Source organism: Blautia sp. AF34-10, assembly GCF_003477865.1.
Classification (GTDB): domain Bacteria; phylum Bacillota; class Clostridia; order Lachnospirales; family Lachnospiraceae; genus Fusicatenibacter; species Fusicatenibacter saccharivorans.
Window position 1 is genome coordinate 1 of record NZ_QUED01000013.1, and the last position, 107,246, is coordinate 107,246.

Sequence of the window (107,246 nt, forward strand, 5' to 3'; positions counted from 1 at the left end):
AATAATAAGTAATAGCAAGAATTTTGAATGGTGTAATATGCTTCAGGAAACAAAAAATATTCAAATAGGCGAATTGATAGTAGATTTATCGAAAAGAAGTGTTATTATTGGGAATACAGAAGTTACGCTTACAAATCGAGAATTTGAAATACTGTATCTGTTAGCAAGTAGTCCGGGTAGGGTGTTTAGCAAGGAGCAAATCTATGATCTTGTCTGGGAAGAACCCTATTCCGGTGATTACAACATCGTCATGAGCCATATACGCAACATACGAGAAAAGATAGAAGATAACCCAAGCAAGCCAATCTACATACAGACGGTATGGGGTGTAGGCTATCGTTTCAACAAAAATTTAAGCAGCGGTCTGTAAAGAAGAAATACAGATCACTGCTTATTTTTCGCTTCTGACACCTAAAAGATATTCACAAGATACATGGAAAAATTCAGCAAGGGCAACCACTTCATAATCTGGTACAAAGCGTGTCCCTTGTTCTATTCGTAATACGGTCAAATCGCTAAATTCATATCCGGCAAGTTGGAGCTGTTCTGCCAGTGCTTTTTGCGATAGCTGCCTTTCAGTTCGCAATTCCTTTACTCTCTGACCTATCAGATTTTTGGAATTGCTTTCTTTATTCCAGTAAATTTTCATATCATCACCAACTTTCTAAAGATGAAGTGCCATATGATTGATTTTACGGAATAATCTTGATAATATACTTCTAAAGATGAAGTACGGAAAAATATTGTTGTAAGAAATTTAAGGATTGATAATACTGCCTGTAAAATGCAATACTTATTTAGAGAAAGGTGGACACAAAATGAATGAAGTATTTGAAAGATTATCTGATGTTTTTGAGGAGCTTCGAAGCGATGCAGGCGAACGGGAGTATTCCATACAGACAGAGGAAGCAAAGAAGGCGGATAAGGAACTGAAAAAAGAAAACCAGAAATATGAAAAATTCTTATCTGACCTTTCTATAGAGCAGAGAAATTTTTTAGAAAACTATATGGATATTGTAGACCATGCACACTTTCAGGAACAACAGAGAGCCTATTATCAGGGGATAGTAGATGCAGTACAGATACTTGCTGGACTTGGGATTGTTAAAGAGAGTGTTAAGGTAAAAGAGTTATTGAATACAATAATGAAATAAGTAAGCAGGGTGGAGCGTCCGATCATGGAACTTCCACCCTGTTTTTCTCCAGAATAATTCAGAAACAATCAAGTTAAAATCAAAATCTTTCTGCTATTCTAATTTGTGGGTTTGTTATATGTCCGAAGATAGGCTTCCACAATGGCAAGAATCGTTGTTATCTGTTCTTCTGTACATTGTGAGAGATAGACCAGTAGCCTTTGATAATCCAAATTGTCGGTTGGAGCTGCCGGATAAAAGAAAGGATCAGCGGAGATATGTAATGCACGAATCAGTTGCCCCAATTTCTCAAGGCTTGGAATATTGCCATGATTTTCAATTTCCTTGATATACCTTGAGGAAACACCGGACATTTCTGATAACTCATCGTATGTCAGCTTTTGATCCAGTCTAGCCTTTTTAAGACGAAAACCCATGTCTTTATCAATTTTCTTAGATTTAGCCATATATGCACCTCCATGTATAGTGTATAGTGCACGTTTTAGTTTGGAAATGCACTAATAATTCACTTTAAGAAAGGGATATAATGCACTAATAGAATATAGGAACTTTGGATATTGCATATAAAAAAACGCAGTATTCAAAGGTTTTTTCACGTTGTTTTGTCCTTTGAATATGTTTGGGAGAGTTATGTGTTCTGAACAGTTTAGAGGATATTTTTATGTTATTAGGAACCTGTCCGGCATTTTGCGTGGAAAGGTAATTTTATAGGTCGCATCTCAGCAGATGCGGCAAAGTATATCATTGAAAGTGCACTATACGCACTTGGATTGTGTGGTAAAAATTCAATATCAGATATAGGAAGCGTCCTGTGGGTATGTATCTGCAAGGGCGTTTTTTATATACATAAAATTTTTTTCAAAAAGTTGTCGATTTTTCGACGCTGTTCATATTTTCATTCGTGCTACGGAGTGAAAGGGAGATATTTCACTCTGTTCCAAATGGGTGCGGAAGGAGGTGAACTCTTATGGAGCAATCTTCTTCCGAAAAGCAGTTAAGAATAAGGAAACAGTTTGACAGCTTTTGCAAAACCTTGTTAAAGAATGAAATGATTGACTATGAACGGGCAAGAAGCTATCGGCAGAAGCATGAAGTTTCTTTCTCGGAACTAACGCAGGAGGAGTTGAGTCGGTTGAATACTGAGGATGATTACATAGCAGAATCAGAGGTATTTCGTGTCCTTGATTATGATATTGAGGTAAAGGACGAGCTGATCAGTGAAGCATTGAAGTATCTGCCGGAAAAGAAGCGGAATGTTATTTTGCTGTCTTTTTTTCTGGATATGACAGATACGGAGATTGCAAAGCACATGAACCTTGTCAGAAGTACCATTCATCATCACCGGGTAAGCTCACTCCAGGCATTAAAAAAGATTATGGAGGGAATCAGGAATGGAGAAATCAAGTAAATGTTCAAAGTTGCTGCCTTACCATATCATTGCGGCAGCAGCTTCCGGCGATGTGGAAGCAATCAATGAGGTTTTAAAACATTACGAGGGGTATATTGCAGCTCTGTCTACAAGAAAGCTCTATGATGAGTGCGGGAATCCGCATTACTGTGTTGATGAAACTTTACGTCGCAGATTAGAAACAAAGCTGATTACGAAAATATTGGCTTTTGAAGTTGCATAGCAGGCGGTCAGCGGTGTCCCTTTCCATTCGCTGATCGGTGCGTATGCACCCTGTACCTTGACAACTGAATACTGATTGCATACAGGACGTGAGGATATGTGGAGCCACTAGGCAGGTTCGCCAAGAGATGCCTGCTCTTTTTGAGTGAACGTGAGGGAATGTTGAAAAACTACATTGAAGCAAAGGTATGGAGCGAGAAGAATTTGGCAAAATGTGTAGCAGTTACACAGGGCGATGAAGCATATCTGTGATAATGATACTTCCGGAGAGATCCGGTCAATTTGGATGACGGTGCGATACCGATGTGGGCAGAGTAATGACCTGCCACCTGTATGGATCTTTTGTTATCTGCTGATGAGAGATAGGAGCATGGGTTCCTGTTTGTCATGGGCAGATAAAGTGCTACTTATTATGAGAAAGATGGAGGTGTTGAAAATAGATAATACAGAGGCAAAAGTGAAAGGAAAGATGGTTCCAATATGGGAGAAATATATGCTAACAGTTGATGAGGCAGTTCAATATTTTGGAATTGGAGAAAAGAAGATAAGGATGTTAATATCTGAAAATGCTGATTCTGATTTTTGCTTTACTGTTCAGGTGGGGAATAAATCATTGATAAACCGACATAAATTTGAGGAATTCCTTAATCAGACAACTTCCTTGTAGTAATAAAAGAAATATAGAACTTTATCACTTTAAAGTGGTAAATGCCGCCCTGGTATGATATAATATGATTGTCGTGCTAGGGCTTCTTCGTAGAAAGGAGCGAAGGCGTTTGAGTGAAAGAAATCGCAATCAGAAAAGACGTGATAAGAAAGGACGTATTTTACGAAACGGAGAAAGCCAGCGAGCGGATGGAAGATATGCATTTGTTTATACAGATTGCTTTGGAAAGCAAAAATTCCTTTACAGTTGGAAGCTAGAATCGACAGATCCACTTCCGGCAGGAAGAAGACCCTGTCAGTCACTTAGAGAGAAGGAAAAAGCCGTTTTAAAAGATATAAATGATGGTATTACTCCATATGGTGACAATTTGACAGTTCTTGAGTTGGTAAAGAAGTATATCGGTCAAAAGACAGGTGTTCGTCATAATACAGAAGCGAATTATAACTTTGTTATCAACATTATTAAGAAAGAGGAATTTGGTGCCAAAAGGATTGATAAGGTAAAACTATCAGATGCAAAAGCGTGGTTGATTAAGCTTCAGGCAGATGGTAGGGGATATAGCACCATTCATTCAGTCCGAGGAGTGGTAAGACCTGCTTTTCAAATGGCTGTAGACGATGATTTGATTCGTAAAAATCCGTTCGAGTTTCAACTATGTACAGTAGTTGTTAACGATAGTGTAACAAGAGAAGCCATAACCAGAAAACAAGAAAGAAAGTTCTTGGAATTTATTAAGAATGATGAGCATTATAAACGATACTATGATGGTATGTTTATCCTTTTTAAAACCGGACTTCGTATTTCAGAGTTTTGCGGATTGACACTTTCCGATATTGATTTTGAAGAAAAACAAATAAGTGTAAATCATCAGCTCAAAGGACCAGAGGAATGAAGTATATTATTGAGGATACGAAAACATCAAGTGGAACCAGAATCATTCCTATGACCGAAGAAGTGTATGAATGTTTTAAGCGTATTGTTGAAAATCGGAAAAAGCCCAAGAAGGAACCTGTGATTGATGGATATAAGGGATTTTTGTTTTTGGATAAGAAGGATATGCCGGAAGTTGCATTACATTGGGAAAAACATTTTGAGTGGGCATTGGCAAAACATAATCGAATCTATAAGGAACAATTACCAAAGATCACACCTCATGTTTGCAGACATACCTATTGCAGCAACATGGCAAAAAGTGGAATGAATCCCAAGACACTTCAATATTTAATGGGGCATTCTGATATAGGAGTTACCCTGAATACATATACGCATCTGGGAGCAGAGGATGCTAAGGAAGAACTTGGCAAATATGCTAAAATGGCTTAAAATTTAAAAATATTGATACAACTAAAAGATAACCTAAGTGGAAAAAGTCTTTAGTAAAATGAGAAAATCGAGCTGTTTTACTAAGATTTTTACTAAATTTGGATGACAAAATATACGAATTTATGCCACGATATGCGACGAAAACGAAGAAAACACTCTATCACAGCAAATCGTATAAAGTGGCGTAAAATCAAGGAAAATCAGCATTTTCAAGGAGTTTTTAAGGCATGATAAAAATATTATTTGTTTGCCACGGCAATATTTGCCGCTCGACTCTTGCTGAGAGCGTATTCACCCACAAAGTAAATTCCCTCGGCCTTGCCCACAATTTTGAAATCGACAGCTTCGCCACCAGCCGCGAGGAGATCGGCAATCCGCCGCACTACGGGACAGTCAATAAACTGCGCGAGGAGCACATTCCGCTCGTGCCGCATCACGCAAAGCAGATTACATGGAAGGATTACGAGCGCGCCGACTACATCATCGGCATGGATACCGCGAATATCCGCAATCTGAATCGGATGCTGAAAAATGATCCGGATGGAAAGGTTTACAAATTTCTTTCCTTCACCGGTTCCGGCCGCGATATTGCGGATCCGTGGTATACGGGAGATTTTGAGGCGACGTACCGCGATGTCGTGGAGGGATGCAACGGCTTTCTTGCGTATCTGCGCCGGGAAGGAAAAATCTGAAAAACAAAAAGCGCCGAAAACAAGGCCAGTGCCCATTTGCAGAGAATGCGGCACTGGCCTTTTACTATAAGAAAATTCTATAGCCACTCCAAAGAATTAGCAATTAGACGTAACCAGACAGATATGGTATGATAACTGCATAGAAAACATAGCGAAATAATAGGAAAACAAAAGCTTTCCTATTTGAAAATTCATTCGATAGAACACGCGAAAGAGAGGCAGAAAATCAATGGCGAATTATGATTATGAGATTGTAAATGGAAGAAAAATCCGCGTAAGACCAAAAGAAACCGTATCGGAGATCGACAAAAACGGCTATTTCCGCAGACAGCCGAATCACTTCACGACTCCGTTCGGCGACGGTGAAAACGATCTGAAGGCAGAAGGTAATAAGAGATACCGTCTCGTCTGGGCAAAGCTGTGCCACTGGTCCAACCGCGCGGCGATCGTAAGAGAGCTGGAGGGCCTGGAAGATCAGATTTCCGTCAATATGGTAGAACATGCCCCGTATGAGAAAAACCTTGGCTGGGAATACGTTTACAATGAAAACACATCGACCGGTGCTCGGCGATCAGTTCATCTCTGAGGCGTATTACCGTGCTGATGATGATTACCAGGGAAGAACGACCGTTCCGGCGCTGATCGACACAACGACGGGAAAGGTAGTCAACAACGATTACAACTGGCTGACCACTTATTTCGAGGTCAACTTCCGCCCATGGCACAAAAAAGGCGCGCCGGAGCTGTATCCGGTGGAGCTGCGGGAAGAGATTGACAAGATGAATAGATCCGGCAAGCCTTCCGCCGCTGGCTGATACTAGAGAAGAAGATTATCAGACGATTCTTGCCGAAATCCGCGAACTGCCGGACGGACCGGAGCTGTCACCAACAGCAAATGCAAAATCGTCCATAGCAGCCGCTGAAGAAGTAAAGAAAAAGATCGCCGGGCCGCTGGATACGATGCTGAATGCCGTAGAACTGGCACAGTACGTAGAAAGTGCAAAACAGTTCTACGGAGCCCTCGAAGAGCTCGAAACAGCACTTGGAGCCACCCGTTTCCTGGCAGGAGACTTTGTGACCGAGGCAGACGCAGCGCTTTATGTTACCCTTGTGCGCTTTGACCTCTTATATTCCCGTTACCTCGGACCGGTGAAATACCGTGTGCAGGATCTGAAAAATGTTTCGGATTACTTAAAAGATCTGTACCAGATTCCGGCATTTGCACATCACACAGATTTTGCAGCCATCATCCGCCAGGGAAGAATTGAGGGAGAGGAAGACGGCTTCTGCGCCAGCACACACTACGATCTGGCACTTCCGAAGATTGACTGGGATGCACAGTGGAAGGTTTCGACCGAGCGCGCCTACCTGTCCTCAGACCCGACCCATCCGATCTATCTTGGAAACAACCGCAGATTCGACATCGACCCGACCTGGTACGATCTGGGCGCAGAATCTCCGAAAAAAGAGGAGAAAGAAACGCCGCCGTCCTGCGGATGCTGCTGCGGCTGATCAAATCATAGATAAAAAATAGAAAACACCGTTTCAGAGGCAGATTTCCAAAAGGAAATAAACTTCTGAAAAGGTGCTTTTTTTCCGACGCACAAACTGCAAAAGGAAAGGCATGAAATCCGCTTATCGTCCGAAATGGAAAAATCCCTTTTTCTCATACGGCTCACTCGTATACGAAACCAGCTCATATCCGATGTCCTTGATCTGCTGTTTCAGATACGGAATATCGAGCGGCGCTTCGCTGATGACAACGGTCTCGCCGTTTTTTGCAGAAGAGTTTACTTTTTTTGGAGAGCAGCTCTTGCGGACTACATCGTTCATATGGGATTCGCACATGCCGCACATCATACCATCAATTTTTAAGACTGTTTTAATCATACAATACCTGCTTTCTTCCGGGAATACAGCGAAACGAAAGCGTGCCGGACGGTATTCCTGGAGTTTGATGAAAAATTTGAAATCACATACCCTATCGGGGTATCTAAAATATAGCGCGGATGAAAAGAAATGTCAATAAGCTGATAAAATATGATAATTATTATCATTTAAGAAGGAAAAATACGGTCATGGAAGGGCGATTCTCCGGCAGAACATGGAAACTTGCCGGAATCGCAAAGTTCGTGTTACAATTGGGACAGCAGAGCAAAACAAGAGAGGAGACAAAAATATGCTCTCACAGATGAATTACCGAAAAGAAACACAGCCCCACGGTGATGAGCTTTTTCCGCTGAGCATTCACGTTTTCGAGACAGACCTGCAGAGTACCGTGCGGGTGTACTGCCACTGGCATGAGGAAGTGGAGCTCTTTTATGCAGTAAAGGGCGAAGCTGTTTTTCATATGGATACCGAGACCTTTCTCCTGCGGGAAGGGGAGACCGCCTTTGTCAATGCAAACCGTCTGCATGAGGTAGAGGGAATCGACGGACAGGAATTTACGTTTCTTGCCGTTGTATTCCAGCCGCGTTTTCTGTCCGGCACATCGCTTGACCGGATCCAGCAGCAGTATATCGAACCAGTGCTGTCCTCCGAGATCCGTTTTCCATCCAAGACAGAGCGGGGGACACGCCTTGCAGAAAAAACGGCACAGGCCATGCAGGAGATCCGAAATCTGCAGGAAAGAAAAGAACCGGGCTGGGAGCTGCTGTTAAAAGCGGAACTTCTGAAAATCTGGCAGGGATATTACAGTGCGGCAGAAAAGAACGGCGGAAAAACGGATGCCTCGACGAATTACCGTGTCAGCAGAATGAAAGAGATCCTCACATACATGAATGCTCATTTCTGTGAGAATCTCGAAATCGCGGAACTGGCGAGCCAGTTTCATATGAGTGAGAGCGCTTTCTGCCGCTTCTTTAAGTCGATTATGCATATTTCCGCCGTGACGTATGTCAATAACCTGCGGATTGCCGAGAGCTGCCGGCTGCTGCTTTCCACCGAGGAGGCGATCAGCAAGATTGCGAGCGACTGCGGATTCCGAAATATCAGCTATTTTAACCGCGTCTTCCAGGAACGCATGCACCAGACGCCGGGGCAGTTCCGCAGTTTATCCGCAGAAAACCGTACTGCGATATAAGATTCGGAACTTATGCAGGCTTCTGCGATCGGAATGCACGCCGCAGGAAGAAAAGTCCGGTCATATCAGCCAGTGCCCAGCCGATCGGAATAGCGATCCAGATTCCGGCAACGCCAAGCGCCGTGGCGGAGAAAAGGTATGCCAGCGCCACACGCATGCCAAGCGAAATGACGGTCAGAACAACCGACATCTCGGCGCGTTTGACAGCGCGGTAATACCCGTACAGCAGAAACAGCCATCCGATGCGAGATAGAACGAGCCTTCCAGCCGCAGGTACTGTACGCCGATCGCGATGACCTCCATTTCTGATGCTTTCACGAAAATCTGCATCAGCGGATGCGCGAACAGATTGACAAGCAGAGAAATGACGATGGAAAAAGCAGCGCTCAGTGCAAAAGCATCTTTCGTGCCGCGCCGGATCCGCTCGTGATTTCCGGCCCCGTAATTCTGTGCGGTGAAAGTGGAGTAGGCATTTCCGAAATCCTGCACCGGCAGATAGGCAAAGGTATCAATTTTCACCGCGGCCGCAAATGCCGCCATGACCGCCGGACCGAAGCTGTTGACGAGCCCCTGTACCATCAGAATGCCGAAATTCATGACCGACTGCTGAATGCAGGTCATCGAAGAAAGATTCAGAATCTCTTTTAAAATGGAATGCTGAAACGCCATTCTTTTTTTGACGGCAGCCACATGCGGCAGCGGAGCAGCACATAGAGCAGAATACCGACGGCGGACACATACTGCGCAAGAACCGTAGCGAGCGCCGCGCCTGCGATGCCGAACGGCAGTACAGCGACAAAGAGCAGATCCAGTGCAATGTTCAGCACAGCAGAGACAGCGAGAAAAATCAGCGGCACAGAAGAGTTTCCGAGCGCGCGCAGCATACAGGAAAAGAAATTGTATACGGATGTTGCAATAAGGCCGGCAAAGATAATCAGAAGATACGTCCGCATGCCGGGACGGACTTCATCCGGGACGCGAAGAAACGTAAGGATCGGCTCGATGCCTGCATAAACAGCGAGATTCAGCACGAGCGTAACGGCAAGGATCAGCAGAAACGCGTGGAGAATCGAAAGTTTTAAAGAAGAAAGATCTTTTCGTCCCTGATAAATCGAAAAGAGCGCACCGGCGCCCATCGACAGGCCGAGAAAAATGGAAGTCAGAAACGTCATCAGCGTATAGGAGGAGCCGACGGCGGCGAGCGCATTGCTTCCGAGAACGCGTCCGACGATCAGGGTGTCGGCAATGTTGTAAAACTGCTGCAACAGATTTCCTGCGATCATCGGCAGGGCAAACAGGATAAGAGAGCGGGAGATTTTCCCGCGGGTCAGATCGTAATACATAAAGAAACTTCTTTCCGAACATAATTATTAATATTATAACATAAAAAATCAAAAAATGTCAATTTGCAGGATGAAGTGTACAAAAATGCAATTGTCAGAAAACTTCGAAAAATCGAAGTTTATAAAATTTTTACAGATTTTGGGACACGTTCTGTAAAAAAACGGAAGATTTTCAGTTGATTTTTTTGGCCTTTTATGTATAATTAGAGTAGAAGAGGCCGGCTGGTCCGGTTTCTTCTAAAGGATACCTTCAAATTTCTGCATTTTGCAGAATGAAGCAGTATTACTATCAAAGGAAAGAGGTTAATTACAAGATGGCACAGATCGATTTAACAAAGTATGGCATCACCGGTACCACAGAAATTGTGTACAACCCTTCTTATGAGCAGTTATTTGAGGAAGAGACAAAACCAGAGCTGGAAGGCTATGAAAAAGGCCGGGAGACAGAGCTTGGTGCAGTTAACGTTATGACCGGTATCTATACAGGCCGTTCACCGAAAGACAAATACATCGTTGTGGACGAGAACTCGAAAGATACTGTATGGTGGACTTCTGATGAGTACAAAAACGATAACCATCCGGCAACCCAGGAAGCATGGGCAGCAGTAAAAGAGATCGCCAAAAAAGAGCTCTCCAACAAAAGACTGTTCGTTGTAGATGCATTCTGCGGCGCAAATAAAGATACCCGTATGGCTATCCGCTTCATCGTTGAGGTAGCTTGGCAGGCACATTTCGTAACTAACATGTTCATCAAACCTACAGCAGAAGAGCTTGAGAACTTCGAGCCGGATTTCGTTGTATACAACGCATCCAAAGCAAAAGTTGAGAACTACAAAGAGCTGGGTCTGAACTCTGAGACAGCAGTAGTATTCAACATCACAAGCCGTGAGCAGGTTATCATCAACACATGGTACGGCGGAGAGATGAAGAAAGGTATGTTCTCCATGATGAACTACTATCTGCCGCTGAAAGGCATCGCTTCCATGCACTGCTCTGCAAACACAGACCTGAACGGTGAGAACACCGCAATTTTCTTTGGACTTTCCGGAACAGGAAAAACAACACTTTCCACAGACCCGAAACGTCTTCTGATCGGTGATGACGAGCACGGCTGGGATGACAACGGAGTATTCAACTTCGAGGGCGGCTGCTATGCAAAAGTTATCAACCTGGACAAAGAGTCTGAGCCGGATATCTACAACGCAATCAGACGTGACGCTCTGCTTGAGAACGTTACTGTTGATGCAGAAGGCAAAATTGACTTCAATGATAAGAGCGTAACCGAGAATACTCGTGTATCTTATCCGATCAACCACATTGAGAACATCGTTCGCCCGATTTCTTCTGCACCGGCAGCTAAGAATGTTATCTTCCTGTCCGCAGATGCATTCGGCGTACTTCCGCCAGTATCTGTTCTGACACCAGAGCAGACTCAGTACTACTTCCTGTCCGGATTTACTGCAAAACTTGCAGGAACCGAGCGCGGAATTACCGAGCCGACTCCTACCTTCTCTGCATGCTTCGGCCAGGCATTCCTGGAACTGCACCCAACCAAATATGCAGAAGAGCTTGTTAAGAAAATGGAGAAGAGCGGAGCAAAAGCATACCTGGTTAACACAGGCTGGAACGGAACCGGAAAACGTATCTCCATCCGTGATACCCGTGGAATCATCGATGCAATCTTAAGCGGTGCTATCAACGAAGCTCCGACGAAGACTATTCCGTACTTCAACTTCGAAGTTCCGACTGAACTTCCGGGCGTTGATCCGGCTATCCTGGATCCTCGCGATACCTATGCTGATGCTTCCGAGTGGGAGACCAAAGCACTGGATCTGGCTGAAAGATTCATCAAGAACTTTGCAAAATACGAAGGAAACGCTGCTGGTAAAGCACTTGTTTCCGCTGGTCCGCAGAAATAAATTTTCTGAATTGACCGAAAGGAAGCCCCTGACATGAAAGTGTCAGGGGCTTTCTTTTATGAAAATATCTGGAGAAATAAAATAGTTCCCTGCCCGAAAGTACAGACTGAGGGGACAGGAAACTATTTTACAGCACACTCTAAAATAATGCAAAAAATTTCAGCACCACAGAGCGTGAATTGTTGCGTCACTGGTTTTCGCCGTACCCTGATACGCCTTCAAAATAGAAAATAAGGCAGATCAGCAGGACAAGAGCAGTTCACGTACCATTTCTGCGTCAAAGGCAACAGAAGAAACGTGGTTGACTTCTATCTGATATAGTGCATTTGCTGCGATATGTTCAGCAGCCTGCTCAAGATCACGAATACCGCTTGTGTTTTCGTGGCAGGAGATTACGGCATCGAGTCCTTCCGGCGTCAGAATGCATTCTTTTTCTTTCATACCGATACGTTTTAACACCTTTGGAAGTGCATAGCGGGAGAAAATGATTTTCTTTTCTTCCGGTGTGTAATCCGGAATTTCAATCACAGCGAAGCGGGACATCAGCGGAGCACTGATCTGGTCCTTGTCGTTTGCGGTTGCAATCGGGTATACACCGACGGTCGGGATCATACATTCGATATAGTTATCGGTAAAACCAAGATTATCAAGAAGGGTCAGCAGAACGTCTGCCGGGTTTCCATTACCCTTGCCGGAGGCAGCCTTGTCGAGTTCGTTGATGATAAAGACGAGGTTGGATTCGCCGGCCATGGAAAAAGCATCCATGATGATTCCCGGTTTTGCGTTTGCGTAAATGCGGGAGCTTCCGGTCAGCTGTTCCGGGTCATTGATTGAACTCATATCGAGTGTTGTCCACGGCAGTTTTAAGATACGCGCAACGGCATAAGCAATCTGTGATTTTCCAGTTCCGGCAGGACCGATCAACAACAGACCATAGGCCGGCAGTGTATGAGTCCGGTTAATCTGAATGATAGTTTCGATAATTCTCTGCTTCACGCGTTCCATGCCGTACAGTTCTTCATCAAGGATCCGGCGTGCTTCTACCGGATCAATGGCTTCAAAATAATTGCTTTTCCACTGGATATTCATCATCATGGAAAGAGCGCGCTGTGCGTGACGACGCTCCTCCGGAGAAACCTCGTGGGATCGGGCAACAGCGAGATTTCGACGCGCCCAAAGGCGGATATTATCCGGCAGTGTTCTTCCGGCACAGTTCATAAAATCAGTAATGGATTGGATGCTGGTGAGTTTCATGCTGTCACCGGTTTCTTCCTGGTCTTCATCTTCGATTTCTTCTTCCGGTGCATTGCTGGCGAGGAGACGTTCAATCATAAACTGTAAAAATCCATCCTCAGCCGAAAGCTTTGCGCCGCCACCGAAAGCGATCTCGCGGATTTTGTAAACTGCATAACCGTCGGATGTTTGTGTACCGGAAAGGCGGACATTGATATGGTTTTCACCGAGCCATTTTAAAAGGCTGACAAAACGGGCATCGATCTGAAGGATGTCGGCAATGAAGGCATCTTCTTCGTCTTTAAATTCAAACGAGGTCCGTTTGGATGGGTTTGTGAAAATACCACAGGGATGATGCGGGAAAGCCTTCTCTTTTGTATCCAGAATTAGGATCGGCTGATCCGGAGAAGTAAACGGTGCGTTTGTGCGGAAAACAGTATACGTACATTCGGAAACTTTTGCTTTTTCCGGGGAATTGCTGAAATCAAAAACGGGCATGACAGAACCTCCTAATAAAAATAAGTGCTTATTGGTACAATAAAAACAGTGTAGCACGAATTAAAAAATCCTGCAATCAATATGCAGAATTTTGTATTTTTATGCTATAAAAATGTTAGGCAGGCGGATATTCGCAATGGAAGCAGGGGACTTACTCGATTCGGTTAAATTTTCGGATGGCGTAAAAAAAGCCCTCCGGGCAGGATCACACTGCGGCGGAGGGGAATTATGTCATTAAAGCAAGCTGCCGTAAGAAAGAAGCTCGCAAAACAGAAATCTTTCTTACACTGAAAAAGGAATAACATCAGGAAACAGCATTGGCTTTGTGAAAGTTCGGAAGCTGTACCAGCACGATCGCTGCAAACATCAGAATACAGCCGGAGAGCTCGCGAGCGGAGAGAGCCTGATGAAGGAGAATCCAACCGGCAAGAACAGAAAAAACGGATTCCAGGCTCATCAGCAGAGAAGCCATGGTAGGATTTAATCCTTTCTGCCCGATGATCTGCAGGGTATAGCCAATACCTGAAGAGAGAATTCCGGCATAGAGAATCGGCATCCAGGCGTGCAGAAGATCGGAGAAGTTTACGGTTTCAAAGAGAACCATACAGACAGCGGACAGGATCGAACAGGTAAAAAACTGAATGCAGGACATTTTGATGCCGCTGACAAGCGGAGAAAAATGATCAATAACCAGAATATGTACGGTAAATCCGAGCGCACAGGCAAGCACAAGAAGATCGCCCTTCTGCAAAGAGAAGGATCCGTCTGTCATGCAGAGCAGATAGAGACCGGCGACGGCAATGAGAACTGCGAGCCAGACCTTCGGCTGTACACGTTTTCGGAGGAACAGGCCGCAGACCGGAACAAGTACGATGTAAAGTGCAGTGATAAAACCGGCCTTTCCGACGGTTGTGTACTGGATGCCGATCTGCTGCAGGGTTGAGGCGACAAACAGTGCGATGCCGCAGAGAATACCGCCCGCCCAGAGCGTTTTTGGCTGTGTGGTATTTTCTGACGAAGCATCTGGCGGTAGGGTTCGCTTTTTACGTGAGGAGAAAAAGACAATCAGCGGAAGAAGCGTAAGTCCGCCGAGCAGGTTTCGTGCCGCGTTGAACGTAAAAGGTCCGACATAATCCATACCGGTCTGCTGTGCGACAAAGGCAGAACCCCAGATCGCAGCGGTCAGAAGCAGAAGCGCTGACTGTCGGTACTTATGAGAAACAGTATTCATAATAGAAAAAACCTCCTGAAATTGATACGATATTCATCATAGCACAAAGAGATGGAAAAAGCGAACGGAAAAATGTCGGAAAAGACGGAAAAATAGCACAAATAATCATAATGACGAAATAGTGCAGATGTTGCGAAAATGGATATGTGAAAAATGAGCAGAACAAAGGGAGTTAAAAAGAGTAAAATGAGCAATTTAACCAACATAAAACAAAAAAAGAACACCAAAAACAAAAAATAGACACTGTTTTTCTAACAGTCTTTGTGTATAATGAATTCATCAAGCAAGAACGAAAACCTTAAGGAGGTAAAAAGTATGAAAAAGCGTAACATGAAAGTCCTTGCACTGTTAATGACAGTGACAATGGCAGGAACGATGCTTGCCGGATGTGGAGACAGCGGAAGTACAAGCACCGGTTCATCCGGAGGAACAACAGCATCATCCGGAGGAACAACAGCATCCTCCAGCGGAACAGCAGATGCATCAAGCGATGCCACAGCAGCATCTTCCAGCACAGCAGATGCTTCCAGCGAAGATACCACAGGTTCAGATGATGTGGTAGGAGAGCTCCAAGAAATGAAACTCTTTACTTCGCAGGACAGCAGTGGGGTACCGTCAACGATTACAACCCAATGTCCGCAAACTCAAACAATGCAATGGTTATAGCACAGGGCGATGCTTCACGTGTACTTGTTTATGAAACTCTTTATATGTGGAATCCACTGGATGCAAAAATGTATCCGTTGCTTGCAGACGGAGATCCAGTATGGAACGACAATCGTACCGAGATCACAGTGAAAATCAAAGCTGACGCAAAATGGAATGACGGCACACCGGTTACTGCAAAAGATGTAGCAGCTACCTATCATGCACATGTAGATTACAATTCTTCTACCGGCGCTGAAATGAAGAGCTACATTGCAGATGTTGTTGCACAGGATGACAGTACCGTAGTCTTCAAACTGACAACCGATGACTCCGGCGAAGCAGTTAACCCGGTTCTCGCGGAAAGATATCTGCCGATGCTCTACATCATGCAGGAAAATTATTTAAAGACCGTAGCTGACAGAAACAACAACGATGCTGAAGCAATTAAAATGGATAAGATGGACGATCTGGTAACTTCCGGACCGTACAAAAAATACTTTGACAATGACCAGAACGTAGTTCTGATCCGCGATGATAATTATTGGGGACAGGCAGATTCCATGTGGGGTAAGCTTCCGGTTCCGAAATATATTTCTCACCCGATCTTTAAAGATAACGCAGCAGCTACCACCGCATTCCAGAATGGTGATATTGATGTGGCACAGATATTCATCACAGACCTTCAGAAATTGTGGTTAGAGCAGGATCTTCCGATTTCTACCTATGTTGATGAAGCACCGTATCAGCTGTGTATGACAATGCCTACCCTGTTCTTTAATACAGAAGTAGAAGGACTGGATCAGGTAGCTGTTCGTAAGGCAATCGCTATGGCAGTTGACTACGATCAGGTTATTTCTTCAGCAATGTCCGGACAGTCTCCTACCTTCGCAGATGTTCCGCGTTCTGTCATGAACCCGACCGATGCTGAGCAGGCTATGGTGGATCAGGATGCCTTAAAAGAGTATCAGTGGTCCAATGCCGATGTAGAAGGTGCTAAGAAGCTTCTGGACGATGCCGGAATCGTAGACACCGACGGAGACGGAATCCGTGAGTACAACGGAAAGAACCTTTCCTATAAGGCTGAGTGCCCGACAGGATGGTCTGACTGGAATGCAACCCTTGAAATCGTAGCAGCAGCAGGAAAGAATATTGGTATCAACATTGAGACCTACTTCCCGGAAGCAGCAAACTACAGCACGGATTACAGTACCGGAAACTTCGAAATCACCATGCAGTCCGGTCCTGGTACATCAGTTGCTAACCCGTACATGAGATGCCGTTTCTTCATGAGCTCTGATTACAACGATCTTGAGGTTAACTTCAGTGGTAACTTCGGTCATTATCAGAACGACCGTGTAGATGAAATCCTTGCAGCAATTCCTCATGAGACCGATGATGCAAAACTGAAAGATTACTATACAGAACTTTCCAAGATTATGCTGGAAGAGTGCCCGTGTGTACCGTTGATGTACAGACCGCAGGTATTCCACGAAGTAAACGAGTCCGTATGGACCAACTATCCGCAGAAAGACGATGGAAGTAACGTTCCTCCGATGGACTGCACCGATGGTTATGGCGTAGCAGCACTGTACAATCTGGGACTGGTTGACGGCTGATTTGCCAAACAGAAAGAAAGTTCATACTGAATTGTAACAGAGGCGGCCGGAGCCGGGGTGCTCCGGCCGCTTTTAAAAATCAGAAGGAGGGTTCTTCTATGAAAGGAATGAAAAAGTATTATACGCAGAAGATCTTGTGGTATCTTCTGACGTTAGTCTTTGCGGTACTGCTGAACTTCATTCTTCCGCGTCTGATGCCGGGTGATCCGGTTTCAACTATTGCGTCCAAATCGGTAGAAGGTATGACCGATGCGACTGCAATTCAGAAAGTATATGAAGACTATGCAGCAAAATTTGGTATTAACAAACCAATGTATGTCCAGTTTTTTACCTGGGTAAAAAATGCACTTCGCGGTGATTTCGGCGTTTCTTTCAGCCAGTATCCGCGTACCGTATCCGATATTATTTCCAGTTCGGTTCTGTGGACCATATGTTTACAGCTTCCGGCCATTATTGTTGGATGGATTCTTGGTAACCTGCTTGGTGCAATTGCAGCTTATATGAAAGGTGTTTTCGACAAGGCAATCCTTCCGGCATTCCTGTTTATCAGTAACGTACCTGCCTTTGGTATGGCGACCGTACTTTTGTTTATTTTCTCACTGAAATTACATATTGCACCTGCAGCAGGCGGCTATGCGAGCAGTATGATTCCGCATATGAGCCTTGCTTTTATGAAATCTGTGCTTTCACATTACCAGTTGCCATTCTGGTCTATCGTAATCATCACGATCGGCGGCCAGGCGATTGGTATGCGTTCGATGTCAATTTATGAATTGAATGCTGACTATGTAAAATACAGTCGTTTCCTTGGTATCAAGGATCATACGATTGTGAAATATGTGTTCCGTAACGCAATGCTTCCGCAGATCACCGGTCTCGCAATGTCCCTTGGTACCATGATCGGCGGCAACCTGGTAGCTGAGATGGTATTCAGTTACCCGGGACTTGGAACGACAATGCTCTCAGCAGTTACCGGCCAGGATTATCCGCTGCTTTCTGCCTGTACGTTAATCATTACCATCATGGTTCTGCTGGCCAACCTGCTTGTTGAACTTCTGTATGCAGTCATTGACCCACGTGTCAAAGCATCCCAGCAGGATTAGAAAGGAGAATACGCTATGAAAAATACAATCAAACAGATTTTTCATTCAGGAAAATTCGTGACAGGATTTGTAATCTTCTTGGCAATTCTCCTGACCATTATCATCTATCCGTTTGTTGTGGCAAAAGATCCGCTGGCAATGATCGGAAACGGAAACTTTTTCAAACCGGGTACCTATCTTTCGATTCAGGACACCGTAAATTCCGGCAAAACGTATAAGATGAATGTTGATGCAACCGCATCCATCGTTGAAAGCAAACTGACAATGGACAACCGTTCTATGATGGCAGAATGGCTGGAAAAATACGGCGGTGTAGATGCCAGTGAAATCGATGTTACCGACGCAGAAGGTCTGATTGCGCTTTGGGAGGAAAAATATGACCCAAATGCAGAACAGAAAGGCCTTATCGCAGCAAAAAAGAAAAAATATCAGCGTCTCGACAACGAAATCGACGGTATTTTAGAGGATGTTCCAACCATTATTGCCGAGAAAAATGAAGAGACCGGTGAGCTGGAAGAGGTTCAGAGCATCGACAGCAAGCAGTACATCAATGAAAAAGATGTCATTAACCGTCAGACCTTCGTGCTTGGTACAGATAACTTTGGTCGTGATGTTTTGACTGAGCTGATCTCTGCAACAGGTTCATCCCTGAAAATTGGTCTGGTTGCGGGAATCATTGCAACCGTGATCGGACTGTTCCTCGGACTTCTTGCAGGTTACCTTGGAGGTTTTGTGGACAACCTGATTCTGTTCTTTACCAACTTGTTCACCGTTATCCCATCCTTCGTTCTCTTGATCCTCATCTCCTACAGCGTAGGTGAGTCTCAGAGGGGAATCATGATGGTGGCACTCCTGATCGGAATTACAGCATGGCCGTGGACAACACGTTCCGTACGTTCCCAGGTTATTTCTCTTCGAAACCGTGACCATGTAAACCTTTCCAAACTGTCCGGCCACAGCATGCTGCGGATTGTCCTTACCGACATCCTTCCGTACGTTGCATCCTACGTTGTTATGGCCTTCATTCTCCAGATTTCCTCCGGAATTCTGGCAGAGGCACAGCTTTCTATGATCGGACTTGGACCGGCAACCACAAAGACCGCAACACTTGGTCTTATGATGCAATGGGCAACCCAGTACAATGCGCACTTAAATGGTGCATGGTGGGCATATTTCCCGGTCATTCTTGTAATCGCACTTATTTCATTCTCTCTTAACCTGATGAACACCGGTCTTGACCAGGTATTCAACCCGCAGTTAAGAGACTAAGGAGGCAGCTATGGGAAAAGTAATGCTGGAAGTAAACAATCTGAAAACGAAATATGTGACTCGTTTTCATGAAGATGTATACGCCGTAGACGGAGTCTCCCTGAAGATTGAGGAGGGAAAATCCCTCGGTGTAGCGGGTGAGTCCGGCTGTGGTAAATCGACGCTGGCGCTGTCCCTGATGGGCTATTATTTCGCACCGCTTCACTACATCAGCGGCGATATTATCGTAGATGGAAGAAAAATTTCCGGAATGAAACCAGACGATGTCCGGAAAAATATTCTGGGCAATGAGATCGCCTACATTCCGCAGGCAGCAATGAATGCTCTGAACCCGACACAGAAAATCATCCGATTTGTAGAAGACGTTATTCATGCGCATGATCCGAAAATGCCGAAAAAGGATATTTATGATCTGGCAAAAGAACGTTTTCAGATCTTAGGCCTGCCGGAGGAGGTACTGCAGAAGCATGCGGTTGAGCTTTCCGGAGGTATGAAACAGAGAACCGTTATCGCAATTTCGACCATTCTTCTCCGAAGGTACTGATCGCCGATGAGCCGTCATCCGCGCTGGATGTAACTTCCCAGAAAATGGTTATTAAAATGATGCGTGATCTGATGGAAAAAGGATTTATCAAATCCATGATCTTCATCACACACGAGCTGCCGCTTCTTTACAACGTAACCGATGATATTATGGTTATGTATGCTGGACAGATTGTAGAAAAAGGTACCGCAAAAGAAATGGTATTCGATCCGCTGCATCCATATTCCAAAGGTCTGATGGGATCGATCATCGTTCCGGAGGAAGGTGTAAGAGAACAGAAGCTGACTGCAATTCCGGGAACTCCGCCAAACCTGAAGCATCCGCCGGAGGGCTGCCGTTTCGCAGACCGCTGTCCTTATGCACAGCCAACCTGCCGCGGTATGAAACCAGAGGTCATCGAACTGCCGAACGGAAGAGAGTACCGCTGCCTGATGTCTGAGAGAAAGATTCGGGAGGTGTATGCAAATGCGTGATGGTAAAGAATTAAAACCATGCCTCTCCGGAAGAGGCGTAACGAAAGTGTTTGGCTTTGGCGATGCAAAAACGGTCGCTGTAGACCATGTTGATTTCGATTTTCATGAAGGTGAATTTGTTTCTATCGTAGGAGAATCTGGATCCGGAAAAACAACCCTTTCGAAGATGTTGCTCGGGCTGATCAGCGTAACGGAAGGCGAAATTGATTTCCAGGGTAAACCAAGAGACATCTCGAACGGAAAGAAGAAAAAAGAGTACTGGAAGGGAATTCAGGCGATTTTCCAGGATCCGTTCGCTTCCTACAATATGTTCAAACGTGTAGATTCTGTTCTGCTGGATTGCATTAACATGCGCGGTGACAAAAATCTGCCGAAAGAAGAAAAAGAACGTCTGATGACAGAGGCCTGCAGCTTTGTAAACTTAAAATACGCAGAACTGACAAACAAATATCCATTTGAGCTGTCAGGAGGCCAGATGCAGCGACTGATGATTGCACGTATTTTCCTTCTGAAACCAAAGATTCTGCTTGCCGATGAGCCGACGTCTATGATTGATGCCTGCTCACGTGCAACAATCCTGGATATGCTGCTGAAGCTGCGTGATGAGATCAATATGACGATTATCTTCATCACCCACGATATTGGTCTTGCTTACTATGTATCCGATAATGTTTATATTATGGAGCATGGAAAATTTGTGGAATCGGGACCGGCAGAAGAAGTAATTCTTCACCCGACAGCAGCGTATACCAAACGTCTGATCAGCGATGTTCCAAAGATTTATGAACCGTGGGATCTGACAACAGTATAACAATGGTACGAAAGCTGTTTCCCTGGAATCATGCTTTGCGTCATATATGAGTCTTGCGAAAAGAGAGACGGTGCACGGAAAAAAAGTGTACCGTCTTCTCTTTTTGTCAATAATTTTTCCGAAAAAATTGCTTTTTAAAGAAAAAACTGGTAAAATTAGTAAGGTTACAGAACCGAAAAGAAAACTGGGGGATGAAAAATGCGAAACTGGTTTCGCGGACTGAAACTGAACGAAAAATTTACCGTAACAACGTTGATCTTTATTTTTATTCCGCTTTTTGGCATGATGTGCTTTGGGTTTAGGAGTATCAAAAAGAATGCCATAGATCATGGGGTAAATGAAGCAGTAACGGCAATAGATCTTACCTGTGCGGAGGTGAATGCAAAAGCGAATGCCTGCTCAATGGTTGTAGATACGCTGCAGGAGTATGAACCACTGGAAAAATATCTTCTTCATCTCAGGAGGGGAGAGGAGATCTCGGAGAGCTATTATCAGCAATTTCGGAACAACAGCATCAGCATAATCGATAAAATGCAGGAGGCAATGCCGGATCTGTACCAGATCCATATTTTTGCCATGGCAGATGGTTTTCTGGAGCAGCAGCCGATCCTGTACCAGAAGGAAAAGATGAAAAACTGCGCCTGGTACCGAAGCTATCAGGGCGGAGGACAGTGGTTTTTTGACATACAGGAAAAAAATATTATCTCCGGTACAAAAAAAGAAGGTTCCCATTTGATGACTTATGTACGGGAGCTGCGGGATCAAAGCGGAGGAAGGCTTGGCGTGATCGAGGTATCCATGCGTATGGCAGACATATTTCCTGAAATCTATCGATCCGGTGACAGCAGCTGGGCCTGTTTTGTTGATGAAAATTGGAATTTATATGACTGCGGGAAGACAGCGGCAGCCTGCAAATGGCAGTCCTATCGGGGGCTGATTCTGTTCCGGGCAGGAATCCGTGACAGAAAAGAGAGTCAGCAGAGCGCGGTGATTGACCGGAAAAACGTTGCAATTGTGCTTCGGAAAGTCGATAAACTCAATGGAATGTTTGTAACATTGACCAATTTGGATGATGCAACCGGAAACATGATCAAACAGCAGCAGAGAATGCTGCTTGAATTTGCCGGCTTCGGACTGCTTCTGATTGTGGTGGTCAATCTGATTGTGCGTGGCCTGCTGAAGGAGTTTTATGACGTCCTGGGTGAGATGCGTCAGATTGACAATGGAACAACAAAGATAAAGGTTTGTTACAGCGCAGAAGAGATGCGGGAAATGAGCTATGGTATCAACGGAATGCTGGAGAGAATTCAGAAACAGAACGAGGAAAGCATCAAAAGGGAGGCAGCGCTGAAAGATACGGCAATCCGGGCAATGCAGAACCAGATTAACGCTCATTTTATTTATAATGTTCTGGAATCCATCAAGATGATGGCTGAGATTAATGAAGAATATACGATTTCCGATGCAGTGACAGCACTTGGTGAAATGCTGCACTACAATATGCGCTGGAATAAATTCCTGGTAACCGTTCAGGATGAGATGAATTATATTCAGAACTATGTGGAACTGATGAATCTGCGGTATGATTTCACAATAACACTGTCCGTTCAGATGCCGGAAAATTTATATCGGCAGGATATCCCGAAGATGTCTCTTCAGCCGATTGTGGAAAATGCAATTACACATGGAATTGAGGAGCTGGATGCAGACGCTGTCATTGAAATCAAAGGAATAGAGCATGAAAAGAGCTTTGAGATTGAAATCACAGATTCCGGAACAGGCATGTCAGAAAAGCAGCTTGCAATTCTGAGACGTAAACTAAGAATGCGCCTGAATTCAGATACACAGCCGAAACATGGAATCGGGCTTCGGAATGTACAGGACAGAATCCACATTCAATTTGGAACAGAGTATGGGCTGTCGGTCTATACAAAAGAGCATTGCTATACGAAGGTGAGTATTCATCTTCCCATCACGAGGGGGAAATATTCTCTGATGGATCAAGAGGGTGACGAGAAAGAGGAAGAAAAAGAAAATGAATACACTGCTGGTTGTAGAAGATGAAAAATTAATTCGACAGGGAATCGTGGCGATGATCCGGCGAAGCAGCGTGCCGGTGGAGGAGATTCTGGAGTGTCGAAACGGAGAAGAGGCATTGGAGATTTTGAGAAAACAGAGGGTGGACGTCATGTTCACTGATATCCGTATGCCCAAAATGGATGGTCTGACACTGGTTAACAAAATAGAGGAGCTGTCACAGAAACCTGTTGTTATTGTTTTAAGCGGCTATGATGAATTTTCCTATGCGGTTGAAATGATGAAACATGGAGTTCGGGACTATATTTTAAAACCGATCAAGCGGGAGACGATAGAACAGCTTCTGGAAAATCTGGAACGAGAGCTTTCGGAGACCCGGGAAACGGAAGAAGAGGAAGAACGGTGCTTTTTAAATCAGCTCCGTTATCTGATGATGAATGCAGAAATGGCCGAAGAAAAAGAATGGATGGATATGGAAAGCAGGATCCGGCGCCACATCGGAAACGACAGCTTCCGGATCCTGCTGACCAGCAAGGCAAATGGGGAACGGTTTTCGAAATGCAGCGGAATTCTGCTGGAAGGCGTAGAAGGAGGAGTTCTGTATCTTCTGCCGGAACCGGAGGCAGAGCGGATCATGAAAGAAAAAGATGAGAGATTTTGTCTCGGAGTGGGAAAAGAACATCGTTCTGTGATGGAAATTCCAGAGGCATACCAGGAAGCACTGCTGGCCCGGGAAATGGCATTTATACAGAAAAATCCTGTGGAAGAATATCAGAAAAAATGTTTTGAGGAAAAGCCGGAGCTGGCACAGTTTCAGGAAAAATTTATTCTGCAGGTGCCAACGGACCGGGCAGATACTGTGCTGCGAAAAATGCGGAACTGGTATTTTGAGGCGGCGCATCAGAGGGTCTCCCCCTATCAGCTTCTGACAGTGACGGAAGCAATCTGCAAAGAACTGGATCTTTTTTACCGCGTGCCGGAAAAACAGGAAAAATGTCCGCGTCCTCTGCAGTACCGTGATGCAGATCTGTTTCTGGATGCGTTTGAAGAATGGATACACGTTTACAGGGAAAGCCTGAAAAGTCAGACGGCCGGAAAAGAAAAAATGGAAGAGGCAATTTCATATATTCGGGAAAATTATGCAAAAGATCTGAATATGGCGATGGTATCTAACCATATTTGCATGAATTATTCGCTGTTTTCAGCAGCGTTTAAAGAACATACCGGTGTGAATTTTGTGAACTATCTGAAGGAGATCCGCATTGCGGAGGCAAAGCGTCTGTTGATTCAAACAGAAGATAAAATTACGGAAATTGCCAAACAGGTTGGATTTGAAAATGATAAGCATTTCATGAAATCATTTAAAACGGCATGCGGCGTATCACCGTCTGAGTTCCGAAAAGATTACAAAATGGTTTCCAACGGAAAGGGAGGACAGGATGAGTAAAGAAAAAGAAACCGGAAAAGAGAAGGGAAGAATCCGCCAGCTGGCGCGGTATTACATTCCATATAAGGGATTGTTTTTTACCGACATGTTTTTTGCAATGCTTGGAGCAGCCATTACACTGGTGATTCCACTGATTGTACGGTATATTACGAGTACGGTTGTGGAAAAGCCGCTGGAGCAGGCAACGGGTGAGATTATCCGCCTCGGTATTCTGATGATTGCTATGGTTCTGGTTGAAATGTACTGTAACTTTTATATTGCCTATTACGGCCATGTGATGGGGGCGCGGATTGAGCATGATATGCGGAACGAGATCTTCGGCCATTATCAGAAGCTTTCGTTTGCTTTTTTTGATAACCAGAAGGTCGGCCATCTGCTGTCCCGCATTACAAGCGATCTGTTCGATATCAGTGAGCTTTTACATCATGGGCCGGAGGATATTGTCATTTCGTTTATCAAACTGATCGGCGCGATGATTATTCTGTTTGTGGTAAATCCGATGCTGGCATGTGTGCCGCTTGTGGTTATTGTGGTGATGCTGCTGTTTGCGTTAGTGATGAACAGCCGCATGAAGAGTGCATTCAAGGAAAACCGCCGCAGAATTGCGGATATCAACAGTCAGATTGAGGACAGTCTTTCGGGGATCCGTGTTGTCAAATCGTTTGGAAATGAGACAGAAGAGATGCGTAAGTTCAATGCGGGAAATGACCGTTTTGTCGATTCGAAGAAGGTCAGCTACCGCTATATGGGAATTTACAATTCGGGAATGGGAGCCTTTTCGACGCTGATTACCGTTATTTCGCTGATTGTCGGCGCATTGCTGATGACAGGTGGTAAGCTTGGGGCGGCGGATCTGGTTACATTTCTTCTGTATATTAACAACTGTACAGATCCGGTGAAAAAGCTGGTGAACTTTACGGAACAGTTCCAGAATGGTTATTCCGGTTATGAACGTTTCCTGGAAATTATGAGCATCGCACCGGACATCCAGGACAAGCAGGATGCGTTGCCACTGAAGAATGTGCAGGGTGAAGTAACATTTGAAAACGTTTCGTTTCATTATGAGGAGTCGAAGGAAAATGTGTTAAGCAATGTGAATCTGCATGTCCCGGCAGGAGACTATGTAGCGCTGGTGGGAAGCTCTGGCGCCGGAAAGACGACGCTCTGTTCTCTGATTCCGCGTTTTTACGATGTGACAGAAGGAAGGATTCTACTGGATGGAAAGGATATCCGCGATGTGAAATTGAAGGATCTGCGCGATGAGATCGGTATTGTGCAGCAGGATGTGTACCTGTTTGCGGGAACGATCATCGACAACATCCGCTATGGCAGACCGGATGCGACCGACGAGGAGGTCATCCGCGCAGCGAAAGCGGCCAATGCACATGAATTTATCATGGAGCTGGCGGACGGCTACGACACCGATATCGGCCAGCGCGGCGTAAAACTTTCCGGTGGCCAGAAACAACGGCTTTCCATCGCCCGCGTATTCCTCAAAAACCCGCCGATCCTGATTTTCGACGAGGCAACCTCAGCGCTCGACAACGAAAGCGAAAAAGTCGTCCAGAAATCTTTGGAACTTCTGGCGAAAGACAGGACAACCTCGTGATTGCGCACCGGCTGTCCACAATCCGGAATGCAAAGCGGATTCTGGTGCTGACGGAGAATGGAATTGCGGAGGAAGGCACACATAAGGAACTGCTCGCGAAGGGCGGGATTTATGCGCATTTGTATGAGATGCAGTTTTGATGAAAAGTTCATTAGTATGACAGAAAGGCAGCGGAAGAGAAACCGCTGCCTTTTTTGACACTTTCTTATTTTCTTCATACTCTATAAAGAACAGAAAATGAAAGAGGAACATGGTATGGATTCATCCCGTATGAATCGCGGCTGCTGCGGTGCGAACAATATGCAGAACCGCCGCGCCGCTTCAAACAATATGGAACTGAAGATGGAACCAAGGAATTTCCCGCGGAAAATGCAGCATGTAGATCATATGATACCTGCAATGGCGTACGTTCCGATGCAGCGGTTTGAACAGATCTATGATCTTTCCGCTGCATTAAAAAATGGAACCTTATTCCCGGAACTCTGTAAACCATTCTGTGGAAAGGGAGGAGGACAGTGCCTATGATGCCGCAGATGCCATCCCGCGAAAAGATGCTCGCCTGGATTGATCAGGTCAGCTTTGCTGTTGTTGAAATGAACCTTTACCTCGACACCCACCCGGAGGATGAAGATGCACTTGCCTTTTCCGGGAAAAGTGGAGCTTCGAAAAGAAGCACTGAAACAGTACGCAGAACAGTACGGCCCGCTCACGATCGATACCGCCAACGACCGCATGAGCCGTTCTTTCGAATGGGTTATGCAGCCATGGCCGTGGGAAGTCAACCGGAAAGGAGGGTGCTGACGGATGTGGAATTATGAAAAACGCCTCGAGTATCCTGTAAACATCACGACACCAAACCCCAAAATCGCCCAAATTATCATGAGTCAGTATGGTGGACCGGATGGAGAGATGGGCGCATCCATGCGGTATCTCTCTCAGCGTTTCACAGCACCGAACCGAATTGTAGCGGGGGTGTTGAATGATGTTGGTACCGAGGAATTAGCTCATCTCGAAATGGTATCCACGATCGTTCATCAGCTTACCTGTAATCTTTCGCTGGAAGAAATTCAGAATTCCGGTTTTGCTAATTACTATGTAGACCACACAGCCGGAATCTGGCCACAGGCGGCTGGCGGAGTTCCGTTTAATTCCTGCGAATTTCAGTCGAAAGGCGATCCGTTAACAGATCTGTTCGAAGATCTCGCAGCAGAACAGAAAGCCCGGTCAACGTACGACAACATCCTTCGATTGGTAAAAGATCCGGAGGTGGCTGATCCGATTCGTTTCCTGCGGGCGCGTGAAGTTGTGCATTTCCAGCGTTTTGGTGAAGCACTGCGTTCTGTACAGGATGAATTGAATTCGAAGAACTTTTATGCGTTTAATCCGTCGTTTGATGCAAAGACTTTCTGTGCGGCACCGCAGCCAGGGGCAGGTCAGGGGAATTGCTGCACAAGATAGTAAATTAAAAATCAAAGAACAGCACACCACTGGAAAATCCCATCTGAAAAACAGGTGGGATTTTTTGGGTTTACAGTAAGAAAATCTTATCCAGTCGTAAATCATTATCCCATCATAATATAGAAAAAAGACTTTCAAAAACAGAACAGTCAGAAAGGATGTTCCATGGAAGCAATGAATTATGTAAAGCCCGAACTCATCGTCGTTGCGTTCGTGCTGTATTTTTTCGGTGTTGCTTTGCGGCAGTCGCAGGCGGTGAAGAATAAGTACATTCCGCTGATCTTAGGCGGCATCAGCATGGTGCTGTGTGCGGTTTGGGTGATGGCGACGAGTGAGATTGAGACGGCGAAGGAAGGGGCGATGGCGGTTTTTACGGCGGTCACGCAGGGGATTCTGGTGGCAGGGCTGAGCAATTATGTGAATCAGATTATCAAGCAGATCCATAAGCCGGAGTGAACGGCGCTTCAAAAAATCTGTGTTATGCCGGAGCAGTCTGAACCGTCAGAAAGGGGAGAATATGAGAATTGATCGGTCGTATCTTGGAAATCAGAATACGTATGCGGAAAACAATCCCAAATGTATCGTAGTCCACAACACCGACAACTTCGCAGCAGGTGCCGATGCGCGGGCACATGCGAGAGCACAGCATGACGGGAATTTCCAGAACATTTCCGCACACTATTACGTCGATGACGGTGACACAGCCTACCAGGCGGCACCGCACAGCCGGGGGTGCTGGCATGTCGGCATTAATTACGGCGGAAAAAATCTGTTTCAGCAGTACGGCAACAAGAACAGCATCGGTGTGGAGATGTGTGTGCAGGCCGGGTATAATTATGAAAAAGCATTTGAGAATACTGCGGCACTGGTGCGGGAGATCATGCGGGAGACGGGGATTCCGCTGGAAAGAGTCTATCGTCATTATGACATCTGCAGCAAATACTGTCCGAGCCAGATCATGAACCGCGGTGACTGGGACCGCATGAAGCGGATGATCGGAAGCGGTGCAGGGAGCACAGGAACGGGAACAGCAGGCAGCGGAACAGGAAAAACGTATGCGCCCGGGATCTATCAGGTGCAGACAGCGGCCCTCAACATCCGTCAGGCACCGGATGCGGACAGCAGGATTGCCGGAACGATCCGGGATCAGGGAAGCTACACGGTGACGGAAATCCAGAACACAAGCTGGGGACGGCTTCTCTCAGGGGCAGGCTGGGTCAACTGCCATACAGCGTATTGCCGTTATGCCGGTCCCGCAAAAGAAAAATCGGCAGAGACAGCAAAGTCATCCGGAAAGACAGTCGCAGAGGACGGAATCTGGGGCGAAAATCTGACGCGCCGTCTGCAGGAACTTTTCGGCACACCGCAGGATGGAAAAATCAGCAATCAGCTGGCCGTCAACCGGAAATTCTGTGATGGCATCACAGCCGCCGAGTGGGACAGTACGCCAAAAGGCGGATCGGCCCTTGTAAAAGAAATGCAGAAATGGGCATCGGCCGGCATGGACGGCTATATCGGTCCGCAGACAATTCTCGCCTGGCAGAAAAAACTCGGCACGCCGATCGACGGCACAGTAAGCAGCCCATCCGTCATGGTAAAAAAACTGCAGAAGTGGTGCAACCAGAAATAGAAAAAAGAATACTCAAAGACCCGGTTTTGTGTTATACTGGAAGATAGTTTAAAATGAACAGAAAGAAAAGAGCTTCAAAAAAGACTCGAAGTGTCAAATGTAAAATACAAAAGAGAAAAAATAAAGGTAATTTTTGCATACAGATTCATCGGGGGAATTGCGGCTGACAGGAGAGAACAACAGCAGATGAGAAAAAAGGCAGTAAAAAATGCAGGAATGATACGAATTTATCTGAATATGGCATGGAAACTTTTGCAGAAAAACCTGCTTAGCATCGTGATATTTGAGACGGTCTACCGCCTGTTTTCCAGCCAGCTGGTTTCAAGACTCGCCAATGCGGCGATCAACTTTTCCTTAAAACAGCTGGGAACGAGTTATATGACATCGGAAAACTTCAACAAGATCATGCTGCATCCGCTGACCCTTCTGTTGATTTTTGGAATTCTGCTTGTTTTCTTTTTCTGTATGCTGTTTGAAATCTATGCTGTCATGGCGGCTCTGGAGGCCTCCTGGAAACGAAAACGGATTTCCGTTCCTGTCATGATGCTTGCCGGCGGAAGAGGAGCTGCACAGTTTGTGCGTGCCCGCCCGTGGACCTGGTTTTTATACATGGTAGCGAGCTTCCCGTACCTTTGGCTGCACAGCAGCTACAGCGCCATCCGCAGTATGAAACTGCTTCAGGTTTCCCTGACGAAGATTTTCAATGCCTTCCCGGCATACTGGATCCCGGTGGTGCTGACGATTCTGCTTGTCGCGTTCTCGTTTGTGTTTTCCTACACCATCCCGTTCCGGTGCATGATGACGGAAAAAGAGAAAAATACCCATCTGCGGGTGCGCCAGACACTGGAAAAACGCGTGCTGCGTGAGCTTGGCATCAACGTCTTTTTCCAGGTGATGATTTTTCTGATTACGTGGGTTCTGTATCTGATTTTCGGAACGGCTGTCGTTGCCTATGCAAAGCTGGTGAAAACGCCGTCTACCGTTGTCAGTACCGTCATCGTCTACGGTGACTGGGTCAAATCGACGATGAGCCTGATCGGCGGAGCGTTCGGCCTTGTCGGAAGCATTACGTATCTGTATCTGATTTTTATCCGTTCCTCCCGAAAGGCTACCAGAAGAGCCGGACAACGAAAAAGCCGAGCTCGAAGCTGGTACGCACCTTCTGCGGTCCGGTAACGGCGGTGGTTCTCACGATCGCCATGCTGGCGGGAGAAACGGTTTATCTTGTATATGCCATGCGCGCAACACGTGCAGAGGCAACGGCTTCCTCCCAGTATATTTCGGTGTCAGCGCACCGGGGCGGAGCCAGAAAAGCACCGGAAAATACGATGAGCGCGATCAAATATGCAGTGGACAGCATGTCGGATTACGCGGAGATCGATGTACAGGAGACGAGTGATGGTGAGATTGTCCTTATGCACGACACAAATCTGAAGCGGACAACCGGTCTGAATGCCAGCATCTGGACCCTGACCTACGATGAAATCAGCCAGCTCGATGCCGGTGTACGATTCAACAAAAAATTCCGCGGCGAGCAGATTCCGAAGCTGGAAGAAGTCATCGCGTACGCGAAAGGAAAAATCAACCTGAATATCGAAGTAAAATACAACGGCCACAACCAGAATATTGTCAAAAAAGTGGTGAAAATCATCGAGGACAATGACTTTGTGGATCAGTGTGTGCTGACTTCCATGAACTACAATTTCCTCAGGCAGGCAAAGAAAATCAATCCGGATATCAAGACCGGGTATACGATGAAAATGTCGTACGGAGGCCTGGAGGATATGGACGCGGCGGACTTCTTTTCTGTAAAATATACGTACATCACAGAAAGCTTTGTAGAGCATGCGCACAGTCTTGGTAAAGAAGTCTGTGCCTGGACGCTGAATTATCAGGGAGATATGCAGCGGATGGTCAACTGCGGCGTGGACAACATTATCACGGACGATCCGGAGCTGGTGCGTAAGGTTATCCTCGGAACGACCGACCGAAATCCGGGCTTTGTCAGCCTGCTTGGCTATGCACTGAAATAAATGGAGGAAAACAATGGAGGTGGAAACTTCATGGCAGAGAAAGTAAACATGCCATCCCAGAAGAAAGAAAAGAAGAAAAAGAGGAAGAAAAAACTTCCTTCGGATTTTTATGATTATAACCTGCTGGTCTGCACTATTTTGCTGGTCAGCTTCGGACTGATTATGCTGTACAGCGCGAGTGCCTACGAGGCGGCCAGTACATTCAAGGGAAATGATATGTATTATTTCACGCATCAGGCGGGGCTTTCTGCTATTGTTCTGGTGGGGATTGTGATATTGTCGAAGTTTGTAGATTATCATAGTGTATGGTTCCAGCGGATTGCAGCACTGGTATACTGGGGAAGTCTCCTTCTGATGGCAGCGGTAAGGTTTACGCCGCTTGGTTATGAAGCCTACGGGGCGAGAAGATGGCTCCGGATCGGCGGTGGCAGTCTTCAGCCTGCGGAGATTGGAAAGCTGGGGCTGATTCTGTATTTGCCATACATTATCCTGAAGATGGGAAAAAATATGCGTACCATCCGCGCAAAAGCAATTGTCCTCGGACTTGGCGTGCTGCAGGCGCTGGCTGCGTGGATTCTGACGGACAACCTGAGTACCGCCATTATTCTGGGACTCATCGCCTGCGTCATTTTGTTTCTGGCGGACCCGGAGGTAAAATTTTATGCGCGTGTGATTCCGGGCGCGGCGGTAATTGGCGTTTTTGCGATTATCATTTTAAAAAATAATCTGCAGATCTTTGAAAGAATAGGCGGTGACTTCCGGTCGAATCGTATCTATGAATGGCTTTCCGGAGGCAGCTATCAGATTCTGCAGGGACTTTATGCGATTGGATCCGGTGGATTTCTCGGAAAAGGACTTGGCAACAGTACGCAGAAGATTACAACAATTCCGGAAGCACAGAACGATATGATCTTCTCGATCATCTGCGAGGAGCTTGGAATATTTGGCGCGATTCTTGTATTGCTGCTGTTTGGCTACCTGCTGTACCGTCTGTTTGTGGTTGCACAGAATGCGCCGGACGCGTATGGAATGCTGATGGTGAGCGGCGTTTTTGCACATATTTCCATTCAGGTTATTCTGAACCTGTGCGTTGTTCTGAAACTGATGCCGGCAACGGGAATTACCCTTCCATTTATCAGTTACGGAGGAACATCGGTGCTCTTTATCCTGACGGAAATCGGCATTGCCCTGTGCGTCTCCCGCTTTATTGTGTTCCAGGATGGAAAGAGCGGAGAAGGAGAGGCACAGGCGGAAGAACAGTAAAAGTAGAAAAATCTATTGACAAATGCCGGAATAACAGATACACTTTTTTCGAAAGAAATACTGGCTGCCGGGTAGAGGCAGGAAGGAGCAGAACAATGTTAGAAAAGATAAAAGAAATTTTAGTAGAACAGCTCAACTGTGATGCAGACAGCATCAACGAAGATACCTCTTTTAAAGATGACCTGGGTGCAGATTCCCTGGATCTCTACGAGATGGTTATGGCATTAGAAGACGAGTACGGAATTGAAATCGACACCGACGAACTGACAGACCTTTCTACCGTCGGCGACTTTATGGAATATTTGAAACAGCACGGCGTAGAGGTCTGAAAAAGAGCATTGCCGCTGGCAAAAGTGGAAGGATGGTGCAGCTCGGAAGAAACGCCGGGCTGTTTTCCATTCTAAATAAATGGTGGAAGGGAACAGACAAAAGGATTGTTCCAGAAAAACCAGAAATCAGGAGAAAAGAAAAATGAGCAATGTAAAAACAAGATTTGCACCGAGCCCGACAGGCCGGATGCATGTAGGAAATCTGCGTACTGCCCTGTATGCGTATCTGATCGCAAAACACGATGACGGAACCTTTATGCTCCGTATCGAGGATACCGACCAGGAGCGTTTTCAGGAAGGCGCACTTGATATCATCTACCGTACCTTAAAAGAGACCGGCCTGGTACACGACGAGGGACCGGACAAAGACGGCGGCTGCGGCCCGTACGTACAGAGCGAGCGTAATGCAGCAGGTCTGTACCTGAAATACGCAAAACAGCTGGTAGAGCAGGGTGACGCTTATTACTGCTTCTGTGACGCAGAGCGCCTGAGCCAGTGCAAGCGTAACGTAGGCGGAAAAGAAATCTCGATCTACGACAAACACTGCCTTGGTCTTTCCAAAGAGGAAGTAGAGGCCAATCTGGCAGCCGGCAAACCGTACGTCATCCGTTTCAATATGCCGACCGAAGGAACCACAACCTTCCACGATGAGATCTACGGAGACATCACCGTAAACAACGAGGAGCTGGAAGACCTGATCCTGATCAAATCCGACGGATATCCGACCTACAACTTCGCAAACGTCATCGACGACCATCTGATGGGTGTAACCCACGTTGTCCGCGGTAATGAGTATCTGTCCTCATCCCCGAAATACAACCGTATTTACGAGGCATTCGGCTGGGAAGTTCCGGTTTACGTACACTGTCCGCTGATCACCAACGAGGAGCATCAGAAGCTGTCCAAACGCTGCGGCCATTCTTCTTATGAAGACCTGATCGATCAGGGCTTCTTAAAAGATGCCATTGTCAACTTCGTAGCCCTTCTTGGATGGAGCCCGGAAGGAAACCGCGAGATCTATTCTCTCGAGGAGCTGGTAAAAATCTTCGATTACCACCACATCAGCAAATCTCCGGCCGTTTTCGATATGACAAAACTCCGCTGGATGAACGGCGAGTACATGAAGGCAATGGACGACGAGAAGTTCTATGAGATGGCGCTTCCGTATATCCAGAAGACAATCCACCGTCCGCTCGATTTTAAGAAAATTGCAGCCATGGTAAAAACAAGAATCGAAGTATTCCCGGATATTGCAGACCTCATCGACTTCTTCGAGGAAGTTCCGGAATACGACGCTTCGATGTACACTCACAAAAAGATGAAGACAAACGAGGAGACCTCCCTTGCACTTCTTCAGGAAGTAAAACCGCTGCTGGCAGCGCAGGAAGATTTCAGCAATGATGCTCTCTTTGAGATGCTCAGCGCATTCGGAAAAGAAAAAGGATACAAGACCGGTTATATTATGTGGCCGATCCGTACCGCTCTTTCCGGAAAACAGATGACACCGGCCGGCGCAACGGAAATCCTTGAGGTTCTGGGAAAAGAGGAGTCTCTTGCCCGCATCGACAAAGCGATTGAGAAATTATCCAAATGATATATAATAATTCACAGAAAAAAGCGGTGATGCATACCACCGGCCCCATGATGGTCCTTGCCGGACCGGGGTCGGGGAAAACCGCAGTGATTACGGGGCGGACCTGCCAGCTTGTAACGAGCGGCATTTCCGCCTCTCGTATTCTTGTCGTAACATTTACGCGTGTGGCGGCAAAAGAGATGAAGGAGCGGTATTTGAAGGCGATGGGAAAGACGAGTACCCAGGTCACCTTTGGAACGTTCCACGGGGTATTCTACGCGATTCTGCGCCATACGTATCGCATGTCCGGCAACAATATTTTAAGCGAGGAAGAGAAAAAGCGGCTGATGCGCGAGCTGGTCAACCACTATGCCAGAGACCTGGAGGAAGAGGATCTCGAGGAAAATCTGGCGCGCGAAATCAGCACTGTGAAGAACAATCAGATCCCGCTGGAACATTACTATTCCGCCTGTATGCCGCAGGAAAAATTTCGCGAAATCTATGAGGCGTATGAGAAATGGCGGAAGGAGAACAAAAAACTCGATTTCGACGATCTGATGGTGCAGTGCAAACGTCTCTTTCTGGAGCGGCCGGAGGTCCTTTGCGCCTGGCAGCAGAAATTTCAGTATATCCTGATTGACGAGTTTCAGGACATCAGCCCCGTGCAGTATGAGATTGTGCGGATGCTGGCGCTGCCGGAAAATAACCTCTTTATTGTCGGGGATGACGATCAGTCGATTTATCAGTTCCGCGGGGCCAAGCCGGAGATCATGCTGAATTTTCCGAAAGATTACCCGGGCGCGGCGCAGGTAGTGCTCGATAAAAATTACCGTAGTACGGAATTTATCGTGAAGCGGTCCCAATGCCTGATCCACCACAACAAAAAGCGGTATGAAAAGGCGATTTCCACCGACAACGAGAAAGGCGCTCCGGTTGCAATCCGGGGATATAAGAACCCGCGCGAGGAGATGCGTGCCGTTGCCGAGGAGCTGCGGGAGGCGGAGAAAAACGGCTGTCCGTATGAAGAGATGGCGCTTTTGTTCCGCACGAATCTTGGCTGCCGGACAGCAGTAGAGGAACTGATGGAAGCACAGATCCCGTTCCAGATGCGGGATGCCCTGCCGGATCTCTATGACCACTGGATTGCGAAAGATCTGCTGACGTATCTGAATCTTGCGATGGGAAGCCGGAAGCGCGGCGAGTTTTTAAAGATTGCCAACCGCCCGAACCGTTATCTGTCGCGGGATGCCTTTGAGGAGGCGACTGTTTCGTTCGATGCACTTCTGGAATATTACGAAGAAAAAGACTGGATGTGCCAGCGGATCCGCAAACTGGAGCAGGATATCACGACACTGACGCATTTATCGCCGTTCGGCGCGGTCAATTACATCCGCTATGCGATCGGCTATGAACAGTATGTGAAGGAATATGCTGCATACCGCCATCTGAAAGAGGATGATCTGATTTCCGTTTTGGACGAGCTGCAGGAGGCGGCAAAGACCCAGAAAAGCATCGAGGGCTGGTTTGCACATATTGAGGAATACCAGCAGAAGATGAAGGAAAAACAGAAGCAGCGCGCAGAGAGTGCGGAAGGAGTTATGGTTTCCACCCTGCACAGCGTCAAGGGACTCGAGTACGACAAGGTCTATCTTCTTGACGTCAACGAGGGTGTAATGCCGTATCAGAAAGCAGTCCTTGCGGAGGCGATCGAGGAGGAGCGGCGGATGTTCTACGTCGGAATGACGCGCGCCCGGAAAGAGCTGACGCTCTGTTACGTGGAGGAACGGTTTGAAAAGAAAGTCGAGCCGTCCCGGTTCCTGGACGAGGTGATCCAGTAAATTTGTACTGTTGTGAAAGATGTTGAAAATAAATTTACTAATTGATAAAATTTTAACAAATAATACATTGACAAAGTTTTAACAATGAAGTATAGTAATACCTGTAAGCGGGAACAATAAGATGACCGCAAAGCGAGGAGGAAAAACATTATGAAAATTTTATTTTACGATACCCAGAGCTACGACAGAGAATCTTTCGACCGAACCAAAGAGCAGTTTCCAGAAATTGAAGTGGAATATTTAAAAACCGGCCTTGCTGCAAGAACCGCTTCCCTGGCAAAGGGCTACGATGCCGTGTGCGCCTTCGTAAACTCCGATGTCGGAACAAAAACCGTAGAAGCACTGCATGAGGCAGGCGTCAAGCTGATCCTGATGCGTTGCGCAGGCTTCAACAACGTAGATTTAAAGACAGCTGCAAAATACGGCATTGATGTACGCCGTGTACCGGGTTACTCCCCGGAGGCTGTAGCTGAGCATGCGATGACACTGGCCATGACGGTCAACCGCCACATGCACAAAGCATATACGAAAGTAAGAGAAAACGACTTCAGCCTGGGCGGACTGATGGGATTTAACTTCTATCAGAAGACCGCCGGAATCGTCGGAACCGGAAAAATCGGTGCGGCTATGGCAAGAATCTGCCGCGGTTTCGGCATGAAAGTTATTGCTTACGATGTATACCAGAATGAATCCTTAAAAGATTTTGTTACGTACGTAACTCTTGATGAACTGCTGGCACAGAGTGATCTGATCTCCCTGCACTGCCCGCTGATGGACAGCACATACCACATGATCAACCGCGAGAGCATCAAAAAGATGAAAGACGGCGTGATCCTGGTCAATACGTCCCGCGGAGGTCTGGTAAAGACAGACGACCTGATCGAGGGAATCCGTGCAAGAAAATTCTTCGGCGTCGGCCTTGACGTATACGAGGAGGAAACCCCGAACGTATTCGAGGACCGTTCCGATGAGATTCTGGAGCACTCCACCACAGCACGTCTCCTGTCCTTCCCGAACGTTATGATCACTTCACATCAGGGATTCTTCACCGAGGAAGCACTGCGTGCGATTGCAGAGACCACACTGCAGAATGCACTGGATTTCGAGGCAGGAAAAGAGACCCCGAACATTGTCCGTGCATAATGGAAATCCACTAGAAAACAGTTATCTTATAAGAGAACAAGAGACAACCCATTTTCGGCGGGTTGTCTCTTTTAAATTATGAGAAAATAGTGTATGATGGTAGATAGCAGAAAAAATGGCCAGAGGAAAACACTGGCCGGATACAAAAGGAGAGCAGGATTTTATGGACTGTAAAGAAGCAGAAAAATTAATACAGCCATACGTGCAGGGAAATATGCCGGAGAAAGAGATGGAACCGTTTATTTCCCATATCCGGAAATGCCATACATGCCACGAGGAACTGGAGACATATTTTATTGTGAACCGTGCGATGGCATATTTCGAGGATGACGCGCCCGATTCCTACAATCTGACAGGACTTCTGGAACGCGATCTGGAGAAAAAAGAGGAAGAAGCGAGACACCGCCGGTACAAAGATACGTTTTTCCGGGTGCTGATGCTGATTCTCGTTCTGTTTCTGGTGCTCCTGGCTCTGCACTATTTTGAAGTGATAGAATTACCCTGGCTGAAAGGATTATTATGAGTGATAAAATCGTATTACTGGACGGACACAGTATTCTGAACCGGGCTTTTTACGGCGTACCGGATCTGTCCAATGCAGAAGGACTGCACACGAACGCCGTATATGGATTCCTGAATATTCTGTTTAAAATTCTCGATGAGGAGCAGCCGCAGTATCTTGCCGTGGCGTTTGACCTCCATGCACCGACATTCCGTCACAAAATGTATGACCAGTACAAGGGAACGAGAAAGCCGATGCCGCAGGAATTGCGCGAACAGGTCCCGGTGATCCAGGAAGTGCTCGCAGCAATGGACATTGAGATTGTCACAAAAGAGGGCTATGAGGCGGATGATATCTTAGGAACGCTCGGCCGCAAATGCGAGGCGGAAGGGATGGAAGTTACGATCGTATCCGGAGACCGCGACCTGCTGCAGCTTGCAACGGACCACATTCTGATCCGGATTCCAAAGACCGTAAAGCGTGTGACGACGATTGAAAATTACCACACGGCAGAGGTGCTGGAAAAATACAGTCTTCTCCCGAAACAGATCATCGATCTGAAAGCGCTGATGGGCGATACCGCAGACAATATCCCGGGTCTGCCGGGTGTCGGCGAGAAAACCGCGACGAAAATCCTGCTGCAGTACGAGACACTGGAAAATGCGCATGCACATTTCGAGGAGATCAAACCGAACAAGGCAAAAGAAGCGATGCGTGATCATTATGATCTGGCGGAATTAAGCAAAAAACTTGCAACGATTGATACCGATGCGCCGGTGGAGCTCGACCGTGAAAAAGCGGCACTCTCGAATTTTTATACACCAAAAGCGTATGAGATGTTCAAACGTCTGGAGTTTAAGAACCTGCTGGGCCGCTTCGAGGAGACGAATGCAGAACCAGAGGATGCCGTCTTTCTGCGCACCGTAACGGATTTTTCCGAGGCGGAAGAACTCTTTGAAACCATCGCGAAGGAGGAGAAGGCAGGAGCCGCTCTTCTGACAGAAGAAACCCCGAAGGACGGACCGATGGCAGATCGGAGCCGTTCACTTGTCGGTATGGCAGTTGCGTATGGAAGCGGAGAGCCGGATGTTGTTTACTTCCCAGCAGAAGGTTTCCTGACCGGAGATTATTTAAAAGAAAAATTGACTGAGCTGCAGAAGCAGATTTCGGTTTTCTGCGTCATGGACGGAAAAGAATTTCTGAAGGATATGCCGGACGCCGATGAAGCCCATCTGTTTGATGCCGGAATTGCCGCGTATTTATTAAATCCATTGAAATCACAGTATTCGTACGATGATATCGTAAAAGAGTACGTACACCGCTATGTGCCGGCAGTGGAAGAGATCTTCGGCGGAAGCAAGATTCCGGCCGCAGGAAAGATGACGCCGGAACAGCAGGAGTCGTATGCAGGTTATCAGGCGTATGCTGTATTTGCCGCACAGGAAAACATGGAAAAGCTGCTGAAGGAGCAGGGCATGTGGGATCTGTACCGGAATGTGGAGATTCCGCTGGTGTTTACGCTCCGTCAGATGGAAGCGGATGGAATCGCCGCAGAAAAAGAAGCACTTTCCGTTTACGGAGCTGAGCTGGCGGAGCGGATCAGAGAGCTGGAGGCACAGATCTACGAGGAGGCCGGCGAGGAGTTCAACATCAATTCCCCGAAGCAGCTCGGCGTGATTCTGTTTGAAAAGCTGCAGCTTCCGGGCGGCAAAAAGACCAAGACGGGTTATTCCACCGCCGCCGATGTGCTCGAAAAGCTCGCACCGGATCACAAACTCGTTGCCGATATTCTGGAGTACCGCCAGCTTGCCAAACTGAAATCGACGTACGCCGACGGTCTGCAGGCCGTGATCGGGAAAGATGGAAGAATCCATTCGACATTTAACCAGACAATTACCGCGACCGGCCGCATCAGCAGTACTGATCCGAATCTGCAGAACATTCCGGTGCGGATGGAGCTTGGCCGTCTGATCCGGAAAGCCTTCGTGCCAAAGCCTGGCTGTGTCTTTCTGGATGCCGACTATTCCCAGATTGAGCTCCGCGTGCTGGCCCATATGTCGGGCGATGAAAACCTGATCGAGGCGTACCGCGAGGCGGAGGATATCCACCGCATGACGGCATCGAAAGTGTTCCATGTGCCGCTTGAAGAGGTAACACCGCTGCAGAGAAGAAATGCGAAGGCGGTCAACTTCGGTATCGTATACGGCATCAGTTCGTTCGGTCTGGGCCAGGATCTCGGCATCAGCCGGAAAGAGGCAGAGGCCTATATCCAGCAGTATTTCGAGACGTATCCGGGTATTCATGAGTTTTTGAACCGCTGCGTAGAGGATGCCAAAGAGAAAGGCTATTCCGTGACGATGTTCGGACGCAGACGGCCGATGCCGGAGCTGAAATCGAGCAACTTTATGCAGCGGTCATTCGGCGAGCGCGTTGCGATGAATGCGCCGATCCAGGGAACGGCGGCGGATATTATTAAAATAGCGATGATCCGCGTGGCGAAACGGCTGAAAGAGGAGCAGTTAAAGACCAGACTTCTTCTTCAGGTACACGATGAGCTGCTGCTGGAAGTGCCGGAAGACGAGCTCGAAAAGGCAGAACAGATCCTGGAAGAGGAGATGACCGGGGCAGCACATCTGGCTGTCAAACTCGAGATCGATATGCACACAGGAAACAACTGGTACGAGGCGAAATAGCGCACTCATACCAGGAGCGAAAGGATACAAAAGAATGAAAGTTTTTGGAATTACAGGCGGCGTGGGCGCTGGAAAAAGCGAAGTGCTCACGTACCTTGGACAGAATTATGATGCAACGGTGATCCAGGCGGACGAGGCAGGTTACCTTGTGATGCTGCCGGGCGGCGAATGCTATGGAGAGATTGTGAAGCTGTTCGGCAGACAGATCACCACAGAGACCGGCGAACTTGACCGGAAACGGATTGCTGAGATCGTTTTTCAGGACGAAGAAAAGTTAAAAGCCCTGAATTCGATCGTTCATCCGGCGGTAAAACGGTATATCAAAAAAGCCATTGCAGCCGCGGAAAAAGCAGGGACGGAATACGTCTTTGTGGAGGCCGCACTCTTAATCGAAGAAAAATATGATGAAATTTGTGATGAACTGTGGTATATTTATGCGGATGAAGAAGTCCGGAAGGAGCGATTGATCGAAGGACGCGGCTATTCCGAGAAGAAAGTTCGCGAAATCATGGCAAATCAGCTTTCCGAGGATGAATTCAGCAGCCACTGCGATTTTGAAATCGACAACAGCGGCGATTTTGAGGAAACAAAAAAACAGTTAGACCATAGGATGAAAAAATATGAAACTTTGTAGTATTGCAAGTGGTTCGAGCGGAAACTGCATTTTCGCGGGAAGCGAGACCACAAGCCTTCTGATCGATGCGGGCATCAGCGGAAAGCGCGTGGAGGCGGGGCTGGCTGTTCTCGATCGCAGCGCGAAGGAGCTGGACGGCATTCTCGTGACACATGAGCATTCCGATCATATCCAGGGCCTTGGCGTGCTGGCGCGCCGGTATGGTATTCCGATTTACGCAACGGATGGAACAATTCAGGCGATGCAGCAGACGAAGAGCCTTGGAAAGTTCCCGGAGGGGATTTTCCACACGATTCACGCGGATGACACGTTTACGCTGGGTGATATCGCCGTACATCCGTTTACGATCTCCCACGATGCGGCAGAGCCGGTCGGCTACCGCATGGAATCCGGCGGGAAATCGATTGCGATTGCGACGGATCTTGGCGTTTACAGCGATTACACGGTTCAGAATCTGACCGGGCTGGATGCCGTTTTGTTAGAGGCAAATCACGACGAGAACATGCTTGCGGTCGGACCGTACCCGTATCCGTTAAAACAGCGGATCGCCGGGGCGAAAGGCCATTTATCAAACCTGGCGGCAGGCCATCTCCTCTGCGAGATTCTGCACGACAATCTGCAGGAAGTGCTGCTCGGCCATCTGAGCAAGGAAAATAATTACGAGGCACTGGCCTTTGAAACCGTGGCCTGCGAGGTCACAACGGGCGATAATCCGTACCGCTCGGGCGATTTTCACTTGGCTGTCGCAAAAAGAAGCGAAGTATCACCATTAATAGAAGTATAAAGCTACATACCATGTTTTTCGCAAGGCCGCCATTACCGGTTTTTCCGGGGCTTTGACATAAAACCAGAAAAAGGAGAATGGAAACATGAAGAAGACAATTATCACTGTCGTAGGCAAGGACACCGTTGGCATTATCGCAAAGGTATGTAATTATCTGGCAGAGAACCAGGTAAACATCGAAGACATTTCTCAGACGATTGTGCAAGGATATTTCAACATGATGATGGTAACGGATGTCTCCAAGAGCGAGAAATCCAACGCAGAGCTTGCAAAAGATCTGGAGGAGCTTGGAAGTTCCATCGGCGTTGTCATCCGCTGCCAGCATGAAGATATTTTCAATATGATGCACCGTATCTAAAGCGAAGGAGAAAAACGACATGATAAATCTGTTTGAAGTAAAGGAAACGAACGAGATGATCGAAAAAGAGAATCTGGACGTTCGTACCATTACCCTTGGAATCAGTCTTATGGACTGTATCGACTCCATCTTGACAAGCTGAACCGCAAAATCTACGACAAAATCACGACGACTGCCAGAAATCTGGTTTCCGTAGGTGAGGAGATCGAGGGCGAGTTCGGTATTCCGATTGTAAACAAGAGAATTTCCGTTACCCCGATTGCCTTAGTCGGCGCAGCAGCCTGCAGAACGCCGGAGGATTTCGTGACGATTGCACAGACTCTGGACCGTGCGGCAAAAGAAGTCGGCGTCAATTTCCTCGGCGGCTATTCTGCTCTGGTAAGCAAAGGTATGACGACAGCAGATGAGCTTCTGATCCGTTCTATCCCGAGGCACTGGCTGTGACGGATTTTGTCTGCAGCTCCATCAACCTTGGCTCCACTAAAACCGGTATCAACATGGATGCTGTCAAACTGATGGGTGAGATCATCAAGAAGACGGCGGAGGCAAGCAAAGAGAACAACTGCCTTGGATGCGCAAAACTCGTTGTTTTCTGCAATGCACCGGACGACAACCCGTTCATGGCAGGCGCTTTCCACGGCGTAACCGAGGCGGATGCCATCATCAATGTCGGCGTTTCCGGTCCTGGTGTTGTCAAACATGCTCTGGAAAAAGTACGCGGCGAGAACTTTGAGGTACTCTGCGAGACGATCAAGAAGACGGCGTTTAAGGTAACGCGTGTCGGACAGCTCGTTGCACAGGAGGCTTCGAAACGGCTGAACATTCCGTTTGGTATCATTGACCTTTCCCTGGCACCGACTCCGGCGATCGGAGATTCCGTTGCGGATATCCTTGAGGAGATCGGCCTCGAGCACGCAGGTGCACCGGGAACGACAGCGGCGCTGGCGCTTCTGAACGATCAGGTGAAAAAGGGCGGTGTTATGGCATCTTCCTATGTCGGCGGTCTCTCCGGCGCATTCATCCCGGTTTCTGAGGATCAGGGTATGATCAACGCAGTCAACGACGGCGCACTGACCATTGAAAAACTCGAGGCAATGACCTGTGTCTGCTCCGTAGGTCTTGATATGATCGCCATCCCGGGAGACACGAAAGCATCGACCATCTCCGGAATCATCGCAGATGAGCTTGCCATCGGTATGGTCAACCAGAAAACAACGGCAGTCCGCCTGATCCCGGTCATCGGAAAAGGCGTGGGCGAGACCGTAGAATTCGGCGGCCTCCTCGGCTATGCACCGATCATGCCGGTCAACAACTTCTCCTGCGAGGCATTCGTCAACAGAACAGGAAGAATCCCGGCACCGATTCATTCGTTTAAAAACTAAAGAGAAAGCTGAAAAGCCGGCAGTGATCCTGAATGGAAAGGATCGCTGCCGGCTTTTTTACCATCTGCGCAAATAAAAATAGTAATTTTAAGGAATGTATAGTATGATATATTACATACTGATAATTTTACTTGCAACCCATAAAAAGTGTAAGAAAAAATGAATTATTACGGGGAACTTCAGCGATAGCAGCCGTTGTTCTAGCAATACCTCTGCGGATGTGCATGTGAAGGCCGCCATAGAAAACACAAAGTATTATTTGAACAAAAACGGCAAAATGCAGACTGGCTGGCAGAAGATCGGTGGAAAATGGTATTACATGGATAAGAACGGAGCGCTGCAGGAATCTAAATGGATCAGCGGAATTTATTATGTAAAAGTCGATGGGCAGTCCGTTCGTCTGATGAAAGACCGGAAAGCTTTCCTTCCTCCCGGTAAATCGCACGGATCGGGTTCATGATGAGGTACAAAACAGACTGTTTCCTCAGATCTTTCGGTATGACCTCCAGTGCCTCATGGAACTTGCGCCTGTAATGTACCCAGCACCCTGCGATCTTCAGATCTCCAAAATATGATGTTCCTCAACTTCGACTTTTCAGGCACAAAGCGGTAACATCTGGATATGGCATCTGGAAGCTGTTTTCATTCTTTTTGCCGATCTGTTTTTTCTTTTTGGCTGCTCTTATTGGACAGCACGATCTGTTCCATCATCAGCTGCATCTTATCATTGCGGGTCTGTGTCTGTTTTGTCAGTTCCTCCATCTGATCCTGAAGACAGAGAAACAGAAGAAAATATATCTGCCGAAAGTCCATTTCCGTTTTTGATACACATCACTGGAACTTCGGGCACAGTTGCTGTTCTTTTTTACCTTTTAACGCTAAAGGTAATGTTTTTCTTGTGTGCAGTAAAGTGTTAGAGTATAATAAAACCAGTTTTTTTGCATAAGTTTAGGCGGAGAATCCTGCCGTAGCAGGATCCTTTCTTACGGTGTTATTTCACAGACGTAACCATAATAGTTTTACTGCAGGGGGGGATAGAAAATGAAAACAAAAGAGATTCAGGAACTCTATCAAATAAAATTACATAGTATGGACACGATCCTGCATCAGATATCGCTTATGGATCAGGTGGAAAATGAGCAGGAGCTGTCAGAAATCATTCACTCTTTGTTGCAGGCGATTGGAAACTATACAGGGGCAGACCGGGTATATGTTTTTGACTGGGAAACCGATCAGAAGGACAGTCTGAGCAATACATTTGAATGGTGTGCCGATGGAGTGGCACCAGAGATAGATAACCTTCAGGCAATCCCGGTCAGTTCGATGCCGAACTGGGTGAAACGATTTGAAAACAAGGAAGTAATCGTGATTCATGATCTGGAAGCGACAAAAAATTCTGAACCGGAAGAATATGAATTGTTAAAAACACAGGAAATATGTTCCTTGATTGCGGTGCCGATTTATGCCAATCATCAGATGAATGGATTCATCGGGGTAGATAATCCTGATTTGAGGCAGAATGAGATTTCCATTACACTGCTGTCTGATGTTGGCGGACATCTTGGATGTGTGAGGGAAAATCTGAAAAGTACGGTACTGTTGAAAAAGGCTCTTGATGAGGCGACAAAGAGGTCAGAGATTATTGCCGCAATTGCTACGTTGTATGTAACAATCGTACAAGCCAATGTTAAAGAGCGGACATATGAGCTTTTGAAAGGCCATGACCTTGTGCAAAAAATCCTTGGACAAAAGGGGAAAATTGATGATGTTATGGAAAGACTTCCAACAGCATTTGCCGCCCAGGAAGAGAGAGAAAAATACCGGGAGTTTCTTGACTTTGATACATTGACAGAGAGACTTCGTAATACGAATTCTGTTTCGATTGAATTTATGGGAGTAAACGGAGAATGGCGGCTGGCCAGATTTATTGTAAAGAGCAGAGATGCACATGGAAACGCTGTGGATGTGCTTTATGTCGTACGAGATATTACGGAAGAAAAATCACGGGAACTCATGTATCAGAAACAGTTTAAGGAAAGCATGGAAGATGCTCATCGCGCGAATCTTTCAAAAACAGCCTTTCTCCGGCGTATGAGCCACGATATCCGTACACCGCTAAACGGAATTGTGGGGATGATCCATATCGCTGAAAAATATAACAATGATGTGGTCAAGTTAAGGGAATGCAGGAAGAAGGTACTTCAGTCCGCCGATTATCTGCAAAATCTGATCAACAATGTCCTGGATATCAGCAAACTGGAATCCGGTTCCCTTGTGTTGGAACATAAATCCTTTGATCTGGCAGAACTGTTAAGGAATAATCTGACAGTTGTTGCAATGAGTGCTTATGAGAATGGTGTAAGATTTGAAGGCGGCGTGGAAGCAAGCACAATCCGCCACAGATATTTGATTGGAAGTCCGGTACATCTGAGCAGGGTTTTAATGAATCTTTCTTCCAATGCGATTAAATACAATCATTTTCATGGAACAGTGAATGTTCATTGCGAAGAATTATCGGATGATGGGAATATAGCTGTTTTTCAGTTTGTATGTTCAGATACCGGTCTTGGTATGAGTGAAGAATTTCAAAAACATGCGTTTGATGCTTTTGCGCAGGAAGGCAAACAGTCAACTACAACATTCAGTGGCTCCGGTCTGGGACTTTCGATTGTCAAAGATATTGTTGAACGGATGGGTGGAACGATAGAACTGGAAAGCGAAGAAAATGTAGGAAGCACGTTTACGGTTACGGTTCCATTTGAAATAGATTATTTGGTTGAAAATAATGATTCACAGAAGGACAGCTACTCACAGGATATGGATCTGTCAGGAAAACGGGTGCTTCTTGTTGAAGATAATGTCATTAATATGGAGATAGCCATGCAATCCTGGAGGAGGAGCATCTGAACATTACAGAAGCGAAAAACGGAAAAGAGGCATTTGAAATATTTCAGAATTCCAGGTTGGATGAGTATGATGTCATCATCATGGATGTGATGATGCCGGTCATGGATGGGCTGGAAGCAACAAAAGCAATTCGTATGCTGGAACGTGAAGATGCCAAAAAGATTCCAATCATTGCCATGACGGCAAATGCTTTTGAGGAAGATCGGAAAGCATGTCTGGAGGCCGGGATGAATGAACATATTGGAAAGCCGATTGATATTCCGCGATTAAAAAGAGCGATCACAAAACTGCTGACAAAAAAGGGGTAGTAAACGCAAAAACATAATCATTCATTGAAATTAAGAAGAACTATAGTAATTTTATTAGGACTTTTGATATTTAGCAGTCACCCTGGCAGGGTGCAAAAACACAGATAACACGAAAGAAGAAACCGAAAAGCCTGTTATTACCCTCGGCAGCGACAGCTATCCACCATACAATTATCTGAATGAGGATGGTGTACCGACAGGAATTGATGTAGAACTGGCTACGGAAGCATTCAAAAGAATGGGATAACAGGTGAAGGTTGTCCAGATCAACTGGGAGGAGAAAAAAGAACTGGTGGAGAGCGGCGAGATTGATTGTATCATGGGCTGTTTTTTCTATGGAAGGACGTCTTGACGATTACCGCTGTCCAGTCCACAACCAAACCGGAAAGCATCTTTCTGAACCGGACGGATGAGAGGATCCCAAAGCTGGGAAATCTGATCATCCTGGGACACCGGGAGCTGATCTATACGTTTCTGGGAAAAGGATATGTAGATGCGGTTGCTGCACACGAGGAATCTATCGTTCAGTATAGGAAGGATTATGATGCAAGCTTCCGTATCCTGGAAGAGCCTCTGATGATCACCGGAATAGGCGTTGCTTTTGCAAAAGAGGATGACAGGGGAATCTGTGAGCAGATGGGCCAGACACAGGAAGAGATGCGTCTGGATGGCACATCCCTGAAAATCATTGAAAAATACCTGGATGATCCCCAGAAGTATCTGGAGGTGGAGAAAAACGGATCCAGCTGCTCGGCGGTCTGATAGGAATCTGTGTAGCTGTAGTCTCTCTGTTTTATTTCTTCCACGCAGAAAAAGCAGAAGCAGAGAAAAGAATGGTGGAGATTGTAAACTATGTGAAAGTGCAGTGTTCCACTACACCCATTATAATGAATCTTCGGAATCCAAAAGTCTCCTCCGTGCCATTGAAAGTGCCAGACAAATGAGTACAAATATTAAAATGGAAACAGAAAACGGCGGGCAGCTAAGAGAGGATTTCCTGAAAGAAAAAAGGTGCCGACGTGACAAAAACATGGGATGGTCAGGAAGCTGTTGAACTGTTCAGAAATAGTGAACCTGGTGAATTTGATGTCATTCTTATGGACATTATGATGCCGGTCATGAATGGTTATGAAGCTACAAAGATGATTAGGTCTCTGGACAGAGAGGATGCAAAGAAAATACCGATCATTGCAATGACAGCAAATGCGTTCACGGAGGACAGAATAAGGGCAAAAGAAGCAGGGATGAATGAACATGTTGCTAAGCCTGTTGATGTGGAATTACTGATGAAAGTAATTTATAGCGGGAGTGCTATGAAGCATTAATAGTACATGAGAAAACAAGGAGGAATTCAGTTGTTGGAGAAAGCGGTTCAGGCTGCAATATATGAAAAAGCTCTTAAAAATCATTATATAGAAATCCTGTACATTGATTTTGAAGATACTCATGCGTTATGCATCTGGCAATATAGATGATCTTAATCGGATAAAACAGCAGATGACGATGGAAGCAATCACACAGGGAACAGCAGAACACATCATGCATCATGTTATGATCAATTTTATACTGAATGGTGAGATGCGTTTCATGCAGTTTGACTTTACAAGAGAAAGTGCAGATACAAAAAATGTTTTCCTGTTTGTGGAGGACTATACAGTTCCACAGCAGCAGATGATGCTGCTGCTGGAAAAAAGCTGGTTCTATAACAGAACCAGCTTTTTTGTGTATTCATGGACGAACGGTGTCCCTGTTTTGTGAGAACGGACAGTCTCGTAAAAAAGAGAGGCCTGTATATCGCTCTCAAAGGCGGCAAGTGCATCGCCGGTAAGAAGCCGCGGGGCGTCGGCTGCCTTGGCAATGAGCGGCAGAGAAGAACGTCTTCTAATCTCTTTTAACAATGCACCGGCACTTTTTCGGAAACCGAGAACACGGTTATAGCCGGCCGGGTACAATGTTTTCTGGTTCAGAAGCAGATGCATCAGGGAACGGCTGATGCGGGTATACGTCATTTCCTTTGTTTTAAGCTGCATGGCGAATTCTGAAAATGAGGAGCATGCGTGGCGCTGGCGGAGGATGCGGTTGGCAAGATCCGGCGAGAGGTCGAGACAGGAGGAGAGAGATTCCTTCGTTTCCGTGAGGAGCCGTGCGGCGAGGAGCAGGCTGAAATCATCGGCGGTCAACAGTCCATGAGATGCGACGGCATTCTGAAAAGCGTGAAAGACCGCTTCTGGCATGCAGGAGGCGAGCGCGGACAGTTCCAGATCCTTATGCGGATTGGAAAAAAGAAGATTCCGCATTGCTGTAGCAGAAGGGAGTGCATGTGTGAAAAGCGCTCCTTCGTGGTAGCCGCTGCCCTCCCGGCGGATCGTTACCGGCCGAATGCGGCTTTGTGACAGCAGAAGTGCCTGGACATATTCAATGCCTAAAATATTGTTTGGTTCTTTTAAAAAGGTATCAAGTTCTTCTTTTGGAAGCGAAGAGAAGGAAGCGCTGTCAGAAAAATAAGCGGAAAGTGCCTGTGCGCGCGCCGTCGGGAAGGAAAGTCCGTTCCGAAGCAGACCGGAGAGCAGCTCACGGTATTCCTCCGGCTCGTGGAGCAGAACATCAGCGAGTTCCAGAAACGGCGCCGTGTCTCCATATTCACTGCCAAAGCAGAGAAAATCGACACAGCCAAGCGCAGTAAGAAGCGATACCGCCCCGCGTGCGAAATGCTGTGCACTGCCGAGCGCAAAGTGACACGGAAGCTGCAGCACAAGGTCCGCGCCGCCAAGAAGCGCCAGCTCCGCACGGTCGTGCTGATCGAGAATGGCAGGTGCGCCGCGCTGGACGAAATCGCCGCTCATAATCACGACAAGATAGTCCGCCCCGGTCAGTTCTCTGGCTTTTGCCAGCTGATAAGCATGGCCGTTATGAAAAGGATTATATTCTGCAATGACTGCGGTAATGGTCATAAAACGTACCTTCTTTCGAAAAAAATAGCACGATTCCAAACAGAGAGGAACCGCGGATCACATAGCCCTATCGTAACAAAAACAGAAAAGGAATGCAAGAATTCCTCCGTTTTGGATTTTTTGTCCAGTTGTTTTGAATTTTATACTTGCGAAAGGGCAAAAAGCGTACTACAATGAGAATATCGAGTAAATTTATCGAAAGGAGTCAAAAGATCATGGGATTTATTGACACAATTAAAGCAAGAGCAAAAGCAGACAAAAAAACAATTGTACTGCCAGAGTCAGAAGACAGAAGAACATATGAGGCTGCTGCACAGATCCTGAAAGAGGACCTTGCAAATCTGATCATCATCGGAAGCGAAGAGGCAGTAAAGAAAGGCAGCGAGGGACTGGATGTCTCCAAAGCTACTATTGTAGATCCAGAGAAAAACGAGAAAACACAGGCTTATGTAGATAAGCTGGTAGAGCTTCGTGCAAAGAAAGGCATGACTCCGGAGAAAGCAAGAGAGACCATCCTGAATGACTATACATATTATGGCGTTATGATGGTTAAAATGGGAGATGCAGACGGACTTGTTTCCGGTGCCTGCCATTCTACCGCAAACACCTTACGTCCATGCCTGCAGATCTTAAAGACCAAACCAGGAACAAAACTCGTATCCGCATTCTTCCTGATGGTAGTTCCGGACTGCGAGTACGGCGATGACGGTGTATTCGTATTCGGTGACTGTGGTCTGAACCAGAACCCGAATCCGGAAGAGCTGGCTGCAATCGCAGAGTCTTCCGCAGAGTCCTACCGCATGCTGACCGGAAACGAGCCAAGAGTTGCTATGCTTTCCCACTCCTCCAAAGGAAGTGCAAAACATGCTGATGTAGACAAAGTTGTTGAGGCTACCAGAATTGCAAAAGAAGCAAACCCGGATCTCGCTCTCGACGGCGAGCTGCAGCTTGATGCAGCAATCGTTCCGAGCGTAGGTGCATCCAAAGCTCCGGACAGCAAAGTAGCAGGAAAAGCAAACGTTCTGATCTTCCCGGATCTGGATGCCGGAAACATCGGATACAAACTGGTACAGAGACTGGCAAAAGCAGAAGCATACGGCCCAATGACGCAGGGTATCGCAGCTCCAGTCAACGATCTGTCCCGTGGATGCTCCGCAGAGGATATCGTTGGTGTTGTAGCAATCACTGCTGTACAGTGCCAGGCACAGTAAGCACGAAATAAAACCAATTACAAGCGGTTTTCTGGCCGGCTGCGGAGAACAGGCCGGCCAGAAGTTTTAATAAGACTTTTAAAATAGGAGAATTTAGAAATGAACGTATTAGTAGTAAACTGCGGAAGTTCCTCTCTGAAATTCCAGCTGATCAATTACGATAACCGTGACGTCCTGGCAAAAGGACTCTGTGAGAGAATCGGTATCGACGGACGCCTCGTTTATGAGCCAAAGAACGGCGAAAAAGAGGTAACAGAAGCAGCAATGCCGACACACGTAGAGGCAATCCAGATGGTTCTGGACGCTCTGGTAAACGAGAAGAGCGGCGTCATCAAGAGCCTGGAAGAAGTAGATGCCATCGGACACCGCGTTCTGCACGGCGGAATGAAGATCACAAACTCTGTTATCATCGATGACGAAGTAATCAAAGTTATCGAGGAGTGCGCTGACCTTGGTCCTCTGCACAATCCGGCAAACCTGATGGGAATCAATGCCTGCATGAAACTGATGCCGGGCGTTCCGAACGTAGCAGTATTTGATACCGCATTCCATCAGACCATGCCTCCGAAAGCATATATGTACGGTATTCCGAAAGAGTACTATGAGAAATACGCAATCCGTAAATACGGCTTCCACGGAACTTCTCATAAATTCGTATCCAAGAGAACCGCAGAGTTCCTTGGCAAAGACTACAACGATCTGAAGATCATCGTATGCCATATGGGAAATGGTGCTTCCCTTTCCGCTGTAAAGAACGGCAAATGTGTAGATACCTCCATGGGCCTTACCCCGCTCGAAGGTGTGATCATGGGAACCCGTTCCGGAGATATCGATCCGGCTTTTGTTGAGTATCTGTGCAACAAAGAGAACCTGACCGTATCCGAGGTTCTGAACATTCTGAACAAGAAATCCGGTATGCTCGGCATGACCGGCATCTCCAGCGATTACCGTGATGTATCTGCAGCAGCAGAGGCAGGTAATCAGGATGCCATCAACTGTCTGGAAGCATACGCTTACCGCATTATCAAATACATCGGTTCCTACATCGCAGCTATGGGCGGCGTAGATGTGATCACCTTCACCGCAGGCCTTGGAGAGAACGCTATTCCGCTTCGTGAGACCATCTGCAAAGCATTTGAGTTCATGGGTCTGGAATTCGATTCTGAGGCAAATAACTGCCGCGGCGTTGAGAAGATCATCACCAAAGAAGGCTCCAAGATTACAGCATGCGTGATCCCGACCAACGAGGAAATCGCAATCTGCGAGGAGACTGTAGAGTTAGTAAAAGGAAAATAAAAAATAATTCAAAAAGCAGTTGACAATTCTTACCTTCCCGGGTATAATTGGTAAAGTGTGATTAGGAGAACAATATGAAAATCAGTCTGACCAAGTTATTTGCGCAGGACGGAAAGTCCGAAAAGTATGAAATTCCGCTTACATCCGAAATTTTTTCGATCGGCGGGCAGGACTATCGGGTAATCGAAAAACATCCTGTTATCCTTGGCCTTACGCATGAAGGCAATCGTGTGATCACGATCACCGGCAGCGCAGACCTTACAATGGAGATTCCATGTGCAAGATGCCTGACACCGGTAGCGACTCCATTCCAGCTCGAGTTCGATCTGCAGATTGATCTGAATCTGTCAGAGGAAGAACGCGAGAAAAAAGAAGAGGACTCTTCGTTTGTGGAGGGAGACGAGCTCGATGTGGAAGAACTGGTTCGTAATGAGCTCATAGTCCAATGGCCGATTCGAGTGCTGTGTAAAGATGACTGTAAAGGAATCTGCAGCCGTTGTGGTGCGAATCTGAATATTCAGACCTGTGATTGTGATACCACAGGGCTAGACCCCCGAATGGCTGCAATCAAAGATATATTCAGCAAATTTAAGGAGGTGTAACTATGTCCATTTGTCCTAAGAATAAATCTTCCAAAGCAAGACGCGATAAGAGAAGAGCAAACTGGAAAATGTCTGCTCCGAACCTTGTAAAATGCAGCAAATGTGGTGCTCTTATGATGCCGCACAGAGTTTGCAAAGCTTGTGGTTCTTACAACAAAAAAGAAGTCGTTGCAATGGACTAATATTCATAAATCGGAATCAGTTCCGATGTGCAATGCAGCAAAAGGCTCCCGTCACCGGGGGCTTTTTTGTTGTCTCTGCGGGTTGTCTGGAAGCGTCATATAAAAGATTTGACGTGGTGTGTCGTGATGTGCTATAATGGTCTCGGTGAGAATTGAAACAATATTGCAACATTTTCGTAACAATTATAAAAAAGGAGTGCAAAGCATATGAAGAATAGACGAATCATATTTCTGGCAGCATGCATGTGCAGTGTAGTATTCCTCTCAGGATGTTCCACAGACAGTCTGATGGATAAAATGATGGGAACTGAGACGACGGTTTCGTCTTCGGCCAGTGTAGATATTTCAAAAGAGGACAGCGATGCTGTTCATGTAGATGCCAATCTGGAAAAGCCGGTTTTTTCGGTAAATCCGGTGGAGAGCCTGCAGATTCCCGTTGGAAATACATCTGGAAAGCTGACTTGTGAGGCAGGAATAACGGGAGAAGGCACAGTAACATATCAGTGGTATAAGAACAACGTAAATTCCAACGGCGGAGGAACGCCGATTGAAGGCGCAACAGAAGTGACATACCAGGTCGATACTTCGGCGGAGGGCAAAGATTACTATTACGTTGTGGCAACAAACACGGTTGGAAATACCGTTTCCATGGCGACGAGTACAGTAACAGAAGTTACGGTAATTCCGGCAGGGAAATGGGTTCAGAATGAAAACGGATGGCAGTATCAGAATAATGATGGAAGCTATGCAACCAATACCTGGCAGAATATCGACGGCTACTGGTACGTGTTTGATGAAAATTCATACATGGTGACAGGATGGTACTGGAGCGGAGAAGAATGGTATTATCTGGCGGACAACGGTCAGATGCAGACCGGCTGGTTCACGCAGGATGGTGAGGAATATTATTTGGATCCGGATACCGGTGTCATGGCACGGAATACAACCATAGACGGTCATGAGATGAATTCGAGCGGAGTCAAGGTTTCTTAAGAAAAATAAGATAAAACAGAGCGGGTGGATTTTGGAAAGATAAATCCACCCGCTTTTTTGGAATACAGGAGAAAGCGCGGATGGGCATTTGTGCTTGATTTTTGCAAAGGAGTTTAGTATAGTTAATACAGCACTTGCATGAGTGCTTTTAGAGCGTGGTTGAAAACGGTTTTTTGAAAGAAAAAGAGTTTTCAAACGCGCTTTAGAAAAGAGAAAAGAGGAAAAAACATGAGTGACTTAGTCAGAGTTGCAGTGGACGCGATGGGCGGCGATTATGCGCCTGTGGAGCCGGTAAAAGGCGCCGTTGAGGCCGTAAACGCAGATGAACGTGTCAAAGTCCAGCTGGTCGGCCAGGTGGATGTCATCGAAAAAGAACTGCAGAAATATACGTACCCGAAGGAGCGGGTTGAGATCGTTCCGGCAACCGAGATCATTGAGACGGGAGAGCCGCCGGTCAATGCGATCCGCCACAAAAAAGATTCTTCGATCGTTGTCGGCATGAAAAAAGTGCGCTGCGGAGAGGCAGACGCGTTTGTCTCCTCCGGAAGCACCGGAGCAGTCCTGGTCGGCGGACAGACGATCGTAGGACGCATCAAGGGCGTAGAGCGCCCGCCGCTGGCTCCGCTGATCCCGACGAAAGACGGTGTATCCCTTCTGATCGACTGCGGTGCGAATGTTGATGCAAGACCGTCCCATCTGGTGCAGTTTGCCATGATGGGTTCCATCTATATGGAACACGTTGTCGGCATTAAAAATCCGCGTGTGGGAATCGTGAATATCGGTGTGGAAGAAGAAAAAGGAAACGCGCTCGTCAAAGAGACGTATCCGCTTCTGAAAGAAAACCCGTATATCAACTTTGTCGGCAGTATCGAAGCAAGAGAAATTCCAAACGGAGCCGCAGACGTTGTTGTCTGTGAGGCGTTTGTCGGAAACGTTATCTTAAAGCTGTATGAGGCGTCGGCGCGACCCTGATTTCCAAGGTAAAACAGGGCATGATGACATCTCTGCGCAGTAAAATCGGAGCCCTTCTTGTGAAACCGGCGCTGAAAGAGACACTGAAGTCTTTTGATGCCAGTGAGTACGGCGGAGCACCGCTGCTTGGCTTAAAAGGACTCGTTGTAAAAACGCACGGAAGCTCAAAAGCCAACGAATTTAAAAATTCCATTCTCCAGTGCATTTCATTTAGCGAGGAGAAGATTCCGCAGAAAGTGCAGGAGCATCTGGCAGACTATAAGAGCAGCAGGGAGGCAGCGAAAGATGGAATTTGAGAAATTACAGGAGATCATTGCGGATGTATTAAACGTAGATCCGAATGAAGTAACCATGGAGACAACCTTTACAGATGATCTGGGAGCGGATTCCCTGGATGTATTTCAGATTGTGATGGGAATTGAAGAAGAATTTGATATCCAGATCGAAGCAGAAGAAGCAGAGCACATCGTATCGGTTGAGGATGCGGTGGAAGCGATCAAAAAGAAACTGGCAGAATAATAGAAAATGGCGAAGGGGCTGTTTGCTACAGGACAGCCCCTTTGTTACCGTCCGCAGAACACCTGCAAACGGTAACTATGAGGAAGGACAGGCTTAAAACAGGTTATGAATAATATTGATAAACTCGTGGATTTGGAAAAGAAGATCCAGTATAAATTTCAGGATTTCGGACTGCTGGAGATGGCGATGCGCCATTCTTCCTACGCAAATGAGCACCATATGGAGCGCCTGGAGTGCAACGAGCGTCTGGAGTTCTTAGGAGATGCCGTGCTGGAAGTTGTATCCAGCGAATTTTTATACAAGACATTCCCGCGTCTCCCGGAGGGCGAGATGACGAAAAAACGCGCCAGCCTCGTCTGTGAACCGGCACTGGCATTCTGTGCCCGTGAGATTGACCTTGGCAGCTTTCTGCTCCTTGGAAAGGGCGAGGAGGCAACCGGCGGCCGTCACCGCGATTCCATCGTTTCGGATGCTATGGAGGCAACGATCGGTGCGATTTTCCTGGACGGCGGCTTTGAACCGGCAAAAGCGTTCGTTCTGAACTATATCTTAAACGATATCGAACACAAACAGCTTTTCTACGACAGCAAAACGATTCTGCAGGAGCTGATCCAGGGTGAGACGGATGAAGAGATTGTTTACACCATCTTAAAAGAAGAGGGACCGGATCACGACAAGAGCTTCTGGGCACAGGTCAGCGTCGGAAAGAAAGCGCTCGGTACCGGAAAGGGCAGAACGAAAAAAGCGGCAGAACAGGCAGCGGCATACGATGCAATTCTTGCCAGAAAAAAAGCGTAGGTGAATTATGTATCTCAAATCCATTGAAATGCAGGGATTTAAGTCGTTTGCCAACAAAACCATTCTGCAGTTCCACGACGGTATTACCGGCGTTGTAGGGCCGAACGGCAGTGGAAAGAGCAATGTTGGCGATGCGGTGCGCTGGGTGCTCGGCGAACAGAGCGCCAAGCAGCTCCGCGGCGGAAATATGCAGGATGTTATTTTCTCCGGAACCGAGACGAGAAAGCCGCTCGGCTACGCGTCGGTTGCAATTACACTCGACAATTCCGACCACAAGCTGAATGTCGATTTCGAGGAAGTCACGGTGACGAGACGGCTCTACCGCTCCGGTGAGAGCGAGTATCTGATGAACGGCGCATCGTGCCGGTTAAAGGACATCAACGAGCTGTTCTACGATACCGGTATCGGAAAAGAAGGCTATTCCATCATCGGACAGGGTCAGATTGATAAGATTTTAAGTGGTAAGCCGGAAGAGCGCCGGGAGCTGTTTGACGAAGCGGCAGGAATTGTCAAATTCAAGAGAAGGAAGGCCGTGACCGAAAAGAAGCTGGCGGAAGAGCAGCAGAATCTGGTGCGCGTCAACGACATTCTCTCGGAACTGACAAGGCAGTTAGAGCCGCTGGAACGCCAGTCTGAGACGGCAAAGATTTATTTAAAGAAGAAAGAGGAATTAAAGCTCCTCGATATCAATATGTTTCTGCTCGAGATGGAGCGCATCCGGAACGATCTCGCGAAAGTAGAAGACCGGTACCGGATTACAGAAGAGCAGTTAAAGAGCACGAAAGAGGCTTTTGAGCATACGAAGCAGGAGTATGAAAAGCTGGAACAGGAGCAGGAAAAACTGGACCAGACGATTCTTTCTGCGCGCGATCAGGCGGGGGAGAATGCACTGAAACGTCAGCAGCTCGAAAACCAGATCGAGGTGTTGAATGAGCAGATTCGTGCATCGGAGAGGAACAGCGACACATTAAGAGAACGTCTGGAGGCGATCCGCGCGGAGAGCCGCACAAAGACGGCAGAAAAAAATACATATCAGGCAGAAAAGGACGGGCTTCATGAAGCACTTCTTGCGTCAGAGACGGAAAAGAGTGAGAAAGAGGCCGCTCTCTCGGAATGCCAGGGGCAGATCCAGGCAGTCGAGCTGCAGAGTGAACAGGATAAGAGCGAAGTCATCGGCCTTCTGAACCAGCGGGGTTCCACGAAGGGAAAAATGCAGCGCTACGATGCGATGCTCGAGCAGATCGGCATCCGAAAGGCAGAATTAAGCCAGAGGGTGCTGCATTTAAAGACGAGCGAGTCCGAACAGAACGGGCAGATGGAAGAACTGCAGAACGCGTTTGAAGCGCTCGAAGAGACGGTAAGCAGCCTGAAACAGCAGTACCAGGAGGCAGATCAGAAGATTACCGCGCTGACGGCGGATCTCTCGAACCAGACGAAAGAGATGGAAGCCGGCCAGACCAATTACCACAGAGAAGCGTCAAGGCTCGAATCCTTAAAGAACATCACCGAGCGGTACGACGGCTATGGAAACAGTATTCGGAAGGTCATGGAGCAGAAAGACCGGAATCCCGGCATCCACGGCGTTGTGGCGGATCTTCTGCAGGCGGAGAAAAAGTACGAGACGGCGATCGAGACCGCACTTGGCGGCAGCATTCAGAATATTGTCACCGACAATGAGGCGACGGCGAAATACCTGATTGAATACCTGAAACGGGGCCATTTCGGCCGTGCGACGTTCCTTCCGCTCACCAGTATGCGCGGGAAAAAAACGCAGGTGAATGAGGATGCGGCAAGAGAAACCGGTGTGCTTGGTGTGGCAAATGCACTTGTTTCGTACGACCCGGTGTATGAGGGCCTTGTGGCACAGCTGCTTGGAAGAACGCTGGTGGTCGACACGATCGACCATGCCATTGTGATTCAGCGGAAATACCGTCAGACGCTCCGCATGGTAACCCTCGAGGGCGAGCTCTTGAGCCCGGGCGGTTCCATGACAGGAGGTTCGTTCCGGAACAACAGCAACCTGCTCGGAAGACGGCGTGAGATTGAGGAACTCGAAAAGAGCGTACAGGGTCTTGCGAAGGAACTGCGGGAAATCCAGCAGGAACTTGAAGAGAAGAAAAATAAGCGGAATGAAATCCGTGATCTCCGCACCGAGCTGAATGAAAAACTGCAGCGGCAGTACATCGAGCAGAATACGGTGCGCCTGAATCTGGAAAAAGCGCGCGAGAAAAAGACGGAAATCCGTCTGGATTTTGAAGCGCTTCAGAAGGAGAGTCTCGAGATTGAAAATCAGATCGCCGAGATTGAGCGGAACCGGAAAGTCATCGGTCAGGAAATGCAGGAATCGGTGGAGCGGGAAAGCACGCTGCAGGAGAATATCCAGAAGGCACAGGAGGCGCTTACAGGGCTTCGCCGCCGGGAAGCAGAATATACGAAGGATCTTGAAGAAATCCGGTTAAATTACGCAAATCTGTCCCAGAAGGATGGATTCCTTGCCCAGAACATCCGCCGTCTTGAGGAAGAGACGGGAAAACTGGAAGCGGAAAGCCGCACCATGCTGGAAAAAGCGGCGGAGGAAAAAGACGATGTCAAAAGGAAACAGCAGGACATCGTGGAGATCCAGAAGACGATTGCAGCAGCAGTGCAGGCAAAAGAAGAGGAAGACCGCCGGATTGTGGAACTGCAGGAGAAAAAAGAAGCATTAAGCGCAGATCACAAAGAATTTTTCGAGAAGCGGGATCAGCTCTCCGACCAGATTTCCCTGATGGACAAAGAGTGCTTCCGTCTGAACAGCCAGAAAGAAAAGCTGGAGGAGACAAAAGAGGCACAGACCTCGTATCTCTGGGAAGAGTACGAAGTGACACCGGGCCACGCAAGAGAGTTCCAGATGGAGGAGATTCCGGAGCGTAGTGAATTAAAGCGGCGTGTGCTGGAAGTAAAAGATGCGATCCGGAAGCTTGGCTCTGTCAATGTGAATGCGATTGAGGAGTACAAAGAGATTTCGGAGCGCCACGCCTTTCTCGATGCACAGCACACCGATCTTGTCAAGGCGGCAGAGACACTGCAGGGCATCATCGATGAGCTGGATGCCGGTATGCGCAAGCAGTTCACGGAAAAATTCGAGGAGATCCGGAAAGAGTTTGACCGCGTGTTCCGCCAGCTGTTCGGCGGCGGAAAGGGAACGCTGGAACTCGAGGAGGACACGGATGTACTCGAGGCAGGTATCCGCATCATTTCCCAGCCGCCGGGAAAGAAACTGCAGAATATGATGCAGCTCTCCGGAGGCGAGAAGGCACTGACCGCGATTGCGCTGCTTTTTGCAATCCAGAACTTAAAGCCGTCCCCGTTCTGTTTACTTGACGAGATCGAGGCGGCGCTCGACGATTCCAACGTAACGCGTTTTGCACAGTATCTGCATAAGCTGACAAAAAATACCCAGTTCATCGTCATCACCCACAGGCGCGGTACGATGACGGCGGCAGACCGTCTGTACGGCATCACGATGCAGGAGAAGGGTGTTTCTACCCTTGTTTCTGTCGATTTGATCGAGGGAGAACTGGACAAATAGAAACGAATAAGATACAATACGAAAGAAGTAAGATAGAAAAGATAAAGGGAGGCGAACGGTATGGCGGAGGAGAAAGTAGGCTTTTTCAAACGTCTTGTCAACGGTCTGACGAAGACCCGAGACAGCATTGTAGCTGGAATTGATTCTATTTTCAGCGGCTATTCCAATATTGATGACGATTTTTATGAGGAGATCGAGGAGATTCTCGTCATGGGAGATATCGGCATCAATACAACGACCAAAATTATTGACCACTTAAAAGAGCGGGTGGCAGAAGAGCACATTACCGATCCGGCAGAGTGCAAACAGCTTCTGATCGAGAGCATCAAAAAACAGATGGATGTAGGCGATACAGCCTATGAATTTGAAAACCGGAAATCGGTAGTGCTGGTGATCGGTGTCAATGGAGTCGGAAAAACGACCTCCGTCGGAAAGCTGGCCGGCCTTCTGAAGGATCAGGGCAAAAAGGTTGTTCTTGCGGCAGCAGATACGTTCCGTGCAGCGGCAGGCGAGCAGCTCACGGAGTGGGCGCACCGCGCCGGCGTGGATATCATCGGCGGACAGAACGGAGCAGATCCGGCGTCCATCGTGTACGATGCAGTCGCAGCGGCAAAAGCCAGAAATGCGGATGTGCTGATCTGTGATACGGCAGGAAGACTTCACAACAAGAAGAACCTGATGGAAGAGCTCCACAAGATTTACCGGATTCTGGAAAAAGAGTACCCAGAGGCATACCTGGAAACGCTGGTGGTGCTGGATGGTACCACGGGCCAGAATGCGCTGCAGCAGGCAAGACAGTTTGCGGAAGTGGCAAATGTCACCGGTATCATTCTGACGAAGCTGGACGGAACTGCAAAGGGCGGTATCGCCGTTGCCATCCAGTCCGAGCTTGATATTCCGGTCAAATACATCGGCGTGGGCGAGAGCATCCACGATCTGCAGAAATTTGATGCAGACCAGTTTGTAAATGCACTGTTCCATACATCCGAAGAGAATGCTTAAAAAGACAACAAGGAGAAAAGACTATGGCAGAAGAAATGCTGACACTCCCGAAATTTGAGGAAGCGTCTGAAATTGTAAAAAAAGTAACACAGGAGACCAAACTGGTTTACAGCAAATATTTCAGCGAGCAGACGGGAAATAAAGTCTACTAAAACCGGAAAATATGCAGCTGACCGGCGCCTATAAGCTGCGCGGTGCCTATTACAAAATCAGCACCTTAAGTGAAGAGGAGCGCGCAAAAGGACTGATCACCGCATCGGCAGGAAACCATGCACAGGGCGTTGCGTATGCGGCAAAATGCTACGGTGCAAAGGCTGTCATTGTGATGCCGACGACCACACCGCTCATCAAAGTAGAGCGTACCCAGAGCTACGGCGCTGAGGTTGTTCTGTACGGAGATGTGTACGATGAGGCATGTGCAAAAGCATACGAGCTTGCAGCAGAGCATGGCTATACCTTTATTCACCCGTTCGATGATCTGACCGTTGCAACCGGCCAGGGAACCATCGCTATGGAAGTGATTCAGGAGCTTCCGCTCGTAGATTATATCCTTGTTCCGATCGGAGGAGGCGGACTGGCTACCGGTGTTTCCACACTGGCAAAACTGCTGAAACCAAACATCAAAGTCATCGGTGTTGAGCCGTCCGGAGCAGCCTGTATGAAGGCTTCTTTTGAAAAAGGCGAGGTAACGACCGTATCTCCTGTCAGCACAATTGCAGACGGTACTGCAGTACAGACACCGGGAACCAAGATTTTCCCGTATGTAAGACAGAACCTGGACGAGATCATTACTGTGGATGATGATGAGCTGATCGTAGCATTCCTTGATATGGTAGAAAACCACAAGATGATCGTCGAGAACTCCGGTCTTCTGACTGTGGCTGCATTAAAGCATCTGGATGTCAAGGGCAAAAAGATTGTTTCGATCTTAAGCGGCGGAAATATGGACGTCATCACCATGTCTTCCGTGATCCAGAACGGACTGATCCAGAGAGACCGTATCTTTACTGTATCCGTTCTTCTGCCGGATAAACCAGGCGAGCTGGTACGCGTTTCCCAGGTGATTGCAAACGAGAACGGAAACGTCATCAAACTGGACCACAACCAGTTCTTCACAACGAACAGAAGTGCTGCAGTAGAGCTCCGCATCACAATGGAGGCATTCGGCACCGATCACAAGAACCGTATTGTCAAAGCACTGGAAGAGGCTGGCTATACACCGAAGATTGTAAGACCGAACCTGTAAAAACAGAAATTGCAGAGAAAATTCTGAAAAAAAGAAAAATAAGAAATCAGAGGGATCCGGAAAGGAATTTCCTCTGATTTTTTTGAGCAGGAAAAAACCCTTGCATGCACAAGGGTTTTCGTTCTGCGGAAGATGGGACTTGAACCCACACGATCGCAATGACCACCAGATCCTTAGTCTGGCCTGTCTGCCAATTCCAGCACTTCCGCATGTTCTTTAAGTTTTTGTCATCTCGCTGACGACAAGATGTATTATAGCACCAGAGTTGTAAGCCGTCAACACTTTTTTTGAAAAAATTTGAAAAATTTGAAAAATAAAAAAGGAAATCGGAATCGGGCACCGAATATAGGAAATAGGAGGACAATGAAAAGAACTGTTACAGGCATATTACCGGGAAAGAGGTGGTCTTCGTTTGAACTTGAGAGAATCGTTTGAAGAACGGGAATTTCAGAAGCTGAGTCCTTATGCGGCGCACAGCCGGAATTCCAGAGGAAGGGACCGATATGAACCGGAGTGTGACATCCGCACCGTCTACCAGAGAGACCGGGACCGGATTCTCCACTCCAAAGCCTTTCGCAGGATGAAAGACAAAACACAGGTGTTTCTTGCTGCGCAGGGCGATCATTACCGGACCCGCCTGACGCACACACTCGAGGTGTCCCAGATTGCCCGCACGATTGCGCGGGCGCTGAATCTGAATGAGGATCTGACCGAAGCCATTGCGCTCGGCCACGATCTCGGACACACGCCGTTCGGCCATTCCGGGGAAGCGGCGCTCAATGCGGTGCATCCCGGGGGCTTCCGCCACGCGGAACAGAGCGTCCGTGTCGTGGAGGTTCTGGAAAAGGAAGGACAGGGCCTGAACCTGACCTGGGAAGTGCGGGATGGAATTCTGAACCACCGCACGGCGGGAAAGCCGTCGACCCTGGAGGGACAGGTTGTGCGTCTCTGCGACAAGATCGCCTACATCCACCACGATATGGACGATGCCATCCGTGCCGGCATTTTAAGCGAGGATGACATCCCGATTACGATCCGCGTCGTCCTTGGCGATACATGCCGCGAGCGGCTCAATACGCTGATCCACGACATTGTGGAGCAGAGCCGCGGAACGGAGTATGTGCGCCAGTCGGCGGAGATTGCCGAGGGAATGCGCATGCTGCGGGAGTTGATGTTCGCGAACGTCTACCGCAACCAGGAGGCGAAAAAAGAGGAGGAGAAGGCAAAGAAGATGCTGATTTCCCTCTACACCTACTACCAGGAGCACCCGGAACAGATGTCCCGCGAGTACCGGAATCTGATCGGGTGCGGCGAGGACAAGACACAGGTAGTATGCGATTACATTGCCGGTATGACCGATCAGTATTCCATGCACAAATACGAGGAGCTGTTCGTGCCGAAAGCCTGGGCGGTTTATTAGATACAGGGAGGAAAAAATGCGATATTCCGATGATTTAGTGGAAGAGATTCGTATGAAAAATGACATCGTAGATGTGATATCCGGCTACGTAAAGCTGACAAGAAGAGGAAGCTCTTACTTCGGGCTCTGCCCGTTCCACAATGAGAAGTCCCCTTCCTTTTCCGTCAGCCCAGGAAAGCAGATGTATTACTGCTTCGGATGCGGAGCCGGAGGAAATGTTTTCACATTTTTGATGGAATACGAAAACTTCACGTTTGTGGAAGCCTTGAAATTTCTGGCCGACCGGGCCGGGGTGGAGCTTCCGCAGATGGAGTATTCGAAAGAAGCAAAGGAGCAGGCGGATTTAAAGAATACGCTGCTGGAGATCAATAAGCAGGCGGCGAAATTCTATTATTACCAGCTCCACACCGAGCGCGGAAAGCAGGGCTACGATTACCTGAAGGGGCGCGGCCTTTCGGATGATACGATTCGAAAATTCGGCCTTGGCTATTCAGATAAGTATGGAAGCCTGCTGTACCGTTTCTTAAAAGAAAAAGGGTATGACGATGAAATCCTGCGTCAGTCGGGCCTTTTTCTGGCGGACGAGGTGCATGGCATGCAGGACAAGTTCTGGAACCGTGTCATTTACCCGATCATGGATGCCAACAGCCGTGTCATCGGCTTCGGAGGCCGTGTGATGGGGGATGGAAAGCCGAAATACCTGAATTCGCCGGAGACAAAGATTTTCGATAAGAGCCGCAATCTCTACGGGCTGCATCTGGCGCGCTCTTCACGGAGAAAAAATCTGATTATCTGCGAGGGCTATATGGACGTCATCTCCATGCACCAGGCAGGATTCAATAACGCGGTAGCTTCTCTTGGAACAGCACTCACATCGCTGCAGGCGGGGCTGATGAAACGGTATACCGACGAGGTTCTTGTGATCTATGACAGCGATGAGGCAGGCGTCAAAGCGGCGCTTCGTGCGATTCCGATGCTCAAAGGGGTTGGTCTTACAACGCGTGTCGTCAATTTGAGACCGTATAAGGACCCGGATGAGTTTATCCAGCACGAGGGCTGCGAAGCGTTCGAAAAACGTCTGGAAGAGGCGGAGAACAGCGTTTTGTATGAGATCCGCATGAAGGAACGCGATTTCGACCTTGCCGACCCGCAGGGCAAATCCGATTTCCTGCATGAGGCGGTGCGTCGTCTCGTTGCAATCGAGGATGAGATCGAGCGGAACAGTTATCTTGAGGCAGTGGCAGGAAAATACGGGATTGCCGTCGAAGTACTGCGAAAGCAGGTCGGTCAGATGGCACTATCAGGAGCCGGAAGGACGGAGCGTGTCAAGCCGCGGAATACAGCCGCAAACAAAAAAGAGAAAGAGGGCGGTGTCGAAAAAGCACAGAGCTGATGCTGACATGGATGACCTCTTATCCGGCGCTCATTGGAAAACTGGAAAAATATATTACGCCGGAGGATTTTACCACACCTCTTTACCGCCAGATTGCAGAGATGATTGTGCTGCAGTATCACGAGGGCGGGGTGAATCCGGCAAAGCTTTTGAATCAGTTTGTTGATTCCGAGGAGCAGAAAGAAGTTGCAGGCCTTTTTAATGCCAGAATCCCGCTGGAGACAGAGGAGGAAAAACGGCGCGCGCTGCATGATGTGATCTGCAATATGAAAGAAAACAGCATTGCGTATCAGTCGGCACATATGAATGTGACCGATATGGCGGCGCTGCAGAAGCTGATGGCGGACAAAAAGAGCCTGGAGCGGTGGAAAGCAGGGGAACTTCCGGATTTCGCTTTTTAAGGAGGCCTGGATACCAAAGAAAAACCCTGGAATCTTCTGTTCTGCGTGTTTAATTTCGCAGGGCAGGGACAGAATATATACAAGCTATGGAAGGATGGACAGTCAATGGAGTTCGATAAAGCAAAATTTATGGAAAAATTAAAAGAGCTGGTAGCATACGGCAAAAAGAAAAAGAGCGTCCTGGAATATCAGGAAATCAACGACTTTTTCCGCGATATGCCGCTGGATGCGGAGCAGATGGAGAAGGTATTTGAATACCTGGAGGCAAGCGGTATCGACGTACTGCGCCTCTCCGATATGACCGAGGATCCAAATGCGGCAGACCGCGATCTTCTCCTTCTGGACGACGATGACATCGACCTTTCCGAGGAAGAAGAGATCGATATGGAAAACATCGACCTTTCCGTTCCGGAAGGCATCAGCATTGAGGACCCGGTCCGCATGTACTTAAAAGAGATCGGTAAAGTGCCGCTTCTTTCCGCAGAGGAAGAGATCAAGCTGGCACAGAGAATGGAAGAGGGCGATGAGGATGCGAAAAAACGTCTGGCAGAGGCCAACCTTCGTCTCGTTGTTTCCATTGCAAAACGTTATGTCGGCCGCGGCATGCTGTTCCTGGATCTGATTCAGGAAGGTAACTTAGGCCTCATCAAAGCGGTTGAAAAATTCGATTACCGCAAGGGATACAAATTCTCCACCTATGCAACATGGTGGATCCGCCAGGCAATCACAAGAGCGATTGCAGACCAGGCGAGAACGATCCGTATTCCGGTTCATATGGTAGAGACCATCAACAAGCTGATCCGCGTTTCCCGTCAGTTACTGCAGGAGTTAGGCCGCGAACCTACTCCGGAAGAGATCGCAGAGGAGATGCACATGTCTGTAGAGCGTGTGCGTGAGATCCTGAAAATCTCCCAGGAACCGGTTTCACTCGAGACACCAATCGGTGAGGAAGAGGACAGCCACCTCGGTGACTTCATCCAGGACGACAATGTGCCGGTACCGGCAGACGCGGCAGCATTCACCATGCTGAAAGAGCAGCTCGAGGATGTGTTAAGCACGCTGACTGACCGTGAGCAGAAGGTTCTGCGTCTCCGTTTCGGACTCGATGACGGCCGTGCGAGAACCCTCGAAGAGGTTGGTAAAGAGTTCAACGTTACAAGAGAGCGTATCCGTCAGATTGAGGCGAAAGCGCTCCGTAAACTGCGCCATCCGAGCCGTTCCAGAAAGCTGAAAGATTACCTGGACTAATCTGCGAGGAAGAAAAGGACGACAGGAAAATGCAGTTATCAAAAAGACTTTCCGCGGTAGCGGAGTTTGTCACCCCGGGCGGCTGCCTGGTCGATGTGGGAACAGATCACGGTTATGTGCCGATTGCGCTGCTGGAACAGAAGAAGATTTCCTCCGCAATCGCCATGGATGTGAACCGCGGACCGCTGGAGCGGGCCAGGGAGCATATTGCGCAGTACCAGATGGGGGACTACATAGAAACAAGACTTTCCGACGGACTCCATGCCCTGCGTGCGGGAGAGGGTGATTCTCTTCTCATCGCGGGCATGGGCGGCGGGCTTACCATAAGAATTTTAAGCGAAGGTGAGCCGCTGCTGTCCGGTTTTCGGGAGCTGATCCTGGAGCCGCAGTCGGATATCGACCGCGTGCGTGCATGGCTTCTGGAACACGGATTTTTCCTTGCACAGGAGAATTTTGTAGAGGAGGATGGAAAATATTATCCGATTCTGCGGGCAGTGCCAGGGGAAAAGGAGAATCTGAAGGCGGAGGAGCTTTTCTATGGACCGCGCCTTCTGGAAAAGGAAAATCCGGTGCTGAGGGAATACCTTCTGAAACAGCAGGAGCAGAACCAGACGCTGATCCGCCAGCTTTCGGATCACTCCAGTGAAAAGGCAGCACAGCGCCTTTGGGAATTAAAAGAAAAAGAGGCAGTACTGGAATCTGCGCTTGCGCGTTTCCATACGATGTAACGACAGCGTTTGCACAAGAGGGGCGTGTCTGAAAATTTCAGCAGTTGTAATTTTCGGGCGCGCCTTTTCTGTCACTTCTGAATTTTCAGAAAGTTTTGCAAGAAGGAGGAATTACAATTGATTCAGGTAACAATTGATGGAAAAGGATACGAATATCCGGAAAATTGCTCTTATTATGAGATTGCAAAGGATTTTGAAAAAACAATGGACGCGCCGATTGTCCTTGTGAAAGTGGACGGACGGCTGCGGGAGCTGCACAAACAGCTGAAAAAAAAATGTGAACTGGAATTTGTGACAACGAAGGATGAGATCGGACATAAAACGTATCAGAGGAGTCTTTCTCTTCTGCTGGTAAAAGCGGTGTATCATGTGGGAGGCTACGATAAGATCCGCCATGTGATGCTGCATTTTTCGGCGGGTTCGGGCTTTTTCTACACGGTGGACGGCGATATCACGCTGAATCAGGCGTTTTTGGACGAAGTAAAAGCGTATATGCATGAACAGGTGGAAAAGGCGGTGCCGATTTATAAGCGGAGTGTCGATACGCACGAGGCGAGAGAACGGTTCCGGCTGCATGGCATGACGGATAAAGACCGCTTATTCCGTTACCGCCGTGTCTCCCGTGTGAATCTGTACAGTCTCGGGGATTTTGAAGACTATTATTATGGATTTATGACGTATGATACGAGTTATCTGAAGTATTTTGATCTCTATTTATACGATGACGGCTTTGTGCTGCAGATGCCGGAGAAAAAGGCGCCGGAGACGGTGCCGGCGGCGAATCTCTCCCCGAAGGTGTTCCAGGTGCAGCGGGAATCGGAGCGCTGGGGTGAGCAGATGGGAATTTCCACGGTTGCCGACTTAAATGAACGCATCACAAAGGGCAATATTCAGCAGATGATGCTGATTGCGGAGGCGCTGCAGGAGCAGAAAATCGCGAAGATTGCGGAGCAGATTGCGGAAAGAAAGCAGGTTAAATTTGTGCTGATTGCGGGGCCGTCTTCCTCCGGAAAGACAACGTTCTGCAACCGGCTTTCCATCCAGCTTTCAGCGCATGGTCTGACGCCGCATCCGATCAGCCTTGATAATTACTATGTGAACCGGGTAGATACGCCGCGGGATGAAAACGGCGATTATGATTTTGAATGCCTGGAAGCACTGGATATCGAGCTTTTGAATCGGGATATGACAGCACTTTTGAACGGAGAGCGTGTGGAACTGCCGTATTTTAATTTTAAGACGGGCAAGCGCGAGTACAAGGGGAATTTTATTCAGATGAAGGAGACTGATGTGCTGGTGCTGGAGGGGATTCACGGGCTGAATGAAAAACTGACATGGTCGCTTCCTTCGGAAAGTAAATTCCGGATTTATATCAGTGCGCTGACGCAGATCAATGTGGATGAGCACAACCGGATTCCGACGACGGACGGACGTCTGATCCGGCGGATGGTGCGCGACAGCCGGACGCGGGCAACGTCGGCGAAGGAGACGATTGCGATGTGGCCGTCGGTGCGCCGCGGCGAGGATCGGAATATTTTTCCGAACCAGGAGAAGGCGGATGTGATGTTTAATTCGGCGCTGGTGTATGAGCTTTCGGTTCTGAAGCTGTATGCGGAACCGCTGCTGTTCCAGATTGAGGAGGGAGAGCCGGAGTACCAGGAGGCAAAGCGGCTGCTGAAGTTTTTGGATTATTTTGTCGGAGTGCCGATTGAGGATATTCCCAAGAATTCGATTCTGCGGGAGTTTGTGGGGGGAAGCTGCTTTGATGTGTGAAAGGCTGTTTTGTATGGCTTTGTGGGATCTGCGATTTGGGGATGGACAAGAAAGAGAGTTTGTGGTAAGATTATTAACTGTCTGATGTTCCGTTTTTGACAAAGTAAGATATGTAATCGCGGCTGGCAGGACCGAAAGGGGCCAGGTGAGGAAAGTCCGGGCTTCGCAGGGCAGGATGCCGGATAACGTCCGGCGGAGGCGACTCCAGGGATAGTGCAACAGAGAGATACCGCCAGGTTTTTCCTGGTAAGGGTGGAAAGGCAGTGTAAGAGACTACCGTTTCTCTGGTAACAGAGAAAGCCATGTAAACCCCATCCGAAGCAAGACCGAATAGAAAACGTATATGGCTGCCCGTCATGTTTTCAGGTGGGTCGCTTAAGGGGACTGGCGACAGTTCCATTGGATAGATGATTACACACGACATAACCCGGCTTATCGTTTTGCTTTGCATAAGACGGAAATTCAGGCATCTGGATAAAATAAGTACGCCGGGAACGGACACGAGTGGATTGTGTTTGTTCGCGTACTTATTTTATCCGGCCATCTGGCGCAAGCCGCACATTCCCGCGGACCGCTGCATGGTGTGAAAAAAATGCATGTCATGAAAGAAAAAATAAAGGAGACAGCAGGATGAAAGTGATATTGGCTTCGGGGTCACCCAGAAGAAGAGAGTTGATGGAGATGTTGGGAATACGGTGTAAGGTTCAGGCTTCAGGGGCGGAAGAAGTTGTGACGTCTGCGGAACCGGAGAAGGTTGTGGAGGAGCTTTCACGGCTGAAATGTCTGGATGTTGCGGAGATTACCGAAGGGGATGCCGTTGTGATCGGGGCGGATACGGTTGTGGCTTTTGAAGGGGAGATCCTTGGCAAGCCGAAAGGGATAGAACATGCCAGAAGCATGATGCAGCAGTTGCAGGGAAGGGTGCATCAGGTGTATACTGGAGTTACGATTGCGGTAACAGAGGGGGACGCAAAGCGTGTGGTATCGTTCTGTGACCGTACAGATGTAGAGTTTTATGCGATGACAGAGGAGGAGATAAACGGGTATCTTGCTCTTGAGAAAGAGGGGGAGGCTCCTGTGTGGTCGGATAAGGCTGGAGGATACGGAATTCAGACGGTGTTTGGGACAAAGTTTGTGAAAGGAATCCAGGGAGACTATTATAATGTGATGGGGCTGCCGGCGTCCCGGGTTTATCATGAGTTGAAAAATCTGGGCGTTCTGGAATAGAAGGAGGTAAGAGAAGATGAAAAAGTTTTCGGAAATTGAATACGTAAGGCCGGACATGGAGGCAGAGCAGGAAAAAGTAAGAGCGTATACGAAGGCGCTCAAAGAGGCAAAATCATATGAGGAGCTGCGCGGACTTTTTATGGAAGAAAAAACGCGCGAGGATGCCTGGGCGACAATGGCGGAAGTGGCGCAGGTAAGATATACGGTGGACACCAGAGATTCGTTTTATGAAGGAGAGGTTCAGTTCTGGAATGAGACGATTCCGGCGATCCATCTGCTGATACAAAAGGCAGAGAAGGTGATTCTGGAGTCTCCGTTTATCAAAGAGTTTGCAGAGGAGTTCGGGGAATTTTTTGTGAAGAATATGGAGGTTGGCCAAAAATTAGCGGACGACTGTATCGTGGAGGATCTGATCGAAGAGGCGAATCTGACGCAGCAGTACAGTAAAATTACGGCGAATGCTTCGACGGAATTTAAGGGCGAAACGTGTAATTTTTATGGACTGCTGAAGGCGATGCAGAGTACGGACCGCCAGATGCGGAAAGAGGCGATGACGGCATGGGGAGATTTGTATGAAGAGATTTCCGGGGAGCTGGATGCGCTGTATGACAAGATGGTTCCGCTGCGCGATAAAATTGCGAAGAAGCTGGGATTTTCTTCTTACATTGAATTTATTTACCTGAGCTATGGAAGATACGATTATACGGCGGAGGATGTTGCAAAGTTCCGTGCGCAGGTGAAGGAGAAGATTGTACCGCTCTGCCTGGAGCTTCGGAAGGAGCAGGAGAAACGGCTTAGAGTGGACCGGCTGCATTATTACGATGAGGAGCTGATTTTCCCAGAAGGAAATGCGGTTCCGGAAGGAACGACGGAGGAACTGGTTGCGAAGGCGCAGAAGATGTACCATGAGCTGTCGAAAGAGACGGGTGAGTTCTTTGATTTTATGGTGGAGCATGAGCTGTTTGACCTGGAGACGAAGCCGGGAAAACAGACAGGCGGTTACTGCACATTTCTGAATACGTTCAAGGCGCCGTTCATCTTCTCCAACTTTAATGGTACGAGCGCGGACGTTGATGTTCTGACTCATGAGGCGGGCCATGCATTCGAGGCGTATACGGCGGCAAAACAGATTCCGTTTATGGATATGGTATTCCCGACAAGCGAGGTGGCGGAGATTCACTCGATGACAATGGAGCATTTCGCATACCCCTGGATGAATGCATTCTTTGGAGAGAAAGCAGATGATTACCGTTATGCGCACCTGATGAGCGCGCTGGAAGTGATTCCGTACATGGTATGTGTGGATGAGTTCCAGCATAAGGTATTTGAAAATATCGGCATGACGGCCAAGGAGCGCCGTGCGATCTGGCATCAGTTAGAGCTGACCTATATGCCATGGAGAAATTATGACGGCCACAAGTTCCTCGAGGAGGGCGGTTTCTGGATGCAGAAGCAGCATATCTTTGTGAACCCGTTCTATTATATTGATTATGCGCTGGCACAGATCTGTGCTTTCCAGTTCTTTGAGCGTTCCAAAAAAGAGCCGGAAAAGGCGTGGGACGATTATTACCGTCTCTGCCAGGCAGGCGGAAGCAAGGGATATTTTGCACTGCTGGAGCTGGCAGGACTGAAGAATCCGTTCGTGGATGGAACGGTGGAAGAAGTCGTTGCGGGACTGAAGCCCTATTTAAAACGAAAAGTAAAGTATACGATCCGTCCGGTAAAAGAGGAAGATCTGAAAAAGGTAGCCGAGGTGGAGGCGCTATGCTTCCCGGCTGCCGAGGCGGCAGGTTATGAAGACTTCATGGAGCGGTACAAAACCTGCAAAAACAGCTTTTTTGTGGCGGAAACTGAAGACGGCGAAATCGCAGGCTTCTGCAATGGCTGCTGTGCGGATACCGATTATCTGGCGGATGCACTCTACCATGACGCCACGCTGCACAACCCGGACGGCGATTATCAGATGATTTTCGGACTGGACGTCAATCCGAAGTTCCAGAAACAGGGCATTGGAGAAGCACTGATGCGTCATATGGTAAAAAGCGCAGGAGAGCGTGACAAAAAAGCCGTTGTTCTTACGTGCAAGGATCATATGATTCCATTCTACAAAAGGATCGGATACGAATATATCGAACTTTCCGACTCGACGCATGGCGGTGCAAAATGGCATAAGATGATGTACCGTTTCTAAAAAGAAATGGAAAGCAAAAAGGGCAGAACAGGGAGATACGAAATTTCTCTGTTCTGCCTTATTTTTCAAAAAAACAGGGCTCTTAACGAAGGCTTTTTCTCAGTAACGGAGTAAATTTCAGAAAAAAATACAAAAAAATAGTAAAAAAGCAGTTGACATCTAACGTACGTTAGCATATACTAACAACTGAAATAGAGATGAAACTCATTATCATACACAGGAGGTAATTGACTATGCCTTTAACGATGGCAAATCCAGGCGAATGTTACACAATCAGAAAAGTCGGCGGAAAAGAAGAGACCAGAAGATTTCTTGAAAATCTTGGCTTCGTCGTTGGCGGAAACGTGACAGTCGTATCGGAAATCGACGGCAATCTCATCGTGAATGTGAAAGATTCCAGGGTGGCCGTTGGAAAAGATATGGCAGCCAAAATCCTGATTTGATAGGAAAGAAGGAGAGAAGATGAAGACTTTAAAAGAGACTTCCGTAGGAGAAACCGTTAAAGTTGTAAAACTCAACGGCTCCGGTCCGGTCAAAAGAAGAATCATGGATATGGGAATCACCAAGGGTGTTGACGTATTCGTGCGCAAAGTTGCTCCGCTCGGCGATCCGGTCGAAGTAACCGTCAGAGGATACGAATTATCCTTAAGAAAAGCAGATGCCGAAATGATTGAAGTAGAGTAAATTTTTTTTGCCTGCTTGTTAGCGGATGCTAACAAAAGCAAGCTGTAGCCAATATTGGTAAGGCTTGTGAAGTTATTAAAATCAGTAAAAATCAAAGAAAGAGGGGCATGGAAAAAATGGCAATTAAGATTGCACTCGCGGGAAACCCGAACTGCGGTAAGACAACATTGTTCAATGCACTGACAGGCTCCAACCAGTTCGTAGGAAACTGGCCAGGTGTAACCGTCGAGAAAAAAGAAGGAAAGCTCAAAGGCCACAAAGATGTCACCATCATGGACCTTCCGGGTATCTATTCTTTATCTCCGTATACACTGGAGGAAGTGGTAGCCAGAAATTACCTGATTAATGAAAGACCAGATGCGATTCTGAACATCGTAGATGGTACCAACATTGAGCGTAACCTGTATCTGTCCACACAGATCATGGAACTTGGTATTCCGGTGATCATGGCTGTCAATATGATGGATATTGTTGAAAAGAACGGAGACAAAATACATATCGACAAACTGGCGAAAAAGCTGGGCTGTGAAGTTGTAACCATCTCTGCGCTGAAAGGAACCGGAATCAAAGAAGCTGCTGATAAAGCAGTGCAGATTGCACAGAAAAAAGGTGCTGCTGTACCAGTTCATGAGTTTGACAAGGATGTGGAGGCAGTCATCCGCACCGTTGAGAGCAAACTCGGAAGTGATATTGTAAATGAGCAGAAACGCTTCTTTGCAATCAAACTTCTGGAGAAAGATGATAAGATCACAGAGCAGATGAAATCCGTTCCGGATGTATCTGCCGAGATCAAACAGCTGGAAGACAAATTTGATGACGATACCGAGAGTATTATTACAAACGAGCGTTACGTTTATATTTCCAGCATCATCGGTGACTGTGTCACAAAGAACAAGAAAAACGCCATGACAACATCGGATAAGATCGACCGGATCGTAACTAACCGCTGGCTGGCACTTCCGATCTTCGCGGTTGTTATGTGGGTTGTATATTATGTATCTGTCACAACAGTAGGTACTTTTGTAACGGACTGGACCAACGATGTACTCTTTGGAGAGATCATTCCGCCGGCCATTGAAAATCTGCTGAACGCGATCCACTGCGCTGACTGGCTGCAGGGTCTGATCCTGGATGGTATTGTTGCCGGTGTTGGTGCCGTACTTGGATTCGTACCGCAGATGCTGGTACTGTTCCTGTTCCTGGCATTTCTGGAGTCCTGCGGTTACATGGCGCGTGTTGCATTCATCATGGACCGTATCTTCCGTAAATTTGGACTTTCCGGAAAATCCTTCATTCCGATGCTGATCGGAAGTGGTTGTGGTGTTCCTGGTATCATGGCTTCCCGTACCATCGAGAATGACCGTGACCGTAAAATGACCATCATGACAACAACGTTTGTACCTTGTGGAGCAAAACTTCCAATCATCGCCCTGATCGCAGGCGCTCTGTTTAATGGAGCTTCCTGGGTTGCACCAAGTGCTTACTTCGTTGGTATCGCAGCAATCATCTGCTCCGGTATCATCCTGAAAAAAACAAAACTGTTCGCTGGCGATCCGGCTCCGTTTGTTATGGAGCTTCCGGCTTACCACTGGCCGACGGTAAGCAACGTTCTCCGCAGCATGTGGGAGCGTGGCTGGTCTTTCATCAAAAAAGCCGGTACGATCATCCTGATGTCTACCATCGTTCTGTGGTTCCTGATGAACTTCGGATGGGTTGACGGATCCTTCGGAATGCTGGAAGCTGAGCAGTTAAATGACAGTATCCTGGCTTCCATCGGAAGCGTGATCGCTCCTCTGTTTGCACCTCTTGGATGGGGCGACTGGAAGATGGCTGTTGCAGCTGTTTCCGGATTGATCGCAAAAGAGAACGTTGTTGGTACCTTCGGTATCCTGTTCGGCTTTGGTGAAGTTGCAGAAGACGGTGCCGAGATCTGGGGACAGCTCGCAGGAAGCTTATCTACGGTAGCAGCTTATTCCTTCCTGGTATTCAACCTTCTGTGCGCACCGTGCTTCGCAGCAATGGGTGCAATCAAACGTGAGATGAACAATACCAAATGGTTTTTTACTGCAATCGGATATCAGACACTGCTTGCCTATGTTGTATCCCTGTGCATTTATCAGATCGGTAACCTGTTCATCGGCGGCGGTTTTGGAATCGGAACGGTAGTTGCTGTTCTGCTCATCATTGGATTTGTATATCTGCTGGTAAGACCTTACAAAGAGAGCGCAACTCTGAGCGTTTCCACCAACAAAATGTTCAGCAAATAATTGCTGTGACAGATAGAGAACATGTATCTGATGAAGAGTCCGTATCCGGCATCCGCTGCAGGATGCGGACTCTTTTGAAAAGAAAGGAGTTGTTTCTATGGGAACTTTTATCACACTTGTAGTCGTTGTTGGTCTGGTAGGACTTGCAGTACGCAGTATGATTAAAGATAAAAAAAGCGGCAAAGGAAGCTGTGGTGGTAACTGCGGGCAGTGCAAGGGACATTGCGACTGACAGGACAGGAATCATCATCAGGAGGTAGAACGTATGCCGCAGGAACAGACAAAGCATGAAGCCAGAAATTATCACAGAACACAGATGAAGCGAGAACTGATTATTCAGAAGCTCCGGGAACAGGGATGCAGAATAACCAGACAGAGACGGATTCTGCTCGATATTATCCTGGAAGAGGAGTGCTCCTGCTGTAAAGAAATTTACTATAAAGCTCTGCAGAAAGACAGCAGCATCGGGCCTGCTACGGTGTATCGCATGGTGAATACACTGGAGAGCATCGGTGCAATCAGCCGCAAAAATTTTTACAAGATTGCCTGTGGAGAAGAATGCTTCAAAGATCAGGGCTGTACCGTAGAACTGAGCGATCATACCATCTGCCGTTTAAGCGGAGAGATGTGGATGGACGTGATGAAATCCGGACTGAAGGCAAAGGGCTATATTCAGAATCAGGATATTGAAAATGTGATTGTTTCAGCGGTGGAAGGCTGAAAAACGGGGAAAACGGGTGAAAATTCCTTCCGTTTTCCCTGTTTTAATGAAAATAATTATCAAAAAGAACTGTACGTATTGTCTAACCGAGCAGGTGAGTGCTATACTGTGAACCACAGCGGGGGAAGATGTAAAATTCAGGAAAAATTTATTTTAACAATAGGAGGAAATGTAATATGACAATCAAAGATTTAAAACATCCAGGACTTTTCGCAGCAGGAGTATTATTCGGAACAGCAGGTATCAAAGCACTGTCCAGCAAGGATGCGAAAAAACTTTACACCAACTGCACCGCAGCTGTTCTTCGTGCAAAGAAAGTTGTTATGGATACGGTAACGACCATCCAGGAGAATGCGGAGGACATCTATGCTGACGCAAAACAGATCAACGAAGAGCGTGAAGCAGCAGAAGAGGCAGTAGAGGATGTAGCTGAAGAGACAGCAGAGGAAGCTGTTGAAGCAGAAGCAGAGGATACGGTTGAGGCATAAGCTGTACACAGCAACATCTGATTTACGTCGTATTCATACGGAAAAAACAAAACGCCTGCAGAATTCTCTGCAGGTGTTTTTCTAGGAGGCATAAGATTTGAAATTTTATATTAAACACGAAAGCAGAGGCAGAATCCGAATCCATCTGGCACAGAAGCGCATGTCCTCCGTACAGGCAGAGACACTGCTGTACTATCTGCAGAATCAGAACCAGGTATCTTTCGCGAAGGTATATGACAGAACCGGCGATGCCGTGATCTGTTACGAGGGAGAACGAGCCGCTGTGATTCGGATGATACAGCTCTTCCACTACGAGGAAGTAGAGCTGCCGACCGGACTGCTTGAGAGCTCCGGCAGAGCGTTAAACAACGAATATCAGGAAAAGCTGATCAGCAAAGTGATTTACCACTTTGGAAGAAAATGGCTTCTTCCGGCACCGATCCGTGCCATCTATACTACGGTTGTTTCCGTAAAATATATCTGGAAAGGAATCCAGACACTGGCACAGGGAAAGATCGAAGTTCCGGTTCTTGATGCAACCGCAATCGGTGTTTCGATGCTCCGCGGCGACTATGGAACCGCAGGCTCTGTCATGTTCCTGCTCGGCGTAGGAGAGCTGCTTGAGGAATGGACGCATAAAAAATCCGTCGGAGATCTGGCACGCAGCATGTCGCTGAACGTCGGAAAGGTATGGCTGAAAAAAGACGGCCAGGAAATTCTCGTTCCGTCTGAAAAAATTGTTGCGGGCGACGAGATTGTCGTACATATGGGAAATCTGATTCCATTCGACGGCGAGGTATCCAACGGCGAGGGTATGGTAAACCAGGCTTCTCTGACCGGAGAATCTGTTCCGGTACGCCGTACCTTAGGTTCCGTTGTCTATGCGGGAACGGTTCTTGAGGAGGGCGAGCTTACCATTCTTGTGAAGCAGACCGGCGGATCCAGCCGTTACGAGAAGATTACCGCGATGATCGAAGAGTCCGAGAAACTGAAATCCGGACTGGAGAGCAAGGCAGAGCATCTGGCAGACCGTCTTGTACCGTATTCCCTTGGTGGAACGGCGTTGACGTATCTTCTGACCAGAAATGCAACGAAAGCACTCTCTATTCTGATGGTGGACTTCTCCTGTGCGTTAAAACTTGCCATGCCGATTTCCGTTCTCTCTGCAATCCGCGAGGCAAACCAGCACAAGATCACCGTAAAGGGCGGTAAATTCCTGGAGGCTGTGGCGGAAGCGGATACGATCGTTTTCGATAAGACCGGAACACTGACAAAAGCGCAGCCGACCGTAGCAGAGGTGGTATCCTTCAGCGAAACAAAGAGCACGGATGAGCTTCTGCGCATCGCAGCCTGCCTGGAAGAGCATTTTCCGCATTCCATGGCAAAAGCCGTAGTAGACGCGGCAAAAGAGAAACATCTGGATCACGAGGAGATGCACTCCAAAGTAGAATATATCGTTGCACACGGTATTTCTACAACGATCAATGGCAAAAAAGCGATTATTGGAAGTTATCACTTCGTATTTGAGGATGAGAACAGTATCATTCCGGAAGGATGGAAGAGAAGTTCCGTCATCTGCCGGAGGAGTATTCTCATCTCTATCTTGCCTTAGAAGGTGTACTTGCAGCAGTTATCTGCATTGAGGATCCGCTTCGTCCGGAGGCGGCCGAAATTATCCGTCAGCTGAAAAAAGCAGGTCTGAAAAAGATCGTCATGATGACCGGAGACAGCGAGCGCACGGCAAAAGCGATCGCGAAGAAGGTCGGCGTGGACGAGTACTATGCTGAGGTACTGCCGGAGGATAAGGCAAACTTTGTGGAGAAAGAAAAAGCAGAGGGACGTAAAGTCATTATGATCGGTGACGGTATTAACGATTCACCGGCACTTTCTGCCGCAGACGTTGGAATCGCCATCAGCGAGGGCGCAGAGATTGCGCGTGAGATCGCGGATATCACCGTTGCCGCAGACGATCTGGCAGAAATTCTGGTGCTTCGTATGCTGAGCAACCGTCTGATGAAACGGATTCATAAGAATTACCGCTTTATCGTTACGTTCAATGCCGGACTGATTCTGCTCGGCGTGGGCGGCATTTTACAGCCAACCACTTCCGCACTGCTTCACAATACATCTACTCTTTATATTGGCTTAAAGAGTATGGGTAACCTGCTGGACGAGCCGGTATAAAAAACAGAACAGAATAGCAACGGGAAAGCCGCTGGAGTCTTCTTCTTAAGATTCCAGCGGCTTTTTAACAAAAGCAGGAAAAGTCTCTGCTTCCATTGCGAATATTCTTTCACCAGCGTGATGTGAAAAAGAAAATGATACAATTTTCTCAAGAAAAGCCGGAAAAATTTGCAGGATATCCTTGACAAAATCCGACAAAAACGGTATGATATACCCAACAGTTAGATATAGCTAACTAAAGTACAACGGATAAAACCAAAAATCATACGGGATCCCGGTAGAGGGATTCTTTCTTAAAACACAGGAGTTAGAATAAACTAATTTCAAGTAGCATAAGATAACAACAGAAAGGCAGGTAGAGAAGATGAGTGTCGTAATTATCGGTGGAAATGAAAGAATGGTGTGTCAATATACAGATATCTGTAAAGACTATGGATGTAAAGCAAAGGTGTTCCCGAAAGAGCATGGCTCCGTTAAGAAAAAAATTGGGAATCCGGATCTGATGATTCTCTTTACCAACACCGTATCCCACAAAATGGTCATCACTGCTTCCCAGGAAGCAAAGAAAAACAATATTCCGATCGCAAGAATCCATACCAGCAGTGCCACCGCACTTCGCTCGGTATTAGATGAGCACTGCGCAGCAGCAATGTAAGAAGGAGACGTAAAAGGCATGATTGAGAGATTTCTGATCGAACACTGTTCGGCAACGCTGGCTTCCATCAAAGCCGCAAATTTATGTAATATGACATTTTCATCCAAAGAAGAACTGGAAGATCAGATTTCATACTGGAGTGCCTGTCTGGAACCAAAAGGAATTCACATCTTTGTATTGCGGGAGCATGAGACAAGAGCACTGGTCTATGTGTACCGTGAAGGGCTTCTCCAGAAGGAGCTGGAAAATCCGGAGAATGCAGCGTTTTTAAAATCCTATGGATATGAAAATACAGACATTGCCTATGCACTGAATCGCCTGAAAACCCGGGTAGCAGAGTGTAAAGAAGGATTTCCGCATGAGATCGGTGTGTTTCTCAACTATCCGCTCGGTGATGTGATCGGTTTTATTGAGAACAAAGGCCACAATTATAAATGCAAGGGATGCTGGAAGGTCTATTGCAATGAGTGCGAAACACAGAAAACATTTCAGCGCTATCAGAAATGCAGAAACGTGTATCTGCGTCTCTGGAAGCAGGGAAGAAGCGTTTTACAGCTCACCGTAGCTGTTTAACATAAAATCCTGCATACCATAAAAAGGGCAGTAGGATCGGGGAAAGAAAAATCCCCCGGAATCAGAAAATAAAGAAAGAAGGATTTGAAACATGAGCAAAGTAGCAGTAGTTTATTGGAGTGGAACCGGCAACACAGAAATGATGGCACAGAAAGTAGCAGAGGGAGCAAAAGAGGCAGGCGCAGAAGTTTCTGTTCTGACTTGCGCAGATTTCTCTGCGGATGATGTAGATGCATACGATGCAATCGCTTTCGGATGCCCGGCTATGGGGGCAGAAGAGCTGGAAGATACCGAGTTCGAGCCAATGTTCTCCGCATGTGAATCCAAACTCTCCGGAAAGAAAATCGCTCTGTTCGGTTCCTATGGATGGGGAGACGGCGAGTGGATGCGCACCTGGGAAGAAAGCTGCAAAAATGATGGCGCCGAGCTGGTATGCGACAGCGTGATCTGCGCAGACGCGCCAGATGATGAAGCTGAGGCAGCATGCATTGCACTTGGAAAAGCACTCTGCTAAGCATAAATAAAAAGGAAGAAAAAGCGGCAGCCCTTTTGTCTGGGACTGCCGCTTTTTTTTCGGACAGGGAGAAAGACTCGCTGTCATTTGGCTGTTAAAATTCGGTATCATCCGCATCGGATGGCCGTGACGGTTTTAAAAGAATTCCGTTGATTTCCACTTCATCGGCTGCCTCGATCAGAATATACGGTGTTCCGTCGATCGTACGGGTTTCGATGAGCTGGGCCTTTTCCGGGCTGACTTTGATGATAACATCCGGGGTGCGGATCTCGTAGTTCCGTGTACTGGCCACGTTCGAGGCAACGAAGCTTGCTTTCTCATCCGCAATGGATTCGTACTTCTCGTCGAACTCGTCAAGCTGTTCATTCGGTACGCCGCTGCTGGCGAGCAGACGTTTTACCTCGTGTTTATCGAGCACCACCGGTTCCGGATCGTCTTTCCGCTCTTCAATCATGGTATTTAAGTTCTCCTGAATGGTCATAACAGTAGAAAAATCACAGGCGGAATCGAGAGTTTCTTCTATAATAGACTGAAACGTTTCTTTCTGAGATTTCGCGGAAAGCGGCGCCTGACAGCCCAGGAAGTGGTCGAGAAAGTCCGGCTGATCCATCTCTGCGTTTTTCGTGAAATACAGCAGATTGTGGATATCCGTGTTGCGGTCTGTGAAGGCCGGGAAGAGAAAACCGTTTTCCGGTGCGCCGACCACCCAGTCCTGCACGCGGTTTTCAATCGTATTGTGGGACACATTGTAGCAGAGACCCGGTTTGTCGAGTTTTACCGGGCAGATGCTGCAGAGGATAAATTCATAGACGTAATCGGAAGCATCGTCCATATCCAGATTATCAGAAGCGCGTCCCGGTACATCGTAGGCACCATGGATCAGAATAATATAGTAGTTTTCCGGATAGAGATAATCCGCCATCACCTTTTCATAAAATTCATCAATCAGCGCTTCGTCCTTCAGCTCACTGTTGCGGAGTTTTAAGAGAAACTCCTGTGTGCCGCCCTCACTTTCCTGGGAGAGCGGGAACTCCATATTCAGCAGATTCTTTCCGATGGTACCGGAGAGGGTGCTTTTAAAAATCTTAAAATACTTAAACATTTCTTCCTCTTCGAGAGAGAGAAACGCTTCTTTTAATTTTGTCTTAATATTCTTTTCCGCATCCACATAGCATCCGCAGATTCGCGTGATCGCACAGTGGGATGGGGTAAACAGTTTTTTAATTTCGGCAATTTCCTTTTTGTTCATATAGAATGCTCCTTTATCAGCAATTTCGTATCTTAGACAAGTACTTTCTATTATAGACCATAGGGAAGGGAAAAGGCAAGAAAGAAAATAGCGACTATATCTTATTATACTTTAAATATAATTTCAAAAATCTTGACAGAGGTACCGATTCTGTTATACGATTAGGTCTAATAAAGGGGAGTAATTTGAGTTTGAAAATTTGCGTTTGCAAGTTTTCCGATTATTCAGCTACTTAAATGGATACGCATGAAATTAAGAAAAAGAGGAGAATGATAGTGGATATAAGTAAAAAATCTGTAAAAAAAATCCGGGAACTTATTGTGTTTACAGCATTTCTTGTGGTCGCACTGTGGAAGTTTAATGTGGTACTCGATGTGTTGAAAGCAATATGGGGGATCGTATTTCCATTTGTACTTGGCGGAGCGATCGCATTTGTGACCAACGTGCCAATGAGCTTTTTGGAAAAGAAAATTTTTGGAAGGGCAAAAAAAGAAAATAAGATAGTCGAAAAACTGGCAAGACCGATAAGCCTGTTCCTCACGATCGTATTTGCGGTTGGCGTGATTGTACTGGTGATGTTTGGTGTGATTCCGCAGCTTACGCGGACAATAGGAACCCTGATGATGAGTATCGCTGATTTTATTCCGCAGATGCAAAGCTGGATCCGGGAGTTTTCCCATAATAACCAGGAAATCATGAAGCTTGTAGATCAGGTACAGTTTAATCCGGATCAGGCGATCAAGTGGGGGATAAGCCTGCTTGGAAATGGTGCAGGAAATATGATGAATATCACAATGTCAGCAGTGGGTTCCATAGTTAGTGGATTGGCAGCCTTTTTTGTTGCATTTTCCTTTGCCTGCTATGTCCTTTTTCAGAAGGAAACGCTGCAGGTGCAGATTCGAAAAGTATTTTTCGCTTTTCTTCCAAAGGAAAAAGCAGATGCTTTTCTTAAAGTCTGCTCTCTGACTTATCAGACATTTGCAAATTTTCTTACAGGTCAGTGTCTGGAAGCCGTGATCCTTGGCTGTATGTTTGTTGTGATATTGAGCATTTTGAGGATGCCATATGCACTTTTGATCGGAGTTTTAATTGCGTTTACGGCATTGATCCCGATTTTCGGAGCCTTCATCGGGTGTGCAGTGGGAAGCTTTTTGATCTTTATGGTAAATCCGAAACAGGCAATTTTATTTATTATAGTATTTCTGGTGCTGCAGCAGATCGAGGGAAATCTGATCTATCCTCATGTTGTGGGTGAGTCTGTAGGGCTTCCATCGATTTGGGTTCTTGCAGCAGTTACGATCGGCGGAAATCTTATGGGAATTGTAGGTATGCTTGTTTTCATTCCGTTGCTTTCCGTGTTCTATACTATTTTTCGGGAATTCGTATATCTGCATCTGAAAAAAAAGCATATCAAACAGGTGACAAAGACAGAAATAGAAGAAGATACGGCGGAAGAAATGGTAAATAGTGACATACCAGAGGTGAAATGATAGAATCCCGTCTTTGACGGCTGTATGGTGATAAAACGGTTACAAACCCAGTAAATATGGGTATTGTGGCCGTTTTTTTGTAGATAATTATTCAACCGTCAAATTTACGGGTGTTTTTATAGCAATCTCGGAAAATAATGCAAAAATTCAGCGCAGCAGAACGTGAATTACTGCGTCACAGATTTTCATGTCTTAGACAAGTACTTTCTATTATAGAGCACGGGGAAGGGAAAAGGCAGGAAAAAAATGGACAATGGATATTACAACTGTCTTGTCACATGACAAAAGTTGTGGTATACTAAGCGCTAAAGTGTTAAAAAAATATCACTATTCAGGGTTCTGAATCGTTATAGTAAAAATAGGAAGGAAACAAAACCAATGGATACCAGAAGAGAAAAGCTGGAAGCATTAAAGAAAGAAAAAAATGCTGTCATCATGGCACACTATTACGTGCCGGATGAGGTGCAGGAAATTGCCGATTACATCGGGGATTCGTATTACTTAAGCGACATGGCGACGAAAGTGGACGCCAGTGTCATCGTTCTCTGCGGCGTTCGTTTCATGGGTGAGAGCGCCAAAATCTTAAACCCGGGCAAAAAAGTACTGCTCCCGGATCTGCATGCCGACTGCCCGATGGCTCACATGGCAGAGATTGAAAAAATCAAGGAAGTCCGGCAAGAGTACCCGGATGTGGCTGTCGTATGCTATGTCAATTCCACCGCGGAATTAAAAAGTCATTCCGACGTCTGTGTCACCTCCTCCAACGCAGTAAAAATTGTAAAAGAACTGCCGAACCACGACATCTTCTTTATCCCTGATGAGCATCTTGGTACCTATGTGGCTGAGCAGGTGCCGGAGAAACATATCATCTTAAATGACGGTTTCTGCCACGTACATGCTGCCATCCGCCCGGAAGCTACAAAGGCTGCAAAGGAAGCGCGCCCGCAGGCAAAGCTTCTCGTTCACCCGGAGTGCAGAAGTGAAGTCGTTGCACTTGCCGATTACGTCGGAAGCACCGCAGGCATCATCAAATATGCCGAGGCAAGTAAAAATACCGAGTTTCTCGTTGCAACCGAGCTTGGCGTTTTCGCAGAGCTGAAAAAGCGCTGCCCGGATAAGAAGTTTTATGCAGTGGGAAATACGCAGATCTGCCCAAATATGAAAAAAGTGACATTGGACAAATTAATAGTAGCACTGGAAAATGAGGAGAATGAAGTTCTGTTAAGCGAACAGGAAATTTCAGACGCACATGCGCCGCTGTTAAGAATGCTCGAGCTTGCAAAGTAACAAAATAAGCAGAACGCAGAAGCGGAAAAGAGGAAATGAAATGAAAAAGTATTATGATGCAGTGATTGTAGGATGCGGTGTGGCAGGATGTTTTGCGGCACTTCATCTGCCCCAGGAAGCCGATATTCTGATGATAACAAAAGCAGATACCGAGGACAGCGACTCCTTCCTCGCACAGGGCGGTATCTGTGTTCTGAAAAACGAAGACGATTACGATGCGTTCTATGAGGATACGATGCATGCCGGCCACTATGAAAATACGCCGGAATCCGTCGACATTATGATCCGTTCTTCCCGGAATGTCATCAATCAGCTTATCGCCTGGGGTGTGGATTTCCGCCGCGATGAAAACGGGGAACTCTGCTATACGAAAGAAGGCGCACATTCTACCAATCGCATCCTGTTCCACGACGATGTAACCGGAAAGGAGATTACGAGCAAGCTTCTCGCGCAGGTAAAAAAGCTGCCGAACGTGACGCTTCTTGCGCACACGGAAATGTGTGATATTCTTTCCTGCAAAAATGGCTGCGAGGGTGTTCTGATCCGGGATGAAGAAGGAAAGCTGGTTCCGGTTTATGCTAGGGATGTGATCTGGGCATGCGGCGGTATTGGCGGAATTTATGATAATTCTACGAACTTCCCGCATCTGACAGGAGATGCACTTGCAATTGCAATTCACAGGAACGTAGCGCTGAAAAATGTCAATTACGTACAGATTCACCCAACAACGCTGTATTCCAAAAAGAAAGGCCGCCGTTTCCTGATTTCCGAATCTGTCCGCGGAGAGGGCGCTGTACTGCTCGATAAAAATGGCGAGCGTTTCACCGATGAGCTGCAGCCGCGTGACGTGGTATCCTGTGAGATTCACCGCCAGATGGAAAAGGATCACACGAAGCACGTATGGCTTTCCATGAAAACGATTCCGCTTGATGTAAAAGAACGGTTCCCGAATATTTACCAGAAATGCCTGGAAGAGGGATATGATATCACGAAAGAACCGATTCCGGTTGTACCGGCCCAGCATTACTTTATGGGCGGCGTCAAGGTAGACAGCAATAGCGAAACGACGATGGATCATCTGTATGCAGCAGGTGAGACGAGCTGCAACGGCGTGCACGGTGCAAACCGTCTGGCAAGCAATTCTCTGCTGGAGAGCCTTGTATTCGCAGAGCGCGCGGCAAAGAAGATGGCTGCCGAATGGGCCGCAGAGGGTCTTGTAGAGAACGCAGACCGCAAAGAAACGGCAACGGAGCCGAAGGAAGATGAATGGAAGCTCCTTGCAAAACGGTACGATATTAGAAAAGAAGATTACCAGGATATGGAAGAATATGCAGAACGCTGCAAAGAGAGCATCTGGGATGCGATCAGAAAGGAAGACAAATATGAATCCAATCACAAGAACACTAAATGTGGATAATCTGCTGCTGTTGGCGCTGCAGGAAGATATCTCCAGTGAAGATGTAACCACGAATGCTGTCATGCCAGAAGCCTGCCAGGGAACGGTACAGCTTCTCTGCAAACAGGACGGCGTCATTGCCGGTATGGAAGTATTTGCAAGAGTATTTACGCTGCTCGATGAGAAAACCGAGATTATTCCGTATGTGAAAGACGGCGACGAAGTCAAAAAAGGCGATCTGCTCGCAACCGTAAACGGCGATATCCGTGTTCTGCTGTCCGGTGAGAGAACCGCGCTCAATTATCTGCAGCGGATGAGCGGAATCGCAACGTATACGAGAAGCGTTGCGAAGCTGCTCGAAGGTTCCAAAACGACCCTTCTCGATACCAGAAAAACGACCCCGAATATGCGTATTTTTGAAAAATATGCAGTCAAAATCGGTGGCGGCCAGAATCACCGCTACAATCTGTCCGACGGCGTTCTGTTAAAGGACAACCATATTGGAGCTGCAGGCAGTGTCACAAAAGCGATCGAGATGGCACGCGATTATGCTCCGTTTGTGCGTAAGATTGAAGTCGAGTGTGAAAACCTCGATATGGTCCGCGAAGCAGCAGATGCAGGTGCCGACATTATCATGCTCGACAATATGACTCCGGCGCAGATGAAAGAGGCGGTAGCCGTCATCAACGGCAGAGCAAAAACCGAGTGCTCCGGAAATGTGACAAAAGAAAATATCGCCACTATCCTCGACACCGGCGTAGACTATGTTTCCAGCGGTGCACTGACGCATTCTGCACCGATTCTTGATGTATCATTGAAAAATCTGCATCCAATAGAATAAGTATAAAAATAGGAATTATTTCCTTATAGATATAAAAATCGCGAAATAAAAAAGCTTCTGTTCCTCCCGGAAAAAGGGAAGAACAGAAGCTTTTTTAAACAGGAAACTTCGTTGAATTTTCTTATAAAAAATTCTCCGGGTTTAGATTCCTTTTTTAAACAGGAGAAAGGAATATCCGATCGGAATCAAAATCAGCGCTGCGATCGTGAGAAATAAAATCCATTCAAGCTGCAGAAAGCTGTTTACGATCATGGCAACGCCGCCGATGATCCAAACCCAGCCGGCGAGGCGGTGAGTGCGGTTCCAGTTTTCCTGACTGTGAAGGGTCCATGGAACCTTGATGCCGGTTGTGTAGTTCTGTTTGCATTTTGGCATGTAATTGCCGATGAGAATAAAGAGAAGGCCGACAATTCCATTGGCAACAAAACCGATATCAACTGCAATGCCGACTGCGTTTGCATAGATGGAGCAGCAGACTATCAGGGAGGTTACAGGTATGATCCACAGAACAAGACGGATCATCTTCGGGCCGATGTTCTGCCGTTTCGGATCAGAAAAAGTGAAAACAGCGGTAAAAATCTGCAGAGCGGCAAGAAACAGAGGAATACCGATCACTGCCATCGTTTTGCTGCTCCAGCCGTTGGGAACGTTGTTTGTGCCAAAATGGGTGGCAATGGTGTCCGGCATGCGATTCCAGAGCAGAAGTCCGATCACCGTCGGAAAAAGAGAAATGAGTGTTGTCAGAATCAGTGTTGTTTTATATTTTTTCCACATCAGAAGTGCCTCCTTTGAGCTCTGAAATCCAGAGCATGATTTCTTCCAGGACGGAAGTGTTGAGTTCATAATAAATAAAATTTTTCTCCCGGGATTCCAGCACAAGGTCTGCTTTTTTCAGAATACCGAGATGGTAGGAGATGGTTGCACCTGTCATATCAAAGTGCGATCCGATCTCCCCGGCAGAAAGTCTTCCGTTTTTCAGAAGCTCCAGAATCCTTCGCCGGACAGGATCGGAGAGAGCTTTAAACGTTTCTGCGAATGCCACGGAAACCTCCTTTCCGACAGTATGAATGCAACGTAATTAGAAATTTATCTAAATACTTTTTATCACAGGGAAAGTGAAAAGTCAATAAGCATTTCGAAAAAATTCTAAATAGTTTTATTGTTGATTTTGAGTTGCTATTTTCTGCAGAATACGCTACGATAAGGGAAAAGTTGTAGAAAAAGGGGGACAAAAACATGAAAAAACACCTGTCCGTGCGCTATGGCACGATTCAGGGCTGCTACTGGATGGGATACGCGGCACTGATGGGGTATGCCAGCGTCTATCTTCTTGAAAAAGGCTTCACAAACACACAAATCGGCCTTCTGACGGCAGTTGGCTGTATCGTGTCAGCGGTTCTGCAGCCTGCGCTGGCATCCTACGCAGATCGGCCGGAAAGCCCGTCCGTACGAACAATGCTCCTTGGAGCGAACCTGATTCAGCTTGTTCTTGTCATTTCCCTTGCTGCAACGGCAGAAAGCAGTTCTATGGTGGTAAGGACACTGCTGTACGGTGCAAGCATTACGATGTTGATGCTGATGATTCCGTTCGTTAATTCTCTTGGTATGGAGACGATCCGCCAGGGAGAGGAACTTGATTACGGAATCGGGCGCGGCATGGGTTCCGTTGCATATGCGATTGCATCATGGCTGCTCGGCCGGCTGACCGCATCCTTTGGAGCAGACATGATTCCGATCTGGCTATCGCGCTGACCATTCTTTTCCTCATCTGTGTATTTCGCTTTCCGTTTAAAAAGGACAGGAAAAAAGCAGAAGCGGAAAAAGAAGAGACAGGAGCAGCCGGTCCGGTCGATTTTCTGAAACGGTATCCGTCCTCGTGGTAGTACTGCTTGGCTGCATTCTGATCTTTATGTCACATAGCCTGATTAACAGCTTCAATTATCAGATTGCAATGGCAAAAGGTGGTGGCAGCGGTGAGATGGGAAATGCGATGACCATCTCTGCAGTTTCCGAGCTGCCAACGATGTTTCTGTTCGGCTATCTGCTGAAAAAGAAGAGCAGTGTTTTCTGGTTCCGCCTCTCCGGCCTGTTTTTTGTCCTGAAAAGCATAGGAACCTTCCTGGCCTTTAATATTCCGACGTACTACGCTGCTCAGCCGTTCCAGATGTTCGGCTGGGCGCTGATCAACGTCGCCTGCGTCTATTACGTGGATGGTATCATGGAGCCGCAGGATTCGATTAAAGGACAGGCATATATGGCGATGACCATCACCGTAGGAAATGTAATGAGCTCCCTGCTTGGCGGCTGGCTTATCGATGCAGCCGGTGTTGGCACGATGCTGATCTGCGCATCTCTTGCGGCCTTCATCGGCTGGCTGATTGTGTGCCTCGGTTCGAAAGAAGCAAAAACTGCATAGGAAAGATAAAAGAAAGCGCCCGAAACCGAACGTGGTTCCGGGCGCTTTGCCGTACAGCTCTTATTTATTTCTGTTTCCTGTATACTTCTCATCACAGTATTTGCAACGGTAAACCTCTTTTTCCGGGTCAGCCAGGATAAAGACATGCTTTAATCCCTGTTCAATAGAAGTGATACAGCGCGGGTTTTTACATTTAATCACATCAACCACCTGTTTCGGCAGATGAAGTTCTTTTTTCTCCGTAATCTCGCCGTCTTTAATGACATTGACAGTGATATTGTGATCGATAAAGCCTAAGATGTCAAGATCCATCTTATCAACCGAACACTCAACTTTCAGAATGTCCTTTTTTCCCATTTTTTCACTTTTGGCATTTTTAATAATGGCTACGGTACAGTCCAGCTTGTCCAGTCCCAGATCATGGTAAATGGTCATAGCCTTTCCTGCTTTAATATGGTCGAGCACGAAGCCCTCTTCAATACGTCCTACGTTCAGCATAGCGAAAGATGCTCCTTTCTTAATCGACTTTGATGTTCAGCAGCGTCAGAATCAGGGCCATACGTGCATAAACACCGTACTGAACCTGTTTAAAGTAAGCAGCGCGCGGGTCGTTATCCACGTCAACGGAGATCTCATTGACACGCGGCAGCGGATGCAGAACCAGCATTTCCGGAGAAGCAAGATCCATTTTGGACTGATCCAGAATATAGAAATCCTTCATACGGATGTAATCGTCCTCGTTGAAGAAACGTTCTTTCTGGACACGGGTCATATAAAGGACATCCAGCTTCGGGAGAACATCTTCCATTTTAATAACTTCCTCAAATGGAACATTGTTTGCGCGCAGCACATCATCACGGATGTAATCCGGGAGACGAAGCTCCTCCGGGGAGATTAATACAATTTTAATGCCGGTATAACGAACCAGCGCTTCAATCAGGGAGTGAACCGTTCTGCCGAATTTAAGATCGCCGCAGAAACCGATGGTAAGATTGTTCAGGCGACCCTTTAAAGAACGGATGGTGAGAAGATCGGTAAGAGTCTGCGTTGGATGCTGATGTCCGCCATCACCTGCGTTGATCACAGGAATACGGGAGTACATCGATGCAACAAGCGGAGCGCCTTCTTTCGGATGACGCATGGCACAAATATTTGCAAAGCAGGATACCACGCGGATGGTGTCGGCTACGCTTTCACCTTTGGAAGCGGAAGAAGAATTGGCAGAAGAAAAACCAAGAACAGTACCGCCAAGATTCATCATGGCAGCCTCAAAGCTGAGACGGGTGCGTGTGCTTGGTTCATAAAATAAAGTAGCAAGTCTTTTGCCATCGCAGGCATGTGCATATTTCTCCGGGTTCTTTTCAATATCGTTCGCCAGATCCATTAACTGATCCAGTTCTTCGACCGAGAAATCAAGGGGACTCATTAAGTGTCGCATATATTACCTCCTATGAAGATCCTTATTTTTGTTACCGTTCACAGGTCCCTGCGAACGGTAACATTCGCAGCCCTCATTTAAAGTTTTGCTTCGCAAAAGGAGGGCTGCTCACGCCTGAATCACTTTCTTACGCAGCGAAACAGCAGGTGTTTCCCTGCTGAGTGAACAGTAACTTATTTTTTCTGTGTTCCACCTTAACACAAAAACAGGATAAATGCAAGATAAAAAATGGCAGGAAAAAGGTCGAAAAGCAGAGTAATATGAAATGTGAAAAAATAAAGTGAAATAGCAGTCAAAAAGGAAAAAGATTGTACAAAAGCCGAATTTCGGAAGATCTTTTCTTGTAAATTAAACGGAGATGGAGTAAAATATTGATATCTGCAACAAATGCAGAGTATCAGGAGGACCAGATATGCTAGACTTAGGAAAAATCCGCGACGAGATCGATGTCACCGATGACGAGATCGTCCGCCTGTTCCAGCACCGGATGGCGCTGACGGCGGAGGTTGCGCAGTACAAGATAGAGACAGGAAAAGCCGTTTTTGATGCGGAACGCGAGCGCCAGAAGCTGGAAAAGCTGACAGGCGAGGGAACAAATGCATTCAATACAAAAGGCATCCAGGAGCTGTTCCAGCAGATCATGTCGATCAGCCGGAAGCGCCAGTATCAGCTGCTGACCGAGAACGGCGGCGAGGAGATGACCGATTACACACAGGTTGACCATCTCCCGACGCACGGCAGAAGAGTTGTCTTCCAGGGTGTGGAGGGCGCCTATAGCTTCGGTGCCATGAAAGAATTTTTCGATGATACGATCACCAGTTTCCACGTAGACACCTGGAAAGAGGCGATGGAGGCGATCACAAAGGGCGAGGCTGATTACGCTGTGCTTCCGATCGAGAATTCCACCGCAGGCATCGTATCCGACATTTACGATCTTCTCGTGGAATACCCGCACTACATCGTCGGCGAGCAGGAGCTGCCGGTCGAGCATGTGCTGATGGCACTGCCGGGTGCGAAAGTTGAGGACATTCGTACCGTGATTTCCCACCCGCAGGCACTGGCCCAGTGCCGCCGTTTTCTCGATTCCAATGAAAACTGGAAAACAGAGGAACGACTGAATACGGCCGCCGCTGCAAAAGAAGTATCTGAGAGCGGGGATTTGACGATGGCAGCCGTCGGAAGCCCATATGCAGCAGAACACTTCGGACTGCAGATCTTAAAAGTAGGCATTTTTGACGCCCGGGGCAATACGACACGCTTTGTTATTATTTCCGGTCAGAAACGCTTTGTAAAGGATGCACAGAAAATCAGCGTATGCATGGAACTGCCGCATCAAAGCGGTTCTCTTTACAATGCACTGGCACATTTTATTTACAACGATCTGAACATGACCAAAATCGAGTCCCGCCCGATTCCGCAGCGGAAATGGGAGTACCGTTTCTTCGTGGATTTCGAGGGGAACTTAAGCGATCCGGCAGTCAAAAACGCACTGCGCGGATTGCAGGCAGAATCCGCGAAATTCCGGATTTTCGGAAATTATTAATCCAGAAGAGAGGGCCGTACCAAGCGGCTTTTCGCATAAATAAAATGAAAAATGACAGGAAGGAAGAGACAAAAGATGATTAGAATAGAAGAATGTATCCTCTACCGCGATTTCGCAGAGGGAGAGGTACTGCGCGATATGACGATACTGGTGGAGACCTACAAAAAACTGGTCAATGCTCAGATTTCCCTGAAGGACCGTCGGTTCCGTGAGAATATGAGCGCATATGAGCCGCAGTTTTACGAGGCACTGAACCGCCTTGTCGAGATGGCAAACCGCTACGGCTTCTCCGGAAATCTCTGGCACGATTATCTGACATATCTTCTGGTAAACAAAGAAAATGCATTTTCCACCTCGTGCGAGATTGTCGGAAAAGTAGAGGGAAGCATCAACCAGATGGCAAAACATGATTTTGTCCGTTTCAAAGAACTGTTTGATTTTGATATCTGTGTTTTTGATGAGATTTTTGAGTCCGGCGATGCCTCTGTCATCAGTTCCTACGAGAACACGGACAGTCCGAATAAACTGTTCAACAAAGAAGTCCGGGATCGTATCTGTGAGCTGGCCATCCGTCTGGCAAAGGCTGCATCCGCAGATGAATTTATGGCTGATATGGTTCAGTTTTACAAAGATTTCGGAGTGGGAAAACTGGGACTTCACAAGGCATTTCGTATTGCGCATACAGGAGAGAACGTTGAGATTATCCCGATTACCAACATTCCGGATGTGCGCCTTTCGGATCTTGTCGGCTACGAAATTCCAAAGCAGAAGCTGATCGACAACACGAAAGCGTTTGTCGAGGGCAAGAAAGCAAACAACTGTCTGCTTTTTGGCGATGCCGGAACCGGAAAATCCTCCAGCATTAAGGGTATCCTGAATGAGTATTACGATCAGGGACTGCGAATGATCGAGGTTTACAAGCATCAGTTTCAGGATCTAAATGAGCTGATTGCACAGATCAAAAACAGAAATTATAAATTCATTATTTACATGGATGACCTTTCCTTTGAAGAGTTTGAGATTGAGTACAAATACCTGAAAGCCGTGATCGAGGGAGGTCTGGAAAAACGCCCGGACAATATCCTCATCTATGCGACCTCCAACCGCCGCCACCTGATCAAGGAGAACTACAGCGACAAAGAGGGAACGAGACAGGATATGCACACTTCCGATACGGTACAGGAGAAGCTGTCCCTGGTATACCGCTTCGGTGTCAGCATCTATTTCGGTGCGCCGGATAAGAAAGAGTTCCAGAAGATCGTTTCCGTTCTGGCCGACCGCTACGGCGTGAAGTTAAGCGAGGAAGAGCTTTTAGCAGAAGCAAATAAATGGGAACTGTCCCATGGCGGTCTTTCCGGCCGTACCGCACAGCAGTTTATCGATTATCTGCTCGGAAAACAGTAAAAAGAAAAAGGTCAAAAAGTCTGCTTGGTATTGGGAGCGGGCTTTTTGGGATATCCTTTGAAAAAGAAGGAGGAAAAGCATATATGCAGTATTCCACATTTGCTGCCATTGATATCGGCAGCTACGACGTCATTCTGGAGATTTTCGAGATCTCCAAAAAGCAGGGTATCCGAAGCGTGGATAAGATCTGCCATCGGATGGAGCTTGGAAAAGATACGTACACGCTGGGAAAAATTCGCCCGGAAATGGAAGAAGAGCTGTGCCGTGTACTCGCAGATTTTGTGCGGATTATGGAAGGCTATCGCGTGGACGATTACCGTGCAACGGCATCCAGTGCGATCAGTGAGGCGTCGAACAGTCTCTATGTCCTTGGAAAAATTCATCAGCTGACCGGTCTTTCTGTCACGGTTCTCTCCAACTCGGAGCAGCGTTTTCTTAGCTATAAAGCGCTCGCGGCGATGGAGGACAATTTTAACAAGATCATTGAAAAGGGAACTGCGATTCTCGATCTTGACGGTGGCAGTTTTCAGATTTCCCTGTTCGACAAGGATGCACTTGTCACAACACAGAACATCCGCATGGGAAGTCTTCGCATCCGCGAGCGTCTTGCCGGAATTCAGAGTGAGACGGAACATTACGAAGAGATGGTCGAGGAGCTGATCTGGAACGAAGTATCAAGCTTTAAAAAGATGTATCTGAAAGACCGCAAAATTGAAAACATTATGCTGATCGGCGATGTTTTCACCGACAGTGTTTATCAGAACATCGAAGAAAAAACGACAAAAATCATTTCCCGCGAAAACTTTAATACCTGGTATGAGAAAATTATCCGCCAGTCACCGATGGAGCTCGCCGTAAAACTTGGTATTCCGCTGGAAAACGCTTCACTGATGTATCCGTCTGCTGTGATTTATAAATGTCTGATTGATATGATGGGTGCGGAGCATATCTGGATTCCGGGCGTGCATATGACACGTGGTATTGCATACGAGTATGCGGAGCAGATGAAACTGCTGAAAGGCGGTCATAATTTCGAAAATGATATTCTGATGGCGGCAAAAAATATCGGAAAACGGTACGCAGTGAACCGTCCGCATGTCCAGAACCTGGAGATGACAGCGCTTGCCATGTTTGATGCGACGAAAAAGATGCACGGTATGAAAGAGCGCGAACGGCTGCTTCTCCAGATGGCAGTGATGCTGCATGACGTTGGAAAATACATCAGTTTCAATAATGTGGCGGATTCTTCCTATAATATTATCATGTCAAATGAAATCATCGGATTGTCGCACATTGAGCGTGAGATGGTGGCATTGATTGCAAGATACAACACGGTTACGCTCCCGTCCTACGATGAGCTGGTGATGGAATCGTCCTTGAGTGCCGAGCAGTATCTGACAGTATCCGAACTGACCGCAATCGTCCGTCTGGCGAATGCGCTCGACCGGAGTCATTTGCAGAAGATTCAGGCGATCCGCGCCACATTAAAGGAGCGCGAGCTGCAGCTTTCGCTCACGGTCAACCGCGATTTTACCCTTGAGCAAGGTTTGTGCCAGGAAAAATTAGATTTCTTCAATGAGGTATTCAGCATACAGCCGGTCATCAAACTGAAACGGCAGATGTAAAAGGAGGCGAAGAAAGATGGATATTGCACCATATAAGAAACCGGAATATTTCCGCAACCGGGAGTTGAGCTGGGTCAGCTTCGACGAGCGTGTTTTAAACGAGGCGCGGGATAAGAGTATTCCGCTGTTTGAACGTCTGAAATTTATCAGCATTACATCCTCCAACCTGGATGAGTTTTATATGGTCCGTGTGGCTTCACTAAAAGACCAGGTGCATGCAAACTATACGAAAAAGGATCTGTCCGGCATGGATGCGAAGGAGCAGCTTGCCGGGATCAGCAAACGGACACACGAGCTGGTGCAGCTGCAGTACAATACGTACAATCGCTCGGCGGTTCCGTCTCTGGAGCACGTTGGCCTTACGATTATCAGCGAGCACGAGAAGCTGACGAAGGAGCAGGCGGAGTATGTGGATTCCTATTTTGAGGAGAACATTTACCCGGTTCTGACCCCGATGGCCATGGATTCGGCCCGCCCGTTCCCATTGATCCGGAACAAAACATTGAATATCGGTGCACTGGTGCAGAAGAAAGAGGATTCGCTTCTGAGCCGTGCGGAGGATAAGAAAGAGAAGAAAGGCAAGGAGAAGGAAAAAGAGAAAGAACTGGAATTTGCGACGGTTCAGGTTCCTTCGGTACTGCCGCGTTTTATTCTGCTTCCGCAGGATGAAAAGACGGGACAGCGGTATGTGATTCTTCTGGAGGAGATCATCGAGCGGAACATTGGAAAGCTGTTCTTAAGCTACGATGTGGTCTGTGCGCATCCGTACCGTGTTATGCGAAATGCAGATCTTTCGATCGATGAGGATGAGGCTTCGGACCTGTTAAAGGAGATCCAGAAGCAGCTTAAAAAACGTCAGTGGGGCGAAGTGATCCGTCTGGAAGTGGAAGATAAGATGGATAAGCGGCTCCTGAAGATGCTGGAAAAAGAGTTTGACATCGATGAAGACGACCTGTTCCGGATTCCGGGACCGCTCGATCTGACGTTTTTAATGAAAATGTATGGGCTCGACGGCTTTGATGAGTATAAAATTCCAAAATACATTCCAGCAGCAGTTCCGGCGCTGATGAATGAGGATGACATTTTTACAAACATCCGAAAAGGAGACATCTTACTGCATCATCCTTATATGACGTTTGATCCGGTCGTGCAATTTGTACAACAAGCAGCAAAGGATCCGGATGTACTGGCAATCAAACAGACGCTGTACCGTGTGAGCGGCAATTCTCCGATTATTGCAGCACTGGCTCAGGCGGCGGAAAATGGCAAACAGGTTTCCGTACTGGTGGAATTAAAGGCACGGTTTGACGAAGAAAACAATATTGTCTGGGCGAAGATGCTGGAAAAGGCGGGATGCCATGTAATTTATGGTCTTCTGGGACTGAAAACACACAGTAAGATCACACTGGTGGTTCGGCGCGAGGAGACAGGCATTCGCAGATATGTACATCTTGGCACGGGAAACTATAACGATTCTACGGCAAAGCTGTATACGGACTGTGGCCTGCTGACATGCAATGCAAAGATCGGTGAGGACGCAACAGCAGTATTTAACATGCTTTCGGGCTATTCGGAACCGGATCGCTGGAACAAACTGATTGTTGCACCGCTCTGGATGAAGGACCGGTTCCTGCATCTGATTGCGATGGAAGAGGAGCACGCAAAGAAGGGACAGAAAGCGCATATTATTGCGAAGATGAACTCATTATGCGACCGCGATATTATTGCGGCGCTTTACAGTGCTTCGGCAGCCGGAGTAAAGATTGACCTGATTATCCGGGGAATCTGTTGCCTGAAGGTTGGAATCCCGGGTGTCAGCGAGAATATTACCGTTCGCTCGATTGTCGGCAATTTTCTGGAACATGCGCGGATTTTCTACTTCTACAGTGGTGGAAATGAAGAGGTGTTTATGGGAAGCGCGGACTGGATGCCGCGAAATCTGGAAAAACGGGTGGAGATTGTGTTCCCGGTTGAGGATGAGCAGATCAAGAAAGAAGTAATGCATATTCTTGATATCCAGATGAAGGATAATGTGAAAGCCAGTATTTTACAGGCAGACGGAACGTATACAAAGCCGGATAAGCGTGGAAAGACGCTGGTGAATTCACAGGAGTATTTCTGCAGGGAGGCAACGGAAAGAGCGGAAAAACCGAAAGAACAGGAAAACAGCAGGGTGTTTGTGCCGGCGGAACCGGTGGAATAGGTTTGGACGGACACGGATGTGGGCGCGGGAGCGCCCACTGCGTTGACATGAAAGAAGAATATGGTATGTTATGATGAGAAAGCGCTGCAGCTTTGAGAGTTGCGGCGTTTTTTTTGTGTCAAAAATAATCTGTCTGGTATTGGGAAAAAGAATGGCTATTCAGAACTCGTTTTGAAAATTGGTTTTGCGGGTGATTTTCGGGGATTTTACAAAGAGTGATCTGGAAAAATGGCTGGAAAAGAAGGGGATGGAGACGGAGATGAGAGAAAATGTAAAAGATTTTTGTAAAGTAGCCGGTTATTTTATTAACGGGTATTTTACAAAGCGGTGGTAGTGGGCTTTACGGAAGGAAAGGTATAATGAATCTCGACAAGACGAGGAGGAAGAAAAACGAATGTCAAATATTGTGTTGAAGAATGTCTGTAAATCTTATGATAAGGAACATTATGCGGTTCGGGATTTTTCGCTTGAAATACCGGATCGGGAGTTTGTGATTTTTGTTGGACCTTCCGGCTGCGGAAAATCGACGACGCTTCGGATGATTGCCGGTCTTGAGGAGATTACGAGCGGGGAGCTCTGGATTGATGGACAGCTTTGTAATTATGTAGAAGCAAAGGATCGCGATCTTTCGATGGTATTTCAGAACTACGCGCTTTATCCGAATATGACGGTATATGAAAACATGGCGTTTTCTCTGAAAATCCGGAAACAGCCCAAGGATGAAGTTGATAAAAAGGTACATGAGGCAGCTAAAATGCTTGGAATTGAGCATTTACTTGACCGGAGACCGGCAGCCCTTTCCGGCGGTCAGAAACAAAGAGTTGCGATTGGAAGCGCAATTATGAGACGGCCGAAAGCATTTTTAATGGATGAGCCGCTTTCGAATCTGGATGCGAAGCTGCGGGCACAGATGCGGGTGGAGCTGGCAAAATTACATAAGGAACTGAAAACGACGGTGATTTATGTTACACATGACCAGACGGAGGCGATGACGCTTGGTACAAAAATTATTGTTATGAAAGACGGTGTTGTGCAGCAGGCGGATACACCGGGGCAGATTTACCGCCATCCGGCAAACAAATTTGTGGCCGGTTTTATCGGAGCTCCGAGTATGAATTTTATGGAAACGATGGTGACGGAAAGAAACGGAGCGGTTTATCTGGAGGCAGACGGAGGAGTTACCCTTCGTGCAAAAGGAGAGAACGAAATGGTGCTTCGTCGCGCTTATCTCAGAAAAATGGTGATCTTAGGTCTGAGACCGGAGGATTTACAGGACGAAACAACCGCTTCCGCACATCGGATCTGTTACGAAGAGAATCAGTTGAAGGCATTTGTTGACCTGCGGGAGATGATCGGTGCAGAAGCGTATCTGCATATGAATACCGGAAAAAATCTGATTACAGCAAGAGTGCCTTCCGAGGTGCCGGTTACTGTAAAGGAAAGCATTACATTGTATGCAGATATGGAGAAAGCACAGATCTTTGATCCGTTTACAGAAGAAAATATTTTATCTCTGCCGGTTGAAAAAGAAGAACGTGCAACAGCATAAGAAGGAGCAAGAAGTGAAAAAAGTAATCGAAAAGTGTAAAAAAGCAGAAGTTTATATGTATCTAATCCCGAGTATGGTGATCTTTAGCATCTTTCTGTTTTATCCGTTTTTTAAAACCATTTATCTGAGCCTGTATAAGACAAACAAGCTTGGAGAAGCGAAATTGTATGTGGGACTGGACAACTATAAAAGCTTATTATCGATCCATCCTTTTACAACAGTCTCTGGGTTACACTGGAATTTGTGGCGATTGTTGTAGTCGGAAGTATGGCGCTTGGCCTTCTGGGAGCAGTTCTTTGCAGCAAGGCTTTCCCGGGAATCCGGGTATTCAGTACTTCCTATGCACTCCCAATGGCAGTAGCATCGAGCTCAGGCGCCATGATTTTCAAGATTATTTTAAATCCCACGATCGGTATCGTAAACAAATTGCTGCATGTGAGCATTAACTGGGTCAGTGATCCGAAATATGCGCTGATCTGTGTGGCTGTCCTTACGGCATGGCTGAACAGTGGCATCAATTTCCTGTATTTTTCGGCGGGACTTGGAAACATTGATGATTCGATTTATGAGCGTGCTTCTGTAGATGGAGCGAATGCAGTACAGAAATTTTTTAAGCTGACACTGCCGGGACTTTCTCCGATCATGTTCTACACACTGGTTGTTAACATTATTCAGGCATTCCAGTCATTCGGACAGGTGAAAATCCTGACACAGGGAGGACCGGGAGAATCCACGAACCTGATTGTATATTCGATATACCGTGATGCGTTTTTTAATTACCGGTTTGGAAGCGCAGCCGCACAGTCCGTTGTTTTGTTTCTGATTGTCATGGCGCTTACCCTGGTTATGTTCCGCATGGAAAAGAGAGGAGTAAAATACTGATGTCTACAATAGCAACTACGATTGCCGGACCAAAAACTTATTCTGCAGAGGAGCTGCAGGCACTGCATCTGGCAATGAATGCAAAAGCAAAAAGAAAGAAAATGCTTCAGAAAACAGCGTTGGTTACCATGAACCTGATCGTTTGTCTGTTTATGCTGTTTCCGCTGCTTTATACCATCAGTGTAGCGTTTATGCCGTCCGGCGAGCTTTACACAATGGCAATGAACATCGTGCCAAAACATCCGACGCTGGAAAATTTCGTGGAAGCATTTCATAAAATTCCGCTGGTACGCTTTGTCCTGAACTCATTTTTGGTTGCGGGCAGCATTACGCTGGGTCAGATTGTAACATGTTCTCTTGCGGCATTTGCCTTCTCTTTCCTGAATTTCAAAGGAAAAAATGTTCTGTTTATGCTGGTCATGGCGACCATGATGGTGCCGGGTGAGGCAACCATTATTTCCAATTATCTGACAGTAGGAAGTCTCGGACTGCTCGATACCTATATTGTTCTGATCCTGCCTTCTCTTACCTCTGCAATGGGAATTTTCCTGTTCCGCCAGTTCTACATGACCTTTCCGATTTCGCTTTATGAATCGGCGAAGCTGGACGGCTGCGGGAATCTGCGGTTTATCGTAAAAATCCTGATGCCGCTGACAAAGTCAGCAATGGGAGCAATGGCGGTTTACACCTTTATCAATGCATGGAATATGTACATGTGGCCGCTGCTGGTTACAGGTTCGGACAGCAAGCGTACCGTACAGATTGGTATCAGTATGCTGAACAGCGTCGACGCACAGTCGATTACCCTGATGCTGGCGGGCGTGGTAATGATTATCATTCCATCCATTTCCATCTTTATCGTAGGCCAGAAGGCCTTAATCAAAGGAATGTTTTCAGGAGCAGTCAAGGGCTGATTCCTGTGACAGAAAAAAGAATAGAAAACTGTATGAAAAACGAGGAGAAAAAAATGAAGAAAAAAAGTGATTGCATCGATTCTTGCGGCTTCTATGGCAGCTATGGCGCTTACTGGATGTGGAGGTGGAAAAACAACGAGTGAGGCACAGGGTGCAACAACGGATGAAACCACAGCCAGCACAGAGGCAGGAAGTACGGCAGATGGCGCAGAAGCACCGGATTTAAACCAGGATACGAAGGGAACCACGATTACCTTCTGGCATTCCATGGGCGGTGTCAATGGCGAGGCAATGGATTATCTTGTCAATAAATTCAATGAAGAGAATACCGATGGCATTACCGTTGAGGCGGTTTATCAGGGAGAATATGATGATACGATTAACAAACTGAAAAGTGCACAGATCGGAAATATGGGAGCAGACCTGGTACAGATTTATGATATCGGAACCCGTTTTATGATTGATTCCGGCTGGGTCATTCCGATGCAGGAGCTGATTAATGCAGATGGCTATGACATTTCCCAGATCGAGCCGAATATCGCTGCTTATTATACGGTAAACAATGAGCTGTACTCGATGCCATTCAATTCGTCCACACCGATTCTGTATTACAACAAAGATATGTTTGAAAAAGCAGGGATCACTGAGGTTCCGACAAGCCTGGAAGGAATTCTTGCTATCGGTGATGATCTGAAAACAAAGGGCGGAGCCGGTGAACCGCTGGCACTCTCCATCTATGGATGGTATTTCGAACAGTGGCTCTGTAAACAGGGACTTTCCTATGCGGATAATGGAAATGGCCGTGATGCCGCTGCTACTGCAGTTGAATTTGATTCCAACGGCGGAGCGCTCAACATCTTAAATGAGTGGAAAGCCTGAACGATGCCGACGTTGCACCAAACGTAGGCCGTGCCGGAAGTGATACCGCAACGACAGACTTTACTTCCGGAAAAGCAGCGATCACCCTTGGCTCTACCGCATCTCTGAAGCAGATTTTACAGGATGTCAATGGAAGCTTCGAAGTTGGAACCGCATATTTCCCGACAATCAAGGACGGCGATGAGGGCGGTGTTTCCATCGGAGGAGCATCTCTCTGGGCATTGAACAACAACGATGATATGAAAGCAGCAGCTACCTGGAAATTTATTAAATTCCTGATTTCTCCGGAGTCTCAGGCATACTGGAATGCCGAGACGGGTTACTTCCCGGTAACAAGAGCTGCTGATGAGGAGCAGACCTTTAAAGATAATGTAGCACAGTATCCGCAGTTCCAGACCGCAATCGACCAGCTGCACGATTCCAAGCCGCAGTACGCCGGCGCACTTCTCTCTGTATTCCCGGAGGCAAGACAGATTGTGGAAACAGAAATCGAGAATATGATCAACGGAAACGAGACCCCGGAGAAAGCAGTAGAATCAATGGCTTCCCAGATCAACAGCTCCATCGAGGACTATAATCTGGTAAATGAATAAGAGACAGGCTTTACAAAAATAAGATTTCGTCCTATAGTGAAGAAAAACGAGTTCCCAAAGCGTGTTTGAACGGTTTCTATGAAGGGGAAGATCCGAGTTACGGAAATGATTTTTCAGATATGACTGGAAATGCGTCGGAGACAAAAATCCGGCGCGCTTCCGAATCTATAGCAATCCCGCAGAAGATGTAAAAAAATCAGCACCGCTTTTTTCGCTTGTTTTCAGGCTTACGATAAAAGGAAAAAAGCTGCAGTCGGGACAAAAGATAGAAAAGAGTGCAGATTTGGAAATGGGAACGGAAAATGGAGGACAGATACGAGATGAAAACAAAAGTATGGGCACACAGAGGAGCCAGTGCATATGCACCGGAAAATACACTGGAAGCGTTTCTTCTTGCGGCAGAGCAGGGAGCAGACGGTGTGGAACTGGATGTACAGCTGACAAAAGATGGCGAGATGGTTGTTGTCCACGATGAGGAAATCGACCGGGTCAGTGACGGAAGCGGATTTGCCAAAGATTATACGCTTGCGGAATTAAAGATCCTGAACTTTAATAAGACACATCCGGAGTATCAGGATGTAAAAATTCCGACGCTTCGCGAAGTATATGAAGCATTAAAACCAACGGGAGTGACGATCAATGTAGAGCTGAAAACCGGTATTTTCTGGTATAAAGACCTGGAAAAAAAGGTACTCGAGCTGACAAAAGAGATGGAGATGGAAGATCGCGTGATTTATTCTTCCTTTAACCATTACAGCATTGCAAAAATTCTGGAACTGGATCCGAAAGCCAGCACCGGCATCCTCTACGCAGATATTATTTATGATGTCGTGAATTATGCGAAAAAAATCGGAACAGGAGCTCTTCATCCGGCAACCTTTCATGTGCAGATGGCAGACTTTCTTCAGCAGTATGTGGAAAGCGATCTTGCGGTGCATGTGTGGACGGTCAATGATAAGGCGGAGATCGAGCGTCTGATGGAGGCCGGTGTTGACGCAGTCATCACTAATTATCCGGATGTGGCCGTTTCCTGCCGCAACGCGAAGTGATACCGATTGGAGAAAAAAAGCTGTTCCTTTTGGATATCGACGGAACCATCTGCGTGGGGAACCGTCTGATTCCGGGAGCAGACCGGTTTTTAAACGGACTGTCCGAGTACGGCGGAGATTATGTGTTTATCACAAATAATACGACGATGAGCGTAGCAGATTACCGGAAAAAATTTGCAAAGCTGGGCATCCCGACAACAAGCGCGAACTTTCTGACGGCTTCTGTTGCAACAGCGCATTATCTGAAGCAGAAATATGGATCCCGTCCCGTCTATGTGCTGGGAACGGACTCTCTGATCCGGGAATTGGAGAGCTTCGGTGTGTGTACCACCCACGATCCGGAGAAAGAAGGAATTGCATGTGTGCTTGCAAGCTATGACAATGAACTGACGTATCAAAAACTGACGGATATCTGTCGGCTGTTGACAGAGCGCCCGGAGCTCGATTACGCTGCAACGAACCCGGACTATGCTTGTCCGATTGAATTCGGCTACGTGCCGGATTGCGGTTCCATCTGCGAGATGATCGGACATGCGGTCCACCGCATGCCGACTTATATCGGAAAACCAGGTACACGGATGGTTGAGATGGCACTTGATATGACAGGCAGAACCCGCGATGAGGCTGTTCTTGTGGGAGACCGTCTCTATACGGACATTGCGTGCGCAAACATGGCGGATATTTCTGCAGCCCTTGTGCTTTCAGGCGAATCTACACGCGAAGAAATGCAGAACTCGCAGTATCTTGTGGAGTATGTCTATCCATCCGTGAAGGAAATGTATGCGGATTGGGTGTATGGACAAAAAAAGAAATGCTCTTAAAATTCCGAAATGGTTATGGTTTTGGAACAAAAAAACAAAAAGAAGAATTCTGAGAGGAGAACCTTTTTCCGAAGGAGTTCTTCTTTTTTGTTGTGGAAAAGGATACTTTTCGGATACGGGATAAAAGTCTGGGACGGTATAGAAAAAGCTTGCCAAAAGAGGGAATTTCCCTATATAATGATTCAGACTATAATAGGAAAGTAACTATTCAGAGCCCCATCTCGATTCCGCTTACGCTGCATCTCGATGTTGCTTCTCGCCATATGAAAAGGAAGAAAACCGCTCATTCATGCAAGCATGATTCGCAATTTTCTTCCATTTCGCATGGCTCTGAATAGTTACATATGAAAAAGAAAACGATCAGGAGATCGGAAGATTCCAATACAACAGAAGAAGGAGAATTTATGCATGAGTATTTTGAATGTAGAGCATCTGTCCCATGGCTTCGGCGACCGTGCGATTTTTGAAGATGTATCGTTCCGCCTCTTAAAGGGGGAACACATCGGTCTGGTAGGCGCAAATGGTGAGGGAAAATCAACCTTTATGAACATCATTACCGGAAAGCTGATGCCGGATGAGGGAAAGGTTGAGTGGGCAAAAAATGTCCGTGTCGGCTATCTGGATCAGCATACCGTTCTGGAAAAAGGTATGACGATCCGTGATGTGTTAAAAAGCGCTTTTTCCTGGCTGTACGAGATGGAAGAGCGGATGAACACGATCTGCGATTCCATGGGAGATGCCTCCGAGGACGAGCTGAATCAGATGATGGAGGAACTTGGTGTGATTCAGGAGATGATGGATGCACACGATTTCTACATTCTGGATTCGAGAATCGAAGAGATCGGCCGTGCACTCGGCCTCGAGGAGATCGGTCTCGAACGCGATGTCACTGAGCTTTCCGGCGGACAGAGAACGAAGGTCCTTCTGGCAAAACTGCTGCTGGAAAAACCGGATATCCTTCTTTTAGATGAGCCGACCAACTACCTGGATGTGGAACATATCACCTGGCTGAAACGATACCTTGAAGAGTATGAAAATGCCTTCATTCTGATCTCTCACGATATCCCATTCCTGAACAGTGTTGTCAATCTGATCTATCATATGGAAAACAAAGAGCTGAATCGTTATGTGGGTGATTACGATCACTTCCAGGAGGTTTATGCGGTCAAAAAAGCACAGAAGGAAGCTGCTTATAACCGCCAGCAGCAGGAGATCAGTGAACTGAAGGATTTCGTGGCACGAAACAAAGCCCGTGTGGCAACCAGAAACATGGCTATGTCACGGCAGAAGAAGCTGGATAAGATGGATGTGATCGAGCTTGCGAAAGAAAAACCAAAGCCGGAATTTCATTTCCGCACTGCGCGCACTTCGGGCCGCTTCGTTGTGACTGCAAAAGAACTTGTGATCGGCTATGAAGAACCGCTCTCCAGACCGTTGACTTTTGCGATCGAGCGTGGCGAAAAGATCGTGCTCACCGGTGCCAACGGAATCGGAAAAACAACACTCTTAAAGAGCATCCTCGGTTTGATCCCATCCCTTGGCGGAGACGTGGAGCTTGGAGATTATCTGGAAATCGGATATTTCGAGCAGGAAATGCCAAAAGGAAACACCAACAGCTGTATCCAGGAAATCTGGGAAGAATTTCCATCCTATACCCAGTATGAAGTCCGCGCAGCGCTTGCCAAATGCGGTCTTACCACACAGCACATTGAAAGCCTGGTGCGTGTGCTCTCAGGAGGAGAACAGGCAAAAGTTCGCCTCTGCAAACTGATTAATCGCGAAACCAATCTTCTTGTCCTCGATGAGCCGACCAACCACCTCGATGTAGACGCAAAAGATGAGTTAAAAAATGCGTTGAAGGAATATAAAGGAACCATTCTTATGGTCTGCCACGAACCGGAATTCTACGACGGTCTGGCAACGAGTGTATGGGACTGCTCGGAGTGGACAACAAAAGTGATTTAACCGAATCAAGTAAGTCCTCTGGTTCCATTGCGAATATCCGCTTGACATTTATATATTGAAAAAAACAGCCACAAACAGAGAGTGAGCGAGATTGTTTGTGGCTGTTTTACTGCAACTTAAAAAATCAGATAATATATTTTAAATACAGAATTGCATGTATTTTTCTAAAAATAAGAAAATTCGAAAAAAGGTGTTGACTTTTGCTTTGGGCGGTGTTATTATAACTAAGCTGTCAGCGAGAGCTACAGTGAATGAGTTCTTTTGAAACAGAAAAACCTAGTTCGGAGCCGGGTGGCTGCCGCGGGTTGCAAAAACTGCTTCAAAAAACTTGAAAAAAGTTCTTGACAAAAGCAAACAAGTTTGATAAAATGAATGAGTTGCTGATCGAGAGAACAGCAAAGAAGTTCGAAAGAGCTTCAAAAAATAAATTAAAAAAGTTCTTGACAAACGAAAAGCTCTGTGATAAAATAAACGAGCTGATCCGAGTCGGAACAGTAAAGATCCTTGATAATTAAACAGTGAAACACATCCTCGAAAGTTCTGAATAAGTAATTCAAAACGATCGAAAGATCCTTTAAAACAGTAAAAGGGATAAATTAGCTAGTATGTTGATTTTGAACTTGGAACAAACATTTTATCAGAGAGTTTGATCCTGGCTCAGGATGAACGCTGGCGGCGTGCTTAACACATGCAAGTCGAGCGAAGCAGTTAAGAAGATTCTTCGGATGATT

Annotated in this window: 92 protein-coding genes, 1 tRNA gene, 1 rRNA gene, 1 other RNA gene and 12 pseudogenes; 93 read left to right on the top strand and 14 right to left on the bottom strand. The window is 47.1% G+C overall.

Going from position 1 to position 107,246, the window contains the following annotated elements:
- Positions 1 to 37 precede the first annotated feature (37 nt).
- Positions 38 to 370 (top strand): winged helix-turn-helix domain-containing protein, encoded by a 333-nt coding sequence (locus DWZ60_RS09400; RefSeq protein WP_199669411.1) that lies wholly within the window; start codon positions 38 to 40, stop codon positions 368 to 370.
- Positions 371 to 391: 21 nt separating this feature from the next.
- Here the strand turns inward: DWZ60_RS09400 and DWZ60_RS09405 are convergent, their stop codons facing one another.
- Entirely contained in the window at positions 392 to 649 is a 258-nt protein-coding gene (locus DWZ60_RS09405) for a helix-turn-helix domain-containing protein (RefSeq protein ID WP_118489394.1), read from the bottom strand.
- A 169-nt stretch (positions 650 to 818) separates the two neighbouring features.
- Between DWZ60_RS09405 and DWZ60_RS09410 the strand changes: the two genes are divergently transcribed.
- Positions 819 to 1,154: a hypothetical protein gene (locus tag DWZ60_RS09410; protein WP_119221566.1), complete on the top strand. Its 336-nt coding sequence runs from the start codon at positions 819 to 821 to the stop codon at positions 1,152 to 1,154.
- A 98-nt stretch (positions 1,155 to 1,252) separates the two neighbouring features.
- Here DWZ60_RS09410 and DWZ60_RS09415 read toward each other — a convergent pair whose 3' ends face one another.
- On the bottom strand, positions 1,253 to 1,600 hold the full coding sequence (locus tag DWZ60_RS09415; protein ID WP_087418849.1) for a helix-turn-helix domain-containing protein: 348 nt from the start codon (positions 1,598 to 1,600) through the stop codon (positions 1,253 to 1,255).
- A 521-nt stretch (positions 1,601 to 2,121) separates the two neighbouring features.
- On the opposite strand from DWZ60_RS09415, the gene DWZ60_RS09420 reads away from it, so the two are divergent.
- From DWZ60_RS09420 to DWZ60_RS09450, 8 genes and pseudogenes are all read left to right on the top strand, one after another.
- Complete coding sequence (locus tag DWZ60_RS09420) at positions 2,122 to 2,562, top strand: RNA polymerase sigma factor (protein ID WP_075680336.1); 441 nt, start codon at positions 2,122 to 2,124, stop codon at positions 2,560 to 2,562.
- The gene (locus DWZ60_RS09425) at positions 2,546 to 2,785 is read left to right on the top strand and encodes a helix-turn-helix domain-containing protein (protein WP_117946804.1); all 240 of its coding nucleotides are present in this window, start codon (positions 2,546 to 2,548) and stop codon (positions 2,783 to 2,785) included. Before DWZ60_RS09420 ends, DWZ60_RS09425 begins: the two co-directional genes overlap by 17 nt.
- Positions 2,786 to 3,196: 411 nt before the next feature.
- The gene (locus DWZ60_RS09430) at positions 3,197 to 3,451 is read left to right on the top strand and encodes an excisionase (RefSeq protein WP_243038276.1); all 255 of its coding nucleotides are present in this window, start codon (positions 3,197 to 3,199) and stop codon (positions 3,449 to 3,451) included.
- Between the two features lie 64 nt (positions 3,452 to 3,515).
- Positions 3,516 to 4,774 (top strand): annotated as a pseudogene (locus DWZ60_RS20780) (integrase DNA-binding domain-containing protein).
- A 227-nt stretch (positions 4,775 to 5,001) separates the two neighbouring features.
- Positions 5,002 to 5,466, top strand: coding sequence for a low molecular weight protein-tyrosine-phosphatase (locus DWZ60_RS09440; RefSeq protein ID WP_118601752.1), 465 nt, complete (start codon positions 5,002 to 5,004; stop codon positions 5,464 to 5,466).
- 229 nt (positions 5,467 to 5,695) lie between these two features.
- Positions 5,696 to 6,052 carry a hypothetical protein gene (locus DWZ60_RS18120; protein WP_243038277.1) on the top strand — a complete coding sequence of 119 codons (357 nt, stop codon included), beginning with the start codon at positions 5,696 to 5,698 and terminating at the stop codon, positions 6,050 to 6,052.
- Complete coding sequence (locus tag DWZ60_RS18125) at positions 6,009 to 6,281, top strand: hypothetical protein (protein WP_243038278.1); 273 nt, start codon at positions 6,009 to 6,011, stop codon at positions 6,279 to 6,281. The genes DWZ60_RS18120 and DWZ60_RS18125 overlap by 44 nt, the downstream gene beginning before the upstream one ends.
- 145 nt (positions 6,282 to 6,426) lie before the next feature.
- Complete coding sequence (locus DWZ60_RS09450; protein WP_119221567.1) at positions 6,427 to 6,978, top strand: glutathione S-transferase C-terminal domain-containing protein; 552 nt, start codon at positions 6,427 to 6,429, stop codon at positions 6,976 to 6,978.
- 123 nt (positions 6,979 to 7,101) lie between these two features.
- Here DWZ60_RS09450 and DWZ60_RS09455 read toward each other — a convergent pair whose 3' ends face one another.
- Positions 7,102 to 7,356: a heavy-metal-associated domain-containing protein gene (locus DWZ60_RS09455; RefSeq protein ID WP_022461058.1), complete on the bottom strand. Its 255-nt coding sequence runs from the start codon at positions 7,354 to 7,356 to the stop codon at positions 7,102 to 7,104.
- A 289-nt stretch (positions 7,357 to 7,645) separates the two neighbouring features.
- On the opposite strand from DWZ60_RS09455, the gene DWZ60_RS09460 reads away from it, so the two are divergent.
- A complete protein-coding gene (locus DWZ60_RS09460) occupies positions 7,646 to 8,548 on the top strand; it encodes an AraC family transcriptional regulator (RefSeq protein WP_158576375.1) in 903 nt (300 codons plus the stop codon).
- A 10-nt stretch (positions 8,549 to 8,558) separates the two neighbouring features.
- Here DWZ60_RS09460 and DWZ60_RS20785 read toward each other — a convergent pair.
- Positions 8,559 to 9,891 (bottom strand): annotated as a pseudogene (locus DWZ60_RS20785) (MATE family efflux transporter).
- Between the two features lie 314 nt (positions 9,892 to 10,205).
- On the opposite strand from DWZ60_RS20785, the gene pckA reads away from it, so the two are divergent.
- Complete coding sequence (gene pckA / locus DWZ60_RS09470) at positions 10,206 to 11,810, top strand: phosphoenolpyruvate carboxykinase (ATP) (RefSeq protein WP_118594912.1); 1,605 nt, start codon at positions 10,206 to 10,208, stop codon at positions 11,808 to 11,810.
- Between the two features lie 240 nt (positions 11,811 to 12,050).
- Here the strand turns inward: pckA and DWZ60_RS09480 are convergent, their stop codons facing one another.
- Together DWZ60_RS09480 and DWZ60_RS09485 are read right to left on the bottom strand one after the other, a co-directional pair.
- The gene (locus tag DWZ60_RS09480; RefSeq protein ID WP_119221569.1) at positions 12,051 to 13,541 is read right to left on the bottom strand and encodes an AAA family ATPase; all 1,491 of its coding nucleotides are present in this window, start codon (positions 13,539 to 13,541) and stop codon (positions 12,051 to 12,053) included.
- Positions 13,542 to 13,845: 304 nt separating this feature from the next.
- Positions 13,846 to 14,772: a DMT family transporter gene (locus tag DWZ60_RS09485; protein WP_119221570.1), complete on the bottom strand. Its 927-nt coding sequence runs from the start codon at positions 14,770 to 14,772 to the stop codon at positions 13,846 to 13,848.
- Between the two features lie 315 nt (positions 14,773 to 15,087).
- On the opposite strand from DWZ60_RS09485, the gene DWZ60_RS09490 reads away from it, so the two are divergent.
- The 29 genes and pseudogenes from DWZ60_RS09490 (at position 15,088) to DWZ60_RS18665 (ending at position 44,409) form a co-directional block, all read left to right on the top strand.
- A complete protein-coding gene (locus DWZ60_RS09490; protein WP_119221571.1) occupies positions 15,088 to 15,438 on the top strand; it encodes a hypothetical protein in 351 nt (116 codons plus the stop codon).
- Positions 15,439 to 15,482: 44 nt separating this feature from the next.
- Complete coding sequence (locus tag DWZ60_RS09495) at positions 15,483 to 17,036, top strand: ABC transporter substrate-binding protein (protein WP_158576377.1); 1,554 nt, start codon at positions 15,483 to 15,485, stop codon at positions 17,034 to 17,036.
- A 98-nt stretch (positions 17,037 to 17,134) separates the two neighbouring features.
- Positions 17,135 to 18,139, top strand: coding sequence for an ABC transporter permease (locus tag DWZ60_RS09500; protein ID WP_117510332.1), 1,005 nt, complete (start codon positions 17,135 to 17,137; stop codon positions 18,137 to 18,139).
- 15 nt (positions 18,140 to 18,154) lie between these two features.
- Entirely contained in the window at positions 18,155 to 19,408 is a 1,254-nt protein-coding gene (locus DWZ60_RS09505; RefSeq protein ID WP_117805092.1) for an ABC transporter permease, read from the top strand.
- Positions 19,409 to 19,418: 10 nt separating this feature from the next.
- Positions 19,419 to 19,952 carry an ATP-binding cassette domain-containing protein gene (locus DWZ60_RS17515; RefSeq protein WP_199669412.1) on the top strand — a complete coding sequence of 178 codons (534 nt, stop codon included), beginning with the start codon at positions 19,419 to 19,421 and terminating at the stop codon, positions 19,950 to 19,952.
- A gap of 44 nt (positions 19,953 to 19,996) precedes the next feature.
- Positions 19,997 to 20,425: an ABC transporter ATP-binding protein gene (locus DWZ60_RS17520; RefSeq protein WP_199669413.1), complete on the top strand. Its 429-nt coding sequence runs from the start codon at positions 19,997 to 19,999 to the stop codon at positions 20,423 to 20,425.
- The gene (locus tag DWZ60_RS09515) at positions 20,418 to 21,236 is read left to right on the top strand and encodes an ABC transporter ATP-binding protein (protein ID WP_022462701.1); all 819 of its coding nucleotides are present in this window, start codon (positions 20,418 to 20,420) and stop codon (positions 21,234 to 21,236) included. Before DWZ60_RS17520 ends, DWZ60_RS09515 begins: the two co-directional genes overlap by 8 nt.
- Positions 21,237 to 21,434: 198 nt before the next feature.
- Positions 21,435 to 23,300, top strand: a complete 1,866-nt coding sequence (locus DWZ60_RS09520; RefSeq protein WP_119221573.1) for a sensor histidine kinase — start codon at positions 21,435 to 21,437, stop codon at positions 23,298 to 23,300.
- On the top strand, positions 23,272 to 24,720 hold the full coding sequence (locus DWZ60_RS09525; RefSeq protein WP_119221574.1) for a response regulator: 1,449 nt from the start codon (positions 23,272 to 23,274) through the stop codon (positions 24,718 to 24,720). Before DWZ60_RS09520 ends, DWZ60_RS09525 begins: the two co-directional genes overlap by 29 nt.
- Positions 24,713 to 26,469, top strand: a pseudogene (locus DWZ60_RS09530) (ABC transporter ATP-binding protein). The gene DWZ60_RS09525 and the pseudogene DWZ60_RS09530 overlap by 8 nt, the downstream one beginning before the upstream one ends.
- 115 nt (positions 26,470 to 26,584) lie before the next feature.
- Positions 26,585 to 26,854, top strand: coding sequence for a spore coat associated protein CotJA (locus DWZ60_RS09535; protein WP_082424512.1), 270 nt, complete (start codon positions 26,585 to 26,587; stop codon positions 26,852 to 26,854).
- A gap of 105 nt (positions 26,855 to 26,959) precedes the next feature.
- Positions 26,960 to 27,130 carry a spore coat protein CotJB gene (locus tag DWZ60_RS19840; protein WP_330415203.1) on the top strand — a complete coding sequence of 57 codons (171 nt, stop codon included), beginning with the start codon at positions 26,960 to 26,962 and terminating at the stop codon, positions 27,128 to 27,130.
- 3 nt (positions 27,131 to 27,133) lie between these two features.
- Entirely contained in the window at positions 27,134 to 27,787 is a 654-nt protein-coding gene (locus DWZ60_RS09545; RefSeq protein ID WP_055218834.1) for a manganese catalase family protein, read from the top strand.
- Positions 27,788 to 27,952: 165 nt separating this feature from the next.
- A complete protein-coding gene (locus DWZ60_RS09550; RefSeq protein ID WP_117510326.1) occupies positions 27,953 to 28,243 on the top strand; it encodes a phage holin family protein in 291 nt (96 codons plus the stop codon).
- Between the two features lie 61 nt (positions 28,244 to 28,304).
- Positions 28,305 to 29,417, top strand: a complete 1,113-nt coding sequence (locus DWZ60_RS09555) for an N-acetylmuramoyl-L-alanine amidase (RefSeq protein WP_119221575.1) — start codon at positions 28,305 to 28,307, stop codon at positions 29,415 to 29,417.
- A 186-nt stretch (positions 29,418 to 29,603) separates the two neighbouring features.
- Positions 29,604 to 30,593, top strand: a complete 990-nt coding sequence (locus tag DWZ60_RS09560; protein WP_119221576.1) for a hypothetical protein — start codon at positions 29,604 to 29,606, stop codon at positions 30,591 to 30,593.
- Positions 30,594 to 30,598: 5 nt separating this feature from the next.
- On the top strand, positions 30,599 to 31,450 hold the full coding sequence (locus tag DWZ60_RS09565) for a glycerophosphodiester phosphodiesterase (protein ID WP_147342011.1): 852 nt from the start codon (positions 30,599 to 30,601) through the stop codon (positions 31,448 to 31,450).
- A gap of 30 nt (positions 31,451 to 31,480) precedes the next feature.
- Positions 31,481 to 32,713 (top strand): FtsW/RodA/SpoVE family cell cycle protein, encoded by a 1,233-nt coding sequence (locus DWZ60_RS09570; RefSeq protein WP_243038279.1) that lies wholly within the window; start codon positions 31,481 to 31,483, stop codon positions 32,711 to 32,713.
- A gap of 95 nt (positions 32,714 to 32,808) precedes the next feature.
- Complete coding sequence (acpP, locus tag DWZ60_RS09575; protein WP_022462712.1) at positions 32,809 to 33,042, top strand: acyl carrier protein; 234 nt, start codon at positions 32,809 to 32,811, stop codon at positions 33,040 to 33,042.
- 142 nt (positions 33,043 to 33,184) lie between these two features.
- Positions 33,185 to 34,636, top strand: coding sequence for a glutamate--tRNA ligase (gltX, locus tag DWZ60_RS09580; RefSeq protein WP_022462713.1), 1,452 nt, complete (start codon positions 33,185 to 33,187; stop codon positions 34,634 to 34,636).
- Complete coding sequence (locus DWZ60_RS09585) at positions 34,633 to 36,453, top strand: ATP-dependent helicase (protein WP_119221577.1); 1,821 nt, start codon at positions 34,633 to 34,635, stop codon at positions 36,451 to 36,453. Before gltX ends, DWZ60_RS09585 begins: the two co-directional genes overlap by 4 nt.
- A 150-nt stretch (positions 36,454 to 36,603) precedes the next feature.
- Positions 36,604 to 37,596 (top strand): 2-hydroxyacid dehydrogenase, encoded by a 993-nt coding sequence (locus DWZ60_RS09590; RefSeq protein WP_022462715.1) that lies wholly within the window; start codon positions 36,604 to 36,606, stop codon positions 37,594 to 37,596.
- Positions 37,597 to 37,759: 163 nt separating this feature from the next.
- On the top strand, positions 37,760 to 38,119 hold the full coding sequence (locus tag DWZ60_RS09595) for a zf-HC2 domain-containing protein (protein ID WP_022462716.1): 360 nt from the start codon (positions 37,760 to 37,762) through the stop codon (positions 38,117 to 38,119).
- Complete coding sequence (gene polA, locus DWZ60_RS09600; protein WP_117802565.1) at positions 38,116 to 40,791, top strand: DNA polymerase I; 2,676 nt, start codon at positions 38,116 to 38,118, stop codon at positions 40,789 to 40,791. The genes DWZ60_RS09595 and polA overlap by 4 nt, the downstream gene beginning before the upstream one ends.
- 34 nt (positions 40,792 to 40,825) lie before the next feature.
- Positions 40,826 to 41,425: a dephospho-CoA kinase gene (coaE, locus tag DWZ60_RS09605; protein WP_022462718.1), complete on the top strand. Its 600-nt coding sequence runs from the start codon at positions 40,826 to 40,828 to the stop codon at positions 41,423 to 41,425.
- Positions 41,412 to 42,209, top strand: coding sequence for an MBL fold metallo-hydrolase (locus tag DWZ60_RS09610; protein ID WP_119221578.1), 798 nt, complete (start codon positions 41,412 to 41,414; stop codon positions 42,207 to 42,209). The genes coaE and DWZ60_RS09610 overlap by 14 nt, the downstream gene beginning before the upstream one ends.
- 85 nt (positions 42,210 to 42,294) lie before the next feature.
- Positions 42,295 to 42,567: an ACT domain-containing protein gene (locus tag DWZ60_RS09615; RefSeq protein ID WP_022462719.1), complete on the top strand. Its 273-nt coding sequence runs from the start codon at positions 42,295 to 42,297 to the stop codon at positions 42,565 to 42,567.
- 19 nt (positions 42,568 to 42,586) lie between these two features.
- Positions 42,587 to 43,949 (top strand): annotated as a pseudogene (locus DWZ60_RS09620) (PFL family protein).
- A 226-nt stretch (positions 43,950 to 44,175) separates the two neighbouring features.
- Positions 44,176 to 44,409, top strand: a complete 234-nt coding sequence (locus DWZ60_RS18665; RefSeq protein WP_055267335.1) for a hypothetical protein — start codon at positions 44,176 to 44,178, stop codon at positions 44,407 to 44,409.
- On the opposite strand, the pseudogene DWZ60_RS18135 reads toward DWZ60_RS18665, so the two are convergent.
- Positions 44,330 to 44,512, bottom strand: a pseudogene (locus DWZ60_RS18135) (IS66 family transposase); the annotation flags it as partial. The gene DWZ60_RS18665 and the pseudogene DWZ60_RS18135 overlap by 80 nt on opposite strands.
- Before the next feature lie 478 nt (positions 44,513 to 44,990).
- Between DWZ60_RS18135 and DWZ60_RS09635 the strand changes: the two are divergent.
- The 5 genes and pseudogenes from DWZ60_RS09635 to DWZ60_RS09655 all read left to right on the top strand — a co-directional run bounded on the left by DWZ60_RS09635 (position 44,991) and on the right by DWZ60_RS09655 (position 48,922).
- Positions 44,991 to 46,856, top strand: coding sequence for a GAF domain-containing sensor histidine kinase (locus tag DWZ60_RS09635; RefSeq protein WP_119221579.1), 1,866 nt, complete (start codon positions 44,991 to 44,993; stop codon positions 46,854 to 46,856).
- Positions 46,857 to 46,858: 2 nt separating this feature from the next.
- A complete protein-coding gene (locus DWZ60_RS09640) occupies positions 46,859 to 47,164 on the top strand; it encodes a response regulator (RefSeq protein WP_243038281.1) in 306 nt (101 codons plus the stop codon).
- A gap of 82 nt (positions 47,165 to 47,246) precedes the next feature.
- Positions 47,247 to 47,926 (top strand): annotated as a pseudogene (locus DWZ60_RS21215) (substrate-binding periplasmic protein).
- A 257-nt stretch (positions 47,927 to 48,183) separates the two neighbouring features.
- Entirely contained in the window at positions 48,184 to 48,489 is a 306-nt protein-coding gene (locus DWZ60_RS09650; RefSeq protein ID WP_055228394.1) for a response regulator, read from the top strand.
- 172 nt (positions 48,490 to 48,661) lie between these two features.
- Positions 48,662 to 48,922, top strand: coding sequence for a hypothetical protein (locus DWZ60_RS09655; protein ID WP_158576379.1), 261 nt, complete (start codon positions 48,662 to 48,664; stop codon positions 48,920 to 48,922).
- Here DWZ60_RS09655 and DWZ60_RS09660 read toward each other — a convergent pair.
- Positions 48,865 to 50,115, bottom strand: coding sequence for a tRNA(Met) cytidine acetate ligase (locus DWZ60_RS09660; RefSeq protein WP_117802561.1), 1,251 nt, complete (start codon positions 50,113 to 50,115; stop codon positions 48,865 to 48,867). The genes DWZ60_RS09655 and DWZ60_RS09660 overlap by 58 nt on opposite strands.
- Before the next feature lie 215 nt (positions 50,116 to 50,330).
- Here DWZ60_RS09660 and pta point away from each other — a divergent pair, with 215 nt between their 5' ends.
- The 11 genes and pseudogenes from pta to ilvA all read left to right on the top strand — a co-directional run bounded on the left by pta (position 50,331) and on the right by ilvA (position 62,504).
- Entirely contained in the window at positions 50,331 to 51,326 is a 996-nt protein-coding gene (gene pta, locus DWZ60_RS09665) for a phosphate acetyltransferase (protein WP_022462726.1), read from the top strand.
- Positions 51,327 to 51,425: 99 nt separating this feature from the next.
- On the top strand, positions 51,426 to 52,622 hold the full coding sequence (locus DWZ60_RS09670) for an acetate kinase (RefSeq protein ID WP_022462727.1): 1,197 nt from the start codon (positions 51,426 to 51,428) through the stop codon (positions 52,620 to 52,622).
- A gap of 74 nt (positions 52,623 to 52,696) precedes the next feature.
- On the top strand, positions 52,697 to 53,224 hold the full coding sequence (locus tag DWZ60_RS09675; RefSeq protein ID WP_117802560.1) for a YceD family protein: 528 nt from the start codon (positions 52,697 to 52,699) through the stop codon (positions 53,222 to 53,224).
- Between the two features lie 2 nt (positions 53,225 to 53,226).
- On the top strand, positions 53,227 to 53,406 hold the full coding sequence (rpmF, locus tag DWZ60_RS09680) for a 50S ribosomal protein L32 (protein WP_022462729.1): 180 nt from the start codon (positions 53,227 to 53,229) through the stop codon (positions 53,404 to 53,406).
- 207 nt (positions 53,407 to 53,613) lie between these two features.
- A complete protein-coding gene (locus tag DWZ60_RS09685) occupies positions 53,614 to 54,399 on the top strand; it encodes a hypothetical protein (protein ID WP_055218872.1) in 786 nt (261 codons plus the stop codon).
- A 228-nt stretch (positions 54,400 to 54,627) separates the two neighbouring features.
- Positions 54,628 to 55,667: pseudogene (gene plsX / locus DWZ60_RS09690) on the top strand (phosphate acyltransferase PlsX).
- Positions 55,657 to 55,890 carry an acyl carrier protein gene (gene acpP / locus DWZ60_RS09695; RefSeq protein ID WP_117802558.1) on the top strand — a complete coding sequence of 78 codons (234 nt, stop codon included), beginning with the start codon at positions 55,657 to 55,659 and terminating at the stop codon, positions 55,888 to 55,890. Before plsX ends, acpP (DWZ60_RS09695) begins: the two are co-directional and overlap by 11 nt.
- A 105-nt stretch (positions 55,891 to 55,995) precedes the next feature.
- Positions 55,996 to 56,688 carry a ribonuclease III gene (rnc, locus tag DWZ60_RS09700; RefSeq protein WP_055228392.1) on the top strand — a complete coding sequence of 231 codons (693 nt, stop codon included), beginning with the start codon at positions 55,996 to 55,998 and terminating at the stop codon, positions 56,686 to 56,688.
- A gap of 7 nt (positions 56,689 to 56,695) precedes the next feature.
- A complete protein-coding gene (smc, locus tag DWZ60_RS09705; protein ID WP_119221581.1) occupies positions 56,696 to 60,256 on the top strand; it encodes a chromosome segregation protein SMC in 3,561 nt (1,186 codons plus the stop codon).
- A gap of 60 nt (positions 60,257 to 60,316) precedes the next feature.
- On the top strand, positions 60,317 to 61,258 hold the full coding sequence (gene ftsY / locus DWZ60_RS09710) for a signal recognition particle-docking protein FtsY (protein ID WP_022462735.1): 942 nt from the start codon (positions 60,317 to 60,319) through the stop codon (positions 61,256 to 61,258).
- A 35-nt stretch (positions 61,259 to 61,293) separates the two neighbouring features.
- Positions 61,294 to 62,504 (top strand): annotated as a pseudogene (gene ilvA / locus DWZ60_RS09715) (threonine ammonia-lyase).
- Positions 62,505 to 62,628: 124 nt separating this feature from the next.
- On the opposite strand, the gene DWZ60_RS09720 reads toward ilvA, so the two are convergent.
- Positions 62,629 to 62,713 (bottom strand) — tRNA-Leu (locus DWZ60_RS09720).
- 203 nt (positions 62,714 to 62,916) lie between these two features.
- Here DWZ60_RS09720 and DWZ60_RS09725 point away from each other — a divergent pair.
- From DWZ60_RS09725 to DWZ60_RS09810, 18 genes and pseudogenes are all read left to right on the top strand, one after another.
- Positions 62,917 to 63,924, top strand: coding sequence for a deoxyguanosinetriphosphate triphosphohydrolase (locus DWZ60_RS09725; RefSeq protein ID WP_117802556.1), 1,008 nt, complete (start codon positions 62,917 to 62,919; stop codon positions 63,922 to 63,924).
- A gap of 16 nt (positions 63,925 to 63,940) precedes the next feature.
- Positions 63,941 to 65,718, top strand: a pseudogene (gene dnaG, locus DWZ60_RS09730) (DNA primase).
- Positions 65,719 to 65,823: 105 nt separating this feature from the next.
- Positions 65,824 to 66,966, top strand: a complete 1,143-nt coding sequence (gene rpoD, locus DWZ60_RS09735; protein WP_055228389.1) for an RNA polymerase sigma factor RpoD — start codon at positions 65,824 to 65,826, stop codon at positions 66,964 to 66,966.
- Positions 66,967 to 66,995: 29 nt separating this feature from the next.
- Complete coding sequence (locus DWZ60_RS09740; protein WP_022462740.1) at positions 66,996 to 67,694, top strand: tRNA (adenine(22)-N(1))-methyltransferase; 699 nt, start codon at positions 66,996 to 66,998, stop codon at positions 67,692 to 67,694.
- A gap of 117 nt (positions 67,695 to 67,811) precedes the next feature.
- Entirely contained in the window at positions 67,812 to 69,467 is a 1,656-nt protein-coding gene (locus tag DWZ60_RS09745; protein ID WP_242991187.1) for a nucleoside kinase, read from the top strand.
- Positions 69,468 to 69,567: 100 nt separating this feature from the next.
- Positions 69,568 to 69,918: RNase P RNA component class A (rnpB, locus tag DWZ60_RS09750), an RNA gene on the top strand.
- 179 nt (positions 69,919 to 70,097) lie between these two features.
- Positions 70,098 to 70,694, top strand: coding sequence for a Maf family protein (locus DWZ60_RS09755; protein WP_117510305.1), 597 nt, complete (start codon positions 70,098 to 70,100; stop codon positions 70,692 to 70,694).
- Positions 70,695 to 70,710: 16 nt separating this feature from the next.
- Complete coding sequence (locus DWZ60_RS09760) at positions 70,711 to 72,885, top strand: M3 family oligoendopeptidase (RefSeq protein ID WP_117802555.1); 2,175 nt, start codon at positions 70,711 to 70,713, stop codon at positions 72,883 to 72,885.
- A 233-nt stretch (positions 72,886 to 73,118) separates the two neighbouring features.
- Positions 73,119 to 73,328 carry a FeoA family protein gene (locus DWZ60_RS09765; RefSeq protein ID WP_022462744.1) on the top strand — a complete coding sequence of 70 codons (210 nt, stop codon included), beginning with the start codon at positions 73,119 to 73,121 and terminating at the stop codon, positions 73,326 to 73,328.
- A 19-nt stretch (positions 73,329 to 73,347) separates the two neighbouring features.
- Positions 73,348 to 73,569 carry a FeoA family protein gene (locus tag DWZ60_RS09770; RefSeq protein ID WP_022462745.1) on the top strand — a complete coding sequence of 74 codons (222 nt, stop codon included), beginning with the start codon at positions 73,348 to 73,350 and terminating at the stop codon, positions 73,567 to 73,569.
- Positions 73,570 to 73,685: 116 nt separating this feature from the next.
- Positions 73,686 to 75,836: a ferrous iron transport protein B gene (gene feoB, locus DWZ60_RS09775; RefSeq protein ID WP_022462746.1), complete on the top strand. Its 2,151-nt coding sequence runs from the start codon at positions 73,686 to 73,688 to the stop codon at positions 75,834 to 75,836.
- Between the two features lie 97 nt (positions 75,837 to 75,933).
- A complete protein-coding gene (locus tag DWZ60_RS09780; protein WP_022462747.1) occupies positions 75,934 to 76,068 on the top strand; it encodes a FeoB-associated Cys-rich membrane protein in 135 nt (44 codons plus the stop codon).
- A gap of 33 nt (positions 76,069 to 76,101) precedes the next feature.
- Positions 76,102 to 76,557, top strand: a complete 456-nt coding sequence (locus DWZ60_RS09785; protein ID WP_022462748.1) for a transcriptional repressor — start codon at positions 76,102 to 76,104, stop codon at positions 76,555 to 76,557.
- Between the two features lie 176 nt (positions 76,558 to 76,733).
- Positions 76,734 to 77,045, top strand: a complete 312-nt coding sequence (locus DWZ60_RS09790; protein WP_022462749.1) for a DUF6110 family protein — start codon at positions 76,734 to 76,736, stop codon at positions 77,043 to 77,045.
- A gap of 97 nt (positions 77,046 to 77,142) precedes the next feature.
- Positions 77,143 to 79,229, top strand: a pseudogene (locus DWZ60_RS09795) (heavy metal translocating P-type ATPase).
- A gap of 364 nt (positions 79,230 to 79,593) precedes the next feature.
- Positions 79,594 to 79,884 carry a DUF2325 domain-containing protein gene (locus DWZ60_RS09800; protein WP_022462751.1) on the top strand — a complete coding sequence of 97 codons (291 nt, stop codon included), beginning with the start codon at positions 79,594 to 79,596 and terminating at the stop codon, positions 79,882 to 79,884.
- An 18-nt stretch (positions 79,885 to 79,902) separates the two neighbouring features.
- Positions 79,903 to 80,457, top strand: coding sequence for a DUF3793 family protein (locus DWZ60_RS09805; RefSeq protein ID WP_055228382.1), 555 nt, complete (start codon positions 79,903 to 79,905; stop codon positions 80,455 to 80,457).
- Positions 80,458 to 80,548: 91 nt separating this feature from the next.
- Entirely contained in the window at positions 80,549 to 80,971 is a 423-nt protein-coding gene (locus tag DWZ60_RS09810; protein ID WP_022462753.1) for a flavodoxin, read from the top strand.
- Between the two features lie 94 nt (positions 80,972 to 81,065).
- Here DWZ60_RS09810 and DWZ60_RS09815 read toward each other — a convergent pair whose 3' ends face one another.
- Entirely contained in the window at positions 81,066 to 82,220 is a 1,155-nt protein-coding gene (locus DWZ60_RS09815; RefSeq protein ID WP_022462754.1) for a DUF4317 domain-containing protein, read from the bottom strand.
- Between the two features lie 275 nt (positions 82,221 to 82,495).
- Between DWZ60_RS09815 and DWZ60_RS09820 the strand changes: the two genes are divergently transcribed.
- The 4 genes from DWZ60_RS09820 (at position 82,496) to nadC (ending at position 87,234) form a co-directional block, all read left to right on the top strand.
- Positions 82,496 to 83,710, top strand: coding sequence for an AI-2E family transporter (locus DWZ60_RS09820; protein WP_243038280.1), 1,215 nt, complete (start codon positions 82,496 to 82,498; stop codon positions 83,708 to 83,710).
- A gap of 378 nt (positions 83,711 to 84,088) precedes the next feature.
- Positions 84,089 to 84,997, top strand: coding sequence for a quinolinate synthase NadA (gene nadA / locus DWZ60_RS09825; protein ID WP_119221583.1), 909 nt, complete (start codon positions 84,089 to 84,091; stop codon positions 84,995 to 84,997).
- A gap of 40 nt (positions 84,998 to 85,037) precedes the next feature.
- A complete protein-coding gene (locus DWZ60_RS09830) occupies positions 85,038 to 86,414 on the top strand; it encodes an L-aspartate oxidase (RefSeq protein WP_119221584.1) in 1,377 nt (458 codons plus the stop codon).
- On the top strand, positions 86,380 to 87,234 hold the full coding sequence (nadC, locus tag DWZ60_RS09835) for a carboxylating nicotinate-nucleotide diphosphorylase (RefSeq protein ID WP_022462757.1): 855 nt from the start codon (positions 86,380 to 86,382) through the stop codon (positions 87,232 to 87,234). The genes DWZ60_RS09830 and nadC overlap by 35 nt, the downstream gene beginning before the upstream one ends.
- Before the next feature lie 141 nt (positions 87,235 to 87,375).
- On the opposite strand, the gene DWZ60_RS09840 is transcribed toward nadC, so the two are convergent.
- Together DWZ60_RS09840 and DWZ60_RS09845 are read right to left on the bottom strand one after the other, a co-directional pair.
- Complete coding sequence (locus tag DWZ60_RS09840) at positions 87,376 to 88,008, bottom strand: SdpI family protein (protein WP_119221585.1); 633 nt, start codon at positions 88,006 to 88,008, stop codon at positions 87,376 to 87,378.
- Positions 87,992 to 88,276 (bottom strand): autorepressor SdpR family transcription factor, encoded by a 285-nt coding sequence (locus DWZ60_RS09845; protein ID WP_118666844.1) that lies wholly within the window; start codon positions 88,274 to 88,276, stop codon positions 87,992 to 87,994. Before DWZ60_RS09845 ends, DWZ60_RS09840 begins: the two co-directional genes overlap by 17 nt.
- A gap of 194 nt (positions 88,277 to 88,470) precedes the next feature.
- Here DWZ60_RS09845 and DWZ60_RS09850 point away from each other — a divergent pair, with 194 nt between their 5' ends.
- On the top strand, positions 88,471 to 88,986 hold the full coding sequence (locus DWZ60_RS09850) for an MFS transporter (protein WP_119221586.1): 516 nt from the start codon (positions 88,471 to 88,473) through the stop codon (positions 88,984 to 88,986).
- Positions 88,987 to 89,110: 124 nt separating this feature from the next.
- A complete protein-coding gene (locus DWZ60_RS09855) occupies positions 89,111 to 89,650 on the top strand; it encodes an MFS transporter (RefSeq protein ID WP_119221587.1) in 540 nt (179 codons plus the stop codon).
- A 60-nt stretch (positions 89,651 to 89,710) separates the two neighbouring features.
- Here DWZ60_RS09855 and DWZ60_RS09860 read toward each other — a convergent pair whose 3' ends face one another.
- A complete protein-coding gene (locus DWZ60_RS09860; protein WP_022462761.1) occupies positions 89,711 to 90,148 on the bottom strand; it encodes an aspartate carbamoyltransferase regulatory subunit in 438 nt (145 codons plus the stop codon).
- Positions 90,149 to 90,167: 19 nt separating this feature from the next.
- A complete protein-coding gene (gene pyrB / locus DWZ60_RS09865) occupies positions 90,168 to 91,088 on the bottom strand; it encodes an aspartate carbamoyltransferase (protein ID WP_022462762.1) in 921 nt (306 codons plus the stop codon).
- 412 nt (positions 91,089 to 91,500) lie between these two features.
- Here pyrB and pheA point away from each other — a divergent pair, with 412 nt between their 5' ends.
- From pheA to DWZ60_RS09925, 12 genes and pseudogenes are all read left to right on the top strand, one after another.
- Positions 91,501 to 92,631 carry a prephenate dehydratase gene (gene pheA / locus DWZ60_RS09870; protein ID WP_119221588.1) on the top strand — a complete coding sequence of 377 codons (1,131 nt, stop codon included), beginning with the start codon at positions 91,501 to 91,503 and terminating at the stop codon, positions 92,629 to 92,631.
- A 75-nt stretch (positions 92,632 to 92,706) separates the two neighbouring features.
- Entirely contained in the window at positions 92,707 to 94,035 is a 1,329-nt protein-coding gene (locus tag DWZ60_RS09875) for an ATP-binding protein (RefSeq protein WP_119221589.1), read from the top strand.
- Between the two features lie 83 nt (positions 94,036 to 94,118).
- Positions 94,119 to 95,660 (top strand): Ppx/GppA phosphatase family protein, encoded by a 1,542-nt coding sequence (locus tag DWZ60_RS09880; protein WP_117510294.1) that lies wholly within the window; start codon positions 94,119 to 94,121, stop codon positions 95,658 to 95,660.
- A gap of 16 nt (positions 95,661 to 95,676) precedes the next feature.
- Positions 95,677 to 97,863, top strand: coding sequence for an RNA degradosome polyphosphate kinase (locus DWZ60_RS09885; protein ID WP_119221590.1), 2,187 nt, complete (start codon positions 95,677 to 95,679; stop codon positions 97,861 to 97,863).
- 394 nt (positions 97,864 to 98,257) lie between these two features.
- The gene (locus tag DWZ60_RS09890) at positions 98,258 to 99,412 is read left to right on the top strand and encodes an ABC transporter ATP-binding protein (protein WP_118750608.1); all 1,155 of its coding nucleotides are present in this window, start codon (positions 98,258 to 98,260) and stop codon (positions 99,410 to 99,412) included.
- Positions 99,413 to 99,467: 55 nt separating this feature from the next.
- Positions 99,468 to 100,294, top strand: a pseudogene (locus DWZ60_RS09895) (carbohydrate ABC transporter permease).
- A 101-nt stretch (positions 100,295 to 100,395) separates the two neighbouring features.
- The gene (locus DWZ60_RS09900) at positions 100,396 to 101,208 is read left to right on the top strand and encodes a carbohydrate ABC transporter permease (protein WP_416388109.1); all 813 of its coding nucleotides are present in this window, start codon (positions 100,396 to 100,398) and stop codon (positions 101,206 to 101,208) included.
- Positions 101,209 to 101,301: 93 nt separating this feature from the next.
- Positions 101,302 to 102,680 (top strand): annotated as a pseudogene (locus DWZ60_RS20795) (ABC transporter substrate-binding protein).
- A gap of 320 nt (positions 102,681 to 103,000) precedes the next feature.
- Positions 103,001 to 103,729, top strand: a complete 729-nt coding sequence (locus tag DWZ60_RS09910; protein WP_119221594.1) for a glycerophosphodiester phosphodiesterase — start codon at positions 103,001 to 103,003, stop codon at positions 103,727 to 103,729.
- Complete coding sequence (locus tag DWZ60_RS09915; protein ID WP_226906418.1) at positions 103,726 to 104,550, top strand: HAD-IIA family hydrolase; 825 nt, start codon at positions 103,726 to 103,728, stop codon at positions 104,548 to 104,550. The genes DWZ60_RS09910 and DWZ60_RS09915 overlap by 4 nt, the downstream gene beginning before the upstream one ends.
- 408 nt (positions 104,551 to 104,958) lie before the next feature.
- Positions 104,959 to 106,515: an ABC-F family ATP-binding cassette domain-containing protein gene (locus DWZ60_RS09920; protein WP_118720087.1), complete on the top strand. Its 1,557-nt coding sequence runs from the start codon at positions 104,959 to 104,961 to the stop codon at positions 106,513 to 106,515.
- A 634-nt stretch (positions 106,516 to 107,149) separates the two neighbouring features.
- Positions 107,150 to 107,246: ribosomal RNA gene (locus DWZ60_RS09925) — 16S ribosomal RNA — on the top strand; the annotation flags it as partial.

Bases quoted from the DNA above. Each gene is read 5' to 3' on its own strand.
- DWZ60_RS09400 (WP_199669411.1), top strand. From the start codon at position 38: ATGCTTCAGGAAACAAAAAATATTCAAATAGGCGAATTGATAGTAGAT.
- DWZ60_RS09405 (WP_118489394.1), bottom strand. From the start codon at position 649: ATGAAAATTTACTGGAATAAAGAAAGCAATTCCAAAAATCTGATAGGT.
- DWZ60_RS09410 (WP_119221566.1), top strand. From the start codon at position 819: ATGAATGAAGTATTTGAAAGATTATCTGATGTTTTTGAGGAGCTTCGA.
- DWZ60_RS09415 (WP_087418849.1), bottom strand. From the start codon at position 1,600: ATGGCTAAATCTAAGAAAATTGATAAAGACATGGGTTTTCGTCTTAAA.
- DWZ60_RS09420 (WP_075680336.1), top strand. From the start codon at position 2,122: ATGGAGCAATCTTCTTCCGAAAAGCAGTTAAGAATAAGGAAACAGTTT.
- DWZ60_RS09425 (WP_117946804.1), top strand. From the start codon at position 2,546: ATGGAGAAATCAAGTAAATGTTCAAAGTTGCTGCCTTACCATATCATT.
- DWZ60_RS09430 (WP_243038276.1), top strand. From the start codon at position 3,197: ATGAGAAAGATGGAGGTGTTGAAAATAGATAATACAGAGGCAAAAGTG.
- DWZ60_RS09440 (WP_118601752.1), top strand. From the start codon at position 5,002: ATGATAAAAATATTATTTGTTTGCCACGGCAATATTTGCCGCTCGACT.
- DWZ60_RS18120 (WP_243038277.1), top strand. From the start codon at position 5,696: ATGGCGAATTATGATTATGAGATTGTAAATGGAAGAAAAATCCGCGTA.
- DWZ60_RS18125 (WP_243038278.1), top strand. From the start codon at position 6,009: ATGAAAACACATCGACCGGTGCTCGGCGATCAGTTCATCTCTGAGGCG.
- DWZ60_RS09450 (WP_119221567.1), top strand. From the start codon at position 6,427: ATGCTGAATGCCGTAGAACTGGCACAGTACGTAGAAAGTGCAAAACAG.
- DWZ60_RS09455 (WP_022461058.1), bottom strand. From the start codon at position 7,356: ATGATTAAAACAGTCTTAAAAATTGATGGTATGATGTGCGGCATGTGC.
- DWZ60_RS09460 (WP_158576375.1), top strand. From the start codon at position 7,646: ATGCTCTCACAGATGAATTACCGAAAAGAAACACAGCCCCACGGTGAT.
- pckA (WP_118594912.1), top strand. From the start codon at position 10,206: ATGGCACAGATCGATTTAACAAAGTATGGCATCACCGGTACCACAGAA.
- DWZ60_RS09480 (WP_119221569.1), bottom strand. From the start codon at position 13,541: ATGCCCGTTTTTGATTTCAGCAATTCCCCGGAAAAAGCAAAAGTTTCC.
- DWZ60_RS09485 (WP_119221570.1), bottom strand. From the start codon at position 14,772: ATGAATACTGTTTCTCATAAGTACCGACAGTCAGCGCTTCTGCTTCTG.
- DWZ60_RS09490 (WP_119221571.1), top strand. From the start codon at position 15,088: ATGAAAAAGCGTAACATGAAAGTCCTTGCACTGTTAATGACAGTGACA.
- DWZ60_RS09495 (WP_158576377.1), top strand. From the start codon at position 15,483: ATGTGGAATCCACTGGATGCAAAAATGTATCCGTTGCTTGCAGACGGA.
- DWZ60_RS09500 (WP_117510332.1), top strand. From the start codon at position 17,135: ATGAAAGGAATGAAAAAGTATTATACGCAGAAGATCTTGTGGTATCTT.
- DWZ60_RS09505 (WP_117805092.1), top strand. From the start codon at position 18,155: ATGAAAAATACAATCAAACAGATTTTTCATTCAGGAAAATTCGTGACA.
- DWZ60_RS17515 (WP_199669412.1), top strand. From the start codon at position 19,419: ATGGGAAAAGTAATGCTGGAAGTAAACAATCTGAAAACGAAATATGTG.
- DWZ60_RS17520 (WP_199669413.1), top strand. From the start codon at position 19,997: ATGGTTATTAAAATGATGCGTGATCTGATGGAAAAAGGATTTATCAAA.
- DWZ60_RS09515 (WP_022462701.1), top strand. From the start codon at position 20,418: ATGCGTGATGGTAAAGAATTAAAACCATGCCTCTCCGGAAGAGGCGTA.
- DWZ60_RS09520 (WP_119221573.1), top strand. From the start codon at position 21,435: ATGCGAAACTGGTTTCGCGGACTGAAACTGAACGAAAAATTTACCGTA.
- DWZ60_RS09525 (WP_119221574.1), top strand. From the start codon at position 23,272: ATGAATACACTGCTGGTTGTAGAAGATGAAAAATTAATTCGACAGGGA.
- DWZ60_RS09535 (WP_082424512.1), top strand. From the start codon at position 26,585: ATGGATTCATCCCGTATGAATCGCGGCTGCTGCGGTGCGAACAATATG.
- DWZ60_RS19840 (WP_330415203.1), top strand. From the start codon at position 26,960: ATGCACTTGCCTTTTCCGGGAAAAGTGGAGCTTCGAAAAGAAGCACTG.
- DWZ60_RS09545 (WP_055218834.1), top strand. From the start codon at position 27,134: ATGTGGAATTATGAAAAACGCCTCGAGTATCCTGTAAACATCACGACA.
- DWZ60_RS09550 (WP_117510326.1), top strand. From the start codon at position 27,953: ATGGAAGCAATGAATTATGTAAAGCCCGAACTCATCGTCGTTGCGTTC.
- DWZ60_RS09555 (WP_119221575.1), top strand. From the start codon at position 28,305: ATGAGAATTGATCGGTCGTATCTTGGAAATCAGAATACGTATGCGGAA.
- DWZ60_RS09560 (WP_119221576.1), top strand. From the start codon at position 29,604: ATGAGAAAAAAGGCAGTAAAAAATGCAGGAATGATACGAATTTATCTG.
- DWZ60_RS09570 (WP_243038279.1), top strand. From the start codon at position 31,481: ATGGCAGAGAAAGTAAACATGCCATCCCAGAAGAAAGAAAAGAAGAAA.
- acpP (WP_022462712.1), top strand. From the start codon at position 32,809: ATGTTAGAAAAGATAAAAGAAATTTTAGTAGAACAGCTCAACTGTGAT.
- gltX (WP_022462713.1), top strand. From the start codon at position 33,185: ATGAGCAATGTAAAAACAAGATTTGCACCGAGCCCGACAGGCCGGATG.
- DWZ60_RS09585 (WP_119221577.1), top strand. From the start codon at position 34,633: ATGATATATAATAATTCACAGAAAAAAGCGGTGATGCATACCACCGGC.
- DWZ60_RS09590 (WP_022462715.1), top strand. From the start codon at position 36,604: ATGAAAATTTTATTTTACGATACCCAGAGCTACGACAGAGAATCTTTC.
- DWZ60_RS09595 (WP_022462716.1), top strand. From the start codon at position 37,760: ATGGACTGTAAAGAAGCAGAAAAATTAATACAGCCATACGTGCAGGGA.
- polA (WP_117802565.1), top strand. From the start codon at position 38,116: ATGAGTGATAAAATCGTATTACTGGACGGACACAGTATTCTGAACCGG.
- coaE (WP_022462718.1), top strand. From the start codon at position 40,826: ATGAAAGTTTTTGGAATTACAGGCGGCGTGGGCGCTGGAAAAAGCGAA.
- DWZ60_RS09610 (WP_119221578.1), top strand. From the start codon at position 41,412: ATGAAACTTTGTAGTATTGCAAGTGGTTCGAGCGGAAACTGCATTTTC.
- DWZ60_RS09615 (WP_022462719.1), top strand. From the start codon at position 42,295: ATGAAGAAGACAATTATCACTGTCGTAGGCAAGGACACCGTTGGCATT.
- DWZ60_RS09635 (WP_119221579.1), top strand. From the start codon at position 44,991: ATGAAAACAAAAGAGATTCAGGAACTCTATCAAATAAAATTACATAGT.
- DWZ60_RS09655 (WP_158576379.1), top strand. From the start codon at position 48,662: ATGACGATGGAAGCAATCACACAGGGAACAGCAGAACACATCATGCAT.
- DWZ60_RS09660 (WP_117802561.1), bottom strand. From the start codon at position 50,115: ATGACCATTACCGCAGTCATTGCAGAATATAATCCTTTTCATAACGGC.
- pta (WP_022462726.1), top strand. From the start codon at position 50,331: ATGGGATTTATTGACACAATTAAAGCAAGAGCAAAAGCAGACAAAAAA.
- DWZ60_RS09670 (WP_022462727.1), top strand. From the start codon at position 51,426: ATGAACGTATTAGTAGTAAACTGCGGAAGTTCCTCTCTGAAATTCCAG.
- DWZ60_RS09675 (WP_117802560.1), top strand. From the start codon at position 52,697: ATGAAAATCAGTCTGACCAAGTTATTTGCGCAGGACGGAAAGTCCGAA.
- rpmF (WP_022462729.1), top strand. From the start codon at position 53,227: ATGTCCATTTGTCCTAAGAATAAATCTTCCAAAGCAAGACGCGATAAG.
- DWZ60_RS09685 (WP_055218872.1), top strand. From the start codon at position 53,614: ATGAAGAATAGACGAATCATATTTCTGGCAGCATGCATGTGCAGTGTA.
- acpP (WP_117802558.1), top strand. From the start codon at position 55,657: ATGGAATTTGAGAAATTACAGGAGATCATTGCGGATGTATTAAACGTA.
- rnc (WP_055228392.1), top strand. From the start codon at position 55,996: ATGAATAATATTGATAAACTCGTGGATTTGGAAAAGAAGATCCAGTAT.
- smc (WP_119221581.1), top strand. From the start codon at position 56,696: ATGTATCTCAAATCCATTGAAATGCAGGGATTTAAGTCGTTTGCCAAC.
- ftsY (WP_022462735.1), top strand. From the start codon at position 60,317: ATGGCGGAGGAGAAAGTAGGCTTTTTCAAACGTCTTGTCAACGGTCTG.
- rpoD (WP_055228389.1), top strand. From the start codon at position 65,824: ATGGAGTTCGATAAAGCAAAATTTATGGAAAAATTAAAAGAGCTGGTA.
- DWZ60_RS09740 (WP_022462740.1), top strand. From the start codon at position 66,996: ATGCAGTTATCAAAAAGACTTTCCGCGGTAGCGGAGTTTGTCACCCCG.
- DWZ60_RS09755 (WP_117510305.1), top strand. From the start codon at position 70,098: ATGAAAGTGATATTGGCTTCGGGGTCACCCAGAAGAAGAGAGTTGATG.
- DWZ60_RS09760 (WP_117802555.1), top strand. From the start codon at position 70,711: ATGAAAAAGTTTTCGGAAATTGAATACGTAAGGCCGGACATGGAGGCA.
- DWZ60_RS09765 (WP_022462744.1), top strand. From the start codon at position 73,119: ATGCCTTTAACGATGGCAAATCCAGGCGAATGTTACACAATCAGAAAA.
- DWZ60_RS09770 (WP_022462745.1), top strand. From the start codon at position 73,348: ATGAAGACTTTAAAAGAGACTTCCGTAGGAGAAACCGTTAAAGTTGTA.
- feoB (WP_022462746.1), top strand. From the start codon at position 73,686: ATGGCAATTAAGATTGCACTCGCGGGAAACCCGAACTGCGGTAAGACA.
- DWZ60_RS09780 (WP_022462747.1), top strand. From the start codon at position 75,934: ATGGGAACTTTTATCACACTTGTAGTCGTTGTTGGTCTGGTAGGACTT.
- DWZ60_RS09785 (WP_022462748.1), top strand. From the start codon at position 76,102: ATGCCGCAGGAACAGACAAAGCATGAAGCCAGAAATTATCACAGAACA.
- DWZ60_RS09790 (WP_022462749.1), top strand. From the start codon at position 76,734: ATGACAATCAAAGATTTAAAACATCCAGGACTTTTCGCAGCAGGAGTA.
- DWZ60_RS09800 (WP_022462751.1), top strand. From the start codon at position 79,594: ATGAGTGTCGTAATTATCGGTGGAAATGAAAGAATGGTGTGTCAATAT.
- DWZ60_RS09805 (WP_055228382.1), top strand. From the start codon at position 79,903: ATGATTGAGAGATTTCTGATCGAACACTGTTCGGCAACGCTGGCTTCC.
- DWZ60_RS09810 (WP_022462753.1), top strand. From the start codon at position 80,549: ATGAGCAAAGTAGCAGTAGTTTATTGGAGTGGAACCGGCAACACAGAA.
- DWZ60_RS09815 (WP_022462754.1), bottom strand. From the start codon at position 82,220: ATGAACAAAAAGGAAATTGCCGAAATTAAAAAACTGTTTACCCCATCC.
- nadA (WP_119221583.1), top strand. From the start codon at position 84,089: ATGGATACCAGAAGAGAAAAGCTGGAAGCATTAAAGAAAGAAAAAAAT.
- DWZ60_RS09830 (WP_119221584.1), top strand. From the start codon at position 85,038: ATGAAAAAGTATTATGATGCAGTGATTGTAGGATGCGGTGTGGCAGGA.
- nadC (WP_022462757.1), top strand. From the start codon at position 86,380: ATGAATCCAATCACAAGAACACTAAATGTGGATAATCTGCTGCTGTTG.
- DWZ60_RS09840 (WP_119221585.1), bottom strand. From the start codon at position 88,008: ATGTGGAAAAAATATAAAACAACACTGATTCTGACAACACTCATTTCT.
- DWZ60_RS09850 (WP_119221586.1), top strand. From the start codon at position 88,471: ATGAAAAAACACCTGTCCGTGCGCTATGGCACGATTCAGGGCTGCTAC.
- DWZ60_RS09860 (WP_022462761.1), bottom strand. From the start codon at position 90,148: ATGCTGAACGTAGGACGTATTGAAGAGGGCTTCGTGCTCGACCATATT.
- pyrB (WP_022462762.1), bottom strand. From the start codon at position 91,088: ATGCGACACTTAATGAGTCCCCTTGATTTCTCGGTCGAAGAACTGGAT.
- pheA (WP_119221588.1), top strand. From the start codon at position 91,501: ATGCTAGACTTAGGAAAAATCCGCGACGAGATCGATGTCACCGATGAC.
- DWZ60_RS09875 (WP_119221589.1), top strand. From the start codon at position 92,707: ATGATTAGAATAGAAGAATGTATCCTCTACCGCGATTTCGCAGAGGGA.
- DWZ60_RS09880 (WP_117510294.1), top strand. From the start codon at position 94,119: ATGCAGTATTCCACATTTGCTGCCATTGATATCGGCAGCTACGACGTC.
- DWZ60_RS09885 (WP_119221590.1), top strand. From the start codon at position 95,677: ATGGATATTGCACCATATAAGAAACCGGAATATTTCCGCAACCGGGAG.
- DWZ60_RS09890 (WP_118750608.1), top strand. From the start codon at position 98,258: ATGTCAAATATTGTGTTGAAGAATGTCTGTAAATCTTATGATAAGGAA.
- DWZ60_RS09900 (WP_416388109.1), top strand. From the start codon at position 100,396: ATGCTTCAGAAAACAGCGTTGGTTACCATGAACCTGATCGTTTGTCTG.
- DWZ60_RS09910 (WP_119221594.1), top strand. From the start codon at position 103,001: ATGAAAACAAAAGTATGGGCACACAGAGGAGCCAGTGCATATGCACCG.
- DWZ60_RS09920 (WP_118720087.1), top strand. From the start codon at position 104,959: ATGAGTATTTTGAATGTAGAGCATCTGTCCCATGGCTTCGGCGACCGT.